Genomic DNA, 97,492 nt, shown 5'->3' with positions numbered 1-97,492 from the left:
TTCCAAAAGTTCTCAATGCCATTGATGTGATTGTTTTTACCACAAGTAAACTCTTTAGAGTGATTGACTCTGAAATGTTTGAATTCGCTCACATCTAATGCATTATAACTTCGATAGCTATCCGTATAAACAAAGCTGTCAGGCTTGATGTTACGCTTGATGACAGGCATTAGGGTGGTTTGTTTGGTGTCTGCTACGACAATGGTATAAACCTTACCGTTTCGTTTTAGAATACCAAATACAGCGGTTTTACCAGCAGCCCCGCGACCTCTTTTGCCTTTGCGTACGCCACCAAAGTAACTTTCATCTAATTCGACTTCGCCATCAAAAAGCTCATCAGCTTGTAATGAGAGATGGTAATCTATCACAAGTCTTATTTTATGATAAAAAAGTGCAGCAGTATTAGGCTGAATATCAAGCAAATCTGCGGCTGTTCTAGCAGTCACTTCAGCTGTGAAAAACTCTAACAGCCTTCGCTGTACTTTTTTACTGAGTTTACAATGGGTTATCTTCATAAAAGTAGTCTAGCATAGTGCTTATCTACTACAGCCCCTAGATTTATTAAGAAATGGTACAAACAAAAAGGATAGAAGTCTACTTGAACAGAAATGGTCATTTTCAAATATAACTAGAAATTTCAACCAAAGTCAGTCTAATGGGTTAAAGTTTCTTTCTCATCTCGCTCATGGTTATGGGATGAGTAGCCATTTAATTCATAAGGATGGTGATGGTGTCGCAATGGTTTGGGAGAGATATGGGCGCAATGAACAAGAGCGTTCTGCAGTAAAGTTAGGTCACTGTGCTAGAGTAGTTTCGGATATCTGTTCTTTCTCCAAACTCAGACTATTTCAACTTTTGAGATTCTGTGGACAAGAAACGGATATAATTCAAGATATCGAAAAGCGCTATTTTCTTTTATTTAATGAGTTAGCCAAAGCAAGTAACAATTTTATTGAGGTAGAATATAGTGAGGAACTAAATAAATAAATTCAATCAAATTACCGTTATCATTTTTATTTGGCTACTTATTCAAGATGGTGGTCAAATTAAATTCAGTAATACCCTTCTAATCTAAATATCTAAAACAACTCCCCAACCTCAACGTCTTCTTCAAAATCAAATCCCAACTGCTCGTTTTTACGCAGTCGCATGAGCTCAATACGTAGCTTACGTCCTGCGATCAACCTTAGCACCTCGCGTTGCTGCTCTGTCGTCATATGATGCCATCGTTGGCGCTCGGCTCGACTGCGCAAGCAGCCAAAACAATAGCCTTTCTTATTACTGGTACAAACGCCTATACAAGGATTATCAATGTCAAACAGTTCAATCTGCTCATTCATGACCTCTCCTTGTCGCAATTTTACTTTGGTTAAAGTAGATATTTAAATAAAGCATTCGTAATCGTTCAAATTGACTATACATCAGCGTTTTTAGCACTATTAACGTTATATCCCTAGTGTTATGCTCGTTATTATTCAATTTTTACAGTATAACCAATTATAAAGATGAGATTGCATATGAATATTGTGTACGTCCATGGCTTAGATAGCGATGCCAACTCTAATAAAGGTTTGTTGTTAGAGCAATATTGCCAAGAGAATTATCCAGATAGCAAAGTCTATCGTCCAGATTTAAACCATTCTCCTGAACAGGTATTTAGCTATTTAACAAAGCTAGTCGACGAGCTCAGTCAAGAGGCGAAAACGGTATTGATCGGTAGCTCATTGGGAGGTTACTTTTCAACCTTAGTCAGTAATCGTACTGGCTGCGGCGCATTATTATTAAACCCTAGCACCCAGCCGCATGTCACTTTGCAGCGTTTTAATGATGATAATAGTAACGAAATACTTTATACGACTTCTGGTGGTTGGGCGATCACTAAGAACCATTTACAGTGGTTTGCTGATCATCCATTATTATCTATCGTTAACCCTAAAAAAGTGGCTGCGCTCATTAAAGAGGGTGATGAATTGCTCAATGCCAGTCTTTCAGCCAAATTCTATAGTGAACAAGGTGCTAGAGTTATTTTGCAAGAAGGCGGTGATCATCGGTTTAGTGATTTTAGAGAGCATTTACCAGAGGTTATGAGGTTAGTGCAGCAGCTATAGAGCGAGTCTAGTAGCTTAGATGATAAGCGGTGTAAGAGGGTTCAAAAAGTAGCGTCAAGCGCTTAAATGTAAGCCCTAGAACTAGACGACATTATCTGACGTAAGCCGCTGACGATTGACGTAAAGCGCACTGTTTTTGGTTATAATGGTCAGATAGAAACCGTTATATGTGAATAATAAAGGAAAGCATTTGTGAGTCAATATAATGCACAATCGTTAGAAGTTTTAGAAGGATTAGAGCCAGTACGCCGTCGCCCCGGTATGTATACAGATACCACACGCCCTAATCATTTGGCGCAAGAAGTCATTGATAACTCTGTCGATGAAGCGCTAGCCGGATATGCTAAAACCATCAAAGTACAACTGCATGAAGATGGCTCACTGTCGGTGGAAGATGATGGGCGCGGCATGCCAACCGATATTCACCCTGAGTTTGGCCAGTCGGGTATCGAGCTGATTTTGACGCGCCTGCATGCCGGTGGTAAATTCTCAACCTCTAACTATCAAGTGTCAGGCGGTCTGCATGGCGTTGGTATCTCTGTCGTCAATGCACTATCAACTCGCGTTGAGGTTACGGTCTGGCGTGATGGTACGCAGTTCGATATGGCACTAGAGAATGGTGCACCAGTGACGCCTTTGACCGAATCGGTCAGCTCCAATAAACGTAAACGCGGTACGCGAGTGCGCTTTTGGGTCGATGGCAGTTTTTTTGACACGCCTAAGTTCAGTGTTAAGCAGCTCAAGCACAACCTAAAGGCCAAAGCAGTACTGTCAGCGGGTTTGACTATCGAATTTACCGATAATATAAATAATGAAAAAGTCGTATGGCAGTTTACTGATGGTGTCGTTGAGTATCTCGCTGAGCAGCTCGATGGTCTTGAGACGCTACCTGATGTGCCTTTTTACTATAATCATGATGCCGCGGATGGTGAGCGCGCAGGGATCACTTTTGCGTTATCTTGGTTACCTGAAGGCGGTAATCCGGTGCAAGAGAGTTATGTCAACTTAATTCCCACGGCGCAAGGCGGCACGCACGTTAATGGACTACGTACAGGTATTTTGGAGGCACTGCGTGAGTTCTGTGACATCCATAATCTATTGCCGCGTAACGTTAAATTAACTGGCGAAGACGTTTGGGATGGCATCAACTATATCTTGTCACTCAGATTCTCTGAGCCGCAGTTTTCAGGGCAGACCAAAGAGCGTTTATCAAGCCGTGAGGCCGCAGGCGCTGTACAGGCACTGGCCAAAGATGCGTTTAGTCTTTGGCTCAATCAGCATGCCGATATAGGGGCGCAAATTGCAGAGCTGGCGATCAATAAAGCCGGTCGTCGCCTTAAGTCCGCCAAAAAAGTAGCACGTAAAAAAATTACGCAAGGTCCAGCACTGCCGGGTAAGCTTGCAGACTGCCGCGGTGATCTACGTGACGGTGCTGAGCTGTTTTTAGTAGAAGGGGATTCGGCAGGTGGTAGTGCCAAGCAGGCGCGTGATCGTCATTATCAAGCGATATTGCCGCTGCGTGGTAAGATTCTCAATACTTGGGAAGTGTCGTCCGATACGGTGTTATCCAGCCAAGAGATTCACGATATTGCCATTGCCATCGGTGTCGATCCAGCCTCTGATGACCTATCTGAGCTGCGCTATGACAAGATCTGTATTTTAGCCGACGCTGACTCTGATGGTCTGCATATTGCTACCCTCATTTGTGCGTTGTTTGTCAAACACTTTCCAGCCTTAGTTGATGCCGGTCACCTGTTTGTGGCGATGCCGCCTTTGTATCGAGTTGATATTGGTAAAGAGGTGCATTACGCGCTAGATGAAGGCGAGCTTGAGCATATCTTAGCCAATGTCCCTGGCAATAAAAAAGCGCAAATCACTCGCTTTAAGGGCTTAGGGGAGATGAGCGCAGAGCAACTGCGTGAGACGACAATGAACCGCGATACTCGCCGACTGGTGCAGTTAGACATGGACGATATGATGCTGACCAATAGCATTATGGATATGCTACTGGCCAAAAAACGTGCTGCTGACCGTAAGTCATGGCTTGAGAATAAAGGTAACTTAGCCGATATTGCGTTATAGAGTTACAAGGCTGTTAAACGATTCTTACAAAGGGATAAGCGTTAAGCGTTATCCCTTTTTTATGACCAAAATCTAGTCAAGCTATACAGATAAAGCAAAAGATAAATAATAAGTTAGTCCGCTCAGGTTAATGCTATGATGGGGTATTCTCATTGTGTAGTGCTATTATGTCCTCAAACTCAAAAACCAGTCCCACTGCTAAACCTACTGCGAACAGACGCTCTAAAGTATTGCCTGAGCTTAATAAAAAAGATCTGGGCAACTTAATCCCTAGGCGCGGCGGTAAACTGACTCCTAAGATAGGTCGTATGCTGATGAAGTCGGCGGGCTGGAAGACCGTAGGCTCTATCCCTAATATCTCACAAGCGGTGGTCTTGGCTGTCCCTCATACCTCCAACATCGATGGGATATATGCGCTACCTTGCTTGTTTGCACTGGATCTCAAAATCAGTATCATGGGCAAGCATACGCTGTTCAAGATACCAGTGCTGGCGCAGCTCATACGCTGGCTTGGTATCATACCTATTAATCGCGAAGCCAAAGGCTCAGTGCTACAAGCGAGTATCGATAAGTTTAAAAATAATAAGACTTTGTTTTTGGGTTTGGCGCCTGAAGGCACGCGCAAATATACTGACAGCTGGAAAACAGGGTTTTATTACTTGGCAGTAGGGGCGAATGTACCTATCTTGCCAGTAGCGTTAGATTATAATACTAAAGAAGTGCGCTTTTTGGAGACGGTTTACCCGACGGGTGATATCGAAGAGGATTTGCCAAAGATTTATGCGCAGTACGGCGGGGTAATGCCTTATCATCCTGAGCGACTCTCACAGCCGCTACAAGATGTCAATCGGGCCTTTAAAGGGTAATATACTAGTAAAGGGTAATAGTACTAGTAGAGGATAGTGAGTTTAGAAATTAGGCTGACCGTTCGAGGCGCTCACGCCGCCATCGACAGGCAAATTAACACCCGTGATCATTGCCGCATCTTCGCTGGCTAAAAAGGTAATCGCGGCAGCGATATCTTCAGGAGTCACAAAGCGTCCTAGAGGGCAGCGCGCTAAAAATTTATCGACCTTTTCTTGATCTTCTCGCATGTCTTTGGTCATGCTGGTCTTAGTCGCGGTAGGGTTGACCGCATTGACGCGCACACCATCAGGGCCATGATCCATCGCTAACGTACGTGTCAAGTTGGTGACGCCTGCTTTGGCGGCGTTGTAAGCGGCCATGTTCCAGTCACCGCCGATACCTGAGAGCGAGGAGACATTGACGATATTGCCTTGCGTCTTGATGAGATGCGGCATTGCAGCCTGACAGACATAAAAAGTACCATTTAAATTGACATCAATAGCTGCGCGCCAATCCTCACCAGATAAGTCCGTTATTTTGCCTTCCATACCTTTGCCCGCATTATTGACGACGATATCGAGCTTCTCAAACCTCTCAATCACTCGTTTTACCATTTCTTGTACTTGGCTTTGTACGCTAATATCACAGGTGATGGTCATGTAGTTGTCGGTATGAATCCAGGTTTTGTCATGTGGAAACTGTTTTGCGGTCTCCTCTAAAGTCTCAGAGGTCCGTCCCACTAGTACCACAGTCGCGCCTTCGTTAGCGAAACGCAGAGCAGTGGCGCGTCCCATACCTGAGCCGGCTCCAGTGACAATGACGGTTTTTTCTTTGAAACGTTTCATAATATCTAATCCCTGTTATGATATAAATTTTAGATAAGTTTTTTAGTAGTGATTTCGAGTATGGATAGTGATAAATCTACCATAGCCTTATCGACTTGTCATAACAAGCCATGGTTATAAAAAGATACCAAATCACCTTCTTTGCTAGGTTTAATTTTACGATAACCCGCTCGAAGTAAATCGATAGATAAACCACTTGATTGCCAATAGCACTAGAAAAAAAGGCCTTTGCTTTGACACCACCGAACCCCACATCTGAGCCGCATAATCAGCTAACACAGTGGCTAGAAAGTTACTTGCAAACTCCCAAGTCACCAGACGATAAACAAGATACCCATAATAAAAAGTCCACAATGCAGCAGCTCTATCAGCTACCTTTAGGGCAACTTAGAGTGCTGAGAGTGACGGCAGCTCCTTCTGTAAGCGATACTAAGACTACTATGAATGCTACGCGCTCAGCGGCTATAAAGTTTGGCTTAAGATGGAAAAAGGCATTATTGAAACAAGATGAAGCTCAGCAAATAGCCAGCGCTTATGTACTGATAGTAGAGATCAAACCTACTGTCAATAGCGACACTTCGATCGACCATCAGCACCGTAGTCATAATCATAATCATAATGCATCGGCTATGAGTATGAGCTTTGCTACAAAGGAGGTTATAGAGCAGCAAAGCGCGGATGCTAAAGCATCTGGAGTAGTGCTACAGGTCTTTGGCCGGCAAGACTGGCTGCAAATATTAGCCACTCTGCAGACGCCAAATGAGCTGTGGCGACTATTGGACTATCATAAAGCCGCACTGCAAAAAGCTTTTGTAAATGCTAAGTCAAGCTTTGCATCTGAGCAGACTTTGCTTAGCCAGTTTATGGCTAGTCCAGCTATCTACACACAAGCGCTTACTATCGATAATGCTTTAATAAAGTATGGTATTCAAGATGAGCCGAATAGTAGGTTAGTGGCTATGAGTCTGGCGCAAAGAAACAAAGCGGCGACTACCAAGCGCTTTCATGAGCAGATGAGGCAAGCGTCCATCTTATGGTATCAGCTCAGCGCGCAGATGCTCTCAGAGTCGTCATCAGCTGGGCCGTTGCCATTTTGGCAACGCCAGTTGTTAGCAGAGTCATTGTTTTCGCGCTATGAGCTGATCCGCACCCTCTATCAGCATCCAAGTCGCAGCATGGAGCAGCAGCAGACCGGTTATGTGGTACATCAGCACTCTTATGAGAATTTAGGCCAGCATTATGTGCTGATATTTTATGGTCAACAATCAGGCGGTAAACAAAGCCGCGAAGCTCTCGCGCCCAATTTGGCTACCATAGCCAAAGATGTCTCGACGCGGCTACCTATCGCCGAGCTACACCATGTTATCGTGCTAGGTATAGAGTTTATAGTAGAGGCGGCAGATACCTTTATTGATATTGACCTGTTTATTCAGCCAGTCACCGCAATGAGTGAAAAAGAGCGGCAACTGACTCGGCAGCTACAACGGCTCCATAACCAGCAGCAGCGTACTCAAAAAGGCGATGCGACAGACAATAAGTCCGATGTCGATAAAAGCAAAAAACCGCTACCCGCTATCCATCTTAGTCTCAATATTCCCGCTAGTAAGAAAAAGCCATAGCGCCAAAAAGCTTAGCAGCTATACCTGCCTTTTATCCCCACGCATAAAAAAAGACAGCCTAAGCTGTCTTTTGTTTTATCGTTATCAATACATGTCTAGCAAAGCTTATTTATAGCAAAGCTTACTTATTGGTATCGTCAGCAAGACCGCTACCCGGTAAGATTTCATTATCATTACCAGTGTTCAGCTCAGAGTCCGTATCTCCTCTAGCAGGCACGATATTGACAGTGTCAGTATCAAGATTGCTAGTATCTACGGTATCTGTACGCAAGTCTTCTGTTGCAACGCTTGGCGCAGCTGGCGTGCTTGTAGCAGTAGGCGTGTTATCGCGAACCGACTCTTTAACCTTTTCTTGCGTTGATTTGCTTGGCTCTACAGCTGATTTAGCTTTGGCTTCGTCACGCTCTTTGTCCATTTTATCTTGCATCTTACGTAACAAACGAGCGGCTGCTTCTTGACCACCAAGGCCGAATGATAGAGCAAAGGCTACGGCTACCGCGCCTAAAGTCAGACCAAAGGCTAGGTTAACAATAGAGTCAGCAATCCCCATTGCTTTTAGGCCCATAGCGAGTACTAAGCCCATGATCAATACACGTACGATATTGGCTAAGAACTGTGAACCTTGTTCTGAGCGCTCAACCACACCAGCGATGATGTTAGCAAGCCAAAAACCGATGAATAGAATAATTGCGCCTAGGATGATGTTGGCACCAAAAGCGATAAACATCGTGATAATCGCTGAGATAGGCTCAAAACCTAATAGGTCAGCGGCTGCAACTGCAGCAAATAGCATCGCAAAGAAAACGATAGCATAGCCAACGACATCAGAAACTCTCTTCTCACCCATCATCTCTTGTAGACCGACTTTAGCAGGTAAGCGGTTGACTTCTGTGTTCTCAAGCAAGCCTTTGATGATGTTTGCAACCATACGTACGACATAGTAAGTCACAATCAAGATAGCAGCGGCCATAAAGATATTTGGCAGAGCTTCCATGATTTTATTGAGCATGTTAGTCGCAGGACGAGCGATAACTTCGATTTTTAATGCGTTTAAAGCGGCGATAATCGTTGGAATAATCACTACTAAAAAGGCTAAAGACCCTGCAATATTAGGCAAGCTGTTCTCTTCGCTAAGACCGGCTTTAGAAGCAAGCTCTTGAACGTTAAAAGTAGATACAAGGTTAGTTACGATACCGCGTACCACTTTGGCAATAATATAACCAACAACAAAGACTACACCTGCAATAATGATGTTCGGAAGGAAGCTAAAGATTTTGTCGACCATATTGGTTAAAGGCGCAAATAAACCATCAAGCTCTAATTGACCTAGTACTATAGTTAGGACAATAAGTAAGATGAACCAATAAACCATATCAGCAATAGTGCTGCTCATAGGTTTAACGCCTGCTTGCGCGCTCAAACGCTCATCCATCGTCGTCTTGGATAGTGCAGTATTAAGCGCTGTACGGGCCACAGTAGCCACAACCCAGCCAATAATACCGATAGCAATGGCGGCAATAAGATTAGGAATAAAGGACAACACTTGACCCACCATGTTGGCAAATGGCACTGAGATAGAGTTTAAGTTAAGTGTGTTTAGAGCCGCTGAAATAGCGATGATAAAGATAAACCAAAAAACGATCTTGGATATAATACCTTCCAAGTCATACGATTTACCTGTAGAAGTGTCCATACGTTGGTTTAAATTTACTTTGGCCAATACATTGCGTACTAAAGCTGCTATGCCTAAAGCCACTAACCAGCCAATAATAAAAATCAAGATAGCCCCAATGATAGAGCCAATCGGCCCACCAAGATAACCATTAAAAGATGTAAACATTGGATTCATCTTATCCTCCTTTAATAATCATGCCTTGATAATGAATAAATTGTGCACATTCACTAAAAGATGACATCATTATTTATAAATAGTATTTTAATAAAATTATTTAATTATAAAGCTGCAATATAGAGCAGATGATTATGAGAATGGCAGTCCATTACACAATAAAAGCTCTGTTATTAAGCGTTGATCCTAAACTGCTATTGTAACTGATAATTTCTATACCAACTGACAACCTGATAAAAGGTTGTTAGAAGAGATAAATAGAGAGAAATTAAACCAGCTAAGCTATTTTGGTAATCTAATGATTAATATAGAAAATATGACTCTTCGTTACATATTCTTTAATCTGGTTAAGCTTAGCTGATATGATGTTTGGTTTAAAGACATAATGCTTTACTTAACGCTATAGTTGTGTGATAACTTGTTATCATGATTAGAATTGTTAACAAAAAATGTACACCTGTAGATTAAATATCATCTTAAAGCTGATAGCAGACGTAGTTACGAAAACCAAGATTTGTTATGATGACGAACCAATAACTTATTATCACCTCCTTAACCTTGAGAGTATTTTATGAAAAAAATCACTACCTTTACGATGGGTACGCTAGCTGGCGCCATGCTACTAGTAACGGGCTGTAGTACCAATAACGGCAATCAAGATACGTCAGCTGCAAGCGTAGCTGTGACTGAGCAAAGCTCACAAACCCAAAAAGTGGGCTATAGCTTGGGCTATATGATGGCAGAAGGTAATAAAGAGGCGGTTGCAGATCTTGACTTAGATACCTTTGAGCTAGGTTTCCGTGACGGTTACCAAGGTAAAGACTCTGCTTTGACCGAGGAGCAGATGCAGCAAGTATTGATGGATTACCAAAAAGAGCAAGAAGAGAAGTTCGTCAGTGATATGCAAGAAAAAGCCGCTGAGAACACTGCAATAGGCGAAGCGTTTCTAGCCGAAAATGCAACCAAAGAAGGCGTGAAAACGACTGATTCAGGTCTGCAATATAAAGTGCTGACTGCAGGTACAGGCGAATCACCAAAAGCGACTGATATTGTCGAAGTCAACTACGAAGGCAAACTGATCGATGGTACGGTGTTTGATAGCTCATATGAGCGCGGCGAGCCTATCGAGTTTCCGTTGAATCAAGTTATCGCTGGCTGGACCGAAGGCCTACAGCTAATGAAAGAAGGCGGTAAATATGAGTTTTATATTCCAGCTGACTTAGCTTATGGCGAAGCGGGTAATCAGGGCATTGAACCTAATAGTACTTTGATCTTTACTGTTGAGCTACTATCAGTAAAATAATCAGCTCTGTGACTGGTTTTATGGCTAATAAATTTTAGTCTTAATCATCGTAGCAGAAATAATGGTAATAAAAAAAGCTCTCATTATTATGAGAGCTTTTTTATGTCGCCAAAATATTATTTACAATTTTATTTATAACATCTTTTGGAAGACTTTGGAGTTGCGGCCGTTATTGTACTGCTCACGGCGCGCCTCAGGAAGATCACTACTGTCGACCTCAGCGAAGCCTTGCTCAACGAACCAATGCGCGGTACGCGTTGTTAAGACAAATAACTTATGCACTCCGTGGCTGCGCGCCTGCTGCTCTAAAAACGCTAATAAATCCGCACCGCGGCTACCGCTACGATAATCAGGGTGGATAGCGACACAGGCAACTTCCGCTGAGCTCTCATCTATAGGATTCAGGGCGGCACAACCTAAAATCATCCCATCACGCTCGATGACACTATAGTTGTCAATCTCTTGTTCGATACGTTCGCGCGAGCGGGCCACTAAGATGCCTTGTTCTTCAAGCGGCGTTAATAGCTCGATCAAACCGACCACATCATCGATATTGGCTCGGCGAATCTCTTCGTAAGGGTCGTGGCTGATTAGCGTGCCTGAACCATCGCGCGTAAACAGCTCTTCTAGCAGTGCGCCGTCTTTGGCATAAGAGATAATATGAGTACGATGCACGCCTTGACGGCAAGCATCGCTAGCACAGTGGAGGAAATAATTGATCTCATGGTTGATATCGCGCTCACGTAAAAAGCGATCGACTTCGTTTGGAATCATCTCATGTAGCGGACGACCATTATCCTCAATATCCGCCTCTTCCCCTAAGAAGATCAGCTTATCAGCATTCAGAGCGACAGCAGCGCTAAGCGCCACGTCTTCTGCTAATAGATTGAAGACTTCACCAGTAGCAGAGTAGCCCATAGAGCCCAAAATGACGATATGATTGTGCAGTAAGTTATTCTTTATGGCATCGACATCTATTGAACGCACCTCGCCGGTCATCTGATAATCGACGCCATCGCGGATACCATAAGGGCGCGCGGTGACAAAGTTACCAGAAACAGCATCAATGCGCGAGCCATACATTGGTGAGTTGGCAAGGCCCATTGATAGCTGTGCTTCAATCTGCAGACGTATCGCGCCTACTGCTTGCAGAATACTGGGCATCGCTTCTCGCGGCGTTAACCGGATATCTTTATGCAGTGGCGAGGTGATATTGACTTCTTTTAGGTTGGTTTCAATTTGTGGCCGCGCTCCATGCACTAAGACAAGCTTTATACCTAAGCTATGCAATAAAGCAAAGTCATGAATCAGCGTACTAAAATTTGGGTGCTTCACCGCCTCGCCGCCAAACATAATCACGAACGTCTTGCCGCGATGCGTATTGATGTAAGGCGCAGAGTTACGAAACCAATGGACATATTCAGGGTTAATCTGTGGCATGGCGCTAGTAGTCATAATAGAAACAGTAATAGTAGGATAAATAGGAAGGTTAGAGATTTACCATAGCAAAAAACCAAGTTATGAGCTATCTTTTTATTTAACGACTCTTGGCGCTTTATAGATAGTTATCGATATACATAACCTAAACACGGGGCTGATGTAGCTAGAATCGCTTTTTGCTATGCTAAGCGTTATTGTTTGCCCATCTACTGTTTTTGCTATCTCAACTAGGAAAGATAATCATTATGAAAAAAAGCAACCATTTTGCCAACCCATTTGCTGCTTGGGGCGGTCACCGTTTATTTCATGTTGTCGCAGGCACACTCGTCGGAGCAATGGTCGTCACTCAAGCTTCAGCTATGCTGCCCACTCCGGAGCCGGCACTTGATAACAGCTCAGCTGCTTTGCAAACAGCAGCTCTCAATGCTAACAACCCCTCTAATACCAACTCCAACGCACAAGCAGTGAATACCAAGATTACCGCCTCGCTTGTTGGTGTCGATGCCAATGGCAATGAAACGTTAGTGCCAGTCACTGCTGAGACGCGCCTACAATCGGGAAACATCTTGGAGTATCAAGGCTACTTTACCAATACCAATGCTGATCGAGTGCGCAAAATGACAGTCACGATGAGCATTCCTGAGCAAGTAGAGCTGCTAGGCGGAGTGATGCCAGACTTCCCTTATGGTAGCGTCGATGGCAACTCTTTTTCACGTATGCCATTACGAGGTAATGTCAACGGCCAAAACCAAGAGATTCCTTTAGGATATTATAAAGCGGTGCGCTGGGATATCGAAGGCGTGGGCCTAAACGATACGGTAATGGTGCAATACCGCGCCAAAGTAAAATAGTAATAGCGTAAAAGAGTTAATAGTATAACAAGAGTTAATAGTATAACGAGGCACTGCCATTGAGATTGGCGGTGCTTTTTTATGACCTATTCATAGTTCACGAACCATTTATAGTCAATCAGTAAGATACTTCAACGACTAAACTTGGACTACATTTAACAATCAACTTCAGGCATTGACGTTCGTTATCGAGCGCCGCCAAAGGGTTTACTGAAGCTTTGTATATTTGCTAGACGTTTTAGCGTTAATTAAGCGTTTGATAGCGGGTATTTGCTCATTAGCAGCCCGCTCACCAGCACTGATAAGGGTCTGGCGTTGACTACTATCTAATGAGCTTAAGTGACCAACGTCTGGAATAATAACGATGTCGGCACGATCGCGCTCAAGGCGCATCTGAGTGCTACGGTTATTGCTTAAGCCGTTTGCACTAGCACTGGCATTCGCGATAATGCTGTTCTCTAACAACCCCCAAAAGCTACTCAGTGAACGGAGCTGAGATAAGTTAATCTTATAGCTATTGGCGCTGGTATTTTTGATGCTTGGGGCAGTGACATCGACCGCGATCACGATATCTGCTCCTAAATCGCGAGCGCTATCAACAGGGACTAAGCTGACGACACCGCCATCGATGTATTTTTTGCCGACCTTTGCGGGAATACGCGGCGCAATAAAGATATTGGGCACGCTGCTAGAGGCTTGCACTGCAAGTCCGGTGTCACCAGTAGTTAATACCGCCTTTTTTAAACTATGCTTTTCGGCTACAACTGCGGCGAATGCAATGGGCAAGTCTTCTATCGGTCGCTGCCTGACATGCGTATTGATAAAGTTTTTGAGCTTATTACCTGCTACAAAACCTTGATTGGACAGGGTAAAGTCCATCAGCTCGCTGTCGGTGGTCGTTAGTGCTAATTGCTCAAGTCTAGCAGGGGTGTAGCCGCTGGCGTAAATACTACCGATAATACTACCCGCGCTAGTACCGACGACTAAGCTTGGCTTGATGCCATTTTTCTCCAGCGCCTTGATAACCCCAACATGGGCAAATCCTTTGGTACCGCCGCCACCTAATACTAAGGCCACACTAGGGGCAGCAAGTGTAGGCGGCTCTGAATGGGCTGCGGACGTAAGGCTATTGCAGGCGCTAGCCAGTAAGCTTATAGTAGTGAGTAAGCTTACTTTTATGAATAAAGTGAGTGAGCGCTGAAAGCAATAAGTTTTTATGTTATTGAGCATAACCATCTCAAGAGTAGCAGTACTCAATAGCTTAGCATAATAAAGCGGCTTGTCAGTGATAATACAAGCGTGTATTGAGCTATCAGTAGTGCTTGCTTATGAATGCTGGACACGCGCTAAAATACAGGGCCTATGACTCTACAGACAGTGAGTCAAAACTGAATTAGGATTTGTGATGCCTCTCTCTGCGACTCACTCGATACCGCATCCGGTCAATAGCGAGCCGGCCTCAGCACTAGATATGCCCGTTTCTGCATTAGCAGGCGTGGGGCCAAAAGTTGCTGAGCAATTGGCGCAGTTAGGTATCGCGCGTATCTTTGATCTGTTACTGCATTTGCCAAGAGACTACGAAGACCGCAGTCGCCAAGTCGCTATCAGTGACGTGTCCCACGGACAAGCGGCGCTCATTACCGGCCGAGTCGTGCATATCGACAATAAGCGCGGCGGCATGACCGTCATTATCGATGATGGCACCGGAACGGTAGGCCTACGTTTTTTTAAAGTCTATCGGGGACTGGCACAAACGATGAGTTTAGGGACTCGGTTGCAGCTGTTCGGTGAGGTCAAAGTCAGCCGTTATGGTAAGCAAATTCATCATCCTGAATATCAGATCATCACCGATGGGGCGCCGATCACTGATATCGGCCTGCAGCCTATCTATCCGACGGTAAAGGGCTTGCACCAAAACAAGCTACGCACTTTGATTAAGCTGGCATTGCAAACGGTGCGTAGTCAAGGCCTACCGATGACGCTGTTTACTAGCGCTGATTTTGCAGTTGTCAGTGATTTACCGTTAGCGCCGTTTGAACCTAGCAAAGCTATTGAGCAAGATGTTGAGGATATCTTCTCAACGCTTGCTCGCAGCGTGCCAGATAATAGTAGTGTGAGTAAAGCTGAGCCTGCACCTTATAATCACTCAGAAGCGTACTATCCCGCTGCTGTCACTACTGACAATAAACAGCATGATAACGTCTATAATTTATCGATATTTGAAGCGTTAGTACTACTGCATACACCGCCGACTTATACCGATGCCGACCAACAATATAAGCTGCTGACTCAGCTAACCGCGCGTACGCATGCCGCTTGTCAGCGTTTGATTATAGAGGAGTTGACCGCGCATCAGCTCAGTCTCTTGTATCGCCGTCAACAGTTGCATCAGTATAAAGCGCCAAGATGTACGGCTCACAGTGCGCTGACTGATCAGCTGTTTGCCGCCTTGCCTTTTGAATTAACTGGCGCGCAGCAAAGGGTGATGAAAGATATCACTAGCGATATGGCGACTTCTATCCCGATGCTCAGGCTAGTGCAGGGCGATGTCGGTGCCGGTAAGACTTTAGTGGCGGCAGGGGCGGCAGGCTACGCGCTTGATAGTGGCTGGCAGGTTGCTGTGATGGCGCCGACGGAGATCTTAGCTGAGCAGCATTTGCTCAATTTTAGACAGTGGTTTGAGCCGTTAGGTATCGAGGTGGGCTGGCTTGCGGGTAAGCAAACGGCCAAGCAGCGCCGTGAAGCCTTGGCAGCGGTGGCGGAAAACAGCGTACAAATCGTCGTTGGTACTCATGCGCTGTTTCAAGATACGGTTGAGTTTGCAAAGTTAGGGTTAGTAATTATCGATGAGCAGCATCGTTTTGGCGTTGAGCAGCGTATGGCTTTGACCAACAAAGGCGTCGCCGGTAGCACCCCGCATCAGCTGATTATGACTGCAACGCCGATTCCGCGGACGCTGGCGATGAGTGTTTATGGCGATATGGATACTTCTATCATCGATGAGCTACCGCCTGGACGCACACCGATTACGACGGTGACCATTGACCGCAATCGCCGTGATGAAGTGATCGAACGTATCGCGGCTAATTGCGCTCAGGGCAGACAAGCTTATTGGGTCTGCTCACTGGTCGAGGAGTCTAGCGTCTTAGATGCACAAGCGGCTGAGGCGACTTATGAGGACTTAAACGAGCGCTTAGATATTCGCATCGGTCTGGTACATGGCAAAATGAAAGGCGTTGATAAGCAAGCCATTATGCAGGAGTTTAAGGCTGGGAAGCTGGATTTATTGATCGCGACGACAGTGATTGAAGTCGGCGTTGATGTGCCCAATGCCTCGCTTATGGTCATTGAAAATGCCGAGCGTCTAGGGCTATCACAATTGCATCAATTGCGCGGACGGGTAGGACGAGGTTCAACCAAAAGCTTTTGTGTACTGTTATACCAAACACCGTTATCAGAGACCGGAACTGAGCGCTTAAAGGTACTGCGCGATAGTACTGATGGTTTTGTTATTGCACAAAAAGACTTAGAGCTGCGCGGGCCAGGTGAGCTACTCGGCAAACGGCAAACGGGTAATATTGGCTATTATTTGGCGGATCTGATTCGTGATGAAGAGCTGTTCGCTATTGCCCAGCGTTTGGCGAGACATTTAATAGATGACCCAACGCGCAAAGCTGACGTCAGCCAACTCATCCATCGCTGGATGCCTGAGGCCAGCCGCTATACCAATGCTTAATAGTTTGCTCTGGCTACATCGCTGTTTTTAATGGACGCTCGGTTACTGATCGACAAGGAAGTAAGGCTATTATGGCTAATGAGCAATCAAGGTGTAAAGAGAAATCGTTTTGGTTACATAGCTATGGCCCTTATAGGGCGAATCCGCCACTGACCGCTGCTATAAAAGTGGATGTTTGTATTATCCAATCTCGATATGACGCCGGAGATCGGTTATCTGAACTCTAAAAAAATTATCTATAGCTGCGGCTGTATCGGTCATGGTGTCTCCCTGACGCACCTCAATGGCAAGCTAATCGCGCAACTCTTGAGCGAACAAGATAGCGATTTAACTGACTTTTGGATCGTCAATCGCAAAACCATTCGTTTGCCGGGCGATATTATCAGTTGGTGTAGCGCAAAAGTACTGAGTCAGGGCTTAAGCTTGGCCGATAAGTTCGATGAGCGTCATCTTTAGACTTAAGTCAAATTAATAATGCTATTAGCGACATTACGACCACTACCATGCTGCTCATTTGCTATCAGCAACAGCAAATTCTCAATGAGATTCAGTGACTTGCTCTCTTATTCTAGTACCAGAATATAGACGCGCAAGATACCCATACGCATTGACGCGCTAATGGGATAAGCTACAATGTTCAAAACTTATGCCTATTTTTTTGACTGTTTATCATCATTAACAGATGGATAGGTGTTAGATTTTCAGACGCTAGATTTTCGCTATGGCCCTTATCTATAGAGACCGCTTATGAGTGACCTTCAAGACCCTAATGGCAAGCCAGTTGTTGATGATAAAAAAACGCCTAGCAACGCTGACTTACCGCCTTATCGTCAACCTGAAGTCGCTAGCAATAGCACTAAAATGCCGCCGTGGTTGCTACCGGTCTTGGCGATTATGCTGGTAGTCGGCGTGCTGTTAGGAAGGTATTGGGGCACGAATGAGGCCGCAGGTGATGAGCAAGTCATTACCAGCTCAGATACAGTCAGTAGCACCTCTGAGGTAGACCGCGCAGAGCAAGCGGTACTGTCGGTAGAAACGGTAACGCCAAGCCAAGATAGCATCGGTAATAATTTGCGTGCTGATGGCACCATTAGCCCCAAAGATACCGCTAATGTCAGTGCCAAGGTCAACGGAGTAGCGATCGAACAAGTGCTCGTAGAAGAAGGTCAACAGGTCAAGGCTGGTCAAGTGCTTGCCGTGTTTGACTCCGATGCCGCCGAGCAGCAAATCCTGCAAGCCGAGGCGGAGGTTGCCGAAGCAGAAGCGACGCTCGCTAATGCTAGTGCCGATGCTGCTAGGGTATTGCCTTTGATCGATATCGACGCAATCAGTCGTCAAGAAGCGGATCGTTATCGTACGGCAGAGCTGCAAGCAAGAGCGGCATTACAAGCGTCAAAAGCGCGTCTCAGTAATCAAAAGCTAAATCTCAATAATTCGCAAGTGCTCGCGCCCGTCAGCGGTATTATCAGTAAAAAGATGGCGGAAGTCGGCATGGTATCAGCAGGCGTATCAGCAGGCGAGCCGCTATTTACAATTATCAAAAACGGTATTTTAGAGTGGCAAGCGGATATCGATCCTAAGCTTATCGGTGAGGTCACGGTAGGCACGCCAGTCAGAGTCAGCCTACCGAATAACCAATCGGTAATGGGTCAGGTAAGCCGCATTGCGCCAACTGCTGACAACAACCGCCAAATTACTATCTACGCCAGTCTCAATAAAGATCCAGCAGCGCGCTCAGGTATGTATCAAACGGGCGAGTTTTTATTAGGTAGCGCCAGCGCGCAAACCATTCCGAACGCGGCTATCGTGAGTAATGACGGCTATGATTATGTGATGCTAGTCACTGACATAAAGACCCAAGAGGGCAAAACCCTTGGTCGTATCCGGCAGCAGCGCGTGACTTTGGGTGAGCGTCTCGGCGATAAAGTCGCGGTAACAGAGCCATTGCCTGCCGATAGTCGTCTGGTTAAGCAAGGCGGCAGCTTCCTCAATGATGGCGATTTAGTGCGGGTAGTGGATGACAACACGGCTCAGCAAGCACAAGTAGCGACTGACGCGCCGCAGGCACCTTTATGAATTTAAATGTCTCCGCTTATTCGATTAGAAACCCACTAGTTGCTATTTTGCTCTTTGTACTGCTCACTTTGGGCGGTATTTATGGCTTTATGCAAATGAAAGTCCAACAGTTTCCGGATATTGATTTGCCAGCCGTCGTAGTGACTGTCACCTTGCCGGGTGCTGCGCCCTCTCAGTTAGAAAACGATATTGCTAAAAAGATTGAAAACAGAATCACCAGTATCGAGGGCATCAAGCATATTCGTACTACCCTTCAAACAGGTGCGGCGACGATTGCCTCGGAGTTTGTACTCGAAAAAGACATCCAAGAAGCGGTCGACGACGTACGCTCGGCAGTCGGTGAAGTCAGAGGCGATCTACCGGCAGCAGCGAACGACCCGATTATCACCAAAGTCTCGACCGCTGGTTTCCCTGTGATTACCTACTCAGTCGCCGCTGAGAATATGAGCGTCGAGGACTTGTCTTGGTTCGTTGATGATACCATTACCAAGCGCCTCTCTGATATTCCGGGCGTCAGTGAAGTTGGCCGTATCGGCGGACTTGAACGCGAGATTACCGTCGCCGCTGACCCTATTGCCCTAAGCGGCTTACAGTTCTCCATTGTGCAGCTCTCGCAGCAGCTGGCTGGTATTCAGCAAGACAGCTCAGGCGGTGAGGCCGAAGTCGGAAATACCACGCAGACCATTCGCGTATTGGGCGCGGTGGATCGTGCTGATGCTTTGAATAATTTGCAAATCACCGTACCAACTACCGGCACGACACAGGCGCTCGGGCGTCTGTCACAGATCACCGATGGCGCCGCAGACCCCACCTCAATCGCTAAGCTCGATGGTCAAACAGTAGTAGCCTTTGATATCACCCGCTCTCGCGGCGCCAGTGAGGTGGAGGTGATGGAGCGTGTCGATGCCGAGCTTGCCACCCTCAATGCAGAGATGAGCAATATCAGCGTCGAAAAAGTCTACGATAGAGCCACGCCAGTCGCAGAGGATTATCAGGCTTCGATAAAAATGCTAATCGAAGGCGGTATCTTAGCCGTTGTCGTGGTGTTCTTATTTCTAAAAAACGTCCGAGCCACTATCGTTGCTGCGGTAGCACTACCTTTATCAGTTATCCCGACTTTTTTGGCAATGTATCTGTTCGACTTTAGTCTTAATATCATCTCGCTATTGGCTCTATCTTTGGTCATTGGCGTGCTTGTCGATGATGCTATCGTTGAGGTGGAAAACATCATTCGCCATCTGCGCATGGGTAAGACGCCTTATGAAGCAGCGATGGAGGCGGCTGATGAGATTGGCCTAGCGGTAGTCGCAACGACTTTTACCTTAATAGCAGTGTTTTTACCGACCGCCTTTATGGGCGGCGTCGTCGGTCAGTTCTTCCGTCAGTTCGGTTGGACCGCGGCGTTGGCTATTTTTGCCTCATTAATGGTGGCACGATTGATAACGCCGATGATGGCCGCTTATGTATTACGGCCAGAAAAACATCGAGTAGAAAAACAAAGCAAGACCATGGACTGGTATCTCAAAGTGGTGTCTTGGACGCTACATCATCGCTGGCTAACGATGGGCGTGACTTTAGTCCTGTTTGTCGCCTCGCTGATGCTCGTCAAATTGCTGCCGACTGCTTTTATTCCGGATAATGACATCGATCAAACCCGAGTCGCCATCGAGCTGACCCCCGATGTAGCGCTAGAGGATACTGAGCGCGTCGCTGCGATGGCAAGCGAGCGTATCTTAGCGCTGCCAGGGGTGACTAATATATTTACCTCAGTGGGTGAGGCGCAGGCGGCGATGGATCCCAATTCTACTGGCGGCAAGTCAGATAATATTGGTAGTTTAGATATCGTGTTAGCGCCGCGTGCCGAGCGTGCCTCTAAGCAAGAGATTGAGCGTCAGATCAGTCAATTGCTCGCCGAGGTGCCAAGCGCGCGCTTTACCGTGGGTTTATCGAGCGGCGGCGAGACCGGTTATAACTTCTCACTTACCAGTACCAACCCTGAGATCCTGGAGCAAACCGCTCAGCAAATCATGGCAGATATTCGTAAATTACCGATGGCAGGTGACGTGACTAGCGATCGCAGCTTACCGCGGCAAGAGCTGACGGTCACCCCAGACCGGCTAGCGATGGCAGATTTGGGCGTGACCACCCAAGATATCGCGACCACGTTACGTATTGCCACAGTTGGCGATTATGAGCAGCAGTTGTCTAAGCTCAATCTCGATACGCGGCAGATTCCCATTGTCGTGCGCTTGCCTGATGTTGCCAAAGAGAACGTCAATCAGCTAGAAGGCCTCTATATGCCTAGTAGCAATTCTAGTGGGCCTACCGGTCAAGGCGTCAGAGTAGGGGAAGTGGCAAGCCTCGACTTCGGTACGGGTCCGGCGCAAATTAAGCGCTTAGATCGTGAGCGGGCTATTAGCATTACTGTACAGCCTGCTGATGGTGAGCTTGGAGAGCTGGTGCAAGCGGTGAAAAACACCCCGGCGATGCAAAATATACCCACGTCGATTACCATTATCGATCAAGGACAAGCGGAGAACATGGCCGAGCTATTTAGCGGCTTTGTTATCGCGATGACCGTCGGCATTATCTGTATTTTTGGGGTATTAATCTTACTATTTGGCAAGTTATTGCAGCCGTTCACTATCCTAATGGCGCTACCGTTATCGATAGGCGGCGCTTTTGTGGGCTTAGTGATTACTAATAGTAGCTTGTCAATGCCTTCGATGATTGGTTTTATTATGCTGATGGGCATCGCCACCAAGAACTCTATCTTGCTCGTGGATTATGCGATCATTGCGCAAAATCGCGGACTGGCACGCTTTGAGGCGATTATAGACTCTTGCCGCAAACGCGCACGGCCGATCATTATGACCACTATCGCCATGGGCGCGGGCATGCTGCCGCTAGTGTTCGGTTGGGGCGATGCCGATCCGACTTTCCGTCGTCCTATGGCGGCAGCGGTGTTAGGCGGTTTAGTGACTTCTACCTTGTTGAGTTTGGTGGTGATTCCGGTAGTTTATACCTTGATGGATGATGTCTCTAACTGGTTTAGCAAGTGGCTTGTGCCGCATGGCCGTGATAAACAGCAGGCTACTGATTAGGGCGCGATTATCTTGCTATGCTAGCATTCAAACACTCGAGACATTCGGATAATTTATGAGTGATGTTAAGGAGAAGACGGCTTCTGACCATCGACAATTATGGTGGATACCGCTTCTTTGTCTGCTGGTCGGCGGCGCTTTGTTAGGTATCGCTACTAACTTGGCTAAGTTTGCAGTTGAGATTGGCCTGACGCCATTAGCGTTTTTATTTTGGTCGATCAGCGGCGCCGCTATCATTTTATCAATAGTGGCTTATATGCGCGATGAGGTGTTGGCACCAAGCGCTCGTAGCTTTGAGTATTACGTCATCGCAGCTCTAGTCAGCGTGGCGGGTTCTAACTTGATTTTCTTCTCAGCGATTCCGCATGTCGGTGCCGGCTTTGTGGCACTGATTATCTCTTTACCGCCACTGCTTACCTATCTTGCTGCGCTTGTGATAAACATAGAGCGTTTTAATATTTGGCGCGCGTTTGGTGTGGCGGCGGCGCTTGCTGGCGCCGGCGTACTTGCTGCACGTAAATTCTCAGCGCCGGAGGCCAGTGTGTTTTGGATAGCGTTGGCACTCTGCGGACCGGTGCTTTTAGCTATTGGCAATATCTATCGTAGCCTGCGCTGGCCAGATGATGCATCGCCTATTGCACTGGCGCCAGGAATGCTGATAGCCGCCGCTGTTATACTAGGCTTAGTTGGTTTACTGCCAGGTTTTACGCTAGCTGTTCCGCTGGCTACGGCGCTGCCTATTGGCTTAATCGTCTTGCAAGCTAGTATCTTTGCCGGTCAGTTTTTATTATTGTTTGTACTACAAAAGACAGGAGGTCCGGTGCTACTCAGCTTACTCGGAGCAGTTGGTGCAGTGGTGGGCGTACCGGTGGCAGTATTTTTGCAAGGAGAGGCAATACCAGAAGGTTTAGTGTTAGGCGGATCATTGATCGCACTTGGTGTGGCGCTAGTCACGTGGGGCGGGTTAAAAATGACAAAGTGAAGCCGCTGTTAGTCTTAATACTTGTCTCATTGATGTATAACAGTCTACTAAATTACTTTATTTATAACGCTTAGCGTCTGCTAGCCATTGCTCGTAGGGCGTAGCTGTAACTTTGTGAATTATGATTTAGACGTTTAGATATCCGCTATAGTACAGCGATCTAAAATACAGGCTTTATCCAGATGAATATGACTGTCATAAAAGCCGCCACAGACAAACTTACCTTGAGCATCGTAACTCGCGGCTGCTGGATTTGACTGACTGTCTTGACTGTTAGCATTATTGTCAGCTATCTCCTCAATACGAGCGATATGCTGATCTGTTATTAGAATATTGACAAGGGTTTTATGAGTCGCTAAACGAGCGTTTTTTATGATTAAGTCAGTCATTATGAGTTATTCCATTAGGTGATATTGGATTAAAAATAGTGCAAGTTAAACAGCTTTTCTCGAATATTACGACCAGCCTGCCGCGCCAAAGGAGAACGAAAAACTCAATAATTATTGAGTTTTTCTTTAAGCGGTAGCTATATAGCGATGACTGGTTGGTTATAGTGATGCTAAGAGTCGACTTATTTATTATAATAGCCGTCACTGAAGTTATCATGTAGACTATCTAATTAGTTAAATATAATAATTTAGATTCACTAATTATAGTGTGGTTTTATTATTAATACACAGTGATAGCTTTAGACAAAAAACGGCGCAAATGACCGCTTTATTTTTAAAATAAAGTATAAGTGCTTCACCATTTAAAATAATTGAGGAAAGAAAATGTCAAATATCGATCAGTCTTTACAAGAGTTAATGCAAGTTGATGGCGCTATGGGTACCTGTATTGTCGACTATATGTCAGGTATGGTGCTAGGTATGGCTGGTGGCGGCGTGGATTTAGAGCTTGCTGCTGCTGGTAACTCGCAAGTGGTCAAAGCCAAAATGGCGACGATGGAATCATTAGATATCAAAGGTGAGATTGATGATATCTTAATTACTTTAAGCTCGCAGATCCATATTATCCGCCCAGCTTCAAAGCACGAAGGTTTGTTTTTGTACTTGGTACTCGATAAAGCTAAATCAAACCTAGCTTTGGCGCGCCGTAAAGTACAAGGCATCGAAGGCAAGCTTGAGGTATAAAAAGCTTGAGATACAAGTAATCTTCACGCTTCTCATTATTGAATTATCGCTCTTCCTGCCACTTCGAAGAGCGACAGCTCGATGCTCACCCTTTAACTATCAGTAGCTATCGGCATCGTTGAACAAGCTACTTTATATGCCTTATTTAAGTGAGGGCAACATGAAATGTATTGCGTATGTCAGTAGAACCACTGCCAATGAGCGCGGTATCAATCTGCCTGCCGGTTTGTCAAACATCGTGCAGATATCTCGCAAACGCAATCCAGCCGCGCAAATCTCAGGTGTTCTATCCTATCGCCGAGGCCAATACGTGCAAGTGCTAGAAGGGCCGGCTATCGAGATCGATAACTTGATGAAAAAGGTATTGGCTGATCCTAGGCATGACGATATATGGGTGTTTGTCGATGAAAAAGTGACGAAGCGTAGCTTCGATAATTGGAGGGTCAGTATCTTTGATTTTATCGATCAAGGCCCTATTTTTAAGACATTTATTGAAGACCATCAACAGACATTAGATGCTTTTACGTTTGAGCAAAAAGCACGTCTGCAAGATTTTATCAATTTAGGCAATAACAATGCCGTAGCGACTCATTATTACGATGGCAAATATCTAAAACTGCTGGCATGGCCTGACCTTAATCGGACCAGTCAACCGCAGCTGATTATGAATCTTTGCGTCAAATTGACCAAAAACCCTTATCCTTTTGACAGTTTAGTCGCGAGTGATGAATTTGGGACTTATGATCAGGTCACTGATATTATCAAAGATTTTGAGTCATTAGGGATACTGACGGTGACCGAGCCTGCGCCCAGTGCTGTGTCAGAGCCGGCTAAACCACAAAATATACCAGCAAAAAAACCGAGCAGGTTTTATGGTGCGATTAAAAGATTTTTAGGAATGGGGTAAGCAGTGGACTATCAGAAGCTAGCGATAATCGGAGAAGTAGGTGCCGGAAAAACTCAGCTGGTCAAGACTTTAAGCGAGATAAGTCCTCTTGAAACTGAAGCTAAGTCTAGTATCGATATAGGCAAAGAATATACGACTGTCGGTATCGATTATGGGCGTATTACTTTAGCCGATGATATGGCATTAGGTATTTATGGGGTGCCAGGTCAAGAGCGTTATTCTTTTTTGTGGGAGTTTGTCAATAGCTCTTTGTGGGGTCTGCTTATTTTGATTAAGTATGGCGACACCCCTGACTATAATAACTTGGACAAACTGCTGACTTTTTTTGCGCCAGAAAAAAACCAGACCACTTGTATCGTAGGAGTGACCCACTGTGAGGACGCCGACCCTGCAAGCCTAGCGGCGCTAGGACAAGAGGTTAGAGCGGTGCTCATGCATCATAATGTAGTCGCGCCTATTATCAATGCCGACCCTAGAAGCCGAGAGTCCGCTATTGGTCTATTGCAGCTATTTAATACTCTTAATAATGAACAGTAATGTTAGATACGATTATGGTAAATGAAAACTCCCAAGCAAAAGCGGTGCTCTCAAGCTGTATCAAAGAGCTTTGTGAAGCCAATAGAGAAATTGCGCTCGTGACTTTGTGTACCACTGATGGCTTTCCCATTAGTTGTTTTTCGATAAACGAGCTGAGCAATCAAGCAGATAAGTTTGCGGCGATGAGTAGCACGCTTTCAGCACTCAGCGATTCGTCTGCTAGTCAAATGCAGCAAGGAGAGTGTGAGATCACTATCGTGGAGGCGACGTCGGGTAATATGCTGTTTGTAAAAACAGACTATTTGAGTAAGCCTTGCGTGCTGACTATGGTTGCCAAAAACAAGATGACGTTAGCTGAAGCCAGATATAAGACGAAAAGACTCGCTAGTGAGATAACGGCTATCAGTACATAAAGCGACTCAAGATATCCTCTAAGCTTATAAAAAGCGCTGACTGAATATGATATTTAGTCAGCGCTTTTTTATTAGCTGGTATAAGCGAGCTACCATAAGTTAGGTGCTATACTCGATAAACAAACATTATCAGCATGGCTATAATCAATACTCATAGGCGGCTTATATAAGGTGTATTACCAATCACGATATAAAATCAATACCGAAAAAGGGAAGCGCCATCATGGAAAGATTTCAAGATATTAGTATGTTATTAGGCCGGGTGTTCTTATCACTGATGTTTATTGTATCAGGATTTAATAAGATCACTGACTATGCTGGGACCCAAGGATATATGGAGTCTATGGGCGTGCCAGCATTGATGTTGCCATTGGTTATTATACTTGAGCTGCTCGGTGGCATCGCTATTCTTATCGGCTTTAAGACTCGTATAGTTGCTCTTTTATTCATCGGTTTCAATGTGATATCCGCGCTCTTATTTCACAGTGATTTTGGCGATCAGACACAGATGACGATGTTTATGAAAAACATCGCTATCGCTGGTGGGTTTTTATTGTTATTTGCGCAGGGAGCTGGCGCTTATTCTGTTGATAATCATAAATACTATTAACATAAGCAACTAGCATAAACTGCTGATGCAGACTGCAAATAGCATAGCCGTAAACAGCTCAGTGCTAGCGTCGGTCTCTATAAAAACCATCCATTGTTCTTATTATAAGAATAGTTATTTGTTTTTAGTGCTGTTTATCTGTCTATAGTTAATAATTATAATAGGCCCATCGCTTAAACAAGCCAAACGAATATAAGGACAAATTATAAAAACGATCTATCATGCAGCAGACTCTCGCGGTAATGCCGATCACGGCTGGCTAAAAAGCCGTCACACTTTTAGCTTTGCCAATTACCACAATCCTGAGCGTATGGGCTTTGGTGCTCTTCGCGTCATCAACGATGACCAAGTGATTGCCGGACAGGGCTTTGGTAAGCACTCACATCGCGATATGGAAATTATTAGTATCCCACTATCGGGTAAGCTTGGTCATGGCGATGATATCGGTAACAACGGTATCATCGAGACCGGAGAGATCCAAGTGATGTCAGCGGGTACTGGTATCACCCATAGCGAGATGAATGCTGATAATAATGAGCCCGTGAAGTTCTTACAGATTTGGGTCATCCCAAACAAAGCCGGAGTTACGCCGCGCTATCAGCAGCTGCGTATGGATGAGAATATGCCGCACAATACGTTCAATCAAGTGCTGTCATCTAATGCAGACGACGCTGGCGTGTGGATTCATCAAAACGCTTGGTTCCATATGGGCCGCTTCGATAAAGGCGTGACTGAAACTTATGAGCTAAAAGATGCCAATAATGGTGTTTATGTACTAGTGCTAGAAGGTCAAGTGACCATCAATGATAGCACTTTAGATACTCGTGATGGCCTCGGTATTTGGAATACTAAGAGCTTTACAATGGATGCCAATGCAGAAGCTCGCGTGCTGCTTATGGAAGTACCTATGTAAATATTGAGTGTAGATATTGAGTAAATACTGAGTAGGTGCTGAGATGAAGTGTGGAATAGCGCTGATATATAGTACTACAGTGCGGCGTAATGATACGGTAGCTAAGATTACAACTGATATCACTAAAATAGCTATGTCTTATATTGCGACTATAGCTATTTTAGCATCATAATCGATAACACATAATAAGAGGCGCACGATGAGCATTCAAACCCTAGAGCCAAGAATAGCAGACGTCGGTGGTATCCCTATCGCGCGGTTATTACCCAATACTGGCAAAAAGCCTATCGGTGCTTGGTGCTTTTTGGATCACGCTGGCCCCGCTGAGTTCGGTCCCGATGACAGTGGTATGCAAGTCGGTCGCCATCCGCATACCAACTTGCAAACCTTTAGTTGGATGCTCAATGGTGAGGTGCTACATAAAGACAGCTTAGGTAATGAGCAAGTCATCACCAAAAACCAAGTCAACGTCATGACTGCAGGCACCGGCCTAAACCAAGGCATTAGCCATACCGAACAAAGCGTATTTCCTGATACTGGTGGCTCGCCTGATGCTGCGCGTGCCCTGAACATGGTGCAGCTATGGATCGCATTGCCCACCGATCAAAAAATCGAACGCGGTTTTCATCATTATCCCAATCTGCCTACTTGGACAGAGGATAATGCCGAGATGATACTGACTACGGGTAGCTATACCACAGCGGCAGGCGAGCGTTTCGAGGCACCTACGATTCAGTACTCAAAAATGGTTGGTATCGATGTCTACTGGAAGGAAGATGGAGAAGTGACCCTTACTCTAGAGCCAGGATTTGAGTACGGTATCTTAGTCTCAGAAGGTGAAATTGAGTCAGAAGGTAAAGTTTGCCCACAAGATCAGCTACTGCGCTTTCATGATCACGATGTGGCTAATAATAAAAGCATCAAGTTGGTCGCAAAAAAAGGTACTCGCGTGATGTTTATCGGTGGTGAGCCGCTAAACAACCAAGTACTACTGTGGTGGAACTTCGTGGCCGATAATAAAGAAGAGATCGAGCAGTCTATTATTGATTGGAACAATGGTCATGAGCGCTTTGGCAATGTTGACTCAGATATGAAGCGTTTGCCTGCCCCTGAACTACCAGAAGGCTTTAAAGGATAAAGGAAAAAGAAATCTATAAATGACTATTCGTTAAGTTAGCTTCTAAATTGTAATGTATTGCTTAGTTTAATTACAAAAAGAGAATATGGCTTGAGTCCGAATGTCTTTACAATATCTTCATTAAATTAAGTTCCATGTTTTATTTTTAATCAAAATCTATTGGAGAAAATGATGTCAAATTTACAAGATCTACAGCAATTAGCCGAAAAGCGTCGTTCTATTTACGCGCTAGGCGATCAGCTACCAGTGTCTAATGAAGAAGTCGTCAAGCTAGTTGAGCATGCGCTATTGCATACGCCCTCATCATTTAACTCACAGTCTGCCCGTCTAGTTGTCTTATTTGGCGAAGACCATAATAAACTGTGGGATATCACAGAAGAGACCTTAAAAGCTATCGTTGGCGATAATGAGCAGTTCCAAGCCACTAAAGACAAAATCGCCGGCTTTAGAGCGGGTGCGGGTACGGTACTATTCTTCGAAGATAAGGGCGTCGTCAGAAGTATGCAGGAAGCCGCGCCACTATATGCTGATCAGTTCCCAATTTGGGCACACCAGACCAACGCTATGCATCAGTATGTGATTTGGACGGCGCTTGCTAGCCTAGATATTGGAGCCAACTTACAGCACTATAATCCAGTTATCGATCAAAGAGTCGCTGCAGAATGGAATATCGCTGACGATTGGGAACTAAACGCCCAAATGGTGTTCGGTAGCATTGAGCAGCCTGCAGGCGACAAAGAGTTCAAGCCCGTTGAAGAGCGCATGAAAGTATTTGGCGCGTAAGTTACTGTTGTAAATACAACAATAGCCAGCACTAAAAATAAAACCCCGCTACTATGAATTTAGTAGCGGGGTTTTATTTATGAGAAACGGTTTGCACGGTAATGGCTACAATTTTATGATAATAGTCCCCTCTCCAAAAGCGTTATATCAATATAGCTTACAAATAACCATGAATTTTATTCATCTTATCTTTAAATAACATCGTTTTTATTCATGTGAGGTTCAAGGTATGATTCATCCCATACACAAATTAGCTTTTATCTGAGGCCTCGAGACGAGAGCTATCAGAGTAGTAAAGGGGACTATCATGACTCAGCCATTTACCTATACCATATCTAGCATACGTTTTGATGAACACTATCAGCCTGCCGACAGCACGCGACTAACGACCAACTTTGCCAATCTAGCGCGCGGCGTAAACCGTCAAGACAACCTTTGTAAGACACTGACAATGATAAACAACCGCTTTAATGATTTAGCGCATTGGGACAATCTCAACGCCGATCGTTATTCGGTAGAGGTTGATATCATCTCAGCAGACTTAGACGTGGCAGGCGACGGTCATACTTTCCCCAGTATCGAGATGCTACAAACCACGATTGTCGATCACAAGGATAACTCCCGTATCAGCGGTATGGTCGGCAATAGCTTCTCATCTTACGTGCGCGATTATGACTTTAGTGTGATACTGCCAGCGCATTTTGCCAACCATCCAGAATCAAAGCCGCCAGCGGAGTTTGGTGTGCTGCATGGTAAGCTATTTCAGCATTTATTGCGTTCAGACGCTTATCAAGAGCAGTTTGATAAGCAGCCGGTGATTTGCTTGAGTGTGTCCAGTAAGAGAACCTATGTGCGTACGGGCAACCAGCATCCGGTATTGGGCGCGGAGTACAAACAGGATGAACATTCATTAACTGATGATTACTTTTATAAAATGGGTCTTACGGTGCGCTACTTTATGCCGACAGGAAGCGTAGCGCCATTCGCATTTTATTTCGCCGGTGATTTGCTCAGCGACTACAGCGATCTGGAGTTGATTAGTGCTATTGCGACGATGGAGACTTTCCAGAAGATTTATCGCCCTGAGATTTATAATGCCAACTCCAGAGCAGGCGCGGTCTATCAGCCCAGTCTCAATTACCAAGACTACTCAAAGACGCAAGTGGTGTATGACCGTGAGGAGCGCAGCCAGCTGGCAGTGAAGCAAGGCAAGTTCACCGAAGAGACATTTATTACGCCTTATCAAGATATTCTAGATGAGTGGGCAGCAGGCTTTGCGGTAGACAAAAGCGCTGATGAACAAGTGGCTTAATAGAGCTTTAGATATTAAATATTACGATACAAAAGATGAGACAACATGGATATATTATTACCGACCTCAACCGCTGGCAGCTTGCCCAAACCCTCATGGCTGGCCGAACCTGAGAAAATCTGGTCACCTTGGGCATTAGAAGGTGATGAGCTGATAGAGGCAAAACAAGACGCCTTACGTCTGACCTTACAAGAACAGCAACATGCAGGGATAGATATCGTCAGTGATGGCGAGCAAACCCGCCAGCATTTTGTCACTACATTTATCGAACACTTAGACGGCGTCGATTTTGAAAACCGTAAAACCGTTAAAATTCGTGATCGCTATGAAGCAAGCGTGCCATCAGTCGTGGGTGCGGTGAGCCGTCAAAAGCCAGTATTTGTGGACGATGCAAGGTTCCTACGCGCGCAAACCGATCAGCCAATCAAATGGGCGCTGCCCGGCCCGATGACCATGATCGATACGCTGTATGATGGTCACTACAAGAGCCGTGAAAAACTGGCATGGGAGTTTGCTAAAATTCTCAATCAAGAGGCCCGCGAGTTAGAAGCGGCTGGTGTGGATATCATTCAGTTCGATGAACCTGCATTTAATGTATTCTTCGATGATGTCAACGACTGGGGCATTGCGACACTAGAGCGTGCTATAGAGGGACTTCAATGTGAGACAGCAGTACATATCTGCTACGGTTACGGCATCAAAGCCAATAATGACTGGAAAAAAACGCTGGGCTCAGAGTGGCGTCAGTATGAGCAAGCGTTTCCTAAATTGCAGCAGTCCAATATCGATATCGTCTCATTAGAATGTCAAAACTCGCATGTGCCCATGGATTTGATAGAGCTCATCCGCGGTAAAAAAGTGATGGTTGGTGCAATCGATGTCGCCACTAATGATATTGAAACTCCTGAGGAGGTAGCCGATATGCTACGCAAGGCCTTACAGTTTGTCGATGCGGACAAGCTGTATCCCTCGACCAACTGCGGTATGGCGCCGTTGTCTCGTGAGGTGGCACGCGGCAAGCTACATGCGCTGAGCGCTGGTGCGGCAATCGTGCGGCAAGAGCTGAGCGTTTAGCAAAACTTAACAAGTTCTGGCTTGTTTAAGCTTATGAGTGGCCTCAGTTAACAAGGTACTTATAGATTTAACGTTTCTCAGGATTGTAGTAATGATAAAAGATATGATTGAAGCCACTGATTTTAGAGATGCCATGGCGCTATTGCCCACGGCGGTCAATGTGATCACCACCAATGGTCCGTCAGGCACTCATGGGTTTACTGCCTCGGCGGTATGTAGCGTCACTGATACACCGCCGACACTGCTGGTATGTATGAATCAAGCGGCGCGCTCGCATGGGCATTTTGTGGATAATAAAGTCTTGAGCGTCAATGTGCTTGGTGCCCAGCATGAACACTTATCCAATGCTTTTGCTTCTAAACTAAGCTCAGATGAGCGCTTCGAGCAAGGAGTTTGGACTGAGCTTGTGACAGGCGCGCCTATCCTGAAAGATGCGCTAGTGAGCTTTGATTGTGAGATTGAGCACATTCAAGAAGTGGGTACGCATAGTGTGCTGATGTGCCGAGTGGTCGCTATCAAACCTCCAGAATCCCCAAGCGGGCAAGATGAGAGTTTAGTGTATTTTAACCGTGCTTATCATTACGTCGGTCAAGTTGAGCTTGTATAAGTCATAACTGGCATTAATATAGAGCACTTGCTCAGAAAATAAATCAATATAAGAAGACACTATCCCGTGGAACTACTCATTTTTTTAATCATAGGTGCACTAGCAGGTTTTGCGGCCGGGCTTTTCGGCGTGGGCGGTGGCACCATTATCGTACCGCTGTTATTTATCGTCTTTACCCAAATGGGCTACGATGCCGATACCATTATGCATCTGGCTTTGGGGACGTCGCTTGCGACCATTATCGTCACTTCGATCAGCTCGCTGATGGCGCATAATAAAAAGGGCGGCGTCATGTGGCCGGTCTTTAAAAATCTAGCACCTGGTTTGGCGCTAGGGTGCTTTTTGGGAGCAGGGATAGCAGGGCAAATATCAGGGTTATATCTGCAGCTGATTGTCGGGGTGTTTTTACTGTGGGTCGCTTATAGAATGTTTACCGCTGGTAAAAGACGTACACATATGAGTGATGCGAGTCATACGCCTGTGGTATTACCGTCTAAACCCAAGCAACTTGCGGCAGGTGGTGTTATTGGTGTGGCTTCGGCCATTTTTGGTATTGGCGGTGGCAGCTTAACGGTGCCATATCTCACCCGTTATAATGTGGTCATGCAAAAGGCGGTAGGCACGTCGGCGGCGTGTGGTTTGCCTATTGCCATTGCTGGTGCGCTCGGCTTTATGTTCTTTGGTATGCAGCAGCAAGTTGATGTACCCAATACCATTGGCTTTGTGCATATTTATGCCTTTTTGGGCATTGCGAGTATGAGCTTTTTTACCGCTAAAGTTGGGGCAAAAGTCGCTCATATGCTCTCACCGCCACTGTTAAAGAAGTGCTTTTCGGTATTGTTATTCGTAGTGGGACTTTATTTTCTTTATAAGGGGTTGGTTTGAAGGTAGCTTGGGCTTAGGAGGATTTCCAATCAATGCTTTTAGAGTGAAGGGGCTTTATTGAGGTACAGCCTACGTATTGCGCGGTGCAAACATAATAATAGCCATACCTAGCAGTGCCACTGATGTCCCTAATATATCCCATGTCGTTGGCCGAATACCATCGACCGCCCATAACCACAAAATTGCGATCGTGACATACACGCCACCGTAGGCGGCATAAACTCTGCCAACAGCGGTTGGATGTAAAGTTAGTAGCCATACAAAAGCGGCCAAACTAAACGCACTAGGGACAAGAAGCCATATAGACTTACCTTCTCTTAGCCATAAGTAGGGTAAATAGCAGCCTACAATCTCTGCTAATGCCGTAACAGCAAAAAGCCCAACGGTTTTTAATTCAGACAAAACACTTACCTCTTTAGTCATTGGTGTTGTGGCGTTAGCGTGTATTGTCTCACTATAAAAACACTTTCAAAAAACACACTATTATGTACATTAGATCTTTACTAATGACCTGAACCTTCAACACTATCTACCCAATCAAACGCCTCCAAAATGTTCATCCATTGCTCATCTAATCCTGCTTGTATGAGCAAAGGCTCACCGGTGACGGGATGACTAAGCGCTAAACACTGCGCATGCAGCAGCATCCGCGTACACTCATATTGACTACGAAAAAATCGATTGTGCCGTCCATCACCGTGGCTAGTATCGCCTACTATAGGATGGAATAGATGTTTCATATGCCGGCGCAGCTGATGCTTACGCCCTGTCTTAGGTATCAAACGCATAAGACTATAGCGGCTAGTGTCATGCTTTCTTGATACCGCAAATGGCAGCTCTATTTGAGCCAGACGTTGCCAATGAGTCACTGCTTCTTGGGCAGGCTTGTCCAAATTGGCAAACTTGTCAGCGATGGCATCGGGCTTAAAACTTAATGCATAATCAACACTACCTTGCTCTGACATAAACCCGCGCACCACGGCTAAATATTGCTTGGTGACCCTGCGCTCCGTAAACGCCTCGGTCAGACTGCGCGCCACAGCAGCGCTTTTAGCAAAGAGCAATACCCCTGAGGTTGGTCTATCCAGTCTATGTACTGGATAGACATGACAGCCTACCGCATCACGGGTCAGCTGCAAGGCAAAGCGTGTCTCGCCCTTATCTAGCCAGCTTCGATGCACGAGTAGACCTGCCTCTTTATTGATTGCTACCAAAAATTCATCCTCATAGAGGATCTCTATTGGATCGCTGTGTTGGTCAGTGTTGCCGTTGTCGTGATCCATATTCATATCGTCAGCGCCCATACTGTAGAGACTATTATTATATATCTACTGCCTTTTATACCTATCGTCTTTACCGCATTGATAACGGCATAGTAAATTTGTGTCCTGTCTATAATTTATAAACAAATGTACGATAATATTAAGGTATCGACGAGTTGTTGGATTTTCCCATTTTTATAAAAAAATCCTCCACCATCTATTTTGTATAAGATAGCGGAGGGTTTAGTACGTCACTATAAGTTTTGGAATAAACGATATTTACTAATAAATTACTTTAAAATCAGTACCTTATATTATTCGACTGTGACGCTCTTGGCCAAATTACGTGGCTGATCGACATCGGTTCCGCGCATCACTGCTACGTGATAGGACAGTAGCTGCACGGGTACGCTGTAGACGATTGGCGCAAGATCTTCGCAAACATCAGGTATATAAACGACATGCAGACGATCCTCTGCCACCATCTTGCTGGATTCACCAGCGAAGACAAACAGCTCACCGTGGCGCGCGTGCACCTCTTGCATATTAGCTTTGAGCTTATCGAACATACTGTCCTTAGGCGCGAGCACGACGATAGGCATGTCCTTATCGACTAGCGCTAATGGCCCATGTTTTAGCTCACCTGCCGCGTAGCCTTCTGCGTGAATGTAGGAGATTTCTTTGAGCTTAAGCGCGCCCTCTAAAGCGATTGGGAATTGTAAGCCGCGACCTAAGAACAGACAGCTTTTCTTATTCTCGAATTTTTCGCTCATTGCTTGGATATCGCCATCAAGATGGAGGCTAGCGTACAACTGACTAGGCAGCTTATGCAGTCCAGCGAGTAGAGTCGTTAAGCGCTCATCGTCCAAACGCGATTGAGTGACGCCAATCTTTAGTACCAGTAGCATCAGCGCCACTAACTGAGTGGTAAAGGCTTTGGTCGAAGCAACGCCAATCTCAGGGCCGGCATAGGTAGGCAGATAAATATCGGTTTCACGCACTAGTGAGGAAGTCGGTACGTTACATAGAGCTAAGCTGACAAGGCCGGTAGGCGCTTGCTTTTGGGTGTCACGTAGCGCCGATAGCGTATCTGCCGTCTCACCTGATTGCGAGATGCAAATGACTAAGGAGTTATCAATGACGACCGGATTGCGATAGCGGAACTCGCTTGCCACTTCGACTGAGCAGGGTAGACGCGTTAAATTCTCAAACCAATATTTGGCCACCATACCGGCGTGATAGCTAGTACCACAAGCGATCACTTGAATGTGGCGAATACCAGCAAGCTTAGATTCATGACGCTGTAAAAAGTCGGCTTTTAGTTGGTAGCTGTTTTTAGCGTCGTCATCTATCTGCTCATTTGAGACAGTGCTCTCTAGTGCCATCTCAAGCGTGCGAGATACCGCATCTGGCTGCTCGTAAATCTCTTTGAGCATATAGTGTTTGAACTCGCCTTTATCGGCGTTGTGCTGCTGCGCGTCAATCTCATTGATCTTACGACTGACCTCTACGCCATCGGCATAAACGCTAACCTTATCGCGCGTGATTTTAGCGATATCGCCTTCTTCTAGGTACATAAAGCGATTAGTCACAGGTAGTAGCGCCAACTGATCTGAGGCAATAAAGTTCTCGCCGATACCGACACCGATGACCAGTGGCGAGCCAAGTCGTACCGCAATTAGCTCATCTGGGCAGTCGACATGGACGATACCCAAAGCAAAAGCGCCATGTAGCTTTGGGATAACAGCGCGAACCGCTGCTAGTAAGTCGTTATTTTGGCTATATAAGTCATTGATAAGATGTGAGACCACTTCGGTATCAGTCTGCGATGTAAACTCGTAACCTTTCGCGATGAGCTCTTCTTTGAGCTCAGCATAGTTCTCAACGATACCATTATGGACGACGGCAATTTTACCTGAGATATGCGGATGCGCGTTACGCTGCGCAGGCTCACCATGAGTCGCCCAGCGGGTATGAGCGATACCGATATGACCATCGAAAAACTGCGGATTGACCGCTACAGCATTGACCAGTTCTTGCACTTTGCCCACTTGGCGCTCACGATGTAGCTCATTATTACGAATCACCGTGAGACCTGCAGAATCATAGCCTCTGTATTCTAGGCGTTTGAGTCCTTCTAGTAAGATATTAGCGATATTACGCTCAGCGACCGCGCCGACTATTCCGCACATAGTGATTCCTTAAATTCGATGTTTTAGAGTGACAATATTTGTGATTTCGATAGCTGTCTTGATAAGTTTGTTTGGAGCCATATAGCAGTAAGCAGCACCACTAGTGTTGTCGCGCTGCTTATTTCTGACTGCAGTGTGTAGCAAGCCAACTACTGAGCTACTGCTATTTTTTGGTCGGACGTTGAAAATTGTCCTTTTGTACTTGGCGGCCTCGGCCGAGTGCTAGTGCATTGGCATCGACATCTTTTGTGATGACTGAACCTGCTGCCACTGTTGCGGTATCACCGATGGTCACGGGTGCTACTAAGCTTGAGTTGGAGCCGATAAAAGCGTTGTCCTCGATGATAGTCTGCGACTTGTTAACGCCGTCATAGTTACAAGTAATGGTACCTGCACCGACATTGACATCCGTGCCGATAGTGGTATCACCGATATAGCTTAGATGATTGACCTTACTGCCTTGGCCGACGACGGACTTTTTAATCTCAACGAAATTACCGATTTTGCTGTGGTCGGATAGTACAGTGTTAGGACGTAGGTGGGCGAAAGGACCGACATCCACGCCTGCACCGATATTTGCTTGATCGATGACGCAGTTTGGCTTGATATAGCAAGCATTACCGATTTGTGAGTTTTTGAGCACATTGCCCGCTTCGATGTAGACGTTATCACCGAGTACGCAGTCGCCTTCGAATACCACATTGACATCGACAAACACATCTTGCCCCGCGCTGAGGCTACCACGAATATCGACACGAGTAGGATCAGCAAACTGCACGCCCGCGACTTGCAGATCGTGCACCAGCTTATTTTGCCATGAGCGCTCTAAGCTTGCGAGCTGCTGACGGTTATTGACGCCTTCGATTTCAAAAGCATGCTCCGGCTCGATAGCAGCAATAGCGATACCATCAGCGACTGCCATTTTGACAATATCGGTTAAATAATACTCATTTTGCGCATTGTCATTTGACAACTTAGGCAGGTATTTATGTAGCAGGGCATTATCGACACAATAAATACCGCTATTGATCTCAGTGATTTGCTGCTCTGCGTCACTGGCATCTTTTTGTTCGACGATGGCTTCGATATTGCCATTCGCGTCGCGCTTGATTCGACCAAGGCCAAACGGATTATCAACGGTTAGTGTCAACATCGACATACCATCAGTATTAGCGGATTGCAGTGCGCTTAATGTCTGACGACTTACTAGGGGCACATCGCCATATAAGATTAGGCTTTGACCAGTTTGTGGTAGTTTCTCCAAAGCGACTTTGACCGCGTGCCCCGTCCCTAGCTGCTCTGTCTGCTCTACCCAAGCCAGATTATAAGCGCTCATCGCTTCTTGAACTTGCTCCCCGCCAAAGCCATAGACGACGATAGTCTCATCCACTGTCAAATGATGACAAGTATCTAATACATGACTCAATAAGGGCTTGCCAGCAAGGGTTTGCAGTACTTTAGGTTTAGCCGACTGCATACGCGTGCCTTTGCCGGCAGCGAGGATAATTACAGAAAGAGAAGAGGTCATAATAGCTCGATAGTTGTAACAAAATATATTGAAATTATAGCCTAAAGCCAAACAAAAATCATATAGGCTTTGTATGGATTTGGCTGCACTCTTTGTAAAAAGTCTCGTCTTATATCGAAGCTATAGCAGCATACCCGCCATAACTATCAGCCAAACTACAGCGGCCATGATACCGGCGATAATGTCGTCGAGCATAATACCTAAGCCGCCAGCGACTTTTTTATCTGCCCAGCCAATCGGCGGCGGCTTGATAATGTCAAAGAAGCGAAACAGAATAAAGGCAATAATGAGCGCAAAGATAGCGATAGGCTGGCTAATATCTGACCAAAAGCTAGTGGTACTGACGCCTAAATAAGAGAAGGGCAGTAAGGTAATCCAAATACCTGCCCATTCATCCCAAACGATATGCGGATCATCATGGACACCCATCAGCTCTGAGCTGCGATCACAGATCCAGACGCCAATGACACAAGACAAAAGGGTAATAATCAAAAAGGCAGTAAAGCCTAAGCTTAATAAAGGAATAGCGACAATCAGTCCACCAACCGTACCCCAAGTGCCAGGTGCGCGGCGCGGCAGGCCGCTGCCTAAACCTAATCCTAGCCAATACACAATAGTATCGAGGGTACTTGCACCCGCTGGCAGGGGCGGGCAGTCATTGGCTTTACTAATATCAGGTTTATGCAGGTCGTCAGTCATGGGCTAACCTATAAAATGTTGATAACCCGTAAATGAGGGTAGCGTAGTAAAAGGAGCGGGATGCTCTTTGGTAACGGCTTGTCCATTATAAAACAGCCGTGGGCGCGGCTCTTGTAGCGCCGAATCGGTCGCCGCGACTTCGCCGATACAAGTGATTTGCGTGTTAGTCAATTGGCTAGCAGGCGGCTCGACATCAGCAGGCAACGTAAAGGCCAGCTCGTAGTCATCGCCGCCGGTTAACTGACACAATAAGCGTTCAGCTTCATCTACCTGTAACAAGGGCTGGCTCGTCGGCAGCTTTTCTATATCGATACGCATGGTGACGCCGCTTTGCTGACAGATATGCGAGAGGTCCTGATATAGGCCATCGGAGATATCTATCATCGATGTAGCGTCAGTCTTTGCAAGCGATGCGCCAAGCTGAATGCGCGGTGTCGGCATATGTAACCTGTGCGCTAACTGTCGCCCCGTCTCACTATCAGGATGATTGAGTGCATAAGCGGCATCACCAAGGGTGCCTGAAACATAGACCTTGTCACCTGCTTTTGCGCCTGAGCGGTAGACAGCGTTCGTATTGGCAGTCAATAGCCCTTGCGCGTTAACGCTTAACACTAAAGTATCATTGCGCGTGGTATCGCCGCCGATTAAGGTCACGCCAAATAATTGGCAGGCGTGATGCAGGCCTTTAGCAAAGCCGCTTAGCCACTGCTCATTTGCTAAGCGCTCAGGTAGCGCTAAGGCTAATAAAATACTGTGCGGCGTCGCACCCATAGCGGCGATATCTGAGACATTGACTGCGACGGCCTTATAGCCAATCTGAAAAGCCAGCTCATTAACCTCATTCCAATCCGCGCTAAAGTGGCGGCCTTGCACCAAAGTATCGATACAACTGACCAAGCGCGCGCCTGTTGGCAGACTCATTACCGCAGCATCGTCACCGATGGCTTTTTCTATACCAGCAGAAGGCTGCTCATCTTGCAGAGTGCTAAATATACGCTCAATCAGCTCAAACTCAGTCATGGCTAGTCTTTATTATTAGTAACAGTATTATTAGTGTTATTGCTATCATCGACGCTATCAGCAGTTGCTGGCGCGGCAGCTGCATTTTTAATCGCTTGCTTGGTGGCGGTACTGGATTTATTCGGGCGGTCGCGCTTAACGTTGGTTTTATTAGCGCTGATACGCAGCTTATTAGAAGCGGTAGGCTTATCGGCAGGACTTGTAGCTGACTCGGTATTGGTAGTCGCTTGCGACACGGCTTGCGGCTGAGCGGCAGCTTTTTGCGAAGTACGTTTATTGGCTTTAGTATCAGCATCAACCTCAAGCGCGCGTAATTCAATCGCGAGTCTATCGAGTACCGCATTGATCAATTTGTGCGCGTCAGTTGCACCGAAGTGATTATTGAGCTTCATTGCTTCATCAAGCACCACTTTATAGGGAATCTCAAGACGGTTTTGCAGCTCATAAGCACCAATCAACAAAATCGCGTGCTCAACAGTATCGAGCTGTTCGACTTTGCGGTCAAGGTGTTGCTCAATTAAAGCGTCCAGCGCTTCGATTTGCTCTGGGATATCGCGCATCATTTCGTGATAGTAGCCAATGTGTACGGTGTGCATAGCGTTCGTGGCACGGGTACGCGCGGCGATATCGTGAGGGGCGTTGTCTTTCCAGCCAAGCTTATCTGTGGTCTCAAAACGGCGATCGGTTACTAGCCACTCATACAAGCCTTGCATCGCAAAGCGGCGCGCCTTACGTACGGCAGTATGGGTCGTCTTATAAGTCGACTCACTCATATCGAAGTTTTGTTCCTCACTGCTAGCAACCGCTTTATCAGTAGGATTGCTAGTAGTTTTTGCCGTCTTTGCTTCATGGATAGCGCGTTTGAGTTGGTCAGTCATGAAAAATACCTAAGGTTTAAACAAAAAGTTTAACTAAGTGAATAAATAGCCAATAAAATGTTAAATAGTAGTCGATTGGCAACTTTGCCAGTCCGTTGTGGCGCTTAAGCGCCATGATTTTTGACCATAGCGCCTATTAAAAGTATTTGTAAAAGTACTTATTGAAAACTTGAAACGTTATTCTTGGTTTAGCATGAGCTTTTAAAACCCGCATTCGAGGCAGTCTTTGTCATGTCAACCTAATCATAAAAAGCTCTACGTAAAGAGCCGTATGATAATGCTTTATCTTTTAAACCTAAGCATCATCACTAGTATCATAGTCATCATCAACGTCTAGCTGCGAGAGTACCGCTAGCATCTCCAGCACCACCATAGCGGCTTCTGAGCCTTTATTACCGGCTTTCGTGCCAGCGCGCTCAATCGCCTGCTCGATGCTGTCGGTGGTCAGTACGCCATTAGCAACAGGAATATTATAATCGATCGCAACGCTGCTTAAGCCTTTAGCAGACTCGCTCGCCACAAAATCAAAGTGCGGGGTGCTGCCACGGATGATCGCGCCTAAAGCAATAATGGCGTCAAAACGATCCGACTCTGCGGCGCGCTGGGCAACCAAAGGCAGCTCAAAAGCACCAGGGACGCGAACGACAGTGATATTGCTACCAAGTACGCCATGACGTAGAAGTGCATCGATCGCGCCATCGACTAAGGATTCAACGACGAAGCCATTAAAACGACCGACGACGATACCGATACGTGCGTCTTCATTCTGATGCAAATTACCATCGATATGCGTCACATCATTGCGCTGCTGTTGTAAATTTGACATAAAAATATCCTTTGATTTTATTAGGGCGTGTTGAACATTCGACCATGGCACTGACAGCGACTATTTTTTAGGCGATTCGATGTTAAAAATAATAAGTTTAGTCATTCTAAGCGCTTATTTTTAACGATGAAGCGGCAAAAAAGAGTCCTGTCCCCTGCTTTTATCGTTGGGGCTGATGCTAAAATTGCCCCATACTGCGTTACAAATCTCGCTAAGGCATCTGCATTATCGTCGCTTTGTGCCTTGTCTGGAACAATTTTAGCGATCAGCAGTGCCTATTTGCGAATGTTCAACACGCCCTAATTGTTAAATAATAATTGAATAATGAAAAAGGCTAAAATAAGTTGTTGACTATGATAGCATTTTTTTGCGCTCATGGTTGACTTAAGCGCTTATTATAAACGCATTTCAATCCCGCGCGCTGCCATGTATTGCTTGGCCTCTTGTACGCTATACTCACCGAAGTGAAAGATGCTGGCGGCGAGTACCGCATCGACGCCGCCTTCAAGTACGCCATCGACTAAGTGCTGTAGATTACCGACACCGCCTGAAGCGATAACCGGAATGTTGACCTGATCGGTAATATGCTTCATTAGCGCTAAGTCATAGCCTTTTTTGGTACCATCACCATCCATCGAGGTGACCAATAGCTCGCCTGCGCCAAGCTCTGCCATTTTACGTGCCCAAGCGACGGCATCGATCCCGGTAGGCTTGCGGCCACCATGAGTGAAAATCTCCCAGCGTGGCACTTTTATGCCATTGATGTCGATATCGGCAACGCGCTTGGCATCGATGGCGACGACAATACATTGATTACCAAATTTCTGCGCAGCTTCACCGACGAATTCAGGTGTAAAAACCGCGGCTGAATTAATCGCCACCTTATCAGCGCCAGCATTGAGCAGATTGCGAATATCGCTAATTTTACGTACGCCGCCGCCTACGGTGAGTGGCACAAAGACGCTCTCCGCCATGCGCTCAACCGTATGGTAAGTGGTATCACGCGCATCGCTGGTGGCGGTAATATCTAAAAAGGTAATCTCATCTGCGCCTTGCTCATTATAGCGGCGGGCGACTTCGACAGGGTCGCCAGCATCGATAATATCGATGAATTGTACGCCTTTGACCACCCGGCCATTATCAACGTCCAAACAAGGAATGATACGCTTTGCTAACATAGGGCCTTTCACCTTATAATCAATGCATTCAAGGCGCTAGTCTACCAAAATCATTGCCATATCAGGCAGGTTTTCGCTAAATTTATCTGCTTTTAGTGACTGTTTACTCAGACCGCGTATAATTACCGGCATTACCTGCCAAATTCGCCTTATTTCTTTATTTTATTCTATTGCCACAAGTGAGATATCATGTCCGTCTATACCCAGTTAACCGATGATCAATTTGCTGCCTTTTGCGCAAGCTTTGGCGTGTCCTTTGTCCGCGCTATTCCTATTACCCAAGGCATCAAAAACTCGAACTGGTTTATTCAGACTACCGATGATGCTGAGGGCGATTACTCTTACGTCTTCACCTTGTTTGAAGAGCGCCCGCCAGAAGATATCGAAAAAATGGCGGTCATTCTTAATCAGTTAGACGGTGAGCTACCCGTTGCTGCCCCTTTAGCTTTGATTGAAGACAGTATGGGTAATAATGAAAATAGTGAAGATAAACGCTATGTCATTCGTTATGAAGATAAGGCCATCACTATCGTGCCGTGCCTGGCAGGCGCGCATCCGCAAGAGACCACGCCGGCGATGTGTCATGAGATCGGCGCGGCGTTAGCGATGCTGCATGAAACCCTGCAAGCGCTACAACCGGCACAAGACTACGGCGTGCCCCTCTATCCGTGGAGCGAGGTGCGCGACCGTGAAATGCAGTTTATGCCTGGCGATGAAGCCAAGCTGATGCGTGATATCTGGCAGGCATACGCGGATTTGCCTTTAGCTGAGCTGCCGCAAGGTCTATGCCATCTTGATATGTTTGCGGATAATACGCTATGGAACTTAGCAAGAGACAATGAGACATTAACGGGGCTGCTTGATTTTACTGAGGTCAGCGTCGAGCATTATGTGATGGATATCGCCATTACGATTAATGACTTTTGTACTACGTGGGGCGACGCTGAGCAAGGCGAAACGGTAAATTTTGATCGCCAAAAAATGAGCGCTTTTTTGCAAGGCTACGAGTCCAAACGCGCGCTGACTGATGATGAAAAGCAGGCCATGCCAGTGATGCTTGCCAAAGCGGCAGTGATTTTCTGGCTACTGCGCCTTAACGTCATCTACTACAATCGTTCTGAGGGGCGTACCGGCGACAACATCATGGTCAAAAACCCTGACCTGATGAAGCGCCTTGCCGCTTATCATTGGGCGCAGGTCGAAAAAGCGCAAGATTCGGTGTTTGTGCTAGAGCATACCCGCTATGAGGATGATAATAGCGATAATGACATCGAAGATTTTAAACTCATTGGCGTGTTTACAAGCTTAGAGCAAGCAAAAGCCGCGATCGCACAATTAACCACGCAGCCAGGCTTTAAAGACTATCCTAACGGCTTTCATATCGATGAATATCCGCTGGATCAAATCAACTGGTCATCAGGGTTTGTGGTTTACTAAGTTGGTTTGTACCTTTTTATCAGCTAATAAAAATATCTTTATGGTAAAGGCAGCGCTATTGTGACATTACTGGTGATAAAAATGTTGATCGCAAACAAGCGAGGTAAGGCTAAGCCTACGCGCGCAATCAATAAACGCGTGGCTGCAAGCTCTACGTTGCCAAATATTTCACCCCTTCACGCAGTACCTTCTAAGGATAACTCTATGAGCGATCAAGTCGACAACTGGCATAAGCTGGCGCGCTACGATACCAATATGCAAGGCGAGCTGCACGCCAACTTGCTCCGTAACAACGGCATCACCGTGTCTTTACAGCCGCTCAGCGCTATTCCCGGGATGAATTCTGGCGTAGTGCTCTGGGTGGAGGTAAGCGATTTGGCGCAGGCTCAGCGTATCTTAAGCAGTGTTGAGGACGATAGCGACGGCGAGGCGTTACTTAATACTATGAGCGATGCAGAATTAGGAATAGTGACCGATACGGCGATAAATAGTACAAATTCAGATAATCAGGGCGGTAATCGATAAATGTGTCAGCTTTTAGGAATGAACTGTAACACCCCAACAGATATTGGCTTTAGCTTTGCAGGATTTCGCAAGCGCGGCGGGATGACGGACAGTCATGAAGATGGCTTTGGCATTGCTTTTTTTGAGCGTAGTGAATGCGCGGTGCAAAACGACTCAACCGGTTTGCGCCTATTTCATGACAACCGTCCGAGTCACTTGTCGCCAGTGGCCGATTTGGTCAATAACTATCCGATCAAGGCCATGAATGTCATTGCGCATATTCGTAAAGCCACCCAAGGACAGAACTGCCTTGCCAATGCGCATCCCTTCGTGCGTGAGGTCTGGGGCGAGCAGTGGGTATTTGCGCATAATGGTCAGATGAATAAAGCCTTTATCGAGCGCTGTCAGCGGCTACAAGACAATGGTAACGCCGGGCATTGTCAGCCTGTCGGCTCGACCGATTCTGAAATGGCGTTTTGTTATTTGATTAACCGTCTTAAAAGTACATTTAAATCGCGTCCCGATGATAAGACGCTGTTTAACTTTTTGACGACCCAATGCCGTTATCTGTCCGCTAATGGGCTATTTAACTGCCTGATATCCAATGGGCGTTGGCAATTGGCTTATGCCGGCAGCTTACTGTTTTATCTCACCCGTCAAGCACCATTTGGTGAGGCTAAACTAGCGGATGATGACTTGGCCATTAACTTTGGCGATGTCACCACCGATACCGATAAAGTGACAATATTAGTCACCGTACCTTTGACCGAAAATGAAAAATGGCAACAAATTGCGGTTAATGAGTGCCTAATCTTTCAAGATGGCGAGATACTATTTAAAGACAGTCCAAGTCAGCGTAAGTTCTTGACGATTGAGGAAGGGATTGCGATTGCGCGGTCAGTCGGGGCGAGTGTTTAGGTGATTATGCTAAATAAACCCCACAACACCGCTTAAACTTCTCACCAGACCCGCAGATACACGGCTGCTTTTGTGTCACGCTCATCGCGACCGTTGGATCTAAAAAGAACCAAGTCTCATTAACAGCCTCATCTTTTACTTTTACAAAAGTAGAGCGCTCATGATGCGCCGCTTGCTGAGCATCCGCTGTCGTGTAAAACGCCTTAAACTCAACTTGCGCGTGACGCTTACCAAGCTTTGGCGTGTGTTGAATAATCTCTAATCCTGCCCAAGGCGTCTGTTTCGCCCAGTCCTCAATCGCTGCAACATCAAGTAAACTCTGCTGGGCAGGCAAGGTAGTGGTAACGATATACTCGGGTAAAACTTTGACAAAGGCGCTATAGCGAGTGCGCATCAGCCGCTCTGCAGTTTCCGCTTTTTTTAGCCCTTTATGATACGGCTGACAGCAGTCGCTATAAGCGATAGGTTGACTCAAAGAGTTTGGGGTGGGCGAGACTTGGCAAGGACATAGGGTCATAATTTACTCTACTATTGTTTCGTTTACTTATTCAGTTTAACGCAAATAATCTTCTAATATTGCAGGCAATATGCCTACTCTTAATTGGGCCCAAGGCTCAGGATTACGTAACTGCTGCCAAAACTCAGTTACAGGCGGCGCAAAATAGATAAGTAGCGCAATAAGTACATACAATAATAGATACCACCATTTATCCTTATGCTGATAAAACTTCATCGCTGTGCCTGATGAGCGCTTCATTTTCATATTTGATAAGTTAACGCTATACAGCTCATCGAGCAGCAAATGCACCATCGCCCCAGTGAACAAAAACAGGCCGTAAAACCAGCTGGCGCTCAAGGAAGCTTGTAGCACGTAATAGCTCAAACATGTCAACCCTAAGCCTAGTATCATCATATAGGGTACGGAGTGGATGACGCCGCGATGCACAGTTAAGTTGGTAAAGATATAGAACACCACATAACGCATGAACGCGTAGCCTGCCAGCCACAAAACCATCAGTGATAATAAGCTTAGCTCACTGCGCCAATGCATAACCAGAGCAAAGGCAAAGACGAACGAGATCAGATTAAACCCAAGCTTAATCGGCGTCGAGTTGTCCGAGTCCAGATCAGGTAGCAGACCGCCGACTGTGCCTAGCATTACGCACATCAAAAATCCAGAATCATCGATCAGTCCCGCTTTATACACAGTTAAGCTTGCTACCCCACTTGCCATAAATGCGACGTTTAAGTGGGTATTAAAATTTGCCATGTTTCTTTTTTATCCGTTATCTCGTTATTCATCATCTCTTGATAAGACGTACAGCCTGTTTGCCTAGCGCCAAAAAAGCGCTCTATGATAGCATAGGCCACTTTGCTATAGGCTCTAAGATAATTACTGCGACGATGCTTACTATGACTACTTCTACTTCTACTTCGACAAATCACAATTTTGCTAGCGCTCTTACTGAGCGGCGATTAGAGGCCAGCTTTGCCAATATCGATTGGCACGCGCCTTGGCTATATCATTTAAGTCAGCTTGATTATCTTAGTAAAACGATAAGCAGTTTAAGCCGCTCGTCTGACAATCAAGTGAATTCGGATAGGTATATTAACGATAATCAGCAAACAGCTCGTATCGCTAAAGTATTAAACCAAGCGCTAACGCAGCAAGGCGCGGCGGATAAACAGTCGCTACCTAGGACTAAACCTAGCGCTGATAATCACCCTCATACTCTTCAGTTTGTCTCTCAAAACGCATTGCCCGATGGCGAAGCTTACGAGCAGTTCATTGGCACCACTGGCAAGATTCCGACGCGCGATAACCTACATGATTTATTTAACGGCAGTATTTGGCTCACCTTTCCCAAGACCAAGGCCATGCTCAATTATCATCACATGCTTGAGATTGCCAAATGTAGTGAAGAGCCAACTGGTAGTAAAAACCGTGGCCGCGTGCGCGATACCATCAATGGTATGACGTACACCACTTTTAACTTGCGCAACCGTGGCCGCGTGCGCGATACCATCACCGTGTTTGATGAGAACGGTGCAATTTTAGTGACCTCTGATACTAGCATTGGTGAGGCTTTGATCGACTTTGATTGGCAAAACAGTCTAGTCAAACCAAGAAAGTATTGGGATAAAATGGATAGCCCTAGCAAAGACGCTAAAGCTGCGGTTTATATTTTTGGTCATGCCCTCCTTGAGCAATTGATAGCGCCGCGTAAGCCGTTGTGCGCGCATAGTGTGGTCATTCACGTTAGCCAAGATTTCTTTGCTTTGTCAACGAAGCAGCGCATCGCCTTTTTGGATGATAAATTGGCTGATTATATGAATGAATTATTATCAAAGGACGCAGTCACACCGCGTCATTTATCGCCATTGCCCATTTTAGGTGTGCCGCATTTTTGGTCCGACAATAGCGAGGTCAGCTTTTATGAGGACACTTTTGTCTTTCGTAGCGGTCGCCATCGGCCCAAAGGACGTTAGCAGTGACTCATAGACCTTTCAGCTGCCTTTTCTTAAGGCTTATTTCGGTTACGATTCTGCCACCATATGCCTACGCCTAGACGTTAACAAACGCCTACTTATTTGTTATGGTAAAAGAACGCTGCTGCTAACAGCAAAAGGAACGCACACCTATTTTGTTGAGCAAGCGCCTTATTAAACTCAATTAAACTGATGTTATTATTTAAGTAAATCCTGCAGATCTATTTTTCTACTTGCCAACTACAAATGTTGTCATGTATGAAAAAGATAGCTCAGACAGATCCATTAGCCACCGTTATAACAATAATTTCTACCCTGTAGATAAGGAAGCTACCATGAGTGATATTTTTAATGTAAAAGACACCATTTCGGTCGATGGCAAGGAGCATGCCTATTATAGCTTGCCCAAACTTGCCGAGACTTATGACAATATCAATACGCTACCATACTGTATGAAAGTCGTGTTAGAGAATCTACTGCGTAACGAAGATGATGGTCAGTCTGTCGGCAAAAACCATATCGAAGCAGTGGCCAACTGGGACGCTGGCGCTGAGGCGTCCAAAGAGATTGCCTTTATGCCAGCACGCGTGGTGCTGCAAGATTTCACCGGCGTGCCATCAGTCGTCGATTTAGCAGCGATGCGCGATGCAGTGGTTGAGCTTGGCGGGAAGGCTGAGCAGATTAACCCATTTATCCCTAGTGAGCTGGTCGTTGACCACTCGGTACAAGTGGATGCTTATGGCCGTGAGGATGCGCTGGACCTAAATGAGAAGATTGAGTTTAAGCGCAACAATGAGCGTTATGAGTTTCTCCATTGGGGCCGAAATGCCTTTGAGAACTTTGTCGTTGTCCCGCCAGCGACGGGTATCGTGCACCAAGTCAACCTTGAGTATCTTGCGCGCGTGGTCATGGCAGCAGAGGTCGATGGCGAGCTGACGGCCTATCCTGACACGGTATTTGGTACCGACAGTCACACGACGATGATTAATGGTATCGGTGTGCTTGGTTGGGGCGTTGGCGGTATCGAAGCTGAAGCGGCGATGCTTGGTCAGCCGTCTTCGATGCTCATCCCGCAAGTGGTTGGTTTTGAGCTGACAGGCAAACTCAGTGAAGGCGTCACCGCGACGGATTTGGTATTGCGTGTGGTCGAGATGCTACGGGCGCATGGCGTGGTCGGTAAGTTTGTCGAATTCTACGGTGAAGGCTTGCATCAAATGCCATTAGCGGATCGGGCGACGATTGCTAATATGTCGCCAGAATATGGCGCGACTTGTGGTATCTTCCCGATTGACCAAATGGCGATTGACTATCTGCGTCTATCAGGCCGTGACGAAGCGCAAATTGAGTTGGTCGAAAAATATGCCAAGGCGCAAGGCTTATGGCATGATGCCGATACGCCAGCGGCGACCTACTCAAGTAAGCTAGAGCTTGATCTGTCCTCTGTCCAGCCAGCACTGGCAGGGCCGAACTTGCCACAGCAGCGTATCAACCTGTCTGATATGCACGAAAAATTCGGCGAAACGCTTGAGAAGATGACCAAAGACCGCAAGGCAGAAGTTGAAGGCAAGGTACGCTTTGATCAAGAAGGCGGTGAGCAAGAGCAAGCCAAAAATCTAGCAGCTAAGCCGAAAAACTGCGATGAGGATGGTAACTTTTGTAGTATCGTTGACATTAACGATGAGAAGTATAAGTTACGTGACGGCGCGGTGGTGATTGCTGCGATTACCTCTTGTACCAACACCTCAAACCCAGCGGTCATGCTCGGTGCTGGACTGGTCGCCAAAAAAGCGGCGGCAAAAGGCCTTAAAGCCAAACCTTGGGTCAAAACCTCATTGGCACCTGGCTCAAAAGTGGTGACGGATTATTTAGAAAAAACCAAACTGATGGATGAGCTAGAAAAAACAGGCTTTTATTTGGTCGGTTATGGTTGTACCACTTGTATCGGTAACTCAGGACCATTGCTTGAAAGTATCGAACAAGGTATCGAAGAAAACGACTTAGTCGCCTCAGCGGTGCTCTCTGGTAACCGTAACTTTGAAGGTCGTATTCACTCACACGTCAAGGCCAGCTACCTAGCATCGCCGCCATTGGTTGTCGCTTATGCCTTAGCAGGTACAGTCGATATTGATTTAACCACCCATCCGCTCGGTCAAGATCAAGACGGCAATGATGTCTATCTAAAAGACATTTGGCCAACGTCAGATGAAATCAACGAGCTGATTGCCAATAATATCGATGCTGATATGTTCCGTAAAAACTATGGTGAAGTGTTCGATGGTAGTAAAGAATGGAACGCGATTAGCTCAGCCGATAGTCAGCTATATCCATGGGATGAAGGCTCAACGTACATCAAAAATCCACCGTTCTTCGATGGTATGACCATGGAGCCAGAGGGTATCCCTGATATCGAAGGTGCGCGTATCTTAGGTCTGTTTGGTGACTCAATCACCACCGACCATATCTCACCTGCGGGCAATATTGATCCAAATTCACCAGCAGGTAAGTACCTGCAAGAGCGCGGCGTCATGGAAGCGGACTTCAACAGTTATGGCTCACGCCGTGGTAATGATGCAGTCATGACTCGTGGTACCTTTGCCAATATCCGTATCAAAAACCAAATGATGTGCGGCAAAGAAGGCGGTTATACCTATTACTTCAAAGATGACAAGTCGACGCTACAAGATGGCGAAGAAATGGCCATCTATGATGCAGCGATGAAGTATAAAGAAGATAAACGTCCACTCGTCGTCCTCGGCGGGGCGGAGTATGGCTCAGGCTCTAGCCGTGACTGGGCAGCGAAGGGTACCATTCTGCTTGGCGTAAAAGCGGTACTCACCACTTCATTTGAGCGTATTCACCGTTCAAACCTAGTTGGTATGGGTGTGCTGCCATTGACTTTCAAAGATGGCGAAGACGCTCAAACCTACAAGCTCGATGGCTCTGAAGTGCTCAGCATCACTGGCCTAAACAATGGCGAGAGCAAAACCGCTCAAGTCACTGCCACCCGTGCCGATGGCTCGACTGAAACCTTTGAGGTCAATGTCGGCCTGCAGACACCAAAAGAGCGCGAATATGTGCGTCATGGCGGCGTACTGCACTATGTATTGCGTCAGCTCGCAAGTGACAGTAAAAACGCTGCGTAATGGTTGATTAGAGTTTATATAATACAAAGCCCATTCGCAATGAGTGGGCTTTTTTGTGTCTGCTTGCTTTTTAATTACGGTATGATCAGTCGTTTTGTGGTTGGGGTGCTGATCCTGCTTTTCGCTACTATCCGCTGCTAGAATTTGCAAGAATGCAAATTCTCTTGCACTCGGACAAAGCAGTGCTTTGTTATTTCCTCGCTCAGGGCTAGCGGTGATATCGTGTTCTTGCTGAGATTTATCGTGGTTTAAGTAGGTCTATATATCATGGTGCGCATGGCGCACCCTACACCAGACTTATTTCTTCGAGATGATTTTCGATATGAAGAGGGATTTGTAGGGGTAGGTTAGTCCAAGCGTAACCCGCCTAATTAATAACTATTAACTGGGATAAAACGCCTTTACATCATTCTCTACGAGAACTCAAAAAGCCCAACTCACATGCTAAGCACCCTTAGCCCTTCTCAGTAAGCAACTTAATCCCCAGCCCAATAAACACCGCACCGCTGATCTTATTCAGGATAGTCTCAATCGCTGGGTTTTCGCGTAGCTTTTTACTAAATCTTGACGCCAGTAGTGCCAAGCATAAGCACCACACTAAGCCGGTTACGGCAAAGGTAAGACCTAATACCAAGAATGATAGCGTGCTATGCGCGTAGCTTGAATCGATAAACTGCGGAAAAAAGGCAAGGAAGAATAGCGCGACTTTTGGGTTAAAGGTATTGGTTAAGACGCCTTGCTTATATATTTTGCCGTAATTAAGTCGCTTTGCTGACGCGGCCTTATCATTAGTAGGTAAGCCTTTTGCTATGACAGAGTCTGATTTTTGCGTGAGCATCTTGACCCCTAAGTAGCATAAGTAGATGGCCCCAATATATTTAACAAGGGTAAAGGCTAATGGCGAGTTGGCTAAGATAATCGACAACCCTAGCGCTGCTAATACGGTGTGTACTAGTATTCCGGTGACAATACCTAACACTGAGTATAAACCCGCTTTGTTCCCTTGTGAGACACTGCGTGTGATGATATACATGGTATCAGTGCCTGGGGTAAGGTTTAATAAAATCGCTGCCATGACAAAACCTAGATAGTTCTCGATACCAAACATAGCGATACGCCTTTTATTTTATTATTTGAGCTTATTATTTTTTTGATGAGGTCAGCTATTAACAGCAAAGACAGTGGCATCTGCACCAGAACAATAGCAAATACTGACGCTAAACCCACAGATAAACCCCCTTTTATACGTCTAAAAAGTTATCATCAACACTTTTTATTGCTTTAACTTTTCTTTAACAGTATTTTCAACCTATCCTATCAGACAACCGCTAAGCTGAGTACCTCATGAGTAGACGCGATCTTATTATTTTTATTAGCTTATCCTTTATGTGGTCGCTATCCTTTATATTTTATAGAGTCGGCGTGCCTGAGTTTGGCTCAATGTCGTTTGCTAGCTTGCGCGTCATATTTGCCGGTATCACGATGCTGGCTTTTGTGATGTTCAATCCTTCTCATTTAGCTGCGGTTCGGCAGCACTGGAAACTACTGACGGTAGTGGGACTAGTCTCTACAGCGATACCGTTTGTTTTATTCTCTTATGCCGCTCAAGCCGTGAATGCTGGAGTGCTCGCGGTGCTCAATGCTGCGGTACCGATGATGAGCGGCTTTATCGCTAGCACCTTTTTCAATGATAAGCTGTCAAAAAAGCAAACGCTTGGCTTATTTATCGGTATAGCTGGGGTGATTATCCTGATGAGCGAGAGCTTATTTGGCGGCGCGGTTACGGACTTAAGCTCAGGGCTATTGCCAATGGGCTATGCATTACTCGGCTGTGTCGGTTATGCAGTAGGGGCAAACGTCACCAAAAATTATTTGCAAGACACCTCGCCTGTTGCTATCACTATTGGCGCGATGCTGATTGCTAGTGTGGTAATGCTGCCGGTGGCGATTTATGAGTTCCCGTATGGTCAGACTATCAGCGTTAAGGCTTGGGTATCAGTGGTGTGTATCGGTGTATTCTCAACAGCTATCGCTTTTATCTTTATCAATGAGCTAATCAAGAGTATCGGACCGATGCGGGCGACCAGTATTACGCTCGTGATTCCGATATTTGCCATTATCTTTGGTTATATCTTACTAGGTGAAGCTTTGGATACGGCTGCCATTATAGGGTCAGCGGTGATACTTATCGGCACTTATTTATCACTGAACTTATCTTTGGCCAGCTTTACGAAGTCCTCGCCGTCATTAGATGTAGAGCATTGATAGCGCTATACAAAAAGCTTGACGCACAAAAAAGCTCAATCCTAATAAATTAAGGATTGAGCTTTTCTTTGTTTTAACCAATCAAATTTATGATAAGTCTAGTTTATCGTACATTATCACCATAAGTGACGATAGGACGATCTAAGCGATGGCTAGTAGCCGCGCTTTTTGCACCTGCTATAGCAGCTACGAAAGTTAAGATCGCACTGATTAACCAAAATAGACCACTGTATAGAGCCGCTTTACGAGCAACTTCTTCAGCATTAATAATACAGTTAAGTATAAAAACAAAGCCATCGTGTATAGGAGTGTTAAGCAATGTGAAAGAATCGAGCAAGTGTAAAGTTGTGTTGATACTGCGTGAGTTTTATACTCAATTTCCTATGGTAGATTATTGATATATATAGATATATAGATTAGTTATAGCGAATGAACCGCTTTTGGATCAGTTAAGAGATACATCAAACTATATAAAATGAAGACATAAAAAAAGCTCAGTCATCAAAGATGACTGAGCTTTTCGTAGTGTATCTATTAGTCTTATCAGATGCTATACAGCAAAAGCGCTAATAAATGACGCCAAATAGTGGCGTCCCCAGGGGGATTCGAACCCCCGTTACCGCCGTGAAAGGGCGGTGTCCTAGGCCTCTAGACGATGGGGACGCATAGAGTGTCACAGCGGCTATCTTTCAATAGGGCTACAACGGTACTGCACAATATCAGAGCGCTTATTTTATAGAAACAAGCCTTGCCTAGGTGCTGATACTGCTTCTTAACTGTGTTATCTAAAAGCTGTTTTATCTAAAAATAGCTTTTGACGATAAAAGTATGGTGGAGCTAAACGGAGTCGAACCGTTGACCCCTTGCATGCCATGCAAGTGCTCTACCAACTGAGCTATAGCCCCTCGTTAAGAGTGAGCGTATTTTAGGTAAGTTATGTCGTGCTGTCAATAACTATTTTTGAAAAATAGCAAATATACTAAAAAATAGCTGACAGGTGCGCGAGGCGCACCCTACCAAAAAAATAATACTTAAATAAACTACTCGCTATCAGCAGCCAAAAAGTCCGGTAGATCCGCCGCTTTTTTCTCAAGCTTTTTGAGTTTCTTTTTACCTAATCCGCCAAGCACCTCAACCGCGTGGCGCAAGCGGTTTAAGGTCATATCCGCGCCGATGATCCACATCGAGTTCATCACTGGTGTGGAGGAGGAGCTACCAGCGATAGCGATAAAGAAAGGCGCAATAAAGTCGCGCATCTTAATATCGAGCGCAGCAGATAAGCCTTTGATAGTGGCATAAATACTATCTTCTGACCATTCAGGTAATGACTCAAGCTGCCATAGTGTTAATTGGAGAATCTCCATGATTTGCTCAGGCGTGAGATTTTTGTGCTCAAAGTCGTCGCTGGTAATCTCAGGTAGGTTTTGGAAATAAAAACCACCCCAATTGACCGCGTCAGAGAGCAGCTCGATACGCGGCTGAATGGCGGCTGCCATTGCCGTAAGCTTATCGCTGTTATTCGCCCAATCGAGGATTTTGGTTTTTAGTTCTTCAGGCGTGAGCTCGCGTAGCCATTCGCTGTTCAGCCAATTGAGCTTTTCGATATCGAAGATAGGGCCGCCCAAAGAGACGCGCTGGATATCGAAGCTGGCTATCATCTCATCAAGCGTGAACTTCTCTTCATCATTCGGCATCGAGTAGCCCATACGGCCTAAGTAGTTGAGCAGCGCCTCTGGCAGCACGCCAGCATCACGATAATAAGTAATAGAGGTTGGGTTCTTGCGCTTAGACAGCTTGGATTTGTCCGGGTTACGTAGCAGCGGCATGTGACACAGTACTGGCATCTCCCAACCAAAATAGTCATAGAGCAGTTGATGCTTAGGCGCAGAGTTCAGCCATTCCTCGCCACGCATGACATGACTGATCTGCATCAAGTGGTCATCGACGACGTTGGCTAAATGATACGTCGGCAGGCCATCGGTCTTGAGCAGCACTTGCATATCGACTTGCTCCCACGGAATCTCAACGGTACCGCGTAGCATGTCTTCGACCCGACAAACGCCTTCGGTAGGCACACGCATACGGATCACAAACGGCTTACCCGATTCGGCAAGCTTGTCCGACTCTGCGCGCGGCAGGTCAGCATAACGACCGTCATAGCGCGGCGTCTCACCGCGCGCCATTTGCTCAGCTCGCATCGCATCTAGCTCCTCAGGCGTACAAAAGCAGCGAAACGCGTGATCATTATCGAGCAGCTTTTGCGCGTGTTCTTTATAAATATCCGCGCGCTCGCTTTGACGATAAGGCGCATGGGGTCCGCCGACATCAGGACCTTCCGCCCAGTCCAGTCCCACCCAACGTAGCGCATCCAAGATCATCTGCTCGGAGGCCTCAGTGGAGCGCGCCTGATCGGTATCTTCGATACGCAGGATAAACTCGCCGCCATGCGCCTTGGCAAAGGCTAAATTAAACAGCGCAATATAAGCGGTGCCGACGTGCGGAAAGCCAGTAGGGGAGGGCGCAATACGAGTACGCACAGGACGAGTGGCAGGGGCTAGATGGTGTAAAGTGTGTGAAGTATGTGAAGTGGTTTGCATCAGGTCGCCTTACATAGAATGATCAGTTAAAAAAATTGCTTATTGCTTTAGAAATGGAGTGAAGACGGTTATAACTAACCGCAAAAAATAGCGTAAAATAGAGCGCTATTATAACAGACAGCCAAGATATTTTTGGCGAAAAGCCCAGTTGGTGCTTGACTCGCTGTGTATCCTTGCGATAATAACGCTAGCGAGGCATAACTTGTTTATTTTTATCCTGTTTTTTTACAACATTATTGGCCCATAGGGTCGTCATCTATTGAGTTATTTGTGTCATTATCGAAGCCAAAGCCCAGTCCAAAATTAGCTGCCCAAGCAGCAACGCAGTCTGCTACTGCTAATGAATCAGAGTTTAGTCATCAAGCGGTGCTGCTAGAAGAAGCGGTCGCGGCGGTACTTGGTGTCAAATCACTGCCGAAAGCCAGTAGCGACAACAGTCTACAAGCGCGCGGCATCTATGTCGATGCGACTTTTGGGCGCGGTGGTCATAGCCGCCTGCTACTCTCGCAATTGGCTGACGATGCCAAGCTCATTGTCTTCGATAAAGATCCGACAGCGATTGCTGTGGCTAATGAATTGGCAGCTACAGATAACCGCGTAACCGTTGTGCATGATAGCTTTGCCACTTTGACAGATAGCTTAGCTGCGCTTGGTATTAGTCAAGTTGATGGGCTCATGGCAGATCTAGGTATCTCCTCGCCGCAGATAGATGATGGTAGCCGCGGCTTTAGTTTTATGCGTGATGGCGCTGTCGATATGCGTATGGATACCAGCCGTGGTCAGCCGGTTGCTGATTGGCTTGCGCAAGTCGATGATGAGACTTTGGCCAACGTGTTATACGAGTTTGGTGAGGAGCGCCACAGCCGCCGTATTGCGCGTGCAATCAAGCAGATGGACAGCTATGAGTCGACGCTTGCGCTGGCGGAGGTCATCAAAGAGGCGCATCCGAACTGGCAACGCGGTAAACATCCGGCGACGCAGAGCTTTCAGGCGATGCGCATCTTTATCAATAATGAGCTTGGCGATGTTGATAGCTTTTTGACGCAGAGCCTTAGGGTATTAAAGACGGGTGGTCAGCTGTCGGTGATCAGCTTTCACTCATTAGAGGATCGCCGCATTAAGCAGTTTTTGCAGCGCCATAGTAAGGGGCAGTATCCTGAGGACGAAAACCTGCCGATGCCGCCTAAGCGTCCGCGTTACTTTAATAAACCTAAGCGTATCGGCCCAAGCAAATCTGAGATCGCTCAAAACCCGCGCTCGCGTAGTGCTTGGCTACGTGCGGCGACTCGTACTGATATCGCTTATGAGCACCAATTTGATTGAGCGTTGAATCACTATAAGGTTTTACGGTGATCAAATAGTTAGTTAAAACTGAAAATCTCTTTATAGTAAAAATACAAAATTGCAAAAACATAAGGTTTTCAGCCATCGTTGCTTAGTATAATGTGGCAACGGATACGTAACCGTTAAAAAGCCGTAAGTAATGGCAGTTAAACTAACCTGCTAGTTACTATTGAGTTGTACTAAAAAATAGCTGTTCGTTTTTATTTATCTTTAAGTCCACCTTTTTGAGATCGTCATGGCAATATCTGGCAAACCTAAATCTGGCCGCGTAGCAAGCCCAACTCATAGCGATGTGGGCGAAATGTTTGCACAGCGTTTTAGTGTAATAAATATCTATGTAATGGTGCTATTACTGCTTGCGGCGGGTATTGTCTGGAGTGGTATCAAAACAGCTGAGGCAGTGCAACAATACCATCAGGACTATAAAACTTTGCAAGATATGAAAAAACAACAGCGCAAATTGCAAGTAGAGCATCAACGCTTGCTCATTGAGCAGCAAACCTTTAGTGCCACACCGCAGATTGCTAGCCGCGCAGTTGCAGAACTAGGCATGTACTCGCCGACGCTAAAAGACAAGCTCATTATTCAGCCGGGCGCTCCGGTGATAGCAGGCGACTCTTTTGCTCGCGCTGATACTGATAATAGTAGTACTGATGTTGCCAATACTGATCTTAGCCCAGAAAGCCCGTCCGCTGCAGACTCTAGAGGGGATGGACAATGAGTAGCAAAAAGTCATCAACCGATAAAAAATCAGCTAGCGGTAAAGTAATAAAACCACTGCGCCCGGCCAATAAAGCAAAAGCGCAGCAAAAAGCTAAAGGTAACGCTCCTAGTGCGGGTAAAAAAATATTCTCCCGTAAGAAAAAGAGCGACGCGCAAGGCGCTTACACTAGCGTAAAGAACCGTAAATCGAAACGCACCATTATGAGTAAGGCCTCAGGTGCGTCTTCGCGCGGCGGCTTTGAATATGACAAAAACCGCTTTCGGATGGTATGGGCCATCGCCCTAACGGTGTTGGTGCTATTGATAGGCCGTGCCTATTATATTCAAGTTGCCAACGCCCAGTTTTATCAAGATAAAGGTAATGAGCTAATCACCAGCGAGCGCACACAAAAATCCTATCGCGGCATGATTACCGACCGCAATAATTTACCTTTAGCGGTCAGTGCACCACTCGCGACTGTCTCCTTTAGTCCGCACGACTATGCGCGCGAGTACTATGAGCTCAACCGAGTCATCATTGAAAACCCCAGTCAACCAGTACTACGAGCGCGGATGCAAAAGCGCTTGGATAATATGGATCTGACGGTATTGGCAGCCGCGGCTAATATTCCGGTAGCTGAGCTTGAAAAGGCCGCCGCTATCGATAAGAGCGTCGATGTCACCGATGATGAGGCGGTTAAAGCGGCTCTGCCTTCAGGCCCAGGTTCACACTACCTGCCATTACTCAATAAAGTCACTCCAGAGATCGCTCAAAGCGTCAGCTCGCTTGACTTCCCAGGCGTCTATGAGAAAAACTTCTTTCAGCGCTATTATCCTCAGCCGCAGCCCAACGCGCAGCTACTTGGCTTTATGGGTCAAAACGCCAATGATCCTGACGGCGGCTATGAGGGCCGCGCGGGTATCGAGCGTCAATACGAGCAAGCGCTAGCAGGAGAGGACGGTAAGGTCTTAGTGCTAAAAGATGCCAAGCAAAATAGTCTCAAAGAGATTAAGCAATTAAAGCCAGAAGTCGCAGGCAAAGATGTGGCTTTGACTATTGATTCGCGCTTGCAGTACCTGCTTTATAAAGAATTAGAGAAAGCTGGACGTTTGCAGCAGGCGCGTTGGTCGACGGGTATGATAGTAGACGTGCAAAACGGTGAGGTATTAGCCTTGTCGACTTGGCCTTCTTTTAACTCCAATAATCTCAATGAGATGACCGGTGAAAACCAGCGCAATCGGGCGCTACTAGATACCTTTGAGCCAGGCTCAGTGATGAAACCTTTCACAGTGGCAGCGGCGCTTGATTCAAAAAAATACACCGCCAACTCAATGATTGATACCAACCCAGGCTCAATACGCGTTCGCGGCTATACGATTCGTGATCATAACAATTTGGGGGTGATTAACCTTGCCACTTTATTACAAAAATCAAGTAACGTTGCGTCAACGAAAATCGCCTTAGCACTGCCGCCTGATGGTATCACTAGTATGCAAAAGAAATTTGGTTTTGGCGCTAAGACCCCGCTACAGTTCCCAGGCGAGGGTAGTGGTAATGTCACTACACCTAAAGAAAAAGAAACCGCGCGCCGTGCTACGGTCAGTTATGGCTATGGTATGGAAGCGACACTTGCGCAAGTCGCGCAAGCTTATGCGGCATTAGCGGCAGGCGGGGTCATGCATCCTTTAACCTTGACTAAGACCAACAAACCGCTGCCTAGTAAGCGCATCATGGAGCATGATCAGGCGATGGCCATCGTCGAGATGCTTGAGTCAGTAACGCTGCCCGGTGGTACCGCAAAAGCGGCGAACATCGATGGCTACCGCGTCGCTGGCAAGACCGGTACCTCGCGCCGTATCAACCCAGATGGCGGCTACTATACCGATCAGTATCGTAATATCTTCGCCGGTATGGCGCCTGCGTCCAACCCAAGGCTAGTCGGCGTTATCTTATTAGAAGATCCGCGCGGGCTGCATTATGCTGGACTAACTGCCGCTCCCGTCTTTCATAACGTAATGAAAGAGGCGCTACGCCTGTATAATGTGCCACTTGATAAGCCACTACAAACGCAAGAGCAGTAGCAAGCTTGAGGCTAAGCATTCACTTTATTTTATTTTAAAGCTCTAGGATTTTTCATGACCGACGCTTATCAAGTTAACAGTGATCAAAGCAGTACTGACCAAAGCAATAATGACCAAAGCAATAATGACCAAAGCAGTACCGTGACCTTGCAGCAGCTACTAGAAAACAGAGACGTCAGCAGTACTTTGGCACGTGAGCGTCTAGCACAACAATTAGCGGCCATTACCGATTTGAATGCTGTGCTGGATATTGCTTTTGCGCAATTGCGTTTAGATAGTCGGCAAGTGAGCGAAAACGATGCTTTTATCCTTTTAAAGAGCCAAACACCAAACTGTCAGCAGAGCCGTCGTTATTTGCAACAAGCAGCAAAGAGCGCGGCTTTTATCTTATCTGAGCTAGATCCCGAAGCCCTGCTTAGCGAAGCTAACGCGCCAGCCGATGCTAATATTCAGCTGAATGATAATAAATTAGCGGCTGAGCAGCCACTAACGAATCTGCCTTGTCCTGTAGTTTATGTACCTAATATCCGCGATTTTCTTGGTGACTTAGTGCAGCTGCGGCTGCAATATGCGCAGCCGGTAGTCTTGCCAACAGTCGCTGCGGTCACTGGTACCAATGGCAAGACCACGATCAGCCAACTGGTCGCCCAGCTTACGCAGTTAGCGGGCATGAGTAGCGCGGTGATGGGCACAGCAGGTAATGGTAAATTAGAGGCGTTGGTACAAGCCAGCCATACCACTGGCGATGCGCTAGCGGTGCAGCAGTTTTTGCAGCATATGGGCGCGCAGCAAGTCGAGCGCTTAGCGCTAGAGGCCAGCTCGCACGGTCTTGACCAGCAGCGTCTGCAAGGCGTGCCGATTAAAGTTGCTATTTATACCAATCTGTCGCGTGATCATTTAGATTATCATGCCGATATGGATGAGTATGTGGCGGCCAAAGCGAAGCTTCTTGATAAACAGCATTTCCCTAGTCTGACTCATGCCATTATCAATATCGATGATGAGCATACGCAAACTATGCTCGATACCGCGCAAGCGAGTGGGCTTAAAGTTTGGACTTATAGTCTAGACCCATCTATGAATGCCACCTTTAGCGCCGCTAGTATTGAGCCAAGCTTGCAAGGCGTGACGATAGCTATGCAGAGCGAATTTGGTAATATTGAGATGGTCAGTCCACTATTAGGGCGCTTCAATGTTGCCAATCTATTGGCGGCTATTGCAGCGGCGGTGGCGCTCGGGGTAGATATTGAGCGCATCAGCGACTTGGTGCCTAAGCTGCACGGCGCTGTCGGACGCATGCAGCGCGTGGCTTCAAATAATGGCTGCTTTATCGTCGATTATGCACATACGCCGGACGCGCTCAGTCAAGTATTGACAAGCCTTAAAGCGCACTGTGAAGGTCAGCTTTGGGCAGTGTTTGGCTGCGGCGGCGATCGTGATGCTGGCAAGCGCCCTATTATGGCGCAAGCGGGGCTAGCTGGCGCTGATCGGGTCATATTGACCGCCGATAATCCGCGTAGCGAAGACCCCAATATCATCTTACAAGATATGCAAGCCGGCATGACGGACGAGCAATATGAGCGCATTTATATCGAGCCTGCGCGGCAAAAGGCGATAGAGCACGCCGTCAAAAATGCAGCGGCCAATGATATCGTCGTGATCGCCGGCAAAGGCCATGAGACTTATCAGGAAATCAAAGGCGTGCGTTATGACTTCGATGACAGTGTTATCTTGCAGCAAGCACTCAAACAAGCAAAGCTTGCCTAGTCTAAATCATCTAGAGCACAAGCTTTCTTGAAACATAAACACAGACTATGAGCTACTAAGTCTCAGTCAAACATCTATAAAAGTAGTCGTTAATTATTAATATACAAGGTATTCACTATGACAGCTGACCACCATAATACTATTCAGTCGCAAGGACTGTATGTCTGGCAAGCAGATAACTTGCTGGCAGCGACAGCAGCGCTTAGTGGACATTGGCAACCAGCGCAGGAGAGCCAAGACAGTACCGAGCTGGAGGTGACGAGCAATCGTATCACTACAGATACGCGTACCATCCAAGCAGGGGATATATTCTTAGCTTTGAGTGGTGATAATTTTGATGGACATGATTATATTAACGTTGCGGCCTCTAAAGGCGCTATCGCTGCTATCGTCTCGCGTCCTATCTCAACAAGCATTGCGCAGTTAGTCGTTGATGACACCCGTCTGGCTTTGGGTCAGCTCGCTGCGTATCGTCGTCAGCAGCATCCCAATCTAACCGTTATTGCCATTACCGGCTCCAGTGGTAAGACGACCTGTAAAGAGATGCTCGGTAGTATCTTTGGTCGCCTAGCGCCCACATTGATCACCCGTGGTAATCTCAATAATGATTTAGGCGTACCCATGATGCTGCTTGAGCTGTCTGATCATCATCGTTACGCCGTATTAGAATTGGGCGCCAATCATATCGGCGAGATCGCTTATACCACTGAGATTGTCCGTCCTGATGTGGCCTGTATTCTCAATATCGGTACGGCGCATTTAGGCGAGTTTGGTAGCCGTGAAGGTATCTGCCAAACCAAATCTGAGATTTACCACACCTTGACAGATAACCAGTTTGCGATTGTGCCGGACAAAGATGACTTCACCAATCAGCTGCGCCGTACTGCTGAAAAAAACACCGCAAAAGTAATCGGTTTTGGCAATACCGACGTCAGTGCGAGCCACTTAGACGTTGAGCCTGAGCGCAGCGAGTTTAAATTACATATCGGCACGCAGGTAAAAGATATCTGTCTGCCGCTCGCCGGTGAGCATAATGTCAATAACGCGCTAGCGGCAGCGGCTTGCGCTTATGCGTTAGCGATCGATGTTGAAGATATTGTCATCGGTTTAGAAAACGCCCGTCCAGCCAAAGGCCGTCTCAACAGTCAAATACTAGGCAATCATCGCTTGATTGATGATACTTATAATGCCAATCCGCACGCTGTACGCGCCGCTGCCAAAGTCTTAGCGGCGCAAACCGGTACGCAAGTTATGGTACTTGGCGATATCGGTGAGCTAGGCGACGCTGCAGTTAGCGAGCATCAAAGCTTAGGCCGTACTATTGCTGCTATCGGCATTAATGTACTGCTTTGCGTTGGGGAGTACGCTCGGTATACGGTGGCCGGAGCCGAAGAGATCGGCGGTATTACCGCGCATGATTTTGAGGATAAAGACAGATTATTACAGTATCTCCAGCAGTATCTACAAGCGCAGCAAGCACATCCTTGCACTGTGTTATTCAAAGGGTCTCGTTTTATGGAAATGGAAACCCTCATCAATGCGCTAATCAAGGAGTAAGCGGTGTTAGTTTGGTTTTTTGAATGGCTCAGCCAGTATTATTCGCCGTTTTCTGCGGTATCCTCTTTGACGCTGCGCGCACTATTAGCGGTCATTACCGCTTTAGGGTTTAGTCTGCTCCTAGGCCGGCGGGTGATTCGTCATCTGCGTACTCTTCGCTATGGACAGGCCATTCGTGATGATGGTCCGCAGTCGCATTTGGCCAAGACAGGTACGCCAACGATGGGCGGGGTGCTTATCCTCACCTCTATTGGCGTGGCGAGTCTGTTGTGGGCGCGCTTAGATAACCCTTACGTTTGGATTTTGCTCGTGGTGATGGTTATCTTTGGCGCGGTCGGTTGGGCTGACGACTGGTTGAAGATTAAATACAAAGATCCTAAAGGGCTGATTGCGCGTAAGAAGTACTTTTGGCTATCAGTCGGTGCTATCTTTGTCGGGGTCTCTTTATACTATATTGCGACCCTGCAACCTGATACTGCTACGACGCGAATGATGCAGGATCTGCTGCTGCCAGTATTTAAGGACTGGTACATTCCGTTTTCTGCAGTGCCGTTTGGCATTGCCTTTATTATCTTTACTTACTTTGTGATTAACGGTGCTTCTAACGCGGTTAACTTAACCGACGGTTTAGATGGTCTGGCGATACTGCCAGTAGTGTTGGTCGCTGCAGGCCTTGGCGCGATGGCTTATGTCTCAGGTGATGTGCGCTTCTCAGAGTACTTACACGTGCCTTATATACCTTATAATTCAGAGGTCATTATCGTCTGCGGGGCGATGGTCGGCGCAGGACTCGGGTTTTTGTGGTTCAACGCTCATCCCGCGCAAGTGTTTATGGGTGATGTTGGCGCGTTAGCACTGGGCGCGATGCTCGGTACGATCGCGGTGATGACCCGCCAAGAGATTGCCTTTGCCATTATGGGCGGCTTATTTGTCGCCGAAGCGATATCGGTGATATTGCAAGTTGGCTCTTATAAGCTACGCAAAAAACGCATCTTTCGTATGGCGCCGCTGCATCATCATTTCGAAGAGATCGGCTGGAAAGAGACACAGGTAGTAGCCAGATTTTGGATTATTGCTATTGTGCTCGTGGTGCTAGGGTTGATGACGTTAAAACTGCGTTAAATGCTTGCTTGATTAGGTTCAATACTTCTGATTACTCAGCCAAAAAGCCACTCTAGATCATTTTAGAGTGGCTTTTTTATCGCTTATCGGCAGTGATTTTTGCTAAGATGCTGATGTTAAACTATTGAGTAAATTTAGAAGAGGTTAAGAGACTGGTGTCGCTATTTATATGTCCTATTTGCCAATCACCGCTAGTACCAGCAGCTGATACTTGGCGCTGTGATGGCAGCTTAAACGCTAAAAACACTTGCCATCCTTTTGATGTAGCACGGCAAGGCTATGTCAACTTACTGCCTGTACAGCAAAAAAAGTCCAAAGCGCCTGGCGACAGTAGCGACTCTATCCTTGCTCGGAAGCGGTTTTTGGCTGCCGATTATTATCAGCCGTTACAAGATCTGCTCTGTGAGCAGATACAAAGCATCTTGCCGCAAGACGGCGCAAGAAAAAATAAAGAGTCTGTGACGTGGTTAGATATTGGCTGCGGCGAGGGGTATTACACTGAAGCCATTGCGCAAACCAAGGGCATTGATCGCTTGATCGCCGCCGATATTAGCAAGCCTGCCGTGTTAGAAGTGGCCAAAGCGAGCAAAGCGGCTAAGCGCTTATGGCTAGAGGCTGATAAGCTGGATGACAGCAAAGCGACTATTTATCCTATCGTCACAAGCGCCGCCCATCTTCCGCTAAGTAATAATAGCTTGATGGGTATCAGTAGTATTTTTAGCCCGATATTGCCTACAGCTTTTAATGATGTCTTGCAGCAGGGCGGCTATGTAGTGATAGCTAAGCCCGATATCAGCCATTTAGCTAGCGTGCGCGAGGCGCTATTTGATGAAGTACGTGAGCATAACTCAGATAAGTTTTTGACTGAGCTTGCGCCTTTTTTTGATTTATTAGAGACCCATAAAGTCAGCACTGAGCTGAGCTTGTCTGAGCAAGCATTAGCGGATTTATTAACCATGACCCCTTATGCTTATCGTGCCCAGCCAGATAAACGGCGAGCGCTCATGGCAAAAGCGGCAGCGGCGAACTTTAACACGGAAGCCAGATTTGTGGTTTATATTCTAAAAAAACGGCCGTTATAGCCTATTATAGTCGATTCTAAATAAAATAGAGACATATAAGCGGGTGTTTTGACACTGTTTTGAGAATATGTCTGATCAAGCTAAGGTCTGTTTAGCTCTTTAGAGTCGACTATACCGTATTTTATGCCGCTCAATATATCAAAACGTAAGCTAAAGACTGTGTTTAACTTGTGTTTAACATTATCAATACTACATTTGAGACAGGCATTAAAAAACGCAGCCAGCTTTTGAGCGACTGCGATTTCTTCGATTAGATTTTGAGAGTTAGACTTTTTTAATTAAGCCTAGCGTTTGCCTCATTGGTTCATATGACCCTCTTGATTCATGTGGCCTTTGTTTATCATATGGCCATCTTGATTCATATGACCTCGTTTCATCATATGACCGCCTTGTTTCATATGCTGCGCGCGCATTGTCGCAAGTTTCTGGCGTTGTTCTGGGGTTAATATATTCATCATGGCTTCACGGTTTTGCATATGATTACCACGATTATTCTGTCTAAGCGCTTGAATTTGCGCTTTTTGATTGGTGCTTAAATTTAGCTCAGCCATCATATTACTCATCATAGTGTTCATGCCGCTGTGCATATGCTGACCACCATTATTATGCTGCATTTGCTGCATATTGTTATGAGGCATAGTGTTATTAGCATTCGTATTGGCACAAGCGCTAATCGCTGTAAGGCTTGAGAGTGCAAGAGTGGCATTTAGTAATAACTTTTTCATAAAAGCTCCTTATTTTATAAGGAAATTTATATTATATGTTAACATAATTTATTTATAATGAAAGTATCTATAGTGTAAAGTATACTGCCGACGCTACTATGTATAAGACTTTATTAAAGGGAGTCAGCATTTTAGAGTTATATTTTATTGATAGATTAAGTGACGATCTCATTATTAATGGCTTTCGCCCAGCGCCGACTCTTGTTATGATAGCGATTACAAAGCTCATGCGCCTGCGTCAAATAAGCGACATTGCCGCAGTACATACAAGCGTAGTGATAGTCAGGCTGAACTTGCTGCACGGCTTGATAGGGTTTAGGAAATAGCGGCAGACCATAACGGATATCATCGAGCGGATAGAGCACGAGACTGAAATTGCCATTGACCTCTAACAGACCGATACGCACTTGCCGTAAGTGCTCAACGCCTTGTCGGCGCATCTCAGAGAAAAACTCATCGTGCGACATTTTACCTTCTTTTATTTTTTCTAGTACCAAGCGGCCATTTTCGACGATATAAACGGGTTTTCCTTCTAATAGATATTCAAAAGGCTGATACTTCATCATAAACCAAGTGCATAACCGATACAGGCCGATGACTACGCTCATGATGATCACCGCTTGAATAATGGGCAGATCCTCAGTGAACATCGGATCGCCTGCGATCGAGCCAAGTGACAAATAAGCCCAAAACCATAACGGTCGCAAAAACGCCCCAAGTAGCGAGAGTGACAGCCGGTTTAAGTCCGACTCGAAACGACTGAAAGGAAGTGCGCAGGCCGCCATCAAGCAAGATACAGGCTAAGGCAGCTTGACCGATAAAGTTGGCAATATTGTATTGTGAGAACTCAATACCCAGCAGACCTTCTTCACCTGCGAGCATGCCCACTATTAAGAATAGCAGCAACAAAGGTACGCCTAAACGCGCTGATAAGGTGCTCGCCATAATGCTAGCGAAAATCAGTAATGCCCCTACTAAATATAGGACGTTTAAAGTATCCACTTTTTATATCCTAATACTCGCCCAATAGCCAACCGCTCACAAAAGCAAAATACTCGCGAAACCAAGCGTTATAGCGGATAGATAGAGGTGTGGGGCTGGCGACGGTAATGGGCTGGGTATAGCCTTGATGGCGCGCAATAGCGGCTGAGCGTATAGTATGAAAATCGCTAGTAACGATAGCAATAGGTGCTTTGATACTGATTCCTTGTGCGGCAAGGAGTGCTTTTGAGTTCGCCAAGTTCTCCTCAGTGCTGGTGCTTTTGTCTTCTTGCCATACACTATCTAGTGCAATCTGGTGCGCCTCATTTAAGTAGCTGGCCATAATATCAGCCTCGCTACGATCGCGCCCGAAGCCAACGCCGCCACTAGTGATAGCGATGGCTGCTGGCTGAGCAATAATAATCGGCGCGGCGCTATCTAAACGACTCGCCAGTGTCGGGGTAGGTTTGCCATCGACCGTACCTGAGCCCAAAACGATAATCGCTGCGAGATCTGGTAGCGGCTGACGGCTGAGCTCAATTTGCTGCTGTAGCGAGATGATAAACACCGCGAAGCTGACTAACCAAACGCTGAATAACCCCCATAGCGCGTACCAACCACGCTTAAGTAAAGGCCTGCGCTTAATGAATCTTTGTATGCGTGGCCACGACAGTCCATGCGCGACAAATATCAGCCCAATCATCAAGGGGACAGTAGTGCCGAAGTTGATCTTGCCTACCGCTATTAGCGCGGCGCAGTCAACAATAATCACCGCGCCTGCCACGGTTAAAATAATACGAGTTAGCGTTAATAAAGGCTTTCGCATAGTAAGTATTGACTCGTGATAGTAGGGTAAAACTGGCAAACAAAACCCACCGGTTAAGTGGGCTCTGATTTTATAATAGGCTATAGGCTAGCGACTAGTAAAGGTGATGGTTTTATGACTACCGATATCGACAGGTTGGCTAATCGCGACTTTACTCGCTAGGATATCGCCTTGTGCGTTGATTTTGTAGCACTCTGTAGAGCTGCCATTAGCATCATTATTGAGCAGTAGGTTCTCTGAGGTCTCTATACACAGCCAAGCTTGGGTTTTACTCTCGCGCGTCAGTGACCAGCTTTGTTTATAGCTGCCGACTTTTTTGCGCATACTGCTATCACTATAGACGTTTTCAGTGATCAGCTGACTGCTGTCGCCAATGCTTGCCAGCTTGGGAATGGGTGCAGTCTGCTTAGATAGCGAGTATCTACCACTAGTGTCTGTAAAACCGTGAAACTCTAGTGGATTTGTCGTGAAGTAGTTGGTAGCGACCGATTGATTAGTGATTTGATCGAAGCGCTTAGTAATCGTGCCAATATCAGCCGCTTGTACGCTTTTATTATTAAAAACCGTAGCGCCTTTGGGAGTGACGTTGATGTCAGCGACGATCGTTTGCTCATCGACTTTGGCGTATAGTCTTTCGCTACGCGGCTGGGTGTAGATGTTAAGAAAAGCGGTCTCGATAGGGTACTGAGTGACGACGTTATCATTATCGTCACCCATACCATGCATCGGCGCGTTGATGGTCACACAAGCGCTTAAACTCAGTCCTGCTAGTCCTGCTACTACTAAATTTTTCATGATTCATCCTTGCTATTGTTTTGCGTTAATGTGCAGTCGATATCGACCGCCAATAGCTACTATAAACGAGTTTTATAGCAGCTGCGTCTGACATTCGTTATTCGCCGCGCTATAGCTATAAGATTATCATTACTAGCGTTATAGTGATGACTAAATAGTTAGGGCGTGTTGAACATTCGACCTTGGCACTCACCGCGACGCTCACTCTGGTCGGGCCTATTTTGCTTGGCGCGTACATTTACGTGGTCTATTTATGGGTGATACTACGGCAAATTGAAGGCGCAGACGGACATATCGGCTATGATATGATATTCCATGGCATCCGGCGCATTTATTTCCCATCTATGAAGGGCCAGTCTATCACGACTTTCATCATGCCAAATTCAAAGGCAACTACGCGGGGTTTTTACCGTATTTGGATAAGTATCTAGGTAGAACTCATATTCCAGATTATCTGAATTATCTCAAACAAAAGAAAAAGGGCCTGAAGCCCGTTGAGATTGAGGGAAGTGCGAAGGAAGCAAAGCGGCAGGCAAAACTGCTTAAACGGCAGGCGCGGAGTGGTTAATGTTTAAAAAATTAACACCCCGTCTGGTATAAGCGCAAGTGGCATAAGTACAAGATTGTAAATATGTCAGGCAGGGTCAGCAGTAACAAAAAAGCAGAAGCTAATATAAAAGTAAGAGCGCTTAAGAGATTACGTTATATCGCAACAAGACAACGATCGTAGCAGCACTGATCAACACGCTGAGAAAGATATAGAATAAAACATTATTACTGACTAATTTCTTTTCGACGTCAGAATAGCCTAGACTATCAAAAGTAATAACTTCCTTATCGAGGGCAGAGTAGTCCAAGTTTTTCATAGAGTCGACAAAACTCTCAACAAACCAGTGCGGCCAGTGCTTTGGCTTAAAGGGGGAAATGCCATTCATACGAGTTTGATTCGAAAATCTCGCCCAGTTACTATCGCCTAAATTAAGGCTGTGCATACGCCAGTCAGTGAAGCTATAACCGCTTATCTTCTCGGTGAGGACCACATCGACGTCCTTGTGATTGGGGTCTTGGAAAATCCGCTGCATAAGGGAGAAGATGCTTTTTTTACTACCTTCCAAAAATTGCAAAAAGCTCTCATCGTCATTGCATAAAAACCCCATAATACGGTTATTTTTATTAAAATTCTCTGAGTGCTTTTGAATATGCTCAAAGACAGAACTCTCATTGGTATTTATCGTGCTCACGTATACCAATCTGATAAGGGTATCTGCAGGCGTCTTCTTCATTGACTCTTCTAGCATATCGTGAGTTGTTATAGTTATAGCGATACGCCTTGCTCCTTAGTTTATAATCTTACTTTCATTAAACACAATGTTTTTTATTGTACATTGTTACTGAATACTTATTCCGTTCTAGCGTATATAAAATAAAGTAAATCGTCCATATTTTAGTCATTTTACTATCAAAATCAACTAGTTTGTTAGCAACAAAGAGATAAAAGAGATAGTCTTGTGCATTAGCTGACGACTGGTATGCAATAGGTTCAGCATAAAGCACTACGTTTTTCATGACATCATGGCTACAATAAACTTAACCCAACACACGCTATATCTGATATGAAAGGCAAAAGACACGCCTTACGCCGTTAAACAGCTAGTAGATGATAAATCCGTATACCGATTGATACCTGCATCAAGATATCAAAGCTGAGCGGCAGATCGTTCTGAGAGTGAGGCTTCGCACTTAGGTTTATTGGCTTGTCTATCTAAAAGAGGCCTATAAAGAATTTTATAAATCAATATTCGAACAGCGGATAGTGTTAAGCACAGTAGGATGGCTTAAGACCCTTCACCACAATAGTTAATCTCAAGGAAGAGAGATGTCAGCAACCAAAGAAGAGATCATCGCTTTTATACAATCAGAGTCTCCAAACTCTAGATATAAGATTGAGTCCGTAGGGGATAGCAAAGCCACTTTGTCACTCGATGTCGGCACGGACGAACTACGACCTGGCGGCACCGTCTCTGGTCCTGTACTAATGAGTATCGCGGATATCGCGATTTATATTGCAATATTGGGTAAAATCGGTATCGTACCCTTGGCAGTGACCACTAGCTTGACGATTAACTTCTTGCGTCGACCCTCAGCAGATAGGAGTATCGTCGCCGAGTGTAGCTTGATAAAAGTCGGACGCGCACTAGTCGTAGGCGAAGTGTCGCTCTATTCCAAAGGCTCTGAGGATATGGTCGCTCACGTGGTAGGGACTTACTCTATACCGCCTAAGCGTAACTAACTCTATCCCGTCTAAACGTGACTAAGCGTACGTAAATAAGCGTGACAAAGCGCCCTTATAACCGGCTTTATGGCCGAAAATTTTTAGAAGGGTTCTAAAGGGTAGAATAGAAAACAGAAGAGATGTGCTTGATAGGAATAAATGGCGGTGACGGAGGGATTCGAACCCTCGATACGCTATGAACGTATACACACTTTCCAGGCGTGCGGTTTCAGCCACTCACCCACGTCACCAATTTTAGACGGCTAAGTATAACGGATACGATTGCTATTGTCACGGTTTGCGCTTTATCTTTCTTTATTAATTAGTGCCTGCTAGGATAGCGCATCTGTGATGACAGCAGCAGTAATTACACCGGCGAAAGGTACAAAATAACGTGATGAGTTTTGCAGTAGTAGATAGTAGGGCGTTAAGCCGTGTTAGACATAGCATAATGGCTCGCGCAGCAGCGATGATAACGGTAGGGCTACTCGCAATAGCGCCAGCCTATGCTGATGACTTAAGCCAGTGTAATGAGTCGTTTTATGGCGGGGTTTATCCGGAGTTTATCAATGATAAGCTTAGCGCCAACACCCAAGCATTATGTATGGATGGCTTTGCAGTCATGTACTCAGGGGTGACGCGTACGCCGTTATGGTCTGCAGAACATCTGACTCGCGCGCGTCTCAATCAAGCCAAAACGATAGATCGTGAAGACAGCTTTCATGAAGAGAGCCGTTTGCCAGAATCTGCTCGAGCGTCATTGGAGGATTATTCAGGCTCAGGCTATGATAGAGGGCATCTAGCGCCCAATGCCGATATGGCCACGCGCTCGCAGCAATACGACAGCTTCAGTCTGGCTAATATCGCGCCGCAATCGCCGCGCAATAATCGCTACATTTGGCGCAGCATCGAGTCGGCGACGCGCTATCTGACGCAGCAATACGGCGAAGTTTATATCGTAACCGGGGTCGCTTTTACGAATAAAAAGACCAAGCGTCTAAATAGGCAAGTGCTCGTACCGAGTCATTTTTTTAAGGCGGTTTATATACCCGCTATCGACCAAGCCGGTGTCTACTACGCGCCTAACGATGAGTCCGAACGCATTGAGGTGATTAGCCTTGATGAGCTTAGCGAGCAGATAGGAGTCGAGGTGCTACCGGTGTTAGATAGCGCGGTCAAGCGGCAAGCTTTGGCTTTACCCCTAAAAGCGGGGGAGAAGATAGACGCGCCTACTGCGCCTAGCGAGGAGCCACTATGGCTGATATTCGTCTTAGCTTTAGTGGAATGGCTATTGACGCAGCTACAAGCATAAAGACGCTATAGAGTCTAAAAATAACAATCTAAGATATCGCTGAATAAACAAGTCTATCAACGGTTTTTATTGCGAATTATTACTAATACTTGGAGTAGCTTATGATTGAACCTTTTGCAAATAATCATCAAAGTATGCAGATTGGTGAATTGGTTATCGAAAACCAACAAGATAAGATTATTATCTACGGTGATTTGGATTTGTATTTAACGAAAGCTGGATTTGCACAAGCAAAGCAGCTACACGAGCTTACTACTAAGATATTGGCGCAGTTTGAGAAAACTGATCAATACACAAAAATGGATGAAGTGTCAAAATCAAATGATGACTGGTCAGATGATAATATTGATAATCCGTTTTTGTAACTATTTGATATAGTTACGAATTACAGAAAGAAATCTTTATGAAAAATTACTAGGCAAAACGTTTTTTTTGCTTATAATGTAATCAGACAGCGCTTGTACTGTTTCGATAAAGATGATTCTTCGTCATTATCGATCTAGGTAGATAGAAAAGATAGCTCACAGAATGAACTTCTTTTTTACTTACTATAGATATATGCAGCTTTGGATATAGACAGTTCTAGTCGTAGAGGTTTTTTAAGGACAAGCGCAATATACGCAGTTTATTGCACAATCATTGAAGGGAGTCGATCTATGAAATTATTTACAAAAACCGCTTTAGCAGCTGCTGGTATTAGTATGGCGACTATGGCGTTTGCCGCTGACCCATTGCATAATACCACTTGGCAGACTTACGATGACGGCAAGCCTAAAGGCACAGTCAAAATCACTGAGTCAAATGGCGTATTGACTGGTAAGCTTATCGATACCAACTCAGCTAAAGGCAAAAAGCACGTCGGTATGACTATTATTTCTGGTCTAAAAGCTGATGGCGGTGGTAAATATAGCGGTGGTACGATTACTGATCCAGAAAAAGGTAAAGATTATCGTATGACAGCAAGCTTGAATGGTAATTCTTTGAAACTAAAAGGTTACATCGGGCCATTCTCACGCAGTCAAACATGGAAAAAGAAATAAGTCGATCAAGTAGTTTTTTATCAGATCTGTACTTAATAGATAAAATCCCGCACTACCGAAAGGTACTGCGGGATTTTTTATGTTTTACATTTTATTGTGTCAGTAAGGGGAGGTTACCCAATAAAATAATAAACGCTGACACTACATAAAGTAGTATCAGCGCATCGAGTAGGATTAAACCTGTCTGCTAGATCTTATCTGACAAATTCAGGATAAGCTTCCATACCACATTCTGCAATATCTGCCCCTTCATATTCCTCCTCTTCAGAGATACGGATACCGATGACAGCTTTGATGATGACCCAAACGATGAAGCTTGCAACAAATACCCAAGCAAAGATGGTCGCAGCGCCTGCAATCTGACCGATAAAGGTAGATGCTGGGTTCGTAATTGGCACAATGAGTAAGCCAAATAGACCGACCACACCATGAACCGAGATAGCACCAACAGGATCGTCAATTTTGATTTTGTCTAATGCCAAAATAGATAGCACCACGATGACACCAGCCACAACGCCAAAGAGTGTCGCTTGTAGGGCAGAGGGTGTTGATGGCTCTGCAGTAATAGCGACCAGACCGGCTAGGGCACCATTGAGTAGCATTGTAAGATCGGCTTTGCCAAAGATAATACGTGCGATGATTAAAGCGCCCACAGCACCGCCAGCAGCAGCAGCATTGGTATTCAAAAAGACCATGGCAACAGAGTTGGCACTAGCGATGTCACCAAGTTTGAGTACTGAGCCACCGTTAAAGCCAAACCAGCCCATCCATAGGATGAATGTACCAAGTGCCGCTAGTGGAAGATTGGCGCCAGGAATCGCACGTATCTCACCTTTAGGACCGTATTTACCTTTACGGGGTCCTAGTAGTAATACACCTGCTAGAGCAGCAGCAGCGCCCGCCATGTGTACGATACCAGAGCCTGCAAAATCAGAGAAACCCATATCGCCTAGATTGAACAGTCCAAAGACATCGTTACCGCCCCAAGTCCAACTGCCTTCTAATGGATAGATAAAGCCCGTCATGACAACAGCAAATAATAGGAAAGCCCATAACTTCATACGTTCAGCAACGGCACCTGAAACGATGGACATACAGGTTGCTACAAAGACAACTTGAAAGAAAAAGTCCGAGGCTGCAGAGTAGACAGAGTCGCCACCAAAGCCATTTTCGGCAGAGGCTGCTAGTGCGTCTTCTACTAAGGTATCGCCGCCTGCAATTCCGCTCAAGAACAGATCGCCACCATACATAATAGCGTAGCCGCATACCATGTACATGATGCTCGCCGTTGCAAATAGCGCGACATTCTTAGTTAAGATTTCGACCGTGTTTTTTGATCTGACCAATCCGGCCTCTAGCATAGTGAAGCCGGCGGCCATCCACATGACCAGCGCCCCACAGATCAAAAAATAAAACGTATCGAGCGCATACTGGAGCTCAAAGATTTGACTTTCCATTTAAATTCCCCTTGAATTGACAATGCAGCTATCGGGCGTGCCGATAATTAAGGCTTTTACTGTTGCTTGCACCAGTAGTGGGCAAGTACGGTTTTACTACTACCGCTTTATACTTTAGATCGCATTAGGACCGGTCTCGCCAGTACGAATACGAATAACTTGCTCTAAGCTGGTGACAAATATTTTGCCGTCGCCAATCTTGCCAGTGCTTGCGATACGAGTGATGGCTTCGATAGCTGGCTCGACCATCTCATCGATGACGGCGACTTCTACTTTTACTTTTGGCAAAAAATCCACCACATATTCTGCACCACGATACAGCTCAGTGTGTCCTTTTTGACGTCCAAAACCTTTGACCTCAGTGACAGTCACACCTTTGACACCGATGTCAGAGAGCGCTTCACGTACATCGTCAAGCTTGAATGGTTTTAGAACCGCAGTGATTAACTTCATAAGTGTTATCCTTACATGAGTGAGGCTACAAAGAGGACGCTATCTGGACGTATTCGCTGTATTACTCCTCTTTTGCGCTTACTAGTAGTCATTCAAGAACTGTGCCAAACCCACTCAAGGGGGAGGTAGGTTTGGGGTCTTAAACGGCTGTAGCGCATTATAAACAAAGGGTTACACAATACGACCAGGCGATTTATCAATGTAGCACTGGCTTAAAAAGAGCTTTATTATAACTAACTTATAAGCCTTCGGGGAGACGATACCCAGCTGAGTTACCAAAACATCATATAGAGCAGGCAATAGCGAGTATCAGAGGGCTGTAGCTAAGTCTTCGGAAGATAAAATAGCGCTTACCCCATAAAATCAGTAAGCGCTGTATAACAGAAGATTGTGCCCAGAGTATAAATAATAGGATGTGAATAAGCAGACGAGCTAGATAGGAGAGTCAGCTATAACAGATTATAGCTTAGGAAAGAGCAGATACGGTGTTTTGGTACTGACGAGCAGTTTTTTGGTATCACTGCCTTGTAATATCTCGCGCAGACGCGATTGTCCGAAAGCGCCGCTCATTAGCATGCCAATATCATGCTCGTTTTGATAATAAGTAAGGGCAGCGCTGACATCACGGCAATCTAGCAGAGCTTTTTTGGTATTAATTCCCGCTTGCTTGAGACGCGCATAAGCTTCTCGCAGGGCATCACAGTTGTCATTGTTGTTTTTACCGACCATGACGATATGAATGGTTAAAGCGCGCACTAAAGGCGTTTTGCACAGCCAATCGAGCATCCGGTGAGTAGTAACGCAATTATCAAAAGCAAAGAGGGCGGTAGTAGGGGTCAAAAATGGTGCATGAGTCACCAAAATGGGGCAATGACTCAGTCGCACGAGCTGACTTAGGGTAGTTTTACAAGTCACGTTATGACCGATGACAATCAGTTGCGACTTTTCATCCACGTAGTCGATACTGTCGCTGAGGTTTTCGTGGCGATGTAAGGTGTAGACAGGGCGCTTATATTGATGCTCATCGCAGTACGCCTTAGCTTGATGTAGCAGCAGTCTGCCTTGCGCCTTGAGCTCAAAGTTGCTTAAATGCTCATGGCTAGTGAATTGGTCTAGCAGGTGACTCTCGTCATTGATATTTAGGCAGCCAGAATAGTTCACCGCCGTTTTTTGCTGCATGCTTGGCACAGAGTGGAGCAAGCCAATCGGTGCTTGCAAGCGATTGGCGGCCCACATACTCGCGTCCAATACTGATTGCACGTGATCGGGACAATCTAGACAAGCAATGACACTATCTGGTTTTAAATTACTCATAAAATGGCCACATCGTTCTCATAATAAAAATCAGCCACCCAGTTTAGGATTAAGGCATCACCTGCATGCTCAATAACTGCTGCGGCTGTCTAATCATTCATTGACTCACAAAACCTTATGTTGCATCAGCCTTATAAGAGGTGAGTCTTACAAGGTATATAAAGCTGCTTAATCTAACAGGCCAATATCTCGGCGATCGTGAATAGAGAAGCGGTCAATCAGGGTTCGACTGGCATTGTTTAGTCCAACTACTTTGACATCAATACCCTCGCGTTGCAAGCGCATGACCAGCTTATCAAGCGTATCGACAGCGCTGACATCCCAAAAGTGCGCTTGGCTGACATCGATATGAATGGTATCTAAAGCCTCTTTGGTATCGAAGCTGTTCAGAAATTGCGTGGTCGAGGCAAAAAACACTTGCCCTTGCACATAATAATAGCGCGTATTGGTACTATCGTCATAATCGCTATATATGGTCAAGAACTGGCCAATCTTATTGGCAAAGGCTAAGGCGGATAGTAGTACGCCAACCCCGACGCCATAAGCAAGGTTGTGAGTGATGACGGTCGTCAATACTGTCGCTAGCATCACAATGTTAAATGACATAGGGTGCGTTTTAAACTCACGAATAGACTGCCAGTTAAAGGTACCGATAGAGACCATAATCATCACTGCCACGAGCGCTGCCATTGGGATTTGACTGACCCATTCGCTCAAGAACACCACCAGAATCAGTAGCACCACGCCCGCTATCAAAGTCGATAAACGAGTACGGCCACCAGATTTTACGTTGATCATCGATTGACCGATCATCGCACAGCCCGCCATACCACCAAAAAAACCAGAAACGACGTTAGCGATACCTTGACCGCGGCACTCTTTATTCTTATCACTTGGCGTATCGGTAAGCTCATCAACGATGGTGGCGGTCATCATCGACTCAAGCAGACCGACGATAGCCAAAGCGATGGAGTAGGGGGCGATGATAAGTAGCGTCTCAAGATTGAGCGGAATATCTGGCAATAAGAATACCGGCAATGAGTCAGGCAGATCACCCATACTACCGACATTACGAATGTCTAGGTTCATATACATCGCAACCGCTGTCAGACCGACGATACAGATCAGCGGAGAAGGGATAACGCGGCCAATCTTCGGAATGAGCGGAAACAGATAAATGATCGCAAGGCCTACCGCCGTCATAATATAGACGGTCATACCGACCCGCTCCGTCATCGGATTAAGCTCAGGGAGCTGGGCGGCGAAGATCAAAATCGCGAGCGCATTGACAAAGCCTATCACCACTGAGCGCGAGACAAAGCGCATGAGATTGCCAAGCTTTAAGATACCCATCACTACCTGAATACCGCCGCATAGCAAAGTCGCTGCTAGCAGATATTGCAGCCCGTGATCGGCGACGAGATCGACCATGACTAACGCCATCGCACCGGTGGCCGCTGAGATCATACCTGGACGTCCGCCAACGAAGCTTATGACCACAGCGATACAAAAGGAGGCGTACAAACCTACTTTTGGATCCACGCCGGCGATAATAGAGAAAGCGATGGCTTCTGGAATCAAAGCGAGGGCGACGACAAGTCCTGACAAGATATCGCCGCGAACATTAGAAAACCACTCATCACGTAAGTTATCAACAAAAGATATCATAAGTAAGCTGCATACAATAAAAGACAAAAAGGAAGTCGCTGATCGTGGGCCTATTATCTATTGATAATAGTCACTGACAAGAGAGCTAAGGCGTGGCTTAACAGACTGCGTCTGTCAAACAGTATGGCACTTGCACAGCAGCAAAAGCCAATAACGAGTAGAAGTATAATAAGGTTTAATGATGGTGCTCAATCTTAATATATGAGACTGTCAGCTCACTGGCACGATACCAAAACGGTAACGCTCATTTGACAAAAATGATAATAGAGGCAAAGGTATGCCGCTAGTGACAACATGCTAAACTAATAAAAAGCTAAGTATTTAGCCCTTAGTTATTAACACATAGCACATGGCCATTCGCCAGTAGCGATAAAAACATGGGCATAATAGCACAAAGTGGCAAAAAAGCAGTACCGAAATATCGACGTTACCGTTATCATGCTTATACTTATCGTTCAAAATGACGTGACCGCTCTCATCACTGAGCAACGTTTTCAGAGCGCCTCCATAGTTTAAGAGAAGGAAAGTATATGTCGATCTCTGCGGCACCAGCGACATTGATTCATAAAGGCAGTGGCCTACAAGTCGTCGTCGGCTTAGGGCAGTCCGGATTATCAGTAGCGCATTATCTTACCGAGCAAGGCTACCGAGTTGCCGTCACTGATAATAACTCTACGCCAGTCTTGGCTGAGCAGCTACCAGCTGCGGTTGAGATTCGTCAATTTGGCGGGATTGATAGCGAGTTATTGCTGCAGGCGGCGCGTATTATCATCAGTCCTGGTATTTCTTTGGCAACTGAGGCCGTAGCGCAAGCACGGCAAGCGAATATCCCTGTCGTCAGTGACATTCAGCTGTTTTGTGAAGCGTGTAGTGCACCGATAGTCGCTATCACCGGCTCCAATGCCAAAAGCACCGTTACTACCTTAGTGGGACAGATGGCAGGTGATGCTGGTGTACAAGTAGGCGTCGGCGGCAATATCGGCGTGCCGGCGTTAAACCTATTAGCCAATAAAGAGATGGAGCTAGCGGTTCTTGAGCTATCAAGCTTTCAGTTAGAGACCGTTACTAACCTAGGCGCGCAAGTAGCGACTGTACTCAATATGTCGCCGGATCATCTAGACCGTCATGGCGATATGCTCGGCTATCATCAGGCCAAGCACCGTATCTTTCAAGGCGCAAAGTCAGTAGTCGTCAACCGTGAAGACGCGCTGACTCGGCCTTTAGTCGCAGACAACTTGCCTCGTATTAGCGTCGGCATTCATGCTCCTGATAAAGGCCAGTATGGTTTGATCACTGATCCTGATGGGCAAATTTATTTGGCTCGCGGTACCGAGCGTCTATTATCTGCTGATAAACTACCGGTCAAGGGCCGTCATAACTTACTCAATGCCCAAGCCGCGCTCGCTTTAGGGGAGCTGGCAGGACTGCCTTTAGAGAGTATGCTCGCCACATTACAGCAGTTTACGGGGCTTGATCATCGGTGCCAGTTTGTAGCTTCAGTGACTGATATCGACTACTTCAATGACTCAAAGGGTACTAATATTGGCTCGACTATGGCAGCGGTTGAAGGCCTAGGAGCCGTTTATGCCCCAAAAGATGGTAAGCTGCTACTAATATTAGGCGGTCAAGCAAAAGGCCAGCAGTTTGGTGAGTTGACGCCGCTTATCAATCAATATGTCAGCCAAGTCCTCATCATCGGTGAAGATGCCAAACTTATCGAGCAGCACCTGCGCGATACTGAGCTTAGCGATGATGTCAGATTGCATCAATGCCAGACGTTAGATCAGGCTTTTACTTGCGTTCAGCAAGTGACGGATAGTAGCTTATCGCAGGTACAAGCGGTACTGTTATCGCCAGCTTGTGCCAGCTTCGATCAGTTCAGTGGTTATGCTGAGCGCGGTGAGCGTTTTAGTCAGCTCGTACAGCAGCTCATGACGTCAGATACTGCCGATAGCTAAATGGTCTCTTACTCTTATAAGTGATGGATATTATTGGTTATTTATTCTATAGTTTATAATAAAACTGGCATAAGTTATTTTTTAGATTTTGATGGTGGTGTTCGCTGAACGCCGTACTTTTTGTTTGTTAGTATATTTGAATATTATGGCGCTCTCCTTCTTTTCTCGCTCAAACTCCAGCTCTTATGCCAAAACCGGTAGCGATGGCGTGTTGTCCCTACCTTCAGCTCGCGCTATTTTGATAGCTAGCGTGGGCTGCATGATGGTGCTAAGTTTGCTGATGGTTGCTTCTGCTTCTATACCCTTTGCGCTCAGTCGCGGGATGACAGAGCTCTATTTTTTCAACAACCAACTGCTCTATATGTGCATTGGCTTATTTTTGGCGTTTTTACCTTATAAGTTTGTACCACTTAAGATGTTGTACCAGACGGGTACGCAGTTCTTTTTATTGATGGTGACAGCGCTATTATTAGTCATCACGTTATTTGGTACGCCAATTAATGGCTCCAAGCGTTGGCTGAGTTTAGGAGGTTTTAATTTTCAGGTTGCTGAGCTTGCCAAGCTAGTTGTTATTGTCTTTGTCGCTGACTTTGTGGTGCGCCGCTCGTTTGAGGTGCGTAATGGTTGGGATGGTTTTCTGCGTATATCACTAGTGATTGGCCTGCTGACTTTTTTACTGTTATTGCAGCCAGACTTTGGCTCACTAGTAGTCATCGTCGGGACGGTATTTGCGATATTTTATATAGCCGGCGCGCCCTATAAGCAGTTTATAGCGTTAGGGGCGGTGGTGAGTGTACTTGGGGTATTGGCAGTAACTTTGGTTCAATATCGATTGACGCGAGCTTTGTCGTTCTTAGATCCTTTCGATGATATCCAAGATACTGATTATCAGCTGGCGCGCAGTTTGATCGCCTTTGGCCGTGGTCAGTTTACCGGAGTCGGTTACGGTGAGAGCGTACAGAAGCTTTCGCACTTACCAGAAGCGCATACCGACTTCTTATTGGCGATTACTGGCGAGGAGTTGGGGTTTGTCGGCGTGACGTTGATACTGCTGCTCGAAGCCTTGATCATCGGTAGCGCTATGCGCATTAGTTATAACGCGCTCAAACGTCGGCAGATGCGCATGAGTTATACCGCTTTTGGTATCGGTATTATCTTTATTGCTCAGACGATTATTAATGCCGCGATGAATATGGGGGCAATGCCGACCAAAGGACTAACTATGCCTTTCTTTAGCTATGGCGGCTCCTCGATGCTGATTAGCTTAGTGATGGTCGCGCTGCTGCTTAAAATATATAAAGAGAGCCCTGAGATCGAGAAGAGCCAATGTCGTCATTATTAGCAGCTAGCGCTTAAAGAGTAGCCAATTGCTGTTTGTTTTGTAGTGGGGTATTGTCCCATTGGTCAATAGCTTGTTTTAGCATACGCTCTGGCGTGTCCAAATCAACGGGCTGTTGTTGCAATAATTTGAGAGCTTGCGCGATAAGTGCGCTTGGATCACGTGTATCGATAGGCTGAGCTAGGTTTTGTTTAGAGAGTTTTTGTCCATTGGTATGGCAGATCAGGGGCAAATGATACCAGTAGCTAACAGTCGGCAAGCCTGCCATTTGTAATAAGCTGATTTGCGCGGTAGTCATTGGCAAAATATCTAGACCGCGCATGATGTGAGTGATACCTTGTAAGCCATCATCGATACTCGCGGCCAAAATATAATTAATCATGCCATCTTGCCGACGGACCACCATATCGCCCAAAGTCTGTTGCGGATTATCCCACTGCATCCCTTGAATACCATCCATAAAACCAATGGCATAATCTGGAAGCTGCAAGCGTAGCTTATGCTCCTTTTTATCTAAGACATCATTAATACAGCAGCGCGGATAACGTTGCTGGTTGGGGGATGAACCACTAACCTTTTTTCTATTATCCCAATATCTGGCTAAGCTTTTACGTGAGCATTGGCAGCCATAAGTTAAAGGGGCTAGCACCGTCTGTAAGTAGTCGTTATAGATGTCGATGCGCTCAGATTGATGGATAATATCACCATCCCAGTATAGACCAAGCGTTTCTAGGTCTATTAATATCTGTTCGGTGAACTGCCGATCACAGCGCTCAGTATCCGTATCTTCTATGCGCAGTAGCCATTTTCCGCCCAAGGATTTGATATGACAGTAGCTGGCTAGCGCTGTCGTCAAAGAGCCTAAATGTAACTCACCAGTAGGAGAGGGGGCAAAACGACCTATGGGCAAATCTGTTGTATAAGGCCTTGATGATAAAGAAGGATGAGTAACCGTTGTCAAAATAAAGCACTACCAAAGTGAGAGAAGGGCTATAGCATAACTAAACTGACGGATAAAATATATTGATTTTCAGTAGCGTACTATTAGAGGCAAATGACAGGTAGAGACAAATGACGGGCAAAATAAAGCGAGCGACTCTATCAAGAGCGCTCGCTTTGAGAAGGTATAGATATCAGTAAGGGAGTGTTATTGACCCTGGTTTTGACGCTCTTTCATCTCCGATAAGGTTTTGCAATCGATACATTGCGTCGCGGTTGGACGCGCTTCCAAGCGGCGTAGGCCAATCTCCACTCCGCAAGTCTCACAGAATCCATAGTCGTCATTTTCAATATCAGCCATCGACTTATCGATCTTGCGAATCAGTTTACGCTCACGGTCACGAGTACGCAATGCTAAGGCGAACTCTTCTTCTTGAGTTGCTCTGTCGTTGATATCTGGCATGGCGCTCGACTCGTCTTGGATATAAGTCTTAGTGCGGTCAGCCTCACCGATTAGCTGGTTTTTCCAGTCCAGTAAGATTGCTTTAAAATGTTCAAGCTGCGCATCAGACATATATTCTTCGTCTTTGGCAGGAACATAAGGGGTAAATTTTACTTCAGCTGGAGACGTCGTTGAAGTGCTCATAAGGGTATCCTATTTTTCCAAATTAATTCAACAAAACGATGTTGCAAAAGACAAGACTTCAAAAACTCTCTATCGCCCTGCGACTTGTCCTTTTTAGAACGTTTCACCACGGGGTACGCCAATCATAGGATAGATAAACCTAACATCAATGTGATGCCATACGTTATCAATCGCTAATATTAACCTAATAATGATAACTTTCTTTATCATTATTATACTAACCAACGTCCACTGTCACTATTATTCATTATGCCACTAAAAACTGGCTACCAAGTATCTAGTCTTTTGACCCAGCTTGCAAGATTGCCATTGTTGGCTAATTGCAACCAGCGATAGCCGGCATGTGCTTGTTTATCATAGCTAAAGTCATCCTCATAAGGCATAAACTGATAGCAAGTCGATGGTGTCGAGTAGACTGTGACCCCGTTACGATGACGGACTTGCTCTTGATGCGTATGACCACTGACAATGACCTTTAAGTGCGCATAAGGGGCTAGACGCTGCCAAAAATAATCGGCGTTTTCTATCATGTGTGCATCTATCCACTCAGAGTACATCGGCATCACATGATGGTGTACAGCTAATAAGGCCGGCTTATCACAAGTCGCAAGCTGCGCACATAGCCAATCCATATCCGCCTCAGTCACCGCACCTCCAATCTGGCCAGGGATAGATGAGTCTAGCAGTAACAGCTGCCAAGCGTCCGTCTCAATCACATGCCGGCTCAGTAGCCGCGGATCCATAGCACAAGCGGTCAGCTTACGTTGCTCAAAGGGCAGGTCGTGACACGACTCGTCGGTGACATCATGATTACCTGCAATACAAGCAAAAGGTATCTGCGTGCTATGAAGTACCTCAAAAATATGGTCGTAAGTCACGCTATCAACCTTACTGACTAAGTCGCCGGTGACGAGTATCAAATCACAGCGAATATCTTCAGCAAGCGCTTGAGCAAGATTGGCTTCAAAGCAATGTCGACAGTTGGGTTTTTCATCGCTATGGTCTTCAGCGTTATCTGTACTAGCGGGTGATAATAAATGCATATCGGTAATTTGTAGAACATTTAACTGCCCATCTGGAGCATGAACTCGGTAAGTAGGGTAGCTCAGCATGAGTAAGGTCTCTTAGGCCATAGTAGATGATAATCCTAAACGCTCTGATAACCTTAATACTTCCTAGTCGTCTATCAGTCATTTAATGATTAGCTATCTGCCTGTTTATAGCACAGTTTTTGGTAGCAACCAACTACTTAGTAAAAGAAAGTCGATAAGAGCTAAGTGCGCTTATTAATAGTAGCCGCTCGTAGCCTAATTTTTATTGGCGATTAGTTACGTTCAATTTAGCGAATAGTTTTGAGAATAAGAGCGCAATAAAAAACAAAATAGCGAGCACTAAGACAATCGACAGACCGGTTTGTATATCCATCCAAACACTGCCCCACACTCCTAAAGTCACTCCGAATTGGGCGATGATGAGGGCAGATATGACCATCTGCTTCGGCGATGTCGTCCATAATCTAGCGCTCAATGCAGGTAGTACTAAAAGCCCGCTTATCAGTAGGCTACCGACTGCTTGTAAGGCAATCGCACAAAACCCTGCCAGTATTCCCATAAAAAACAAACGCTGGCGAGCCGGATTAACGCCTTGAATGCGAGCTAAGGCTTCATGAGTGGCAAGTTTGATTTGCGCTGGCCAAATGTATATCAGTAAGGCTAGGCCTATTAGTACGCTCGCTGCTAATATTGGCAAGTCCGCCCAATCTAGCTCTAATAAATTACCGAATAAAAACCCTAAGACGTTGGCTTGTTGGTTGGTTAATTGAGTGAGCGTCAGTAAACCTAAGCATAATAAAGTGACGGCAACTACGGCTAACACCGCATCCATTGGCAAACGCTCATCGTCAATGACCACTAAGCCGAGCACTACCAGCACGCTGACGATACCAACGCCCGCCCCCATGGGTAGCTGCCAAAGCACCGCAAGTCCCACGCCCAAGAGTGTACCGTGCGCTAAGGCATCGGCAAAAAAAGCCATACGCCGCCATAACACAAGGCAGCCTAATGGGGCTGAGAGCAGCGCAAGAATACTGCCGGCAATCCAAGCCGGAGCGATAATGGCCAACCAAGCAGTCATAACTGATATCCGTTAAATAGGCGCTAAAAGGGGGTTAAAAGGGTTTCAAGATAAAGGGGTACTCATATGACGAGCGCTTAAGATGCTACATCGCTAGGGGCATGATGCTCACAAGCGTGATGCTGATGCACATAAGGCTGCTCGTAATGATGGCCAAAGAGCTTTTGAAACTCGCTGGTGATAGCAAGCTCGCTCGGTTGTCCTTCACAGCAAATATGCTTATTGAGACAAATAACGCGCCGGCTACCTTTCATTACCCAGTGCAGGTCATGTGATACGACAAGCATGGCGCAGCGCAAAAACTCCGGCAGCTCATCAATGAACTGATAGAGCCAAACCTCAGTATCAGGATCAAGCCCCTGCATCGGCTCATCTAAGATTAGTAAGTTCGGCTTATCTAGTAAAGCGCGCGCTAGTAGCACGCGCTGCGTCTCACCACCAGATAAATGACCCATCTGCCGTGAAAGCAGGTGATTTAGCGACAACTTATCAAAAATAAACTGCCGCTGCTCTGGCTGTAGTCGGCGTTTATCCGCCTGCGCTAGCAAGTCTTTGACTCGTAGCGGTAAGATAGGCGGCACCGCAAAACGCTGCGGCACATAGCCAAGCTGCAGGGGCTGATGCGCTGTTATAGTACCTTCGCTGGCGGTTATCAGACCTAAGATAAGCTTAACTAACGTCGATTTGCCTGCGCCATTAGGTCCGATCAGACTCACCGTTTCATTAACCGCGATATCGATGCTGATATGCGACAGCAAGCGCTGTCTATCAATATCGTAGCTGACATTGTTTAGGCTTAGCAGCTCAGCACTACTATTTTGCTTAGTCGGTAAGGGGGTTGCGCTCATAGCGGACCTATGGGTTAAAGAATGGCTTTGTGCTTGATGTAAACCCTTAATGTACACAACATTATAAGAGTTAAAAATTAAAGCGATGATAAAAGCTACTGACAAGCTTGGCAGCGGCCGCTTAGTTCGATGACGCTATGATTGACCAAAAACCCTACATCTTGTTCGGCAAAGCTCATCATCTCTTGCACCGGTAAGCTGCTACATTCTTGCACTCGCTGACACTGCTCACAGATCAAGAATGCCGCGGCGTGCTCAGCACGAGGATGACAGCAAGGCACATAAGCGTTGATTGAGGTGAGCTGATGAATCAGACCCTCACCTAATAAAAATTCTAAGCTGCGATAAACCGTAGGCGGTGCGACGTTCTTATTCCGATGCTCATGGTCGTTATCTTGCAGACGAGCTTGCTGCAACTGGGTAATCAAATCATAAGCACCAACGGGCCGCTCGGCCTGCAATATCAGCTCATAGATCTGTTGACGCAGTGGGGTGAATCGCACACCGCGAAGGCGACACTGCTCTATAGCAGCAGTCAGACGCGCATGCACCTCATTAGCAGTGAACTGCTGAACATCATGCAGGTGATGACTAGCTAATGAACAATCGCTCATAACCGCTCCTAAAATAATCGTGCACTTTTTATTGTTATAGTATAACATAATGCAATTAAAAATCGATACTTTAATGACAGCTGTCAATAACAATGGGCTAAAGTGGCATGATAAAAACCATGAATAAAAAAATACTATCCCCGAAGTCTTGGCTCACAAATCTACTAGCAGGTTTACTATTAGCAGGTTTGTTTACCACGAGTGCGCAAGCGGCTGATACCGTAAGCGTCAGTAATTATCCTTTGTTTTTGCTCAGTGAAGCGGTGACAAAAGGTGCACCCTCCGCTAAAAAGCTACTTAACCCGGGTGAAGTAGGGCATCACGGCAGCATTAGCCCAAAAGATATCAAAACGGTTCAAGACAGCACCTTTGTGGTTTGGTTTGGCGCGCCACTAGAGAACAACTTGGCTTCAACTTTAGATAGTGCGCCTAATGCCATATCCTTATTCGCCTTCGATGCTTTTAAGCGTTACCCAATGCGCGATGTCGCAGGTGAGCCACTAGCCGATACCTTAGATACTCATATTTGGCTCGACCCAGAAAACGCCAAAGCCATTACCCGGGCGTTGGCCGTCATTCACAGTCATGCCGATCCAAAAAATAAAACACTCTACCAAGCCAATGCACAGAAATTTGCGCAGCGAATGGATAGGGCAGTGGCTAGTCAGAAGCGTAGTGGCCAACCCGTTAGCGCTTATTGGGCGTATCACGATGCTTATCAGTATCTTGAACCAAGTCTGAATTTGCAGCTGGCTGGTAGCTTAACAGCCGATCATCATCTAGCGCCAAAAGCCAGCCAGATACGTCAGCTGAGTGAGCGGCGTCCAAATAAACGCATGTGCTTAGTGACGCAAAGTAAGCCTGCTAAAGGGCTTATTACCAAGCTGCAACCAGTTAAAACTACTATTCAGTTAGAAGATATGAGCGCCAGCGACGACTTTGTGACCGGTTGGAGTCAGATGGCGCAGCAGATAGCGAAGTGTATAGACTAGTCTTTTGCGATTAGACTGCAAGCTGGGCTTCAGCTAAACACTTGATAGTAGCGGTATTTTCCTTGCGAAAGCTAACTTGAGTCCTTATAATATTCGCGCTTGATGAGTGGAATTAGTGAGACACTGACCTTTATCTCACACTTTAGGATAGCTGATGACCCAACCTGCCAAACGCAGTCAAAAAGATCAAATAAAGGTCTATCTGAAACGGCAAACTTGGGCGCTACTCCTAGTGATCATCGCCGCTTGGCTTATAGATCGCGTTTGGTTCGGTGGCGAGCTAGTCGTCGCAAAAAGTGCGGCTATCGGCGGGGCACTTAGTTTTGTCACGCAAATGGTGTTTGCCACTTTTACGTTTAGTCATAGTGGCTATCGTGCGCGCGATCATATCGTTAAGCAATTTTTTCGCGGTCAAGCGCTCAAGTGGCTACTGACTGTCTTTGGCTTTGCATTTATTTTTATCATGATGAAGCCTTTATCTGTATTGTCTTTATTTGCAGGTTTTATCATGATGAAAATCAGCCATGTCTTAATGCTTGGCCGAATAAAATAACCTCTTGAAAGTAAGCTATTTTCTGATAGCGACAAACGAATAGCTCTTGAGTTTTTATAATCGCTTTACGCCTAATTTGGGCTAAAGGCAACCCATTAACATAATATCTTACAATTTAATTATCGACTTAAAGCCATATGGGCGAGGATGTCACCTTCTACCTTAGCGTTACAGTTGATAAAAAACCAATAATTGACTTTACACGAATACAACGTTGCATTAATATACACAGCTAATTGTTTTGCTTAAGCATAATTTTTTGAGCAATACGCTTGCCAAATGGATAGGCAAATTAGCATATAAAAAGTTTATATGCGTATATAAAGGGCTAGTAGTGATTACTTTTAGGCCCTTTTTTGGTAGCTAAAATTTATGCAAAGCTAACAAAAAGCATTCGTGCTAACCGCACAGGTTAGATTGGGATGGCTGTATTTGAGTATGGGAGCGCTTATTATTAAGCGTGTATTTGCGCGCTATCGTATTAATGCAATGGGGCTGTAGTAGATAAGCACTATGCTAGACTACTTTTATGAAGATAACCCATTGTAAACTCAGTAAAAAAGTACAGCGAAGGCTGTTAGAGTTTTTCACAGCTGAAGTGACTGCTAGAACAGCCGCAGATTTGCTTGATATTCAGCCTAATACTGCTGCACTTTTTTATCATAAAATAAGACTTGTGATAGATCATCATCTCTCATTACAAGCTGATGAGCTTTTTGATGGCGAAGTCGAATTAGATGAAAGTTATTTTGGCGGTGTACGCAAAGGTAAAAGAGGTCGCGGGGCTGCTGGTAAAACCGCTGTATTTGGGATTCTAAAACGAAACGGTAAGGTGTATACCATTGTCGTAGCAGACACCAAACAAACCACCCTAATACCTGTCATCAAGCGTAAAATCAAGCCTGACAGCTTTGTTTATACGGATAGCTATCGAAGTTATAATGCATTAGATGTGAGCGAATTCAAACATTTCAGAGTCAATCACTCTAAAGAGTTTACTTGTGGTAAAAACAATCACATCAATGGCATTGAGAACTTTTGGAATCAGTCCAAACGAACGCTCAGAAAGTATAATGGGATTAATAAGAAAAACTTCCATTTATTTTTAAAAGAATGTGAGTTTAGATTTAACTATGGTTCACCATCTAATCAGCTGAAAACCTTGAAAAAATGGTGTGATATTTAATCCTTATCTACTACAGCCCCAATGCAATTTACGGTAGATGAGCGCAGTAAAGAGTAATCCTAATCACTCACGTATCAGATGACAGCCATGTTTTGGTAGCTGAGTAAATCGTTGATTAATGAGAAGCTGACACTATGGCAGGCGAACAAACAACAACAGAATATATCTCTCACCACTTAACAAACTGGACGTACGGCTATTTGCCGGGCGAAGGTTGGAAAGTTGCCTACACTGCTGAAGAAGCAACTGCTATGGGCTTTAATGCTATCCACCTTGATTCTATGTTGTGGTCAATAGGTTTGGGCATAGTATTTTGTGCTATCTTTTGGATGGTTGCCAGAAAGGTAACCTCAGGAGTACCTAGCAAAACGCAAGCCGCTGTCGAGATGATCGTTGAATTCGTTGATAATAACGTTCGCGATTCATATAGTGGCACCTCAAAGCTGATTGCACCTTTAGCACTAACTATCTTCGTCTGGATCTTTTTGATGAACTTGATGGATTTGCTGCCGGTCGACTTTATTCCAGCGCTTGCCGGTCAAATCGGTGCTGCTATGGGTCATGATCCGCATCATGTCTTCTTCAAAATCGTTCCAACAACCGATCCTAATATCACCCTTGGCATGTCGTTTGCTGTCTTTGCGTTGATTATTTTTTATAGTATCAAAGAAAAAGGGGTTGGTGGCTTTGTCGGAGAGCTGACGCTGCATCCGTTTAGCGCAAAAAACCCTGTCTTACAAATTATTTTAATCCCGGTAAACTTTATCTTAGAGTTTGTAACGCTGATAGCGAAACCTATCTCTTTAGGGTTACGACTATTTGGTAACATGTACGCCGGCGAGTTGATTTTCATTCTGATCGCGCTAATGCCTTTTTGGATTCAATGGGCGTTGTCAGTACCGTGGGCTATCTTCCACATCTTAATTATTACCCTTCAAGCGTTCGTATTCATGATGCTGACGATAGTTTATTTGTCACTAGCATCATCAACTGAACATTAATTAGACATTCAATAGGTAAATGAGGATACATCAATGGATCCAGTATTAGGTGGTTACACAGTTATCGCAGTAGCGCTACTTATCGGTTTAGGCGCACTTGGCACAGGTATTGGTTTTGCGATCTTAGGTGGCAAATTCTTGGAAGGCGTTGCCCGTCAGCCAGAGCTTGGTTCACAATTGCAAACCCGTATGTTCATCGTAGCAGGTCTACTTGATGCGATCCCAATGATCGGTGTCGGTATCGCTATGCTATTGTTGTTCGCTAACCCTCTAGCAGGTTAATCAGAAAGCTCAGTTGTAAATGTTTGACCGTCTTAAGTTGTCTATCTTTTTTGAGGTTACAACCTATAAGTTATACAGAGTCGGACGGTCAGACAGGATCAATGAAACTGATTTTTCATTAACAAAGAGGTGATCACGTGAACATCAATTTTACCATCGTCGGTCAAGCCATTGCTTTTGCAATATTTGTGGTTTTTTGCATGAAATTCGTGTGGCCACCACTTATCGGCGCAATCAATGAGCGTCAGCGTAAAATCGCTGATGGTCTAAATGCCGCTGAAAAAGCAAAAGCTGACTTGGCTACGGCAGAGCAAGATGTCCAGCAAGAGCTTGAACTGGCTAAGACTAAAGCTGCAGCCTTAATTGAGCAGGCGAATAAGAGCGCTAATCAACTGGTCGAAGATGCAAAATCACAAGCGCAAGCCGAAGGTGAGCGTATTCGTCAGCAAGCTCAAGCGTCAATTGATCAAGAGATCAATCAAGCGCGCGAGTCACTGCGCACGCAAGTTGCAGAGCTTTCTGTCCTTGGTGCAGAAAAGATTTTGCAAGATAGAGTCGATGAGCAAAAACATGCTAGCATGTTAGACCAACTGGCGGCGAAGCTGTAACTGTGAGGATATAATGGCTGATTTATCAACCTTAGCACGACCCTACGCAAGAGCCGCGTTTGACTATGCCAATGAGAACGGGGCCGTAAACGAGTGGGAAGATTTCTTGTTTGTCGCAAGCAACGTTGTCAATGACAAAGCGTTTCGTAATTGGCTAGAAAACCCAGCCATCACGGCTGAGCATAAGTCAGCTGCTTTGGTTGATCTTTATGACTCACAAGTGGCTGGTGATGACGATTCTGCTTTTAAGCAACTACTAGGCGAGAGCAAAGGCTCTCGCTATGGTAATAGTATTAGCTATCCTAAAGTGTCACCAGCGCTAAACAACTTCGTAGAGCAATTGGCGCAGCAAGAGCGTCTAGCCCTACTTCCTGAAGTTTATCAGCACTATCGTAGCCATAAAGCGAGTAGCTTGAAACAGCTTGATGCTTATGTCACGACCGCCTATCCATTGACTGCCGCGCAGCGCGAAACGATTCAAACGCGCCTAGCTGCATCGCTCAATGCGACTGTGGTGATTCACGAAACGGTTGATCCTAGTCTATTGGCAGGCGCTACCATAAAAGTCGGTGACAAAATCATTGATGATTCGATGCGCGGCAAGTTACAACAGTTAAAAACACAGCTAACTGCCTAATGCCAGTATAAGCGTAGCGCTACTATATTAGTAAGGAGTAGCGGCTACGTGATAGTAAGAGCATTTAAGTCAGTGGGCGGGTTATCATAAATTAAAGGAAACAAGGCAATGCAACAACTGAATCCAGCGGAAATCAGTAATCTGATTAAGCAGCGTATTCAAGACCTTGATGCAGGTGCAACTGCAAAGAATGAAGGCACGATTGTCAAAGTATCTGACGGTATTGTGCAAATTCATGGTCTTGAAGATGCCATGTACGGCGAAATGATTGAGTTTGAAGGCGAAATCTACGGAATGGCGCTTAACTTAGAGCGTGATTCTGTTGGCGCAGTCGTACTCGGTGACTATCTGCAATTGCAAGAAGGCCAAAAAGCTTATTGCACGGGTCGCATTCTTGAAGTACCAGTAGGTCCTGAATTATTAGGCCGTGTTGTTGATGCTTTAGGCAACCCTATTGACGGCAAAGGTCCTATCGATGCCAAAATGACAGATAAAGTCGAAAAGATCGCTCCAGGCGTTATCGACCGTCAATCAGTAGATCAGCCCGTTATGACCGGTTATAAAGCCGTTGATACCATGATTCCAATCGGTCGTGGCCAGCGTGAGCTTATCATTGGTGACCGTCAGACGGGTAAAACCGCTATGGCTATCGATGCGATCATCGCACAGAAATCTTCTGGCATTAAGTGTGTCTACGTGGCTATCGGTCAAAAACGCTCTACTATCGCTAACGTCGTACGTAAGCTTGAGCAAACCGGCGCTCTAGAATATACCACTGTTGTTGTTGCTTCTGCTTCTGAGCCGGCAGCGCTACAGTACATCGCACCGTACTCAGGCTGTACAATGGGCGAGTACTTTCGTGACCGCGGCGAAGATGCGCTGATTGTATTTGATGACTTATCAAAGCAAGCCGTCGCTTATCGTCAAATCTCACTACTACTACGTCGTCCGCCAGGCCGTGAAGCGTATCCTGGTGACGTATTCTATCTACATTCACGTCTACTTGAGCGTGCATCACGCGTAAACGCGGATTATGTAGAGAACTTCACAAATGGTGAAGTCAAAGGTAAAACCGGTTCATTGACCGCACTACCTATTATCGAAACACAAGCCGGTGACGTTTCTGCATTCGTACCGACTAACGTGATTTCAATCACTGATGGTCAGATCTTCTTAGAATCAAGCCTATTTAACTCAGGTATCCGTCCTGCAGTCAACGCTGGTATCTCGGTATCACGTGTTGGTGGTTCTGCTCAGACTAAGATCATCAAAAAGCTCTCAGGTGGTATCCGTACTGCACTAGCACAGTACCGTGAATTGGCTGCCTTTGCTCAGTTTGCATCTGACCTTGATGATGCGACTCGTGAACAGCTTGACCATGGTGAGCGTGTTACAGAGCTGATGAAGCAAAAGCAGTATCAGCCGATGTCTATCGCTGATCAGGCCGCAGTTATTTATGCCTCAAACGAAGGCTTCTTATCTGATGTACCGGTAGAGAAAATCGGTTCTTTTGAAGAAAGCTACTTACGTTATATGCATGACGAACAGAGCGAGCTTATGAACGAGATTAATGAGACTGCAAATTACAATGATGATATTGCTTCTCGTTTGAAGTCAGCTGTTGAGACTTTTAAACAAAATCACAGTTATTAATTTAATGGGTTAAGCCGATTTGGTTTTAGCTTATCGTATACCAAGTGGCGCGTTGTCTGAGTAGATAGTTGCGCCACTGCTTTAACCCTTATCGGTATTAGATTGCGTTATGCTCGCATATAACCCTTATTTTTAAGTGTTAATTCTCTATCATATGCGGCATGCGCCACTGCTTTTTAACCCTCTTATATTGGAATCATTATGGCAAGCTTAAAAGAGATACGTGCCAAAGTCACCAGTATTAAAAGTACCCAGAAGATTACTCGCGCTATGCAAATGGTTGCAGCGAGTAAGATGCGCCGTGCCCAAGAGCGCATGGAAGTGGGTCGCCCGTATGCTGATAGTATGCGCCGGGTTATCTCGCATTTGGTACATGCCTCATCAGATTATAAACACCCTTATATGGTAGCGCGTCCGGTTGATAAAGTGGGCTATATTGTTATCACTTCGGATCGTGGCCTAGCGGGTGGCTTGAACATTAATTTGTTCAAAGCTTTATCCACAAGTATTCAAGACTATCAAAATCAGTCTGTACAAGCCGAATTTGCGGTTATCGGTGCCAAAGGTGTCAGCTTCTTCAAGAATTTTGGCGGAAAAGTGACCTCTGCGGTGACGGATTATGGCGATAAGCCGACTTTCGAGCAGGTAAATTCACCCGTACAAGCGATGCTTGATGATTATGCTAACGGCAAGCTTGATCGCATTTATGTGGTCTATAACAAATTCGTTAATGCCATGACGCAAAAGCCAACGGTTAACCAGTTAGTGCCTTTGCCTGAAGGGTCATTTGATAGTGATTCTAGCGGTATGCAGACTGAGCTTAGTTGGGATTATATCTACGAGCCTGATGTCAAAACTTTGATTGATGAATTACTTGGACGCTATATTGAATCGATCGTTTATCAAGCGGTCATGGAAAATATTGCCTCTGAACAGTCGTCACGTATGGTTGCTATGAAAGCGGCAACTGATAACGCTGGTGACCTAATTAACGATTTACAGTTGGTTTATAACAAGCTGCGTCAAGCGGCGATTACCCGAGAAATCTCGGAAATCGTTGGCGGTGCTGCTGCTGTTTCATAATTGACTACAACCATGTATAGAAGTTCAAGGAGAACGCAATGAGTAGCGGTCGTATTGTACAGATTATTGGCGCGGTTCTTGACGTCGAGTTCAACCGTAACGAAGTTCCTCAGATTTTTGATGCCCTGCAAGTTGATGGCACCGAAACCACTCTAGAAGTACAGCAACAGTTAGGTGATGGCATCGTGCGTACGATTGCTATGGGCTCAACTGAAGGTCTAAAGCGTAACCTACCAGTGACTAATACCGGTGCAGCTATTTCTGTACCAGTTGGTACAGGTACGCTTGGCCGTATCATGGATGTTCTTGGTCGTCCTATCGATGAAGAAGGTCCCGTACAAGCTGAAGAAAAGTGGTCTATCCACCGTGATGCACCAAGCTATGCTGAGCAGTCAAACAGCACTGAGCTGCTAGAGACTGGTATTAAAGTTATCGATCTACTTTGCCCGTTTGCAAAAGGTGGTAAAGTTGGTCTGTTCGGTGGTGCCGGTGTTGGTAAAACCGTTAACATGATGGAGCTGATCAACAACATCGCGCTAAAGCATGAAGGTCTATCCGTGTTTGCTGGTGTTGGTGAGCGTACTCGTGAAGGTAACGACTTCTATCACGAAATGCAAGAAGCGGGCGTTGTCAACACTGAAGACTTTAGCAAATCTAAAGTTGCGATGGTATACGGTCAGATGAATGAGCCACCGGGTAACCGTTTGCGTGTTGCACTATCTGGTCTAACTATGGCTGAGTACTTCCGTGATACTAAAGATCCTGCCACTGGCAAAGGTCGTGACGTACTCTTGTTTGTTGATAACATCTATCGTTATACACTAGCAGGTACTGAAGTATCAGCACTGTTAGGCCGTATGCCATCAGCAGTTGGTTATCAGCCAACACTCGCTGAAGAGATGGGCTTACTACAAGAGCGTATTACCTCAACTCAGTCAGGTTCTATTACTTCAGTTCAAGCCGTTTATGTACCAGCCGATGACTTGACGGATCCATCGCCAGCAACGACGTTTGCTCACTTGGATGCGACTGTTGTACTAAGCCGTGATATTGCTTCACAAGGTATCTATCCTGCGGTTGATCCACTAGATTCAACCTCACGTCAGCTAGATCCACAAGTTATCGGTGAAGAGCACTATAACGTTGCTCGCGGTGTACAGGAAGTATTGCAGCGCTATAAAGAGCTCAAAGACATCATCGCCATCCTAGGTATGGATGAGCTGTCAGAAGAAGATAAACTGGTCGTTTATCGTGCGCGTAAGATTCAGCGTTTCTTATCACAGCCATTCCACGTCGCCGAAGTATTCACCGGCGCGCCTGGTAAATATGTGTCACTACGCGATACTATTGCTAGCTTCAAAGCAATCATCGCAGGCGAATATGATGATCTACCAGAACAAGCGTTCTATATGGCTGGCGGTATCGACGAAGTTGTCGCTAAGGCCGAAAAAATGAAATCTACAGCAGCATAAATCGCTAAAGAGTCGTCTGGCGAATAAAGGGTGTTTGTCACGTTCATTCGCTAGTCGGCTCGATAGCAAGCCCGCTGTTTTTAAGACTTTTTCATAATAAGGATTTAGGTATGGCAACGTTACAATGCCGCGTCGTAAGCGCCCGTGAAGAGCTATATTCAGGCGAGATCAGTATGCTGATTGCCACTGGTAGCGAAGGCGAGATTGGTGTTCTACCAGGTCACACGCCATTGATTACCTTGCTAAAGCCTGGCTCAATGCGAGTACAAACGCCAGATGGTCAAGAGGAAGTCATCTACGTGTCTGGCGGCGTACTTGAAGTACAGCCGAAGATGGTTACGGTATTAGCCGATACGGCTATGCGTGCGCATAATCTTGATGAAAGTAAAATCATCGAAGCGCGCCGGGAGGCTGAACAGTTACTAGTCAACCAAACAGATACCGTACAGACTAATGCCGCGCTTGCTTCATTAGCAGAATCAGTCGCTCAGCTACAAACGATTCGTAAGTATCAAAACCGCTCATAATCTGGTTTATGCGCTTAATCAGCGTTTAAGTCAGGTTCAAGGTTTCACTAGAAACAGTCCAATTTGGGCTGTTTTTTTTGGTTATAGACCCTAGTAGTCAGGCAGGAATTTCGTTATATTGTTAACATAATAAAAGAGTAGCGGGCCTTGTTTGTCACTATCCGGCATTTATATTAGTTATCCCTAGGTATCGAGCGTAACTACTCATTTATAATTTTCATAAATAGATGACGCCTACTGGTATCCATGTTGTTTGAAAGCTTTATATTTACCTACTTTCGGACGAAAACTAAGATTTTAGACGGGCTTGTTTATAGGTTTTGTTAACGATAATAGGCTATAGTAGGGTAAGCTATAAGTTTAGTAGTATACTAGCTTGCTATGACTGAGCTGCACCTATAAACAAAATATATAAAAGTATTGAGAATAAGC

At 45.8% G+C, this 97,492-nt stretch carries 89 protein-coding genes, 3 tRNA genes and 2 pseudogenes; 55 read left to right on the top strand and 39 right to left on the bottom strand.

Features of this window, described 5'->3' with window-relative positions; translation table 11 throughout:
• A partial coding sequence (locus W234_RS0110585) for an IS1595 family transposase (protein ID WP_025646824.1) occupies positions 1 to 515 on the bottom strand: 515 nt, incomplete at its 3' end.
• A 181-nt stretch (positions 516 to 696) separates the two neighbouring features.
• On the opposite strand from W234_RS0110585, the gene W234_RS0110580 reads away from it, so the two are divergent.
• The gene (locus W234_RS0110580) at positions 697 to 987 is read left to right on the top strand and encodes a hypothetical protein (protein WP_025646823.1); all 291 of its coding nucleotides are present in this window, start codon (positions 697 to 699) and stop codon (positions 985 to 987) included.
• Between the two features lie 92 nt (positions 988 to 1,079).
• Here the strand turns inward: W234_RS0110580 and W234_RS0110575 are convergent, their stop codons facing one another.
• On the bottom strand, positions 1,080 to 1,340 hold the full coding sequence (locus tag W234_RS0110575; protein ID WP_025646822.1) for a DUF1289 domain-containing protein: 261 nt from the start codon (positions 1,338 to 1,340) through the stop codon (positions 1,080 to 1,082).
• 177 nt (positions 1,341 to 1,517) lie between these two features.
• Between W234_RS0110575 and W234_RS0110570 the strand changes: the two genes are divergently transcribed.
• The 3 genes from W234_RS0110570 to W234_RS0110560 all read left to right on the top strand — a co-directional run bounded on the left by W234_RS0110570 (position 1,518) and on the right by W234_RS0110560 (position 5,056).
• The gene (locus W234_RS0110570) at positions 1,518 to 2,108 is read left to right on the top strand and encodes a YqiA/YcfP family alpha/beta fold hydrolase (RefSeq protein ID WP_025646821.1); all 591 of its coding nucleotides are present in this window, start codon (positions 1,518 to 1,520) and stop codon (positions 2,106 to 2,108) included.
• 192 nt (positions 2,109 to 2,300) lie between these two features.
• Complete coding sequence (parE, locus tag W234_RS0110565; RefSeq protein ID WP_025646820.1) at positions 2,301 to 4,190, top strand: DNA topoisomerase IV subunit B; 1,890 nt, start codon at positions 2,301 to 2,303, stop codon at positions 4,188 to 4,190.
• A 167-nt stretch (positions 4,191 to 4,357) separates the two neighbouring features.
• Positions 4,358 to 5,056 carry a lysophospholipid acyltransferase family protein gene (locus W234_RS0110560; protein WP_025646819.1) on the top strand — a complete coding sequence of 233 codons (699 nt, stop codon included), beginning with the start codon at positions 4,358 to 4,360 and terminating at the stop codon, positions 5,054 to 5,056.
• Between the two features lie 42 nt (positions 5,057 to 5,098).
• On the opposite strand, the gene W234_RS0110555 is transcribed toward W234_RS0110560, so the two are convergent.
• Positions 5,099 to 5,881, bottom strand: a complete 783-nt coding sequence (locus W234_RS0110555; RefSeq protein ID WP_025646818.1) for an SDR family NAD(P)-dependent oxidoreductase — start codon at positions 5,879 to 5,881, stop codon at positions 5,099 to 5,101.
• A 233-nt stretch (positions 5,882 to 6,114) separates the two neighbouring features.
• Here W234_RS0110555 and W234_RS13970 point away from each other — a divergent pair, with 233 nt between their 5' ends.
• On the top strand, positions 6,115 to 7,500 hold the full coding sequence (locus tag W234_RS13970; protein ID WP_025646817.1) for a hypothetical protein: 1,386 nt from the start codon (positions 6,115 to 6,117) through the stop codon (positions 7,498 to 7,500).
• A gap of 121 nt (positions 7,501 to 7,621) precedes the next feature.
• Here W234_RS13970 and W234_RS0110545 read toward each other — a convergent pair whose 3' ends face one another.
• Positions 7,622 to 9,349, bottom strand: a complete 1,728-nt coding sequence (locus tag W234_RS0110545) for a mechanosensitive ion channel (protein WP_025646816.1) — start codon at positions 9,347 to 9,349, stop codon at positions 7,622 to 7,624.
• Between the two features lie 571 nt (positions 9,350 to 9,920).
• Between W234_RS0110545 and W234_RS0110540 the strand changes: the two genes are divergently transcribed.
• Positions 9,921 to 10,652, top strand: a complete 732-nt coding sequence (locus tag W234_RS0110540; RefSeq protein WP_025646815.1) for an FKBP-type peptidyl-prolyl cis-trans isomerase — start codon at positions 9,921 to 9,923, stop codon at positions 10,650 to 10,652.
• 132 nt (positions 10,653 to 10,784) lie between these two features.
• On the opposite strand, the gene argA is transcribed toward W234_RS0110540, so the two are convergent.
• Positions 10,785 to 12,107, bottom strand: a complete 1,323-nt coding sequence (argA, locus tag W234_RS0110535; protein ID WP_025646814.1) for an amino-acid N-acetyltransferase — start codon at positions 12,105 to 12,107, stop codon at positions 10,785 to 10,787.
• Positions 12,108 to 12,337: 230 nt separating this feature from the next.
• Between argA and W234_RS0110530 the strand changes: the two genes are divergently transcribed.
• A complete protein-coding gene (locus tag W234_RS0110530; RefSeq protein WP_025646813.1) occupies positions 12,338 to 12,943 on the top strand; it encodes a hypothetical protein in 606 nt (201 codons plus the stop codon).
• A gap of 207 nt (positions 12,944 to 13,150) precedes the next feature.
• On the opposite strand, the gene W234_RS0110525 is transcribed toward W234_RS0110530, so the two are convergent.
• Positions 13,151 to 14,200, bottom strand: coding sequence for a patatin-like phospholipase family protein (locus W234_RS0110525; protein ID WP_227501953.1), 1,050 nt, complete (start codon positions 14,198 to 14,200; stop codon positions 13,151 to 13,153).
• A 148-nt stretch (positions 14,201 to 14,348) separates the two neighbouring features.
• Here W234_RS0110525 and recG point away from each other — a divergent pair, with 148 nt between their 5' ends.
• The 5 genes from recG to W234_RS0110500 all read left to right on the top strand — a co-directional run bounded on the left by recG (position 14,349) and on the right by W234_RS0110500 (position 22,841).
• Positions 14,349 to 16,679, top strand: coding sequence for an ATP-dependent DNA helicase RecG (gene recG, locus W234_RS0110520; RefSeq protein WP_025646811.1), 2,331 nt, complete (start codon positions 14,349 to 14,351; stop codon positions 16,677 to 16,679).
• Between the two features lie 171 nt (positions 16,680 to 16,850).
• The gene (locus W234_RS0110515; RefSeq protein ID WP_025646810.1) at positions 16,851 to 17,135 is read left to right on the top strand and encodes an FAD-dependent oxidoreductase; all 285 of its coding nucleotides are present in this window, start codon (positions 16,851 to 16,853) and stop codon (positions 17,133 to 17,135) included.
• 291 nt (positions 17,136 to 17,426) lie between these two features.
• The gene (locus W234_RS0110510) at positions 17,427 to 18,755 is read left to right on the top strand and encodes an efflux RND transporter periplasmic adaptor subunit (RefSeq protein WP_025646809.1); all 1,329 of its coding nucleotides are present in this window, start codon (positions 17,427 to 17,429) and stop codon (positions 18,753 to 18,755) included.
• Complete coding sequence (locus W234_RS0110505) at positions 18,752 to 21,859, top strand: efflux RND transporter permease subunit (RefSeq protein WP_025646808.1); 3,108 nt, start codon at positions 18,752 to 18,754, stop codon at positions 21,857 to 21,859. The genes W234_RS0110510 and W234_RS0110505 overlap by 4 nt, the downstream gene beginning before the upstream one ends.
• A 55-nt stretch (positions 21,860 to 21,914) precedes the next feature.
• The gene (locus W234_RS0110500; protein ID WP_025646807.1) at positions 21,915 to 22,841 is read left to right on the top strand and encodes a DMT family transporter; all 927 of its coding nucleotides are present in this window, start codon (positions 21,915 to 21,917) and stop codon (positions 22,839 to 22,841) included.
• Between the two features lie 134 nt (positions 22,842 to 22,975).
• Here W234_RS0110500 and W234_RS0110495 read toward each other — a convergent pair whose 3' ends face one another.
• Positions 22,976 to 23,230, bottom strand: a complete 255-nt coding sequence (locus W234_RS0110495) for a hypothetical protein (RefSeq protein ID WP_025646806.1) — start codon at positions 23,228 to 23,230, stop codon at positions 22,976 to 22,978.
• Between the two features lie 384 nt (positions 23,231 to 23,614).
• On the opposite strand from W234_RS0110495, the gene W234_RS0110490 reads away from it, so the two are divergent.
• The 12 genes from W234_RS0110490 (at position 23,615) to W234_RS0110430 (ending at position 33,153) form a co-directional block, all read left to right on the top strand.
• The gene (locus W234_RS0110490) at positions 23,615 to 23,974 is read left to right on the top strand and encodes a hypothetical protein (protein ID WP_025646805.1); all 360 of its coding nucleotides are present in this window, start codon (positions 23,615 to 23,617) and stop codon (positions 23,972 to 23,974) included.
• Between the two features lie 160 nt (positions 23,975 to 24,134).
• Positions 24,135 to 24,881: a BLUF domain-containing protein gene (locus tag W234_RS14230; RefSeq protein WP_025646804.1), complete on the top strand. Its 747-nt coding sequence runs from the start codon at positions 24,135 to 24,137 to the stop codon at positions 24,879 to 24,881.
• A 3-nt stretch (positions 24,882 to 24,884) separates the two neighbouring features.
• Complete coding sequence (locus W234_RS14225) at positions 24,885 to 25,418, top strand: GTP-binding protein (protein ID WP_025646803.1); 534 nt, start codon at positions 24,885 to 24,887, stop codon at positions 25,416 to 25,418.
• Positions 25,418 to 25,831, top strand: a complete 414-nt coding sequence (locus W234_RS0110475; RefSeq protein WP_025646802.1) for a roadblock/LC7 domain-containing protein — start codon at positions 25,418 to 25,420, stop codon at positions 25,829 to 25,831. Before W234_RS14225 ends, W234_RS0110475 begins: the two co-directional genes overlap by 1 nt.
• A 223-nt stretch (positions 25,832 to 26,054) precedes the next feature.
• On the top strand, positions 26,055 to 26,441 hold the full coding sequence (locus tag W234_RS0110470) for a DoxX family protein (RefSeq protein WP_025646801.1): 387 nt from the start codon (positions 26,055 to 26,057) through the stop codon (positions 26,439 to 26,441).
• Between the two features lie 205 nt (positions 26,442 to 26,646).
• Positions 26,647 to 27,354 (top strand): pirin family protein, encoded by a 708-nt coding sequence (locus W234_RS0110460; RefSeq protein WP_025646800.1) that lies wholly within the window; start codon positions 26,647 to 26,649, stop codon positions 27,352 to 27,354.
• A gap of 199 nt (positions 27,355 to 27,553) precedes the next feature.
• Entirely contained in the window at positions 27,554 to 28,492 is a 939-nt protein-coding gene (locus W234_RS0110455; protein ID WP_025646799.1) for a pirin family protein, read from the top strand.
• A 171-nt stretch (positions 28,493 to 28,663) separates the two neighbouring features.
• Entirely contained in the window at positions 28,664 to 29,275 is a 612-nt protein-coding gene (locus W234_RS0110450) for a nitroreductase family protein (RefSeq protein WP_025646798.1), read from the top strand.
• A gap of 307 nt (positions 29,276 to 29,582) precedes the next feature.
• On the top strand, positions 29,583 to 30,587 hold the full coding sequence (locus W234_RS0110445) for a DUF1852 domain-containing protein (protein WP_025646797.1): 1,005 nt from the start codon (positions 29,583 to 29,585) through the stop codon (positions 30,585 to 30,587).
• A gap of 45 nt (positions 30,588 to 30,632) precedes the next feature.
• Positions 30,633 to 31,661 (top strand): methionine synthase, encoded by a 1,029-nt coding sequence (locus tag W234_RS0110440; RefSeq protein WP_025646796.1) that lies wholly within the window; start codon positions 30,633 to 30,635, stop codon positions 31,659 to 31,661.
• 103 nt (positions 31,662 to 31,764) lie between these two features.
• A complete protein-coding gene (locus W234_RS0110435; RefSeq protein ID WP_025646795.1) occupies positions 31,765 to 32,268 on the top strand; it encodes a flavin reductase in 504 nt (167 codons plus the stop codon).
• Between the two features lie 66 nt (positions 32,269 to 32,334).
• On the top strand, positions 32,335 to 33,153 hold the full coding sequence (locus W234_RS0110430; protein WP_025646794.1) for a sulfite exporter TauE/SafE family protein: 819 nt from the start codon (positions 32,335 to 32,337) through the stop codon (positions 33,151 to 33,153).
• 69 nt (positions 33,154 to 33,222) lie between these two features.
• Here W234_RS0110430 and W234_RS0110425 read toward each other — a convergent pair whose 3' ends face one another.
• The 9 genes from W234_RS0110425 to hisF all read right to left on the bottom strand — a co-directional run bounded on the left by W234_RS0110425 (position 33,223) and on the right by hisF (position 42,736).
• Positions 33,223 to 33,555, bottom strand: coding sequence for a YnfA family protein (locus W234_RS0110425; protein WP_025646793.1), 333 nt, complete (start codon positions 33,553 to 33,555; stop codon positions 33,223 to 33,225).
• 101 nt (positions 33,556 to 33,656) lie between these two features.
• Positions 33,657 to 34,442: a tRNA pseudouridine(65) synthase TruC gene (gene truC / locus W234_RS0110420; RefSeq protein ID WP_198013367.1), complete on the bottom strand. Its 786-nt coding sequence runs from the start codon at positions 34,440 to 34,442 to the stop codon at positions 33,657 to 33,659.
• 287 nt (positions 34,443 to 34,729) lie between these two features.
• A complete protein-coding gene (gene glmS / locus W234_RS0110415) occupies positions 34,730 to 36,607 on the bottom strand; it encodes a glutamine--fructose-6-phosphate transaminase (isomerizing) (protein WP_025646791.1) in 1,878 nt (625 codons plus the stop codon).
• Between the two features lie 163 nt (positions 36,608 to 36,770).
• A complete protein-coding gene (glmU, locus tag W234_RS0110410; RefSeq protein WP_025646790.1) occupies positions 36,771 to 38,135 on the bottom strand; it encodes a bifunctional UDP-N-acetylglucosamine diphosphorylase/glucosamine-1-phosphate N-acetyltransferase GlmU in 1,365 nt (454 codons plus the stop codon).
• A 120-nt stretch (positions 38,136 to 38,255) separates the two neighbouring features.
• A complete protein-coding gene (locus W234_RS0110405; protein ID WP_025646789.1) occupies positions 38,256 to 38,834 on the bottom strand; it encodes a phosphatidylglycerophosphatase A in 579 nt (192 codons plus the stop codon).
• Between the two features lie 3 nt (positions 38,835 to 38,837).
• A complete protein-coding gene (gene thiL, locus W234_RS0110400) occupies positions 38,838 to 39,854 on the bottom strand; it encodes a thiamine-phosphate kinase (RefSeq protein ID WP_025646788.1) in 1,017 nt (338 codons plus the stop codon).
• Between the two features lie 2 nt (positions 39,855 to 39,856).
• Complete coding sequence (gene nusB, locus W234_RS14345) at positions 39,857 to 40,732, bottom strand: transcription antitermination factor NusB (protein WP_025646787.1); 876 nt, start codon at positions 40,730 to 40,732, stop codon at positions 39,857 to 39,859.
• A 295-nt stretch (positions 40,733 to 41,027) separates the two neighbouring features.
• Positions 41,028 to 41,558, bottom strand: coding sequence for a 6,7-dimethyl-8-ribityllumazine synthase (ribE, locus tag W234_RS0110390; protein WP_025646786.1), 531 nt, complete (start codon positions 41,556 to 41,558; stop codon positions 41,028 to 41,030).
• A 395-nt stretch (positions 41,559 to 41,953) separates the two neighbouring features.
• Entirely contained in the window at positions 41,954 to 42,736 is a 783-nt protein-coding gene (gene hisF, locus W234_RS0110385) for an imidazole glycerol phosphate synthase subunit HisF (RefSeq protein ID WP_025646785.1), read from the bottom strand.
• A gap of 189 nt (positions 42,737 to 42,925) precedes the next feature.
• Here hisF and W234_RS0110375 point away from each other — a divergent pair, with 189 nt between their 5' ends.
• From W234_RS0110375 to W234_RS0110365, 3 genes are all read left to right on the top strand, one after another.
• The gene (locus W234_RS0110375) at positions 42,926 to 44,173 is read left to right on the top strand and encodes a homoserine kinase (RefSeq protein ID WP_025646784.1); all 1,248 of its coding nucleotides are present in this window, start codon (positions 42,926 to 42,928) and stop codon (positions 44,171 to 44,173) included.
• Between the two features lie 204 nt (positions 44,174 to 44,377).
• On the top strand, positions 44,378 to 44,698 hold the full coding sequence (locus W234_RS13950) for a hypothetical protein (RefSeq protein WP_025646783.1): 321 nt from the start codon (positions 44,378 to 44,380) through the stop codon (positions 44,696 to 44,698).
• Positions 44,699 to 45,595 carry a class II glutamine amidotransferase gene (locus W234_RS0110365; RefSeq protein WP_025646782.1) on the top strand — a complete coding sequence of 299 codons (897 nt, stop codon included), beginning with the start codon at positions 44,699 to 44,701 and terminating at the stop codon, positions 45,593 to 45,595.
• 4 nt (positions 45,596 to 45,599) lie between these two features.
• On the opposite strand, the gene W234_RS0110360 is transcribed toward W234_RS0110365, so the two are convergent.
• Both W234_RS0110360 and W234_RS0110355 read right to left on the bottom strand, forming a co-directional pair.
• Complete coding sequence (locus tag W234_RS0110360) at positions 45,600 to 46,112, bottom strand: YchJ family protein (RefSeq protein WP_025646781.1); 513 nt, start codon at positions 46,110 to 46,112, stop codon at positions 45,600 to 45,602.
• A 36-nt stretch (positions 46,113 to 46,148) separates the two neighbouring features.
• The gene (locus tag W234_RS0110355) at positions 46,149 to 46,865 is read right to left on the bottom strand and encodes a metal-dependent hydrolase (RefSeq protein ID WP_025646780.1); all 717 of its coding nucleotides are present in this window, start codon (positions 46,863 to 46,865) and stop codon (positions 46,149 to 46,151) included.
• A 143-nt stretch (positions 46,866 to 47,008) separates the two neighbouring features.
• Here W234_RS0110355 and W234_RS0110350 point away from each other — a divergent pair, with 143 nt between their 5' ends.
• Both W234_RS0110350 and acnA read left to right on the top strand, forming a co-directional pair.
• On the top strand, positions 47,009 to 48,085 hold the full coding sequence (locus tag W234_RS0110350; RefSeq protein ID WP_227501954.1) for a DUF3025 domain-containing protein: 1,077 nt from the start codon (positions 47,009 to 47,011) through the stop codon (positions 48,083 to 48,085).
• A 335-nt stretch (positions 48,086 to 48,420) separates the two neighbouring features.
• On the top strand, positions 48,421 to 51,228 hold the full coding sequence (gene acnA / locus W234_RS0110345; RefSeq protein WP_025646778.1) for an aconitate hydratase AcnA: 2,808 nt from the start codon (positions 48,421 to 48,423) through the stop codon (positions 51,226 to 51,228).
• A 454-nt stretch (positions 51,229 to 51,682) separates the two neighbouring features.
• Here acnA and W234_RS0110340 read toward each other — a convergent pair whose 3' ends face one another.
• Positions 51,683 to 52,336 carry a LysE family translocator gene (locus W234_RS0110340; RefSeq protein WP_025646777.1) on the bottom strand — a complete coding sequence of 218 codons (654 nt, stop codon included), beginning with the start codon at positions 52,334 to 52,336 and terminating at the stop codon, positions 51,683 to 51,685.
• A 236-nt stretch (positions 52,337 to 52,572) separates the two neighbouring features.
• Between W234_RS0110340 and W234_RS0110335 the strand changes: the two genes are divergently transcribed.
• Positions 52,573 to 53,493, top strand: coding sequence for a DMT family transporter (locus tag W234_RS0110335; protein ID WP_025646776.1), 921 nt, complete (start codon positions 52,573 to 52,575; stop codon positions 53,491 to 53,493).
• A 587-nt stretch (positions 53,494 to 54,080) separates the two neighbouring features.
• Here W234_RS0110335 and W234_RS0110325 read toward each other — a convergent pair.
• From W234_RS0110325 to gltX, 3 genes are all read right to left on the bottom strand, one after another.
• A tRNA-Glu gene (locus W234_RS0110325) sits at positions 54,081 to 54,156 on the bottom strand.
• Between the two features lie 166 nt (positions 54,157 to 54,322).
• A tRNA-Ala gene (locus W234_RS0110320) sits at positions 54,323 to 54,398 on the bottom strand.
• 135 nt (positions 54,399 to 54,533) lie between these two features.
• Positions 54,534 to 56,090: a glutamate--tRNA ligase gene (gene gltX / locus W234_RS0110315; protein WP_051397496.1), complete on the bottom strand. Its 1,557-nt coding sequence runs from the start codon at positions 56,088 to 56,090 to the stop codon at positions 54,534 to 54,536.
• Positions 56,091 to 56,360: 270 nt separating this feature from the next.
• Here gltX and rsmH point away from each other — a divergent pair, with 270 nt between their 5' ends.
• The 7 genes from rsmH to W234_RS0110280 all read left to right on the top strand — a co-directional run bounded on the left by rsmH (position 56,361) and on the right by W234_RS0110280 (position 65,746).
• Positions 56,361 to 57,413 carry a 16S rRNA (cytosine(1402)-N(4))-methyltransferase RsmH gene (gene rsmH / locus W234_RS0110310; protein WP_025646773.1) on the top strand — a complete coding sequence of 351 codons (1,053 nt, stop codon included), beginning with the start codon at positions 56,361 to 56,363 and terminating at the stop codon, positions 57,411 to 57,413.
• A gap of 256 nt (positions 57,414 to 57,669) precedes the next feature.
• On the top strand, positions 57,670 to 58,155 hold the full coding sequence (locus W234_RS13945) for a cell division protein FtsL (protein WP_025646772.1): 486 nt from the start codon (positions 57,670 to 57,672) through the stop codon (positions 58,153 to 58,155).
• The gene (locus W234_RS0110300; RefSeq protein ID WP_025646771.1) at positions 58,152 to 60,218 is read left to right on the top strand and encodes a peptidoglycan D,D-transpeptidase FtsI family protein; all 2,067 of its coding nucleotides are present in this window, start codon (positions 58,152 to 58,154) and stop codon (positions 60,216 to 60,218) included. The genes W234_RS13945 and W234_RS0110300 overlap by 4 nt, the downstream gene beginning before the upstream one ends.
• A 54-nt stretch (positions 60,219 to 60,272) precedes the next feature.
• Positions 60,273 to 61,985 carry a UDP-N-acetylmuramoyl-L-alanyl-D-glutamate--2,6-diaminopimelate ligase gene (locus W234_RS0110295; RefSeq protein WP_025646770.1) on the top strand — a complete coding sequence of 571 codons (1,713 nt, stop codon included), beginning with the start codon at positions 60,273 to 60,275 and terminating at the stop codon, positions 61,983 to 61,985.
• 117 nt (positions 61,986 to 62,102) lie between these two features.
• Positions 62,103 to 63,542 carry a UDP-N-acetylmuramoyl-tripeptide--D-alanyl-D-alanine ligase gene (locus W234_RS0110290; protein WP_025646769.1) on the top strand — a complete coding sequence of 480 codons (1,440 nt, stop codon included), beginning with the start codon at positions 62,103 to 62,105 and terminating at the stop codon, positions 63,540 to 63,542.
• A gap of 3 nt (positions 63,543 to 63,545) precedes the next feature.
• A complete protein-coding gene (gene mraY, locus W234_RS0110285) occupies positions 63,546 to 64,664 on the top strand; it encodes a phospho-N-acetylmuramoyl-pentapeptide-transferase (RefSeq protein ID WP_025646768.1) in 1,119 nt (372 codons plus the stop codon).
• Between the two features lie 155 nt (positions 64,665 to 64,819).
• Positions 64,820 to 65,746, top strand: a complete 927-nt coding sequence (locus W234_RS0110280) for a putative RNA methyltransferase (protein WP_025646767.1) — start codon at positions 64,820 to 64,822, stop codon at positions 65,744 to 65,746.
• Between the two features lie 296 nt (positions 65,747 to 66,042).
• On the opposite strand, the gene W234_RS0110275 is transcribed toward W234_RS0110280, so the two are convergent.
• From W234_RS0110275 to W234_RS0110255, 5 genes and pseudogenes are all read right to left on the bottom strand, one after another.
• Positions 66,043 to 66,471, bottom strand: a complete 429-nt coding sequence (locus tag W234_RS0110275) for a hypothetical protein (protein WP_025646766.1) — start codon at positions 66,469 to 66,471, stop codon at positions 66,043 to 66,045.
• A 155-nt stretch (positions 66,472 to 66,626) separates the two neighbouring features.
• Positions 66,627 to 67,151, bottom strand: a pseudogene (locus tag W234_RS0110270) (DUF421 domain-containing protein); the annotation flags it as partial.
• A pseudogene (locus tag W234_RS0110265) lies at positions 67,138 to 67,473 on the bottom strand (cation:proton antiporter); the annotation flags it as partial. The pseudogenes W234_RS0110270 and W234_RS0110265, both read right to left, overlap by 14 nt.
• A 10-nt stretch (positions 67,474 to 67,483) precedes the next feature.
• A complete protein-coding gene (locus W234_RS0110260) occupies positions 67,484 to 68,278 on the bottom strand; it encodes a YdcF family protein (protein ID WP_025646763.1) in 795 nt (264 codons plus the stop codon).
• Positions 68,279 to 68,365: 87 nt separating this feature from the next.
• A complete protein-coding gene (locus tag W234_RS0110255) occupies positions 68,366 to 69,073 on the bottom strand; it encodes a hypothetical protein (protein ID WP_025646762.1) in 708 nt (235 codons plus the stop codon).
• Positions 69,074 to 69,255: 182 nt separating this feature from the next.
• Between W234_RS0110255 and W234_RS14560 the strand changes: the two genes are divergently transcribed.
• Positions 69,256 to 69,504: a hypothetical protein gene (locus W234_RS14560; protein WP_156923988.1), complete on the top strand. Its 249-nt coding sequence runs from the start codon at positions 69,256 to 69,258 to the stop codon at positions 69,502 to 69,504.
• A 258-nt stretch (positions 69,505 to 69,762) separates the two neighbouring features.
• On the opposite strand, the gene W234_RS13940 is transcribed toward W234_RS14560, so the two are convergent.
• Positions 69,763 to 70,356 (bottom strand): BLUF domain-containing protein, encoded by a 594-nt coding sequence (locus W234_RS13940; protein ID WP_198013368.1) that lies wholly within the window; start codon positions 70,354 to 70,356, stop codon positions 69,763 to 69,765.
• Positions 70,357 to 70,949: 593 nt separating this feature from the next.
• On the opposite strand from W234_RS13940, the gene W234_RS0110240 reads away from it, so the two are divergent.
• Positions 70,950 to 71,363, top strand: coding sequence for a PaaI family thioesterase (locus tag W234_RS0110240; RefSeq protein WP_025646760.1), 414 nt, complete (start codon positions 70,950 to 70,952; stop codon positions 71,361 to 71,363).
• A gap of 142 nt (positions 71,364 to 71,505) precedes the next feature.
• Here W234_RS0110240 and W234_RS0110235 read toward each other — a convergent pair.
• Positions 71,506 to 71,596 (bottom strand) — tRNA-Ser (locus W234_RS0110235).
• A 146-nt stretch (positions 71,597 to 71,742) separates the two neighbouring features.
• Between W234_RS0110235 and W234_RS0110230 the strand changes: the two genes are divergently transcribed.
• The 3 genes from W234_RS0110230 to W234_RS0110220 all read left to right on the top strand — a co-directional run bounded on the left by W234_RS0110230 (position 71,743) and on the right by W234_RS0110220 (position 73,697).
• A complete protein-coding gene (locus W234_RS0110230) occupies positions 71,743 to 72,657 on the top strand; it encodes a DNA/RNA non-specific endonuclease (protein WP_037059635.1) in 915 nt (304 codons plus the stop codon).
• 101 nt (positions 72,658 to 72,758) lie between these two features.
• On the top strand, positions 72,759 to 73,022 hold the full coding sequence (locus W234_RS0110225; RefSeq protein ID WP_025646758.1) for a hypothetical protein: 264 nt from the start codon (positions 72,759 to 72,761) through the stop codon (positions 73,020 to 73,022).
• Positions 73,023 to 73,313: 291 nt separating this feature from the next.
• The gene (locus W234_RS0110220) at positions 73,314 to 73,697 is read left to right on the top strand and encodes a DUF2147 domain-containing protein (protein ID WP_025646757.1); all 384 of its coding nucleotides are present in this window, start codon (positions 73,314 to 73,316) and stop codon (positions 73,695 to 73,697) included.
• A 194-nt stretch (positions 73,698 to 73,891) separates the two neighbouring features.
• Here W234_RS0110220 and W234_RS0110215 read toward each other — a convergent pair whose 3' ends face one another.
• From W234_RS0110215 to W234_RS0110200, 4 genes are all read right to left on the bottom strand, one after another.
• A complete protein-coding gene (locus tag W234_RS0110215) occupies positions 73,892 to 75,154 on the bottom strand; it encodes an ammonium transporter (protein WP_025646756.1) in 1,263 nt (420 codons plus the stop codon).
• Positions 75,155 to 75,268: 114 nt separating this feature from the next.
• Positions 75,269 to 75,607 carry a P-II family nitrogen regulator gene (locus W234_RS0110210; RefSeq protein ID WP_025646755.1) on the bottom strand — a complete coding sequence of 113 codons (339 nt, stop codon included), beginning with the start codon at positions 75,605 to 75,607 and terminating at the stop codon, positions 75,269 to 75,271.
• 459 nt (positions 75,608 to 76,066) lie between these two features.
• Complete coding sequence (locus tag W234_RS0110205; RefSeq protein ID WP_025646754.1) at positions 76,067 to 76,921, bottom strand: universal stress protein; 855 nt, start codon at positions 76,919 to 76,921, stop codon at positions 76,067 to 76,069.
• Positions 76,922 to 77,089: 168 nt separating this feature from the next.
• Complete coding sequence (locus W234_RS0110200) at positions 77,090 to 78,589, bottom strand: SulP family inorganic anion transporter (RefSeq protein ID WP_025646753.1); 1,500 nt, start codon at positions 78,587 to 78,589, stop codon at positions 77,090 to 77,092.
• A 530-nt stretch (positions 78,590 to 79,119) separates the two neighbouring features.
• Here W234_RS0110200 and murD point away from each other — a divergent pair.
• Positions 79,120 to 80,547: a UDP-N-acetylmuramoyl-L-alanine--D-glutamate ligase gene (gene murD, locus W234_RS0110195; protein ID WP_025646752.1), complete on the top strand. Its 1,428-nt coding sequence runs from the start codon at positions 79,120 to 79,122 to the stop codon at positions 80,545 to 80,547.
• A 145-nt stretch (positions 80,548 to 80,692) separates the two neighbouring features.
• The gene (ftsW, locus tag W234_RS0110190) at positions 80,693 to 81,889 is read left to right on the top strand and encodes a putative lipid II flippase FtsW (RefSeq protein ID WP_025646751.1); all 1,197 of its coding nucleotides are present in this window, start codon (positions 80,693 to 80,695) and stop codon (positions 81,887 to 81,889) included.
• A gap of 10 nt (positions 81,890 to 81,899) precedes the next feature.
• Here ftsW and gluQRS read toward each other — a convergent pair whose 3' ends face one another.
• The 6 genes from gluQRS to W234_RS0110160 all read right to left on the bottom strand — a co-directional run bounded on the left by gluQRS (position 81,900) and on the right by W234_RS0110160 (position 87,066).
• On the bottom strand, positions 81,900 to 82,850 hold the full coding sequence (gene gluQRS / locus W234_RS0110185; protein WP_084212656.1) for a tRNA glutamyl-Q(34) synthetase GluQRS: 951 nt from the start codon (positions 82,848 to 82,850) through the stop codon (positions 81,900 to 81,902).
• 183 nt (positions 82,851 to 83,033) lie between these two features.
• Complete coding sequence (dksA, locus tag W234_RS0110180; protein ID WP_025646749.1) at positions 83,034 to 83,471, bottom strand: RNA polymerase-binding protein DksA; 438 nt, start codon at positions 83,469 to 83,471, stop codon at positions 83,034 to 83,036.
• 266 nt (positions 83,472 to 83,737) lie between these two features.
• On the bottom strand, positions 83,738 to 84,583 hold the full coding sequence (locus tag W234_RS0110175; protein WP_025646748.1) for a metallophosphoesterase: 846 nt from the start codon (positions 84,581 to 84,583) through the stop codon (positions 83,738 to 83,740).
• A 202-nt stretch (positions 84,584 to 84,785) separates the two neighbouring features.
• Positions 84,786 to 85,604 carry a metal ABC transporter permease gene (locus W234_RS0110170; RefSeq protein ID WP_025646747.1) on the bottom strand — a complete coding sequence of 273 codons (819 nt, stop codon included), beginning with the start codon at positions 85,602 to 85,604 and terminating at the stop codon, positions 84,786 to 84,788.
• 77 nt (positions 85,605 to 85,681) lie between these two features.
• The gene (locus tag W234_RS0110165) at positions 85,682 to 86,452 is read right to left on the bottom strand and encodes a metal ABC transporter ATP-binding protein (RefSeq protein ID WP_025646746.1); all 771 of its coding nucleotides are present in this window, start codon (positions 86,450 to 86,452) and stop codon (positions 85,682 to 85,684) included.
• Positions 86,453 to 86,547: 95 nt separating this feature from the next.
• Positions 86,548 to 87,066 carry a Fur family transcriptional regulator gene (locus W234_RS0110160; protein WP_025646745.1) on the bottom strand — a complete coding sequence of 173 codons (519 nt, stop codon included), beginning with the start codon at positions 87,064 to 87,066 and terminating at the stop codon, positions 86,548 to 86,550.
• A 119-nt stretch (positions 87,067 to 87,185) separates the two neighbouring features.
• Between W234_RS0110160 and W234_RS0110155 the strand changes: the two genes are divergently transcribed.
• From W234_RS0110155 to W234_RS0110105, 11 genes are all read left to right on the top strand, one after another.
• Positions 87,186 to 88,058, top strand: a complete 873-nt coding sequence (locus tag W234_RS0110155; RefSeq protein ID WP_025646744.1) for a metal ABC transporter substrate-binding protein — start codon at positions 87,186 to 87,188, stop codon at positions 88,056 to 88,058.
• Positions 88,059 to 88,212: 154 nt separating this feature from the next.
• Positions 88,213 to 88,611, top strand: coding sequence for an ATP synthase subunit I (locus tag W234_RS0110150; protein ID WP_025646743.1), 399 nt, complete (start codon positions 88,213 to 88,215; stop codon positions 88,609 to 88,611).
• Between the two features lie 529 nt (positions 88,612 to 89,140).
• Positions 89,141 to 89,797: an IS1595 family transposase gene (locus tag W234_RS0110145; protein WP_025646742.1), complete on the top strand. Its 657-nt coding sequence runs from the start codon at positions 89,141 to 89,143 to the stop codon at positions 89,795 to 89,797.
• Positions 89,798 to 89,931: 134 nt separating this feature from the next.
• The gene (atpB, locus tag W234_RS0110140; RefSeq protein ID WP_025646741.1) at positions 89,932 to 90,798 is read left to right on the top strand and encodes a F0F1 ATP synthase subunit A; all 867 of its coding nucleotides are present in this window, start codon (positions 89,932 to 89,934) and stop codon (positions 90,796 to 90,798) included.
• A 33-nt stretch (positions 90,799 to 90,831) separates the two neighbouring features.
• Complete coding sequence (gene atpE / locus W234_RS0110135; protein WP_010197960.1) at positions 90,832 to 91,080, top strand: F0F1 ATP synthase subunit C; 249 nt, start codon at positions 90,832 to 90,834, stop codon at positions 91,078 to 91,080.
• A gap of 137 nt (positions 91,081 to 91,217) precedes the next feature.
• Complete coding sequence (locus W234_RS0110130; protein ID WP_025646740.1) at positions 91,218 to 91,688, top strand: F0F1 ATP synthase subunit B; 471 nt, start codon at positions 91,218 to 91,220, stop codon at positions 91,686 to 91,688.
• A gap of 13 nt (positions 91,689 to 91,701) precedes the next feature.
• Positions 91,702 to 92,325 (top strand): F0F1 ATP synthase subunit delta, encoded by a 624-nt coding sequence (locus W234_RS0110125; protein WP_025646739.1) that lies wholly within the window; start codon positions 91,702 to 91,704, stop codon positions 92,323 to 92,325.
• Positions 92,326 to 92,433: 108 nt separating this feature from the next.
• Positions 92,434 to 93,978 (top strand): F0F1 ATP synthase subunit alpha, encoded by a 1,545-nt coding sequence (atpA, locus tag W234_RS0110120; RefSeq protein WP_025646738.1) that lies wholly within the window; start codon positions 92,434 to 92,436, stop codon positions 93,976 to 93,978.
• Positions 93,979 to 94,179: 201 nt separating this feature from the next.
• A complete protein-coding gene (atpG, locus tag W234_RS0110115) occupies positions 94,180 to 95,061 on the top strand; it encodes a F0F1 ATP synthase subunit gamma (protein ID WP_025646737.1) in 882 nt (293 codons plus the stop codon).
• 38 nt (positions 95,062 to 95,099) lie between these two features.
• Complete coding sequence (atpD, locus tag W234_RS0110110; protein WP_025646736.1) at positions 95,100 to 96,533, top strand: F0F1 ATP synthase subunit beta; 1,434 nt, start codon at positions 95,100 to 95,102, stop codon at positions 96,531 to 96,533.
• 110 nt (positions 96,534 to 96,643) lie between these two features.
• Positions 96,644 to 97,060, top strand: coding sequence for a F0F1 ATP synthase subunit epsilon (locus tag W234_RS0110105; RefSeq protein ID WP_025646735.1), 417 nt, complete (start codon positions 96,644 to 96,646; stop codon positions 97,058 to 97,060).
• Positions 97,061 to 97,492: the final 432 nt, after the last annotated feature.

The sequence above is a fragment of the Psychrobacter sp. TB15 genome (genome assembly GCF_000511655.1).
Lineage (GTDB): Bacteria > Pseudomonadota > Gammaproteobacteria > Pseudomonadales > Moraxellaceae > Psychrobacter > Psychrobacter submarinus.
The sequence above is the reverse complement of the archived record's forward strand: the minus strand, read 5'-3'. Positions and strand labels throughout refer to the sequence as shown.

What these genes read in the sequence shown, in the direction of transcription:
- W234_RS0110580 (WP_025646823.1), top strand. Translation starts at nt 697, where the DNA reads ATGAGTAGCCATTTAATTCATAAGGATGGTGATGGTGTCGCAATGGTT.
- W234_RS0110575 (WP_025646822.1), bottom strand. Translation starts at nt 1,340, where the DNA reads ATGAATGAGCAGATTGAACTGTTTGACATTGATAATCCTTGTATAGGC.
- W234_RS0110570 (WP_025646821.1), top strand. Translation starts at nt 1,518, where the DNA reads ATGAATATTGTGTACGTCCATGGCTTAGATAGCGATGCCAACTCTAAT.
- W234_RS0110560 (WP_025646819.1), top strand. Translation starts at nt 4,358, where the DNA reads ATGTCCTCAAACTCAAAAACCAGTCCCACTGCTAAACCTACTGCGAAC.
- W234_RS0110555 (WP_025646818.1), bottom strand. Translation starts at nt 5,881, where the DNA reads ATGAAACGTTTCAAAGAAAAAACCGTCATTGTCACTGGAGCCGGCTCA.
- W234_RS0110545 (WP_025646816.1), bottom strand. Translation starts at nt 9,349, where the DNA reads ATGAATCCAATGTTTACATCTTTTAATGGTTATCTTGGTGGGCCGATT.
- W234_RS0110540 (WP_025646815.1), top strand. Translation starts at nt 9,921, where the DNA reads ATGAAAAAAATCACTACCTTTACGATGGGTACGCTAGCTGGCGCCATG.
- argA (WP_025646814.1), bottom strand. Translation starts at nt 12,107, where the DNA reads ATGACTACTAGCGCCATGCCACAGATTAACCCTGAATATGTCCATTGG.
- W234_RS0110530 (WP_025646813.1), top strand. Translation starts at nt 12,338, where the DNA reads ATGAAAAAAAGCAACCATTTTGCCAACCCATTTGCTGCTTGGGGCGGT.
- recG (WP_025646811.1), top strand. Translation starts at nt 14,349, where the DNA reads ATGCCTCTCTCTGCGACTCACTCGATACCGCATCCGGTCAATAGCGAG.
- W234_RS0110515 (WP_025646810.1), top strand. Translation starts at nt 16,851, where the DNA reads ATGTTTGTATTATCCAATCTCGATATGACGCCGGAGATCGGTTATCTG.
- W234_RS0110510 (WP_025646809.1), top strand. Translation starts at nt 17,427, where the DNA reads ATGAGTGACCTTCAAGACCCTAATGGCAAGCCAGTTGTTGATGATAAA.
- W234_RS0110505 (WP_025646808.1), top strand. Translation starts at nt 18,752, where the DNA reads ATGAATTTAAATGTCTCCGCTTATTCGATTAGAAACCCACTAGTTGCT.
- W234_RS0110500 (WP_025646807.1), top strand. Translation starts at nt 21,915, where the DNA reads ATGAGTGATGTTAAGGAGAAGACGGCTTCTGACCATCGACAATTATGG.
- W234_RS0110495 (WP_025646806.1), bottom strand. Translation starts at nt 23,230, where the DNA reads ATGACTGACTTAATCATAAAAAACGCTCGTTTAGCGACTCATAAAACC.
- W234_RS0110490 (WP_025646805.1), top strand. Translation starts at nt 23,615, where the DNA reads ATGTCAAATATCGATCAGTCTTTACAAGAGTTAATGCAAGTTGATGGC.
- W234_RS14230 (WP_025646804.1), top strand. Translation starts at nt 24,135, where the DNA reads ATGAAATGTATTGCGTATGTCAGTAGAACCACTGCCAATGAGCGCGGT.
- W234_RS0110475 (WP_025646802.1), top strand. Translation starts at nt 25,418, where the DNA reads ATGTTAGATACGATTATGGTAAATGAAAACTCCCAAGCAAAAGCGGTG.
- W234_RS0110470 (WP_025646801.1), top strand. Translation starts at nt 26,055, where the DNA reads ATGGAAAGATTTCAAGATATTAGTATGTTATTAGGCCGGGTGTTCTTA.
- W234_RS0110455 (WP_025646799.1), top strand. Translation starts at nt 27,554, where the DNA reads ATGAGCATTCAAACCCTAGAGCCAAGAATAGCAGACGTCGGTGGTATC.
- W234_RS0110450 (WP_025646798.1), top strand. Translation starts at nt 28,664, where the DNA reads ATGTCAAATTTACAAGATCTACAGCAATTAGCCGAAAAGCGTCGTTCT.
- W234_RS0110445 (WP_025646797.1), top strand. Translation starts at nt 29,583, where the DNA reads ATGACTCAGCCATTTACCTATACCATATCTAGCATACGTTTTGATGAA.
- W234_RS0110440 (WP_025646796.1), top strand. Translation starts at nt 30,633, where the DNA reads ATGGATATATTATTACCGACCTCAACCGCTGGCAGCTTGCCCAAACCC.
- W234_RS0110435 (WP_025646795.1), top strand. Translation starts at nt 31,765, where the DNA reads ATGATTGAAGCCACTGATTTTAGAGATGCCATGGCGCTATTGCCCACG.
- truC (WP_198013367.1), bottom strand. Translation starts at nt 34,442, where the DNA reads ATGAATATGGATCACGACAACGGCAACACTGACCAACACAGCGATCCA.
- glmS (WP_025646791.1), bottom strand. Translation starts at nt 36,607, where the DNA reads ATGTGCGGAATAGTCGGCGCGGTCGCTGAGCGTAATATCGCTAATATC.
- glmU (WP_025646790.1), bottom strand. Translation starts at nt 38,135, where the DNA reads ATGACCTCTTCTCTTTCTGTAATTATCCTCGCTGCCGGCAAAGGCACG.
- W234_RS0110405 (WP_025646789.1), bottom strand. Translation starts at nt 38,834, where the DNA reads ATGACTGACGACCTGCATAAACCTGATATTAGTAAAGCCAATGACTGC.
- thiL (WP_025646788.1), bottom strand. Translation starts at nt 39,854, where the DNA reads ATGACTGAGTTTGAGCTGATTGAGCGTATATTTAGCACTCTGCAAGAT.
- nusB (WP_025646787.1), bottom strand. Translation starts at nt 40,732, where the DNA reads ATGACTGACCAACTCAAACGCGCTATCCATGAAGCAAAGACGGCAAAA.
- ribE (WP_025646786.1), bottom strand. Translation starts at nt 41,558, where the DNA reads ATGTCAAATTTACAACAGCAGCGCAATGATGTGACGCATATCGATGGT.
- hisF (WP_025646785.1), bottom strand. Translation starts at nt 42,736, where the DNA reads ATGTTAGCAAAGCGTATCATTCCTTGTTTGGACGTTGATAATGGCCGG.
- W234_RS0110375 (WP_025646784.1), top strand. Translation starts at nt 42,926, where the DNA reads ATGTCCGTCTATACCCAGTTAACCGATGATCAATTTGCTGCCTTTTGC.
- W234_RS13950 (WP_025646783.1), top strand. Translation starts at nt 44,378, where the DNA reads ATGAGCGATCAAGTCGACAACTGGCATAAGCTGGCGCGCTACGATACC.
- W234_RS0110365 (WP_025646782.1), top strand. Translation starts at nt 44,699, where the DNA reads ATGTGTCAGCTTTTAGGAATGAACTGTAACACCCCAACAGATATTGGC.
- W234_RS0110360 (WP_025646781.1), bottom strand. Translation starts at nt 46,112, where the DNA reads ATGACCCTATGTCCTTGCCAAGTCTCGCCCACCCCAAACTCTTTGAGT.
- W234_RS0110355 (WP_025646780.1), bottom strand. Translation starts at nt 46,865, where the DNA reads ATGGCAAATTTTAATACCCACTTAAACGTCGCATTTATGGCAAGTGGG.
- W234_RS0110350 (WP_227501954.1), top strand. Translation starts at nt 47,009, where the DNA reads ATGACTACTTCTACTTCTACTTCGACAAATCACAATTTTGCTAGCGCT.
- acnA (WP_025646778.1), top strand. Translation starts at nt 48,421, where the DNA reads ATGAGTGATATTTTTAATGTAAAAGACACCATTTCGGTCGATGGCAAG.
- W234_RS0110340 (WP_025646777.1), bottom strand. Translation starts at nt 52,336, where the DNA reads ATGTTTGGTATCGAGAACTATCTAGGTTTTGTCATGGCAGCGATTTTA.
- W234_RS0110335 (WP_025646776.1), top strand. Translation starts at nt 52,573, where the DNA reads ATGAGTAGACGCGATCTTATTATTTTTATTAGCTTATCCTTTATGTGG.
- gltX (WP_051397496.1), bottom strand. Translation starts at nt 56,090, where the DNA reads ATGCAAACCACTTCACATACTTCACACACTTTACACCATCTAGCCCCT.
- W234_RS13945 (WP_025646772.1), top strand. Translation starts at nt 57,670, where the DNA reads ATGGCAATATCTGGCAAACCTAAATCTGGCCGCGTAGCAAGCCCAACT.
- W234_RS0110300 (WP_025646771.1), top strand. Translation starts at nt 58,152, where the DNA reads ATGAGTAGCAAAAAGTCATCAACCGATAAAAAATCAGCTAGCGGTAAA.
- W234_RS0110295 (WP_025646770.1), top strand. Translation starts at nt 60,273, where the DNA reads ATGACCGACGCTTATCAAGTTAACAGTGATCAAAGCAGTACTGACCAA.
- W234_RS0110290 (WP_025646769.1), top strand. Translation starts at nt 62,103, where the DNA reads ATGACAGCTGACCACCATAATACTATTCAGTCGCAAGGACTGTATGTC.
- W234_RS0110275 (WP_025646766.1), bottom strand. Translation starts at nt 66,471, where the DNA reads ATGAAAAAGTTATTACTAAATGCCACTCTTGCACTCTCAAGCCTTACA.
- W234_RS0110260 (WP_025646763.1), bottom strand. Translation starts at nt 68,278, where the DNA reads ATGCGAAAGCCTTTATTAACGCTAACTCGTATTATTTTAACCGTGGCA.
- W234_RS0110255 (WP_025646762.1), bottom strand. Translation starts at nt 69,073, where the DNA reads ATGAAAAATTTAGTAGTAGCAGGACTAGCAGGACTGAGTTTAAGCGCT.
- W234_RS13940 (WP_198013368.1), bottom strand. Translation starts at nt 70,356, where the DNA reads ATGAAGAAGACGCCTGCAGATACCCTTATCAGATTGGTATACGTGAGC.
- W234_RS0110240 (WP_025646760.1), top strand. Translation starts at nt 70,950, where the DNA reads ATGTCAGCAACCAAAGAAGAGATCATCGCTTTTATACAATCAGAGTCT.
- W234_RS0110230 (WP_037059635.1), top strand. Translation starts at nt 71,743, where the DNA reads ATGAGTTTTGCAGTAGTAGATAGTAGGGCGTTAAGCCGTGTTAGACAT.
- W234_RS0110225 (WP_025646758.1), top strand. Translation starts at nt 72,759, where the DNA reads ATGATTGAACCTTTTGCAAATAATCATCAAAGTATGCAGATTGGTGAA.
- W234_RS0110220 (WP_025646757.1), top strand. Translation starts at nt 73,314, where the DNA reads ATGAAATTATTTACAAAAACCGCTTTAGCAGCTGCTGGTATTAGTATG.
- W234_RS0110215 (WP_025646756.1), bottom strand. Translation starts at nt 75,154, where the DNA reads ATGGAAAGTCAAATCTTTGAGCTCCAGTATGCGCTCGATACGTTTTAT.
- W234_RS0110210 (WP_025646755.1), bottom strand. Translation starts at nt 75,607, where the DNA reads ATGAAGTTAATCACTGCGGTTCTAAAACCATTCAAGCTTGACGATGTA.
- W234_RS0110205 (WP_025646754.1), bottom strand. Translation starts at nt 76,921, where the DNA reads ATGAGTAATTTAAAACCAGATAGTGTCATTGCTTGTCTAGATTGTCCC.
- W234_RS0110200 (WP_025646753.1), bottom strand. Translation starts at nt 78,589, where the DNA reads ATGATATCTTTTGTTGATAACTTACGTGATGAGTGGTTTTCTAATGTT.
- murD (WP_025646752.1), top strand. Translation starts at nt 79,120, where the DNA reads ATGTCGATCTCTGCGGCACCAGCGACATTGATTCATAAAGGCAGTGGC.
- ftsW (WP_025646751.1), top strand. Translation starts at nt 80,693, where the DNA reads ATGGCGCTCTCCTTCTTTTCTCGCTCAAACTCCAGCTCTTATGCCAAA.
- dksA (WP_025646749.1), bottom strand. Translation starts at nt 83,471, where the DNA reads ATGAGCACTTCAACGACGTCTCCAGCTGAAGTAAAATTTACCCCTTAT.
- W234_RS0110175 (WP_025646748.1), bottom strand. Translation starts at nt 84,583, where the DNA reads ATGCTGAGCTACCCTACTTACCGAGTTCATGCTCCAGATGGGCAGTTA.
- W234_RS0110170 (WP_025646747.1), bottom strand. Translation starts at nt 85,604, where the DNA reads ATGACTGCTTGGTTGGCCATTATCGCTCCGGCTTGGATTGCCGGCAGT.
- W234_RS0110165 (WP_025646746.1), bottom strand. Translation starts at nt 86,452, where the DNA reads ATGAGCGCAACCCCCTTACCGACTAAGCAAAATAGTAGTGCTGAGCTG.
- W234_RS0110160 (WP_025646745.1), bottom strand. Translation starts at nt 87,066, where the DNA reads ATGAGCGATTGTTCATTAGCTAGTCATCACCTGCATGATGTTCAGCAG.
- W234_RS0110155 (WP_025646744.1), top strand. Translation starts at nt 87,186, where the DNA reads ATGAATAAAAAAATACTATCCCCGAAGTCTTGGCTCACAAATCTACTA.
- W234_RS0110150 (WP_025646743.1), top strand. Translation starts at nt 88,213, where the DNA reads ATGACCCAACCTGCCAAACGCAGTCAAAAAGATCAAATAAAGGTCTAT.
- W234_RS0110145 (WP_025646742.1), top strand. Translation starts at nt 89,141, where the DNA reads ATGAAGATAACCCATTGTAAACTCAGTAAAAAAGTACAGCGAAGGCTG.
- atpB (WP_025646741.1), top strand. Translation starts at nt 89,932, where the DNA reads ATGGCAGGCGAACAAACAACAACAGAATATATCTCTCACCACTTAACA.
- atpE (WP_010197960.1), top strand. Translation starts at nt 90,832, where the DNA reads ATGGATCCAGTATTAGGTGGTTACACAGTTATCGCAGTAGCGCTACTT.
- W234_RS0110125 (WP_025646739.1), top strand. Translation starts at nt 91,702, where the DNA reads ATGGCTGATTTATCAACCTTAGCACGACCCTACGCAAGAGCCGCGTTT.
- atpA (WP_025646738.1), top strand. Translation starts at nt 92,434, where the DNA reads ATGCAACAACTGAATCCAGCGGAAATCAGTAATCTGATTAAGCAGCGT.
- atpG (WP_025646737.1), top strand. Translation starts at nt 94,180, where the DNA reads ATGGCAAGCTTAAAAGAGATACGTGCCAAAGTCACCAGTATTAAAAGT.
- atpD (WP_025646736.1), top strand. Translation starts at nt 95,100, where the DNA reads ATGAGTAGCGGTCGTATTGTACAGATTATTGGCGCGGTTCTTGACGTC.
- W234_RS0110105 (WP_025646735.1), top strand. Translation starts at nt 96,644, where the DNA reads ATGGCAACGTTACAATGCCGCGTCGTAAGCGCCCGTGAAGAGCTATAT.